Consider the following 115,343-nt stretch of genomic DNA (forward strand, 5'->3'; position numbering starts at 1 on the left):
CGCTTCGCTCGACCAGGGGCCCTCGCCGCCGTGGGCCCACCCACCGGCTCCCAGGTCTCGCTTCGCTCAACCGCCATTAGTTCGCCCATCCATCACCATTAGAATGGACAGATGACCACTACCGTCGGCCCCGGCACAGCCCCCGGCACCTATACAGCCACCTGCACAGTGACAGACGCAGGCTTAAAGGGGAAAGAACGAACGGACCTCTCGGAGCAGTCGTCCACCGACGTCCTCAGCGCTGCTGACATCCCTTGGAACCTGGTGGTGTGGAACGATCCCGTCAACCTCATGAGCTATGTGAGTTACGTGTTCCAGAGCTATTTCGGCTATTCCGAGGCCAAATCCAACAAACTCATGCTCGAGGTCCACAAGAAGGGCCGTTCCATCGTGGCGCATGGAGGCAAGGAACAAGTGGAGCAGCACGCGGTCGCCATGCACGGCTACGGTCTGTGGGCAACGGTTGAAAAGGCAAGCAGCAGCGGCGACGGCCGGGGACGCAAGGGTGGCGCACGTGGCTAAGGCTTTCAAGTACGGACTCAAGGGCATCACCGGCTACCTTGAGCCCGCCGAGCGCGAACTCCTGCGCGGACTCCTGGATGATGTTATTTCAATGCTCGAACCGGAGCTGTCGAGCAACGAAGATCCCCTGACGGCCATGATCGGCCTGGACATGAACGTCAAGGAACCGTCCGATCGCGCCCTTTTGCGGCTCTTGCCGAACGTCATGAAGAACGACGACGCCGCGTCCCTCGAGTTCCGTCAGCTCACCGAGCGCTCGCTGCGGGAAGGAAAAATCGGCGCCCTTCGGGCCGCCGCGATGGGCCTGGACCGCAACGAGCTCGTCCTCACCCCGGAGGAGGCGAAGCTCTGGTCCATGGCCCTCAACGATGTTCGTTTGGTGCTGGCCGAGCGCCTCGATATCCGCGACGAGGCGGATGCCGACCATGTCCACGCCATGCAGGACTGGTCCCAAGCCGAAGACGTAGAGAGCTACCTGGCGCTCGTCTACAACTTCACCACTTGGCTCCAGGAATCGTTGGTCCAGGCCATGATGGCCTCGATGGACCGGAAGCCCTGAGTGGGGCTTGTGGCCGGCCGTGTGACAAAACAGACACGAGGCCCCCGCCACATGTCGTGGCTGGAGCACATGCCTTGGCTTATTCTCTAAGAATCATGAACTCAGCATCGGACGCGGTATCGGATGGGGAGGGCGCCGCAGCGGCGCCGGAATCCCAGCGCAGGCCGGAAACACTGAACAGCAAAGCACCCAACCCCTTGCTGGGATCGCGCCCCATCGGTGTCTTCGATTCCGGAGTCGGCGGACTCACCGTGGCACGGTCCATCATCGACCAGTTGCCCCATGAATCAATCATCTACGTAGGGGACACTGCCAACGGACCGTACGGGCCGCTGCCCATCGCCGAAGTCCGGGCGAATGCCCTCGGCGTCATGGACGAGCTCGTGGACTCCGGCGTCAAGCTCCTGACCATCGCCTGCAACTCAGCTTCGGCCGCGGTCTTGCGCGATGCCCGTGAACGCTACACGGCCCGCTACGGGATTCCCGTCATCGAGGTCATCCAACCCGCAGTCCGGCGGGCGGTGTCCGCGACGAGGTCCGGCCGGATCGGCGTGATCGGGACGTCGGCCACGGTGGGTTCCCGCGCTTACGAGGACACCTTCGCCGCTGCCCCGGACCTGACCATCACCTCGGTGGCCTGTCCGGAATTCGTGAGTTTCGTGGAAGCCGGCATCACCACCGGTCCCGAGCTGCTGGCAGCGGCCCACGAATACCTGGAACCGCTCAGGGATGCCGGTGTGGACACCGTGGTGCTGGGTTGCACCCACTATCCCTTGCTCACCGGCGTGATTTCCTTCGTCATGGGGGAAGACGTCACCCTTGTGTCGAGCGCCGAGGAAACCGCCAAAGACGTTTACCGCGCCTTGGCCACCCACGGGATCCAGCGGACCGATCCCGGCTTGCCGCGGCACGACTTCATGGCCACCGGCGACGCTGTCCAGTTCGAAACCTTGGCGCGCCGTTTCCTCGGCCCGGAGGTCCTGTCCGTACGCCATGTGGACCATGTGGCCGCCCAATACCCGACCGGAAGCCTCGCCCGCATCACCCCGGAAATGTTGGAGGCCGCCCGCGCCGGCGGCCATCATGCGAGGACGTCCAATTTCGTTGACCCTGCAGCGTTCACCGTGAACGAATTCGGCGCGGCCCGCGGGAGCCGCATCCAGTGAAACTGACCATTGTTGGCTGCACGGGTTCCTTCCCCGGTCCCGGCTCTCCGGCGTCGTGCTATCTGCTGACCGCGCACGACGGTGAACGCCAGTGGAAGATCGTCATGGACCTCGGCAGCGGCGCCCTCGGGGCCATCCAGCGCTACACGGACCTCGAAGATATCGACGCCATCTTCCTGACTCACCTGCACCCGGACCATTGCATGGACCTCTGCGGACTGCACGTGGCCGTCCGCTGGAAGCCGGGCGGCTGGGGACGGGACAGGATCCCCGTCTGGGGTCCCGCCGCGACAGCCGACCGCATGGCCACCGCCTACGGGCTCGAGCTGGACCCCGGAATGCACGAGGAATTCGACTTCAGCAACTGGAGCGAACGCCAATCCGTGCAGCTAGGACCGTTCACCGTGACACCGTATGCCGTGAACCACCCGGTGGAAGAGGCCTACGCCTTGCGCGTCGAGGTCACCGAGCCGGACAAGGAAGGCAACGCGGTGAGCAGGGTCCTCACGTACTCGGGAGATACCGACTCGTGCCAGGGCCTTGAGGATGCCGCCCGCGACGCCGATCTTTTCCTGTGCGAGGCCGCCTTCGAAGAAGGACGCGACGACGACATCAAGGATGTGCACTTGACCGGCAAGCGCGCGGGCCAGGCAGCGACAGCCGCGGGAGCCCGACGCCTCCTGCTGACGCACATCCCGGTCTGGACATCGCAGACCAAAGTCATGGCCGAGGCGCGGCCCGAGTTCGCCGGCGATGTCGCCGTCGCGGTAGCCGGAGTGCACTACACCGTCTGAACCCGGAGTCCGGACGCCCAGACCGACCGCGCAGTCCAGCGGAGGCTGGGAGATCGCTAAGCTTGCAGTATGACTTCCGAAGCCACATCTGCCCCCGTCATCCGTGCCGACGGCCGTACGCCCGATCAACTCCGTCCCATCAGCATCACCCGCGGTTGGTCCAAGCAGGCCGAAGGTTCGGCCCTGATCGAATTCGGCAACACCCGGGTGCTGTGCACGGCTTCCCTGACCGAGGGCGTCCCGCGCTGGCTCAAAGGCGAGGGCCGCGGCTGGGTCACGGCCGAGTACGCGATGCTGCCGCGGGCCACGAACACCCGTTCCGACCGTGAGTCCGTCAAAGGCAGGATCGGCGGACGCACCCACGAAATTTCGCGCCTGATCGGCCGCTCATTGCGTTCCATCATCGACACCAAGGCCCTGGGCGAGAACACGATCGTGCTGGACTGCGATGTCCTGCAGGCCGACGGCGGCACCCGCACCGCCGCCATCACCGGCGCCTACGTGGCACTCGCCGAAGCGATCCGCTTCGCCCGTGAGAACAAGATGATCGCCAAGAATGCGCAGCCGCTGATCGACACGATTGCTGCCGTTTCCGTGGGAATCATCGACGGTATCCCGATGCTGGACCTGCCTTACGTCGAGGACGTGCGCGCCGAAACCGACATGAACGTGGTGGTCACGGGCTCCGGCAAGTTCGTGGAAGTCCAGGGCACCGCCGAAGGAGCCCCCTTCGACCGCGATGAACTGAATGCCTTGCTGGACCTTGCCCTCATCGGCACGGGGGAGTTGGCGGCAATCCAGCGCGAGACCCTGGCCGAGGCCCCGTGAGCATCGACACTACGCCGCGGCTCGTCCTCGCCACCCACAACAAGGGGAAACTGCGCGAACTCAGGGAGCTCCTCAGGGGGCAAGTGCCAGGGCTCGACGTCGATACCCAAGTGATTGACGCGGCCGCGGCCGGTGCTCCCGATGTTGCCGAGACCGGCGTGACGTTTGCCGAAAACTCCCTGCTCAAGGCGCGGGCCGTGGCTGAAGCCACAGGTATGGTGGCAATCGCCGATGACTCGGGACTGGCCGTGGACGTCCTGGGCGGAGCACCCGGCATCTTCTCGGCCCGCTGGTCCGGCCGGCACGGTGACGACGTCGCCAACCTCCAGCTCTTGCTCGCGCAGCTCTCCGACGTTCCCGACGCACACCGGGGAGCTGCGTTCGTCTGTGCCGCGGCACTCGCGGTACCAGCCGCGGTCGACGGCGGGGCGCGCGAGGTGGTCGAGTACGGCCAGTTGGAGGGCACTCTCTTGCATGAGCCCCGCGGCGCAGGTGGATTCGGCTACGACCCCGTGCTCCAGCCGCAGGGACTGGACCGCAGTTGCGCGGAGCTGAGTTCCGAGGAGAAGAACGCCATCAGCCACCGCGGCAAGGCATTCAGGGCGCTGCTCCCGGCCATTGTGGATGCCCTGCGCTAAACCTCCTGGCAAGCTTTTAGCGACAGAGGCACCCCGCAAACAAAGTGCGGGGTGCCTCTGTCTTTAAGCCAGTGCGTTTAGCGCTCGCCGTGCTTTCCGGCTTCACTTCGGTCGACAAACTCTTCGGCGGGTTCCGCGCCGCGGTCAGTGGCCTTGCGCTTGGCGAGCAAGCCGCGGATGACCTCGATGGCCACGGGGACCACCGAGAGCAGCACGATGACCACAAAGATGATGTCGAGGTTGTCCCGGACCCACGGAACCTTGTCGCCGAGAAGGTAGCCGAGCAGCGTGACGCCACCGCCCCAGAGCACCGCCCCGATGACGTTGAAAATGAAGAACTTGCGCTTGTCCATCTGCGCGACGCCAACAATCACCGGGACGAAAGTGCGGATGATCGGAACGAAGCGGGCCAGGATCAGGGCCTTGCCGCCGTGCTTTTCGAAGAAGGCGTGCGCGCTCTCGACGTTCTCCCGCTTGAACAGCTTGGAATCAGGTTTGTTGAAGATGGCCGGTCCGGCTTTGGAACCGATGAGGTAGCCGCTCTGGTTGCCGATGATCGCTGACACGACGATGAGGGCGGCGAGTGCCCAGATATTGAACTTGATGGTATCCGTGGCGACGAGGAGCCCCGCGGTGAAGAGCATTGAGTCGCCCGGCAGGAAGAAGCCCACCAGGAGTCCCGTCTCGGCGAACACAATGCCGCACACGAGCAGGACTACCCATGGTGCCAAGGCGGGGTCGGCCAGGAAGACCTGGGGGTTCAACCAGTCGGGGAGGAGCGCGGACATATGCGGCTGCACCGGTCCTGCACCCACCAAAGCGGATACGGCAAAGTCGTTCATCGCAGAAAGGGTCACCCTTCAAGGGTACGGGACAACCGCCGTCGGGCCCTTGGGACATCCGCTGGGGGTGTCTGAAAGACCCTGCCTCCAGTCGCCCGACGTGCGTAGCGTGGTGGAGGCGGGCAGAACGAGACGAAACGTTGTGCGTCCGCAGCTAACTGAACATGAATGAGGAGGACTTTTGATGCGCGACGTAGCCATACCCAGGACAGCGACGACGCTCGCTCCTGCATCAGCCCCAGTGTTCCCGTGGGGCGGTCTCCTGATCCTCGCCGCAGCAGGCTTCACCGCGGTGACTACGGAACTCCTCCCGTCCGGGCTGCTGCCGCAGATCAGCCGGGACCTGGGAGTAGACGAATCGGCCGTCGGTTCCCTGACGGCCGCCTATGCGGCAGTCATCGTCTTCACCGCGCTTCCCTTGTCCAGGCTGCTCGGCGGACGGGTTCCCCGCAAGGCGTTGTTGATCGGCACCGTGCTCGCGTTCGCAATCAGCAACGTGTTGTTGGCTTCCAGCCCGAGCCTGGGATTGGCAGTTGCGGCGAGGCTCCTCGGGGGCGTGGCCCACGGGATGCTGTGGTCAAGCATGGCCCCCTACGTTGCCAGGATCGTTCCGGCGCACTCTGTCGGAAAAGCCATGGCCATGGTCTTCAGCGGTAACAGCATTGCGCTGGCGGTCGGCGCTCCGATCGGCACACTCATGGGCTCGGTGCTCACCTGGCGCGGCTCCTTCCTTATCCTGGCCGGAGTCGGTGCGGTTCTCGCCTTGTTCGCCGTTTGGGTGCTCCCCGCAGCCCCCGACGAGGACGGCCATACGACGCCGACCCTCCGCGGAGCCCTGAAGCTGCCCGGCGTGATCGCCGTGGCCACAGCCTGGCCGCTCTTGCTTTTGGGCCATTTCACCCTGTTCACCTACATCGCGCCGTTCCTCCACGTCTCCGGACTGCGGGATGCGTTCACGAGCATTTCGCTGTCCGTCGTGGGGGCGGCCAGCCTCGTGGGGATCTGGATCGCCGGTCTCACCGCCGATTCCCATCCGAGGCGTTCCCTGATTTCCGCGGTAGCCCTGCTCGTACTGGCCTTCGGCCTCTTGCCGCTACTTGGTGGCACATGGGTGGGCGAACTCGTGTTGGTGACCTTTTGGGGAGCCGCCTTCGGGGCCATCGGCATTTACAACCAGGCAGCAATCCTCCGCGCCGGCGGAAAGCACAGGGACGCCGCGAACGGCTTGACCGTGGTGACCATTCAACTCGGCATCGCCGTCGGCGCCGGTTATGGCGCCCTGGCCTTGACTACTGTCGGCGCACTGTGGGTGCCGTTGGCTGCAGCAGTCCCGACGGCGGCAGCGCTCGCAATCATCCTGGCCAGCCGCCGCGGCGGTTACCCTGCCGGTCCCCGGGAGACGAGACCCGAGAGGACTCGGTAGGTCCCACCCGTGCTCCGCCAGACATTGCGGGCGCGACCCTCATCGGGGAAGAGAAGATAAGCATGCTGATAATCTAGGGCGCAGGCGGCTGGCACTGGACCACAGGGCCAGCCACAATCGGAGGAGCGAGATGAACATCTTGATCAAACTACTTGGCCTGGTTGTGGGCATGGGCGCCGGAGTTGCGGCGAACAAGGCCCTGGAGGCCATCTGGAGCAAGTCCACCGGGAAGCCCGCGCCAAAGGATGCGACCAACCTGGAGGACTCCTTGCCGGGCGTAGTGCTGTTCGCCTTCGCCGGGGGTGCCGTAGGGGCGGTCATCCATGTCCTGACCCAAAGGACAACCAAGAAGGCGCTGACCAAGCTGCAGGAGACCGCGGACGAGGTCTAAAAGTCGGTCCGTGGCAAGTGGCGGCCATCACCACCGCCATAGGAAGCCATATCCACCTGTAACCTTGACCAGTGGCATTGGACTTTACGGCGATCGACTTTGAAACTGCGAACGGCTTCAGGGGTTCTCCGTGCTCGGTCGGGCTGAGCAAGGTCCGTGGCGGAGTCGTGGTGGAGGAGGCCTCCTGGCTCATGCGGCCGCCGGAAAACCACGACCACTTCGAGTACCACAACACCCGCATCCACGGCATTCGCGCCGAGGACGTCGCCGGTGCTCCACGCTTTGGCGAACTCTTCCCTGAAATCGGCGCGTTCATCGGCGGAGATATCCTTGCCGCCCACAATGCCGCGTTCGATCTGGGCGTGATCCGCTCCGGACTCGAAGTTTCCGGCCTGCCCGGCCCCGGCTACGAGTACGTCTGCACGGTGATGTTGTCCCGGCGCTGCTACTCCTTGGTATCCAATTCATTGCCCTACGCCGCGGAGGAGGCCGGCGTTCCGCTCGTGAACCATCACGACGCCGCGGAGGACGCACGGGCGTGCGCAGGAATCCTCGTGGACATCGCACGCCGGAACAGCGCCAACAGCATCGCCGAGCTCTACTTGTCCCTTGGCTTGGCCATACCGAAACAGCAGGCCTTCCAGCCCGGAGACGGACTGTCCAAGCAAACGATCGCCGCGCTCGCGGGCGTCGGAGGAGGGGGCGCTGTCGTCGGTCGACCCGGCGTCGGGAATGGCGCCGGCCAGCTTGGACGCGCCTGGAGCAATTGGCCGGAAGAGGGCACCAACCCGGCCCCCAACGCTGCGGCGGAACCGGGCCACCCTTTGTTCGGGCAGACTGTCGTCTTCACCGGTGAGCTTGCCATTGCCCGGCCGGAAGCGAAACAGCGGGCGGCCGAGTTGGGCGCGCGTCCTGAGAGCCGCGTGACCGGAAGGACCACGGTCCTGGTGGTGGGCGACGGCTTCGTGGCCGGCGATCTCCGGAATGGCCGCCTCACTGGCAAGGCCAAGCGGGTCTTGGAGTTGCACAGCCGCGGCCAGCAGATCGAGGTCCTGTCCGAAGGGGAGTTCCTGCAGATGGTCGGCGGACGCTAACCGCGCCATGAATTCACACGGAGCAACAAAGCTTCCCGTTGTGTCGCGGCGCTCCTAGCCTTGAGCCATGACACAGGGAAAACAGGCTGACACTGCAGGGTTCACCGCAGGGACGCCGGCTCCGGCGGCCACTGGATGGCGCGCCGTCTTCGCTTTCCCCAACCCCGTCAACGAGTACGCCGCGAGGATCACGGCCGGCCTGGTGGTTCTTGCGGCAGTGGCCACCCTCGTGAGCGGCCTCGGCTGGGGACTCGTGTTGATCGCCGCCGGCTTCTGGCTGCGGGTGTTGTTCGGGCCCAGGATCTCGCCGTTTGCCTTGCTGTCCGTCAAGGTCCTGGCCCCCAGGGTGGGTCCCGCCAAGCTTGTCCCGGGGCCGCCCAAGCGTTTCGCACAAGGAATCGGCGCTGCGCTCAGCACGGCGGCCGTGGTTCTGTTCTTCGCCGGGTTCGCCGTAGGTGCCTGGGTCCTGCTCGCGGTGCTGATTGTCGCAGCGTCCCTTGAGTCGTTTGCCGGGTTCTGCCTGGGCTGCGCCATTTTTGGTTTCCTGCAGAGGCGCGGCCTCATCCCCGAGGACGTCTGCGAAGCGTGCAACAACATCGCGCTTCGCCGGCTTTGAGCCGATTGCCCCCTAGCCCATGGTGACGGCGATAAGCCGCTGCGCCATGCCACGGATGACGTCGGGAGCCTCAAGGGCCTCAAGCCAGTCCGAGGGCAGGGCTTCTTCGCCATGGAATGCCCCGAGGATATTGCCCGCGATCGAGGCGGTGGAGTCACTATCACCGCTGTGGTTCAGCGCCACCGCAATTGCCTGGCGGAAATGGTCTGCCGGATCACGCCGTGTCTCCGCTGCCGCGGTGGTTGCCAGCACCGCATAGAGCCCGACGGCGAGTGCCTCCTCCGCGACCCAGCCTTCGCCCAATTGTGCCGTGAGTTCTTCCGGGCTGAGCAGCGTGCCGGTGAAAGAAAGTTCCAGCGCCTGGCGGAGGCGCTCCAGGAGCTCGGGAGCTGGATCCGGCAGTGCTGACACCACGCTCAAGGCATGCTCAGCCGCAGTCCGTACATCCGAGCCCGCGGTCAGTTGGTGCACCAGCACGCTGAAGGCACCTGCGCTTTGCCGCGCCGAAGGGTGCCCGTGGGTCAAGCACGCGGCATCGGTGCTCAGCTTGTAGACCGTGGCTTCGGAAATATGCGGGACCAAGCCAAAGGGAGCGGACCGCATGACCGTGCCGCAGCCCTTCGATTCCGGATTGACGGGCCTGAACTTAGTTCCCATCTGGCCCGTGGCGAGTCCGCTAAGGCACGCTTTGCCCGGGTGCCTGCGGTGCCGGAGCACCTCCTGGCTGTCGATCCAACGCGGTTGGGGAACGGGGGCCGACGACGGCAAGGCCACGCCCTGGGTCGCGAGCCATCGCAGGTAAGCCAGCCAGAGACATGCAGTTTCATCCGCCGCTACGCCGTCGTTGGCCCACTCTAGGGCTTCCACGAGGCCATCAACGGTGTACAGCGTCATCTGGGTGTCGTCCGAAAAGTGGCTGCCGCCGTCGAGCTGGCCGAAAGAGCTGAGGCCCGCAGCGCCGAAGCGGGAACGGATGGTGGCTACGTCGTCGAACTCGACGGCGTAGCCGAGCGAATCGCCCAAGGCACCGCCCAGCAGGCAGCCGTGAACCCGGGACTCGAAGGATGGCACGGCGGAGGGGGACGGTTCAGCACTCATAGTGGTAATTTACCGTGGCTGCTTCGTCGGTCTTCACACGCCCGCTGATACGGTGGCTCGTGAACCAGGAGGCAGTGATGCGTGAACCCGCATGGCGGAAAACCGGGAAGACCCCGGACTACAGATTCTCCCTCGCAAACGAGCGGACTTTCCTTGCGTGGATCCGTACCTCGTTGGCGCTGCTGGCCGGCGCCGTCGCCATCGACCAGCTTGCTCCGAACATCGCGCCGCAGCCCGTGCGCATTGTTTTGTGCGTCGTGCTTTCCATGATCGGCGCGGGCCTGGCGACTCTTGCCTACCGCCGCTGGGCGCAGATGGAGGCAGCGATGCGCAACGACGAAGCCCTGCCGTTCTCACGGGTCATGCTGCTCATGACCATCGTGGTTGCCGTGGCGGCATTCACCTTTGCCGTGCTGATCCTGGTGGCGCGTTGAGCGTTGAATCCAGGGATCGGGGGCTTCAGCCGGAGCGCACCACGCTCGCTTGGCGCCGGACGCTGATTTCGCTTCTGGTGGTGGATCTCTTTATCTGGCGCAGGTGGTTGACGGCCAAGTCCGGCACGGGACAACTTCCCACCTGGATACCCGGACTCGACTACCAGGGAATCTGCGCCTTGACGGCCGCCGCAGCGACGATCGTCCTGGGCTGCGTTGTCTGGGCCAGGTCCCATCAGTTGCACCATGGCGCGGAGGAAGCGTCGGCTGTCTTGATGCTTGCAAGCGCCCTGTCCATCATCGCTCTCGCGTGCGCTGCGGTCGCCGCAATCGCGTTGGGCGGCTAGGCTCGGATTCAGGAAGCGTCCAGACTCGGCTGACAGGATGCTGCAGGGCAGGAACGGTCCGCCGCATGGCGTTGCCCTGCCTGGGGCGTTCGCCTCCGCAACAGACCACCCGAACTTCGAACTAAGGAACTCTTCGACATGACCACAACTGTGTCCGCTCCCTCCTCCCGCGGATCCCGGCTCCTTGCCCGGGCGTCCGCTGAAGCTCTGGGGACGCTGTTCCTTGTGGTTATTGGCCTGGGTGTGCTGATCTTCATCAACCCCCAGGCGGTTCCGATGCCGGAGTCGCTGGCCAGCGGCCTGACCGTCACTGCTGCCATGCTTGCCTTCGGTTACCTGTCGGGCGGCCACTTCAACCCGGCCATCACGGTTGGTCACTTGGTTGCCGGCCGGATGAAGCTCGTGGATGGGGCCGCGTATCTTGGGGCCCAGATCGTGGGCGGTTTGCTGGGCGCGCTGGCGATTTTCGCGGTCGTGCGAACGGTTCCCGGGATCACTGACAGCCGGACTGTCTTTGACACGGCAACCTCCGGCTTCGGTACGCATTCGAGCTTCCAGGTTCCCGTGACCGGCGTGATGCTCATCGAGGTCCTGGGCACGGCTCTCCTCGTGGGGGTCTTCCTGGGTGTCACCGCTCGACGCAATCCCAGCAAGCTTGCAGCACCGTTCGCAGTCGGCCTGACGGTTGCAGTCCTGCTGCAGCTGGGTCAGTCCACGGGCAACCTTGCCTTCAACCCGGCCCGTGCCACCGCATCCGCCATCTTCAGCTCGAGCTGGGCAGTGGAGCAGCTCTGGCTCTTCTGGGTCGCGCCTGTGGTGGGCGCGGCGATCGCAGGCCTCATCTTCCGCGGCTTCGGCGAAACCGCTCCGGCGGCCGTGCCTGAGGTCGAAGAACCGTTGCCGGCCGACGGCTGGGACGAAAAGTCCGACGACGACGCTGAAGCGTCCGACGCGGAAAGTGCGGCCGAGGTTTCCACGCCGGCTGAGGCTCCCGCTGAGGCTCCCGCTGGGGCTCCCGTCGAAGAGAAGCCCGACGTCGACCCGGCCCGTGATTTCTTCGACGGCAAGCGGGGCTGACACAGGAATTCAGCTGCCCGGAAGGCCATGTTACGGACGGTGCCGCCGCGCCGCGCCAATAATGTCCGTGCCTCCAGTTAGCTTGAAAACATGAGGCTTTTGCACACTTCGGATTGGCATCTGGGACGCTCGTTCCATGGTGTCGGGATGCTTGACGCCCAGCGCAATTTCATCGAGCAATTGCTGACAGTCGTTCGGGAACAGTCGGTGGACGTCGTCTTGATTGCCGGGGACGTCTACGACCGTGCGCTGCCCGGCCTGGATGTCGTGAAGCTTCTCGACGACGCCCTCGTGCGGATCACGGATGCCGGAGCCAAGGTGGTCCTGACAAGCGGCAACCACGATTCCGCGATCCGCCTTGGTTTCGCCTCACGCCTGCTGGAGCGCGGGGGAGTCCATTTGCGGACCCGGGTAGAGGATCTCGCTTCCCCTGTCCTGTTTCCGCTGGATGGCGAGGACGGCGCGGCTCAGCCGGGTGCGCCCGTGCTTGCCGTCTATGGGATTCCGTACCTTGAACCGCGGCTTGTCGCCGAACGGCTCGGTACCCAAACACCGAGCCACTTTGACGTCACGCAGGCCGCGGTCCAGCTCATCCGTGAGGACATTGCCCGGAGAAGCGAAGCAGGACCGGTGCACTCCGTAGTGCTGGCACACACCTTCGCGAGCGGCGGCATCACCTCGGACAGCGAACGGGATTTGAGCATCGGCGGTTTGGGGGCAGTCCCCCTGGATCTCTTCGATGGCTTCGGCTACACGGCCCTTGGGCATCTGCACGGGCGACAAGAACTTTCGGAGCACGTCCGGTATTCCGGTTCGCCGCTGGCGTACTCGTTCTCCGAGGCCAAGCATCGGAAGGGTGCATGGCTGATTGATATCGGCGTCGGCGGTGTTGAGAGCGTTGAGGAAGTTCTGTGGAAAGCACCACGGGAGCTGGCGATTCTCCGGGGGAAGCTCGCTGAGCTTCTGGAATCGGAGGAGTATTCCTGGGCCGAGACTGCGTATTGCCAAGTCACCCTCACAGACTCCTCGCGGCCCGCGCAGGCCATGGAACAGCTGCGTTCCCGGTTCCCGGACACGCTGGTGCTGGGCTTTGACCCTGAAGACGCCGCAGGAAAGGTCAAAGCCAGCTACAGCAGCCGGCTTGCGGAGGCTGAAGACGATCTTGGTGTTTGCTGCGGCTTTCTCGACCATGTGCGGGGGAGGCCTGCTGACGACACTGAACTTTCCGCCCTTCGAGAAGCCCTGGAAGCAGTCCGGCTGGAAGGAGCAGAGCTGTGAGAATCCATCGCCTTGAAATTGAGGCTTTCGGCCCGTTTGCCGGGGTTCAATCGATCGATTTCGACCAGCTGGGCGCCCAGGGTCTGTTCCTCTTGAACGGCGCCACTGGCGCAGGTAAAACAAGCGTGCTCGACGCTATCTGCTTTGCGCTGTATGGCTCGGTGCCGGGCGCCCGCCAGGACGGCAAACGCTTGCGGAGCGACCACGCGGAACCGGCTGCGGAGCCGAGGGTCCTCTGCGAATTTTCGGCGCGCGGCAGGCGCTTTGAGGTCACACGCTCCCCGGCATGGGACAGGCCAAGTGCCCGTGGACGCAAGGGGTTCACCACCCAGCAGGCTAAAACCCTCCTGCGTGAACGGGTTGATGGCGCGTGGGAAGAAAAGACCTCCCGCAACGACGAAGCCGGCATGGAGATCGGTGATGTCCTGGGAATGGACCGGGAACAGTTCACCCGGGTGGTCATGCTCCCGCAGGGAGACTTCGCGGCATTCTTGCGCTCCAAGGCGTCCGACCGGCTGGATCTCCTGCAAAAGCTCTTCGGAACCCAGCGTTTTGAAGCGATCGAGCAGCAGTTGGCTCTCCAAGCAAACGCCGCTCGCGCAAAAGTGCAGGACAACCAGAACGGGCTTCAGTTGCTCGCGCAGCGGGCAGAGTCCGAGTTCGCGCAACTGGGCATTGACGAGGCCGTCGACCCGGATCTTGATGACGCAGGCTCCAACGATTCCACGCCCGAACTCCGGCTCGGGAACCTCGAGGCCCAGGCCCGGAGCGAATCTTTGGAGCGGCAGGAAGCTGCCAGCTCTGCCGATGCCTTCCGGCTTCAGCTGGCAGACAAGCTCAACTCTGCCCGGGAACGGGTTCAACGGCACGCAAAGCTCGACGCCGCCACGCGCCGGCACGAAGTCCTCTCCGCACGCGCGGCTGAAGTGCAGGAATTCCGGGAGCGACTTGGACGCCACCGCAAAGCCGCCGTCCTCGGGGGACAGCTCGACGCCGTCGACCGTGCCGCTAAGGCCCTCGACCTGGCGGCCTCGAAGGCGGAATCGGCGACGGCGAAGCTTCTTGCCGCTTCTCTTGACACGAAGGACCCCGGTGCCTCGCTGGCCAGCATTCAAGAGACGATGGCTGTCGTGGAGGCCAGGGTCGGGGACGAACAAAAGCTTGAGGACATCATTGCAAGGCTTGACGCCCTCGACCTCGCTGCACGGCAGCGGGAGTCGGCCAAAGCGGCGCGGTCCCTTGCGTTGGCCGGGCTTCGCTCGGAGGCGGTTGCTTTGGAACGCGAGCTGGGCAAGCTGGATGCGGCCGCTTCGGAGCTGCCCCTCCGGGAAAGCGAGGCGGCAGCAGCGCAGAACACCGTCAAGACCGTCGCCCGCTACGCTGGCGCCCTTGATTCCCAGTCTGCGGCGGTTAAGCGCCACGCGTTTGCCCGGGCGCTTTCCCAAGACCTCCGACAACTCTGGCTGGATCTCCGTGAATCCCGCTTGACCAATGCGGCGGCGGAGCTCGCCGCCAAGCTGCATGACGGCGAAGCATGCCCTGTCTGCGGAAGCGCCGAGCACCCTTCGCTTGCGCCAGCCGGGCTAACCGCCCTGGCCCTTGCCGAGGAAGAGCAATCCGCCCACGAACGCTATGACGAGAGTGAGCATGAACTTCTCCAGGCGGCAGGCGAGCTGGCGTCTGCCGAGCAGGAAGTTGCCGTGCTCGCCGCCCAGGGCGGAGACATCGATCCTCAGGAAGCCGTTTCGGCGGAGGCTTTGGCCAAAGACGCCCTGGCCTCGGCGCGTTCCGCCGTCGACGGGCTCAAACGGGGACAGGCAGACCTCGCCCGCATGACCGAGCGCATTGCCCGCTTGGAGGAAGAACAACTCCGGGAGGACACAGCTGCGGCGCAGGCCGGGTCCACCATGGTCTTGCTGGGGGAACAACGCGAGTCCCTGGAGACCTTGCTTCGCGGGCTTCGTGATGACTTCGACACGCTGCGCGAGCGGATTGAGGCCCTGACCAGGCACCGCGAGCTGCTGCATTCCGCTGTGGCTGCAGGCGTGCAGTTGGAACGTGCCCGGGAGGCTTTTGGCGATGTATCCACCGCCTTGGAAAGCGCTCTTTCGGCGAACGGATTCGACACCGCAGAAGCCGCGCGGCTCGAAATCCTCGAGGAGCAGCACGCCGCGAGTCTTGACGAAACCATCAGGGCGGCCGAGACCGAAAGTGCCCGGCTCGCGGAGCTCTTCGAGTCCGAGGATCTCGTGCTCGCGGCCAAGGAAGTGCAGACCGGAGAGGTGCCACTGGCCACCGTCGAGCTCGCCGCCCTCGAACAGGAGGCCGGACAGGCCGGAGAAACGGCCCGCCGCATGGATCTTGCTGCAGGACTCGCTGCCCGCACCGTGACGAGCCTGGCCGCGATCCGCTCGCAGTACGAAGAAGCCGCGGCCTCCGGGCGCGGCCCCCGTGAACGCGCCCGGGTACTCAACGAGCTTGCCGAAACCGCCAGGGGTGCAGGCGATAACGGCTACAAAATGAGCCTCAACAGCTATGTGCTGGCCGCTCGCCTCGAACAAGTCGCCGCAGCGGCGTCAGAGCGGCTGATCGCCATGAGCGATGGCCGCTACACACTGCAGCACACCGACGCCAAGGCAGCCCGGGGCGCGAAATCCGGTCTGGGCCTGGAGGTCGTGGATGAGTGGACTGGGCAGCGGCGGGACACCGCCACACTGTCCGGCGGGGAGTCGTTCATGGCTTCGCTCGCGTTGGCCCTGGGGCTCGCGGATGTGGTCCAGCAAGAGGCCGGCGGCGTGGACATCGAAACCTTGTTCGTGGATGAGGGCTTCGGAAGCCTCGACGAGCAATCCCTTGAACAGGTCATGGATGCGCTGGAGGGACTGCGCGACGGCGGCAGGGTAGTCGGGCTGGTCAGCCACGTTGCGGAGATGAAGCAGAGAATCAGCAGCCAGCTGCAAGTGATCAAGAACCGGAACGGCTCCACCGTGCGAATCGTCGACGCCGCGGCAGCCTAAACACGGCGGACACCTAGACACATCGGTCTGCATTGAGCCGTCCGGTAGACTTGGAGGGTTACACCGGGTCGCGCGCATCGGGAGGAGGGACGATGCGTACTATTCAGCGAACCCGGAATCATGAACTCCTCCCCACAGAACTCCGCGGCGAACACCGCACTTCAGCCTCACCCTGAATTTCCCTCCGCACCCCCTTCGCCCGCGCCCCGCCGCTCGCGCCTACCTGGACGCTTCGCCCGCCTGCCCGAACTCGCAGGCCGCAACTTCCTACCGCTGGGACTCTTCGCGAGGCTGCCCCTCGCCATGCTGACAGTCGGCACCCTCACTCTTGTCACGGCCGTCAGCCATTCTTACGCCATCGGCGGCCTTGCTGCCGGAGCCGTCGGCATCGGATCGGCCTTGGGCGCGCCGATACTCGGCTCGCTCGCTGACCGCTCAGGCCAGCGCCCTATCCTGCTCGTGGCCGCGGCTGTCAACGCCGTCACCGTCATCGCCTTGCTCGTTGCCGCGTACTTGACGCCCGATTTCAACGCCCCCACGGACGCGATTGCCATTTTGGTGACGGCTTTCCTCGCCGGAGCGAGTTGCCCGCAGGTGGGGCCCATGGCCCGTGTCCGTTGGATGGCCCTGACCACCCGGAACCTGAACACCCGGAATTCGGTCCCCGGAGCCGCAGCGAATCCTGCCGGTCCCGGGAGCGTGGCGTCCAGCCGCGCAGACCTGGACACCGCCTTGTCCTACGAGGGAACCGCGGACGAAATCACTTTCGTCCTGGGTCCTGCGCTGGTCGGTATTCTCGCGAGCCTCGTAGCGCCTTGGCTTCCGCTCGCATTGGCGGCCGTCCTTACAGCCACCCTCGTACCGGCTTTCGCGGTGCATCCTTCACAATTGGCTGTGGTGCCGGCAAAGCGCAAGGCGCGGACCGGCGTCGGGAGCGTCCGTGCGGAGCAGAAGTCAAGCGTCCGTTCCATGGCCTGGCTGAAGGTGGCCGTTCCGGTGCTGGCCATGGTCTGCATGGGAACATTCTTCGGTGCAACGCAGAATGCGTTGAGTGCTTTCTCCGCCCAGTTCGCCACGGCGGAAATTGCGGGGCTGATGTATTCCGTCATGGGCCTGAGCTCCGCCGTCGCTGCCCTGTCCGTTGCCTATTGGCCGCAGCGCTTCGGGCTGGCCATCCGCTGGGTGCTCGCCGCGGCCGCGATGACATCGTTCTCTCTTCTCTTGTTCCTTCCCGCCGGGATCTGGCCGATGGTCATTGTTCTGTTGGTGCTCGGAATTCCCGTGGGACCCGTCATGGTGACGGTCTTCAGCATCGGGGGAGTCGTGGCCCCGGCCGGCCGTATGGCAACCGTGATGACCGCCCTGGCGAGCGGCATCGTGGCGGGTACGGCGTTGGGCGCCTACCTTGCCGGCGAGTTGGCCCAGACCCAAGGTCCCGGCGCCGCTTTTGTGGTGTCCGCGGCCGCTTCGGGCGCGCTATTGCTGCTCGGTATCGTTGCCGGGCTGGTCCTCCGGCGCAGGCCAAGCACCCGGCAATAACGACGCTCGCTCACCTATGGGCCACTTTTTGGTAACCCTCGCTCACATCATCTGCGAGAGGGTTCCCGGTTTTGGCCCCATAAGTGAGCGAGCGTTGGAAAGCAAGACGCATCAAACGGCGACGTGCGGGGTCCCTACGCCAGCTGGGACTCTATGCGGGCCGCGCTCGCTGCCAGTGCTTCGCCGACGGTGGCCTGGTCCTGTTCGCGGCGGATGTAGACGACGGCGATCGCCGCGGGGCGCCCGCCCGGCACCTGGATGGGGGCGGCCAAGGAAGACAAACCGGCAATGACTTCGTCGTGGCTTGCCGCATAGCCGAGCCGGCGCGCTTCTGCCGCTTCCGGTCGATACGGAAGGCCCGGAGCGCGGGCGGACCACTCTTCTTCGCTCATGGTGGACTGGATCGCGATTCCAGGCGCCCCGGTGTTCACCGGGTGGCGCGTGCCGGGATGCTGTGCCAAGGTCGCGGCTGAGTGGCGGGGCTCGACCGTGACCAGCGTGACGCAGTCCTGATGGTCCCAGACCGCTACGAAGGCCGTCATGTTCAGGGTGTTGGCGAGTTGGGAGAGCTCCGGGAGTGCGGCCGTCTGGAGGTCGCGGGAGACGCCCCGGGCCAGCACCGCAAGGCCGGGACCGGGCTGGACGCGTCCTGCGTCGTCGCGCACCAGCAGGGAGTGATCCTCCAGCGTGCGGAGGATCCGGTAGGCCACCGAGCGATGGACGCCCAAGGCGCCGGCGAGTTCTGCGATGGTCAGGGGGCGCTCGGCAGCGGCGAGGATTTCCAAGGCTTGGATTCCGCGGGAGAGGGTCTGCGACGGCGAGACCGTCGCCGTCGTTTCCTGCAGACTTTTCGCGGCGCTGGGAGACATCATGCGCTCCATCCTATGTTGGGGCCAAACGCGGCCGGCCCGCCGTCTTGTGCTGTAGCACACAAAAGACTATGGTTCTGTATGAGAATTTGTTGTTCAAATATAGAACAAATTCACATATAGAACAATCTCCAACCAGGAATCAACGATGATTGCCAAGTCCAGCCAGAACGCGGAGCCGGGACCCCTGGGCCGCACTTCTCGGCCGCGGGCACATCACTTCCGCGGCAGCCTGGGCCGCTTTGCCACAGGCGTTGCCATCGTGACGTTCGACGGCGCCACCAAGCGGCATGGCATCACCGTCAATTCCTTCACCTCTGTGTCCATGGAACCGCCTCTGGTCCTGGTCAGCATCGCCCGCAACGCCAAAGCGCACGACGAGCTCGCCGGGCGCCCCTTCAGCGTCAATATCCTGGGCGCCGAACAGAAGCAGCTCGCCCTGCATTTCGCGGGCCGACCCGGGCCCGAGCCCCGGTGGGTCGAAGGTGGGACCGCGCCGCGGCTATCCAACGTCCTCGCCTATTTCGAATGCACGCCATGGGCGGCCTACGACGGCGGAGACCACACCCTCTACCTAGGGGAAGTGGTGGACTTCAACTACCGCAGCGGCGACGCGCTCGCCTTCGCCAACAGCTCTTTCACCACCATCCCGGAAAGCCAATTGGGAATGGAGGATCTTCTGTAGTTGCCGCGGCGCCAGTCGACGTCGCATCCACCGCGCAATGCCGTTTCAGCTCAACCATCATTGGAGACAACCATGGGAATCCGGACCGGACAGCAGTACCTGGACAAGCTCAACTCGATGAACCCCCACGTCCTGATCGACGGCGAAATGGTCACCGAGAAGATCGCCGACCACCCGTCCTTCAGAAACGTGGCCCGCACGTACGCGAAGCTCTTCGACATGCAACATGACCCGAAGTACGCCGACGCGCTCACCTACGAATCCCCGACGACGGGCGACCGGGTAAGTGCCTCGTTCCTGGTGCCGCGCAGCAAAGAAGACCTCGAACACAGGCATGCGGCCATCCGCACCTGGGCAGAGTATTCCCTTGGATTCCTGGGCCGCACGGGTGACTACATGAACGGCGCCCTCACGGCGCTCGCGGCCGCGGAAAAATGGTTTGCCCAGGCCGATCCGGTGTTCGGCGAAAACATCCGCAAATACTACGAGCATTGCCGCGAGAACGATCTCCTGGCCACGCACACGCTGATCCCGCCGCAGGTCAACCGTTCGGTGTCAGGTTCCGAACAGCTCGGCGGGCAGCTCTCGGCGAGGGTCGTGGAAGAGCGCGAAGACGGAATCGTGGTCCACGGCGCGCGCATGCTCGCGACGATCGCGCCGATCGCGGACGAACTCCTCGTGTTCCCGTCGACGCTCCTGCGCTCGACGCCGGAAGATGCTCCGTACTCCTACGCGTTCGCCCTTCCGAACGATGCACCCGGCATGCGCTACCTGTGCCGGACCTCGCTGTACAACGGTGGAGGCACCCACGACGAACCGCTCGCCAGCCGCTTCGAGGAGATGGACGCCGTCGTCGTTTTCGACCATGTGTTCGTTCCCAACGAGCGCATCTTCATGCTCGGCCATCCTGAACTGTGCAATGCCTTCTACTCCGAGACCGGCGCCGGGGCCCTCATGACCCACCAGGTGGTCACGAGGACCATCGCGAAGAGCGAGTTCTTCCTTGGCCTTGCCTCGGAGATCGCGGCATCGATCGGGGTTGACGGTTTCCAACACATCCAGGAGGACCTGGCGGAGCTGATCGAAACCGTCGAAATCGGCAAGGCCCTCATGGTCGCCGCTGAAGCCCAGGCGGCTCCAAGCCCGGATGGCGTGTTCTTGCCGCATTGGCCCACCCTGAATGCGGCTCGCAACTGGTACCCCAAGGTTGCCCAGCGTTTCCCCGCCATCATCCGGAAGTTCTCGGCGTCCGGCCTCATGGCCCTGCCGGGCGAAGCGGACGTGGCCAGCGAGGCGTTGCCGGACATCGAGCTGTACCTGCAGGCGAAGACGCTGACCGGGCCGGAGCGCGTGCGCCTCTTCAAGCTCGCTTTTGATGCCAGCATTTCCGCGTTCGCCGGGCGCCAGGCCCTGTATGAGTACTTCTTCTTCGGTGACCCTGTCCGCATGGCAGCTGCCCTCGTGAACAGCTACGACCGCGAGCCTGCCCGCGCCCGGGTGCGGGAGTTCCTCGAACGGAAGGACTGAACGCGCCACGGCACGTACGACGGCGGGGGGAGCTATCGCCGTCGTCGTCGCTGTCCTGTCCCTCCCATTCGCAGTCAGACGCTAGCTCACATATGACGCGAAATTCTCCAACGCTAGCTCACATATGACGCGAAACCGGCAACGCTCCTGCGGCTCACAAACTACCCCGCCCGCCCCAAAAGCCGCACCGCGTCGTCGTCGGTCAGTTGTTCGAAGTGCTCGTAGAACGCGCCAACGGCGTGGAACTTTCCGGGCGTGTGCAGGCACATCATGAAATCGCACACGCGGCTGATGGACCCTTGGGCTTCGAGGGATGACACGGGGACGGCGGCCACCACAGTCCCCGCCCCGCCTGCGCGGACGGCCTCGACTGCGGCGCGCATCGTTGCGCCCGTGGCGAGTCCGTCGTCAACAAGGACCACGGTCTTACCCGAGAGGTCGAAGGTGATACCCGGGTAGGTCTTCACTCGCCGCAGGAGTTCGCCCCGCTCGCGTGCCTCCACCGCATCAAGGGAAGCCTGGGTGATTCCGTGCCGCAGCATGCGTTCGCCGAGGGGCCGGTTGAGTATGCGGACGATCCTGCCGTTGGACCAGGCCAGGGCGCCGAACGCTGTTTCTTCACGCCCCGGAATGCCGAGTTTACGTACCAGAATGGCGCCGTATGGCTGGTGGAGCTCGACGGCGGCAGCGGCCGCCACGGGGACCCCACCGCGGGCGAGTCCCAGCAAGATGGTGTCCGGCCGTTGCCGGAGCTGCGGAAGACCTGCTGCCACGCGGCGTCCGGCGTCCGCACGGTCCTTGAAGCGCATGCCCATTCGTCTCACTTCCACGTCATCCAGCGCTGAATCAAGCCTACCTTTGTTGCCGGGACCGCTCTGCGCTGCCACGATGGGCCATGTGAACAAGCCCATCGGTTACTGGACCAAACGCCTGGACGCCGCTTTGGAGGCGCACCTGGACAGCACCTTGGCGAGGTTGAAACTCAGCCGCAGGCAGTGGCAGACCCTCAACGTCCTGGCCGAGTCACCCATCAGCCCCGAGGATCTTGACGGAATACTCAACCCTTTTTGGGGCGGCGACACGCGACGTCGCGAAAACGAACTCGGCGCGCTCGTGGGCCGCGGCATGATCATCATGGTGGACGATCGCCTCAGCCTCAGCGAACTGGGCCGCGCAAAACACACGGAAGCCCAAAGGCTCGTTGAAGATTCCCGCCAGGACCTCTCCATGGGGATCGGCATCGACGAATACGCCATGGCCGTCAGTGTGCTGGAGCGCATGACGCTCAATGCGGAGCGGCTGGCCGGCTAAGGCGTCTGCTCCGCCGCCGTTTAGACGCCGAGGAACGCCACCGCAGCATCCTTGAAGACCCTGCTGGTCACAGCGTTGCTGTGGTTCCGGCCTGGGACGAGCAGTTGTTCAACCATCCCGCCGCCGTGGGCAGCGATCGAAGCGAGTTCCGGCATGGTGACGGCCCGTTCGTCCTTCTCGCCGGCCACGAGGAGCATCGGCATGTGGGGCACGGCTTCGGCAGGATCGAAGGGTTCGCCCTTGATGGCTTCGATGAGGGACAAGAGCGCAAAGAGATCGTTGCTCGGCAAGAGCTGTGCCATCTTCAGCAATCCTGCGGTGGACTCGTCTTCAATGGGAGTGCCGTCCGCGAGGTAGCGCTGGGCGGCCACGAGATCGAAGGACGCCAAGGGGTCTTCCTTGTTCGGGCCGCCCAACACCAGCCGGTGCACGAGTTCGGGCTGGGTTGCCCCGAATTCCCAGGCGAGCCGGGAACCCAAGGAATAGCCGATGACGTCGAGCCCGCTGGTGGGGTCGCCGGCGCGCACGGGGCGCGCACCGGCGTCGGCGACTATCTGGAGCAGGTCGGCGCGGATCCGGCTCGGCGAGTACGAGTCCAGGTCCTCGGGCGAACTGCTCTGGCCATGCCCTGGAAGGTCCACCGTGATGACACGCCGGCCGGCGGCTTTGAGGGTGGAAATCCAGCCGGTGTCGCCCCAATTGAGTTTGGTGGACGAGGAGAAACCGTGCAGCAGCAGGACAGGGCGCAACCCGGCGTCGGTGCCTTCGGCGGGCTCATGGACTTCCACGAACAGATGCGGGTCTGTGCCCTCCACCGTGTGGATGTGCTCTTCCGTGTGCCTGCCGCTCATGGTGTCAGTCCTCATCAAGTACAGCGCTCAGGCGGACCCGGCGCTTCGGTGCGTCATCCTTGGGAACGGTGCCCACGATGCCGGCAGTATTGTCCGGCACTTCGAACACCACCAGCGGCTCACCGACGTTGATGGTCTCGCCCGGCGCGCCGTGGATACGGATCACTTTACCCGCCTGCGGGCTTGGCAACTCGAGGGCGGATTTGCTCGTCTCCAGTTCCACGAGCGGCTGGTTCCGCTCCACTTGGTCGCCCGGAGAGACGAGCCAGTCCAGCACGGTCGCTTCGATGAGGCCTTCGCCAAGATCGGGCAGGGGGAAGCTGATTTCAGCCACGTCGATACTCCAGTACTCGTTGGATTCCCAGGAGGATGCGGTCAATGTTCGGAATGTATTCGTCCTCCAGGTCGCCGGAGGGATACGGCACGTCGAAACCCGTGACCCGTTCGACGGGCGCCTTGAGGGTGCCGAAGCAGCTTTGCGTGATGAGCTGGGCCACTTCGGCACCCAGCCCGGAGGTCAGCGGAGCTTCATGCACGACGACGGCGCGCCGCGTCTTTCCGACGGAAGTCGCCAGTGCTTCCGCGTCGATCGGCTTGAGCCAGCGCAGATCAAGGACCTCGACGTCGATTCCGTCCTCCGCGGCGAGCTCGGCAACCTGCAGGCACCGGGCTACCATGGCACCCCAGGCCACGAGGGTCAGGTGGCGTCCCGGCCGGACAATGCGGGCACCGGTGAGGGTACCGCCGTCGGCTGTGTCGACGTCGCCCTTTTGCCAGTACCGGGACTTCGGTTCCATGAAGATCACCGGGTCAGGCCGCGAAGCCGCGAACTTGAGCAGGTGGTAGGCATCGTGCGGGTCCGATGGTGAGACAACCTTGAGCCCCGGAACGTGCGCGAAGAGTGCCTCGAGGCTTTCGCCATGGTGTTCGGGGGCGCGGATGCCGCCGAAGCTGGGGACCCGGAGCGTGATCGGCATCGGCAAAGTGCCGCGGCTGCGGTAGTTCATCCGGGCGATCTGGCACACGATTTGGTTGATGGCGGGATACGCGAATCCATCGAACTGTACTTCCGGAATCGGGTGGAAGCCGGCCATGGCCAGCCCTACGGACATGCCCAGGATGCCAGATTCTGCGAGCGGCGTGTCAAAGACCCGGGATTCTCCGTGCTTGGCCTGCAGTCCGTCGGTGATACGGAAGACTCCGCCTAATTGGCCGCAGTCCTCGCCGAAGACCACCGTCTTTGGATCGGCGGAGAGGACCTCGTCCAACGCGCGGTTGAGTGCCTGCTGCATGGAAAGCTTGACGGACTGGGTCTCGGCCGCTGCCTCGGCTTCAAGGATGGCGGTAGTGCTCTCAGACATGTTCGGACTCCTCGCGCCAACGGGCGGCCTGGTTTTCAAGTGCGGGGGTGGTTTCCTGGAAGACGAAATCGAACATTTCGTTGCCGGGCCGGGGGCCGAGGGCTTCGATTCCGGTGCGGATCGCTTCTTCTTCCGCCCGGGCTGCGTGGTTGGCGGCGGTGAAGAATGCCTCGTCGGCTATGCCTTCGGCCAGCAAACGCTTGCGGAGGCGTTCCAGCGGGTCCTCGCCGGCGTCGATGCGCTCGTTGTCGAGGCTCCTGTAGCGGCCGGGATCGTCGGCGGTGGAATGCGGCCCGCGGCGGTAGGTCATGGCCTCGACCACAACCGGACCGTTCCCTGCGCGGCAGTGGGCGAAGGCGTTGCGGGTGGCCTCGTAGACGGCGACCACATCGTTGCCGTCCACCTGGATACCCGGGATTCCGTAGCCCGCGGCGCGTGCAGCTACCGAGCCGCCGGCCACTTGCCGTTCGGTGGGCACGGAAATCGCCCAGCCGTTGTTCTGGATGAAGAAGACAACAGGTGCATTCATCACGGCGGCGAAGTTCATGGCTTCGTGGACGTCGCCTTGGGAGGAAGCACCGTCGCCGAAGTAGCTGAGGGCCACTCCGTTTTCGCCGCTCAGGGTCTGGCCGTGGGCCCAGCCGACGGCATGAAGCACCGAGCCTGCCACCACGGCCTGGATGGGCGCGAGGCGGCTTGCCAGTGGATCGTACATTCCGCCGTGCCACGTTGCCTTGTGCGTGGACATGTACGCCACCATGTCCACACCCATGGTCCTTGCGACGCCCATTTCGCGGTACGTCGGGAAAGCGAAGTCGCGGGCAGTGTCGAGGGCGTAGGCGCTGCCGACCTGGGCGGCTTCCTGGCCGAGTTCCGGAGCGTAGCCGGGGATGATTCCCTGGCGCTGCCAGGCGACGGCCGAGGTATCGAGGTACCGAACGGCGGCCATCAGGGAATAGAGCTCCCTAAGCTGTCCGGGGGACAGGGGCGCGGCGTCGGCTGCGGCCACGACGGGAAGAAATGAGTCCATGGACGTGACCGTAGTCACTGTTTGAATCATAGGCAATCCGCCTATTCGGGGCTAGTCAAACTGCCATGAACTGCCAGTCTTCGCTAGGGGGCACATAGCAATTTGTGCACCTCTTGCCCACCCAAGTAGCTCCCCACCGCCACCCTCGCCTCGCAAGTCCCCACCGGCTCCCAGCCTTCGCAAGCTCAGGCCGGGGCCCTCGCCGGTGTGGCCCCACGGCCAGGGAACCCTGGCGGCGTGGGCCCAGCAGTTGTTGTCGTTATGAGGCGTCAAAACGACAACAACTGCGAGTTAGTTGGGTTTGCTTAGGCGTTTCGTGCGGACTTGACCTTGGCGCCGATCCTGCAGGCCACGGCGATGCACGCGATCAACAGGAACGTGCCGATCAGCTGGCCCGCGCTCTCGGCATTCGAGAAGCCCACCACGAAGATCAGGCCGAGCAGCACCAGGCCGAATACCGTGAGGAAGGGGAATCCCTTCATGCGAAGCGGCAGTTCGGTTCCTTCGCGGTCGGCGCGGCGGCGCAGGATGAACTGTGACACGAGCGCCGTTCCCCAGACCACGAGGCAAGTGGAGCCTACGAGGTTGAGCAAGGCCGGAAGCACGTGGTCGGGGAAGAGGAGTTCCAGGACAGTGGCGATGAAGCCGAAAGCAACGGAAACCCCGACGGCGGCCATGGGCACCTGGGCGCCGCGCAGCCGCGACAGGAAGGCCGGTGCTTCGCCGCGCTCCGACAGGGAGAAGACCATGCGCGAGGCGCCGTAGAGGTTGGCGTTGAGCGCGGAAAGCAGGGCCACGACGGCAACGAGAGTGATGGCCGTGCCGGCTCCCGGGATGCCGGCAAGGTTCAGGACACCGGCGAACGGCGACTTCAATCCTTCGGAGTCGGAGGGCAGCACTGCTGCAATGACGAAGACGGAACCGATGTAGAAAACCAGGATGCGCCACACCACGGTGCGGATGGCTTTGCCGACGCTGTGTGCAGGGTTCTGCGTCTCCGCAGCGGCCACGCTCACGATTTCGGTGCCGCCGAACGCAAAAATGACGACGAAGAGCGCCGCTGCAATTCCAGACCAGCCGGACGGCGCAAAGTTGCCGCTCAGGTTTCCGAAGCCGGGGGAAGCCACTCCGGGCAACCAGCCGAACAGCAAGGCCGCCCCGATGGCGAGGAAGGCGACAATGGCTGCAACCTTCAGGATGGCGAACCAGAATTCGAACTCACCGAAGTTCCGGACCCCGGCGAGGTTGATCGCGGTAAAGGCCACCATGAACACGAGGGCCAGCGCCCACACGGGGATGACCGGCCAGACGGAGAACAGCAGCCCTGCTGCGCCGAGTGCCTCCGCGGCGATGACCACTACCAGCTGCAGCCACCACAGCCAGCCGACCGTGGATCCGGCCGTCTTGCCCATGGCCTTTTCCGCGTAGACCGAGAAGGCGCCGCTGTTGGGGTTGGCGGCTGCCATCTCGCCGAGCGCCCACATCACCACGATGATCAGGGTGCCCGCCACAAGGTAGGAGATGAGTACTGCGGGGCCGGCCGCGTGGATTCCGGCACCCGATCCCAGGAAGAGTCCCGCTCCGATCGCGCTGCCCAGGCCCATCATGGTGAGCTGGCGCGGCTTCATCGAATGGCCGAGGCCTTGCGAAGGAATGGCGGGTCGAACAGCGGTGGACTTCGTTGTCATTCGTGTTTGCCTTCTTGTGGATGGTTTGTCAGCTGGTCCTTGTAGGACTTATCGAATTTACCGCTTCCGAGGGAGAGTGGCGAAAAACACTCGTGAGAGGATGGTTACAAGCTGGTGTGACATCTCGGCATGGAGTGCCGATTTGTACAGCTCCTGGGCGGAAGTAGGAAAAACTGATGGTTGTGGACGAGTTGGATGCCAAGATTGTCCGATTTTTCACCGACTCCCCGCGGGCCTCAGTCCTGGAGGCATCCAGGGTCTTGAAGGTCGCCCGCGCCACGGTCCAGTCGCGGCTGGACCGGATGGCCGAGCGCGGGGTTGTGGCTCCCTGGGTTCCGCAGCCCGATCCTGCCGGCTTCGGCTATCCTGTGGTCGCCTTCTGCTCCCTGACCATCAACCAGGACCTGGGTCACGACGCCGTCGTCGAAGCCCTGGCTGCCATTCCCGAGCTCATTGAGGTCCACACCGTTTCCGGCAGTTCGGATCTCATGGTGCGGGTGGTGGGCAAATCGAACTCTGACCTGCAGCGCGTGCTGGACAAGCTCATCGGCACCAAGACCGTGCTTCGTTCGTCCTCGGTGATCGTGCTGAATACGCATTTCCAAGGCCGCACTTTGCCCCTCCTGGAAGCTGCGGCCAAGGAGAACGCGGGCTGAAACATTTGGACACTGTGCGCTGACAGTCGTACCATTAGTTCTAGTCATTTTGACTATAACTAACTTTCTCGTCCCTACGGCAAAGAAGCGGGGTGAATACCGTGTACGCCACCTCCGCCAATGTCGCAGAGCGCAGGCTCGCGCCGCCGTCGTTGGCCATATCGACGGTGATCTTCGCCCTCCGCCCGAGCGAAACCTCCGGCCGCCCAACCTTGTGGCTGCCGCTCGTGCGCCGCATCCGCGAACCGTTCAAGGACATGTGGGCACTGCCCGGCGGCCCGCTGCAGCACGACGAATCCCTTCAGGATGCCGCGTCACGGAACCTCCGCGAGACCACGGGGCTGGCTCCCCAATACCTCGAGCAGCTCTACGCCTTCGGCGGCTTGCACCGCTCGCCTGCCCAACGGGTCGTCTCGATTGTCTACTGGGCGTTGGTGCAGCCCACGGAAGCCGCCTTGGCCGATGAATCCGAGAACGTCCGTTGGTTCCGGGCAGACCGGCTCGCGGAATTGGCCTTCGACCACAACGCGATTGTGGACTATGCCTTGTGGCGGCTGCGCAACAAGATGGCCTACGGTTCCATCGCGTATCACTTGCTGGGTGAATTCTTCACCCTCGCACAGGTCCGGGAAGTCTACGAGGCTGTCCTGGACCGTCAGCTGGATCCGGCGAACTTCCGCCGGCAAATCAAGGGAACACCGGAAATCGAGGAAACCGGTGAATACCTCCAGGGCGGAAAACACCGCCCTCCCCGCCTCTACCGCTTCACCGGCACGCCCGGACTCGGGCCAGACAACAGGAGTACACCATGAGCAGCGTCAACACAGCTATCCAGCTGATCACGCGGGAAGAAGCCGAAAGCGGCCGTTCCGCGGCCGGCTCGACGTGCAGTCCCGCTCTGGCCAAGGGCCCGTGGGAGTACGACGTCGCTGAAGCCCTCGCCGGCATCCCGGCTTACGGTCCCGGCGCGTCCAGTGCCGACGACGCTCCTAAGGCGACGCCCCGCCAAGGCCAGTTGCCCGAAGAGTACAAGTTGGCCAGCGACGCCGAGCTCGACGCCCGGATCCGCGCCGCCAAGGAGACGCTGGGGGACCGGGCCGTCATCCTGGGCCACTTCTACCAGCGCGACGAGGTTGTCCAGTACGCGGATTTCGTGGGTGACTCCTTCCAGCTCGCCAACGCCGCCTTGACCAAGCCCGACGCCGAGGCCATCATCTTCTGCGGCGTGCACTTCATGGCAGAGACTGCCGACATCCTGTCCAGCGAGGACCAGGCCGTGATCCTGCCGAACCTCGCCGCCGGCTGCTCCATGGCGGACATGGCGGACGAGGACTCGGTGGAGGAATGCTGGGAGCAGCTCGAAGAGCTCTTCGGGACCGCCCCCGATTCCGAAGGCCGTGCCCCGGTCATCCCGGTGACCTACATGAATTCCTCGGCGGCACTGAAGGCCTTCTGCGGACGCAACGGCGGCATCGTCTGCACGTCCTCCAACGCCAAGATGGTCCTCGAATGGGCATTCGAACGTGGCCAGCGGGTCCTCTTTTTCCCTGACCAGCACCTGGGCCGCAACACGGCCAAGGCCCTCGGTGTGCCGCTGGAGCAGATGCCCATGTGGAACCCGCGCAAGGAACTCGGCGGAAACGACGAACAGACCCTGCTGGATTCCCGCGTCATCCTCTGGCACGGCTTCTGCTCCGTCCACAAACGCTTCAACGTGGGCCAGATCGAGAAGGCGCGCGCCGAATTCCCTGGCGTGAACGTCATCGTGCACCCCGAGTGCCCCATGGAAGTTGTTGACGCGGCGGACGGCGCGGGTTCCACCGACTTCATCAAGAAGGCCATCGCCGCCGCAACCGAGCCCACCACTTTCGCGATCGGCACCGAGATCAACATGGTGAACCGCTTGGCCGCCGAGAACCCTCAGCACACCATCTTCTGCCTCGACCCGGTGATCTGCCCTTGCTCCACGATGTACCGCATCCACCCCGGCTACCTCGCCTGGGTACTCGAGGAACTGGTGGAAGGCCTCGTGGTTAACCGCATCACGGTGGACGACTCGGTCAAGGACAACGCCAAAATCGCCCTCGAACGCATGCTCGCAGCACGGCCGCTCTAGGCCACACCCTTTACCAACCAGTCGAATCGAGCCTCACATGACTGCAGAACGCATTCCCGGTGCTCCGGCGCGGCGGCGGCTCGTCGTCGTCGGAAGCGGCATCGCCGGCCTCTACTCCGCGCTTCTGGCCGCCGATGCCGGTGCGGACGTCGTCCTGCTCAGCAAAGGCGCGCTGGCGGACAGCAACACCTTCTTCGCCCAGGGCGGGATTTCGGCAGTGCTGGACGAGCCCGCCCCCGGGGATACCGTCGCCGCGCACATCGCGGACACCCTCAAGGCCGGCGCGGGCCACTGCAATGTGGAGGCCGTGCGGGTGCTGTGCACCGAAGCGCGCCTCGACATCATGGGGCTCGAGCGTTTTGGTGTCCGTTTCGATGCAGACGACGACGGCGATCCCGCCTTGGGGCTCGAAGCCGCCCACTCCGCGCCAAGGATCCTGCACGCCGGCGGAGACGCCACCGGTGCCGGGGTAGCGAACGCACTTATCCTGGCAGTCCTTGACGCACAGGACGCCGGGAAGATCCAGGTGCTGGGACATGCCCAGGCGACGTCCCTGCTCCAGTCCGAGGGGCGTGTGACGGGCGTTGAATTCCTGCGCAACGGCCGCCTTGAGAACGTAATCGGCGATGCCGTGCTGCTGGCCACCGGTGGGGCGGGGCAACTGTTTGCCCAGACCACCAATCCCTTGGTGGCAATGGCCGACGGAATCGCGCTCGCATGGCGGGCAGGCGCCGAGCTCGCAGACCTGGAGTTCTTCCAATTCCACCCCACGAGCATGGTCTTCGCCGCTGCCGGAAAACCAGCTCCCCTCGGCGCCGATCCGCTCCTCATTTCCGAAGCGGTCCGCGGCGAAGGCGCCATCCTGGTGGACGCGAACGGCGAACGGTTCATGCCTCGCTACCACCCCGACGCCGAACTGGCCCCGCGCGACGTCGTCTCCCGCAGCATCGCCCTCCACCTGGCTTCGCTTGGTGATCCGAACGGCCACGTCTTCCTTGACGCCCGGGTCGTGGAAGCGAACAAGGGTGAGGGCTTCCTTGAGAAGCGCTTTCCCACGCTTAGCGCCCGGACCCGCGAAGCCGGCATCGACTGGACCATCGAACCCGTTCCGGTTGCCCCTGCCGCCCACTACTGGATGGGGGGCATAGTCACCGATCTGTTCGGCCGCACTTCTGTTCCTGGGCTGCTCGCGGCCGGCGAAGTTGCCTGTACCGGAGTCCAGGGCGCGAACCGCTTGGCAAGCAACTCCTTGCTCGAAGGGCTCGTGTTCGGACGGCGGGCCGTTGAGGGGTTCCTCGGGTGGGCGCCGTCGAACGGTGGGGTGACCGACTCGCTGGTTCCCTCGGCGCCTGCGCTCCGGTCTCTCGCCGGCGAACGCCTCGCAAGCTCGGCGGCCGGCGTGGACCTCCACGCAACAACGGCGCTTTCGGGAACCACCGAGCCGGCAGGGGCGCTCACCGCGTGGCAGCCTGAGCTCGTCCCGGAGCCTTTCTCACGGACCGCCCTTCGCCGGTTGATGACCGCCAAGGCAGGGGTGCTTCGGACCGGGGGGTTGCTGCGGGAGGCTGCTGAGTCGCTCGACGCTTGGGCCGACGTCGTGCTTCCTGAGAATGTGCCGGACTCAGTGGATTCCTTGGTTCATGAAGATGCCAATTTGCTCCTTGCCGCGCAGTTGTTGGTGCAGGCCGCGGGGGCGCGGCGGGGGTCGCTCGGGGCGCATTATCGGAGTGACGCCGTCGAAACCCATCGCGAAGAAATTGTTCAGAGATACACGATCCGCCGGAAAGCGAGCCTCGTCAATGACTAGCCTGACCCTCCCCGCAGCACCCGTCCGGGACATTTTGGAGCGGGCTTTCGCGGAGGACGCGCCGAGCGGCGACATCACCTCGCAGTTGCTCATTCCCGCGGAAGCCCGGGCCACCGCCGTGCTCAATGCCCGGGTTCCGGGGGTCTTCAGCGGCGGCACGGTGTTCCGCGACGCCATGCTGCTCGTCGACCCGGACACCGAAGTGGAGCTGCTGCTCGCGGACGGTGAAGCGTTCGACGCCGGAACACACCTCGCGCGGGTCAACGGCCGGGCCCGCTCGGTGCTGCTCGCCGAACGCGTCGGGCTCAACCTTGCCCAGCGCATGAGCGCCATTGCCACCAAGACCGCCGAGTTCGTCAAGCTGGTCGACGGCACCAAAGCCCGTATTACAGACACGAGGAAGACAACCCCCGGGCTGCGGGTATTGGAACGCTACGCCGTACGCTGCGGCGGAGGAGCCAACCACCGCTACAGTCTGTCCGATGCCGTTCTGGCCAAGGACAACCACCTGGCCGTGATGACCGGCGGAGACTCCGCCAAGCTCACCGCACTGCTCAAGGCCGCCAAGGCCCAGCTGGGCCACACCACGCACTTCGAAGTGGAAGTGGACAATGCCGAGCAGATCGAACCCGTGCTGGCGGCCGGTGTCGACACGATCATGTTGGACAACTTTTCCCTTGAGGAGCTCCGTGCCGGCGTGAAGCAGGTGGCTGGCCGCGCCGTCGTCGAGGCGAGCGGCAACGTCAACGTCAACACTGTGGCGGACATCGCCGCCGCGGGAGTCGATGTCATTTCCATCGGCGGACTCACGCACAGCGTCAACGCGCTGGACCTCGGCCTGGACGTGACCCTCGACGTGACACCTTACCCATCCCTGGGTCTCGGCTGAGGCCATGATCTTCCTCGACGCCGCGGCGACCACACCCGTCCGCAGGGAAGTCCTCGAATCGATGTGGCCGTACTTGACGGGGGAGTTCGGCAATCCCTCAAGCCATCACAGCCTCGGCGAAGCTGCTGCGAACGCGTTGTCGGGTGCCCGGGCGGCGGTAGCGAAAGCCTTGGGTTGCCGGCCAGGCGAGATCACCTTCACCTCGGGCGGCACCGAGGCGGACAACCTGGCAGTGAAAGGAATCGCCCTCGCGAGACGTGCGGCGGACCCTGCCCTGAACCGCGTTGTCATCAGCGCCATCGAGCACCCCGCCGTCGAAGAATCCGCGCTCTACCTGCAACGCGTCCATGGGTTCGAGGTGGACGTGGTCCCCGTGGACCGGCACGGCGTGGTGACGGCCGAGGCGCTCCGGGCTGTGCTGGGTCCGGAGACGGCCCTCGTCAGCATCATGTATGCGAACAACGAGATCGGGACGGTGCAGCCCGTGCTCCAACTCGCGGAGGTGGCAGCGGAACATGGCGTGCCGTTCCATACGGACGCCGTCCAGGCCGCGGGCTGGCTACCCATAAGCGTCAAGGAACTCGGAGTAGACGCTCTGAGTATCTCGGGCCACAAGCTTGGCGCGCCGAAGGGCAGCGGCGTGCTCTACGCAAAAGGAAGGCTGCGCCTTGAACCGCTCGTCCATGGCGGTGGCCAGGAGCGGGGCAGGCGCTCCGGGACCGAAAACGTTGCGGGTGCCGTTGCGCTAGCCACGGCACTGACTCTTGCCCATGCAGGGCAGTTGGAACTGGCTGGGCGTGTTTCGGAATTGCGGGATGCCTTCATCCGCGCTGTCCTTGAGGCCGTGCCCGGTGCTGTGCTGACCGGCCACCCCTCGCAGCGCTTGCCATCCGTCGCGTCCTTCTGCTTCCCGGGGACGAGCGGTGAGTCGGTCTTGCTTGAGCTCGAGCGGCTTGGTGTGGTGTGCTCGAGCGGATCGGCCTGCGCTGCGGGATCCGACGCTCCCTCGCCGGTCCTGCTGGCCTTGGGAATCGAGGCCGAAGTGGCCCACACAGCTGTGCGTTTCAGCTTCGACTCCACGGTGACGTCAGCGGAACTGGAGCAAGCCGCGGAAGCAGTGGCCGCCGCCGTCGGGAGCGTACAGGGGCTCGGTCGCCGCTGACCGTCCCCAACCCAACTAGCTCGCATTTGTTGTCATTTTGAGCCCTCAAAACGACATCTACTGCTGGACAGTTGGGAAGCCGGCAGGGAATCAAACGTGGCGGGCCCGGCGGAAAATCCAGTGCCGCAGCATCGTGAACCGCACCGCCGTCGCGACGAATCCGGACAGCGTGGTGGTCCAGAGGTCCTCCTCGAGGGTGGCTTCGGGCCGGAACGCGTGCAGCACGCCCAGGCTCCCGCCGGTGATGACCAGTGCCACGGCGATCACGATCAGCCCGTTGAGGTGGTCCCGGGCTCTCTTCCGGTTGCCGCTGATCTTGAAGGTCAGCCGCCGGTTCAGGGCCGTGTTCATGAGCGAGGTGATGATCAGCGCTGCGGCGTTGGCAGGTTGGGGTCCAATCCACGGCCGGAACAGAGCGTACAGCGCCAGCGAAGTGACGGTGCAGATGATCCCGACGCCGGTGAAACGGATGAGTTGCCTGACCACCGGATAGCGCAGCACGCCTTTGCGGCGCCTGCTTGTATTTGGCCTGGAAGGGGACGTCTGCCGCGTCTTAATTGCCGGCACGGCAGGAGGCTCCATGGCTCAAGCCTTTCATATCTAGCTGGGAAATTTCTCCCAAGATGCTGCGATGACGGGGTTGCTGAGCTCTCCAATGCCCTCAACCCGGCAGGTCACAAGGTCTCCGGGCTCGATCCTGGCGCACTCGGCCGGGAAGCCTGTGAGGACCAGGTCTCCGGGGTGCAAGGTCATGAACGAAGTGAGGTAGACAAGGATCTCGTCCACTTTCCATCCGAGGTCGGCCGTGCTGGCCGTCCGTAATTCCTTGCCGTTGTGCACGATACCGATTGAAAGGTCGCCCTCAGTGAGGTCGGTGACGATCCACGGTCCGGCAGGAGTGAAGGTGTCCTGGCTTTTCGCGCTGATCCATAGTTCGTCGGTCTTTTGCAGGTCCCGCGCCGAGACGTCGTTGCCGATCGTGAAACCGAGGATCGCGTCGCGCGCATTGTCGAGCGTGAGCCCGCGGACCTTTCGCCCGACGACGACGGTCAGTTCCGCTTCGGGGTCCACGTAACCGACATCCGAGGCGAGTTCGATGGCGTCGCCCGGTCCGATGACACTTGTGGCGGCTTTGTGGAACGCCTGCGCGGGCAGATCCCGGCCCGGCTGCCCGGTGTTGTGCGCCATGCCGAACACGTTGGCGGGCACAGACGGTGCAAGGAACGTGAACGCATCCTCGGAAACCTCGGCGCCCCTCACCCAACCCGGTCGCCCGGCGCTGCCGCCGTTGGCCGGCGAGCCGGGAAAGGGGCTGTCCACCACAGTCCAGCTCCGGCCTTGCGCGGAGGCGAAGTCGGCGGCGTCGTTCGCGACGAAGAAGTGTTCGTCCGGCGAGGCGGGCGAGAGCGGGCGGACCCGGGCGATCCGGTGAGCACGTGTGGAAGTCATGAAGACATCCTACGTCCTTCGGCCTAATTAGACGGGCAGGTTTAGACGGGCAGGTAGAGTTCCCCCACGGGGATGTCCGCGGCCAGGCGATTCGCCGGACCGGCCAAGGGGCAGGCCCAGGCCTCGTTGTATGCGCAGGACGGGTTGTAGGCGAAATTGAAGTCGAGCACGAACTCTTGTTGCCCGGATCCGCGAAGGCCGTGGAAGGCTCCCTTGATGGTGTCCAGCAAATAGCGGCCGGCGCCGTAGCTTCCTCCGGGTTTGCCGGCCGTGGCGTCGCGGAAGGGCACGAAGATGCCGCCGCCGTAGCTGCGCAGGCGCCACACGGCCAGCGAGCCGAGCTCGTCGAGGTCGAAGGTGCCGAGGCGGACAAACGGCACCACGCCGTCGGTTCCGGTCTGGACGTTCATCTCCTGGCCCGCGCCTTCCGGAGAAAGGGAAGCGTAACGGCGAAACCGGGAATCGTAGTCGGCAGTGCGCAGACCCGAGAAAGACCGCTTGCTGGCGGGAGTCAGTGCCGAGGCCGGGTGGGTTCCGAACATGCGGTCCCGTTCCTGGCGCCAGTAGACATGGGCTTGGAAGGGGTCGTCCATCGCGATCTTACGGACGTCGTCGTACAAGGCAAAGGTCCGCAAACGCCAGTCCGCGATGTCCACCGCGGAGATGTCCGCCACATTGTTTTCGTCCTCATCAAGCTGATCGGGAGCCATGCGTCCAGCCTAGCCCTACGATGCGGGCCGAAGCGGCGCAGCAAGTGCATCGGCTGGGTTTCACATGCGAAACGCCGATCGGGACAGGCAGGCGGTGGCTCGGCGCCGTTAGGCTGGTGCGCATGAGAGCAAAGCGGATCCCGTTGAAGTTTTCAGTCACCGTCCTCGGTGCGCTCATTGTGGTCGCCGCGGCCGGCTGTAGTTCCGATGGCAAGGGCGGCGCCGTCTGGACGGCCGGGTCCAGCAGTGCGGCGCCCGGGAGCGCGACCCCGTCGGCCTCGGGTACGGCGCCGCCGTCGGGCAGTTCCACTGGGAGCCCCTCTGCTAGCAGTACCGCGACGGCGGGGGCGACCGCCTCGGCGTGGAAGACATACTCGGATGCGGCCAAGAAGGTCAGCTTTGATCTTCCGAGTGACTGGATTGCGCAATCCGTCACGCCCGACGCCGGTTCCATGCCGGGCGCACTGAAGATCGAGGTCAAAGACGCCAAGGGAGGGTACCTGGCGACCCTTCACACCGGGCTGCCCTCGGCGAGTCCGGCTGACTGCAATCCGGCCGCCAAGCGTCCTTACGTCGTGGTCAGCAGCGTGCCCATTGACCTGCCCCATGCCGAGGGTGATTCCATGATCCCCCCGCACGTGGTGTTCCGGGTCATCCAAGGCTACAAATTCTTCGGTTCATACGGAATCACCAACTTGGTGGCCGGAGCTGATGGCCAGGCCTGCCAGCTGCGGAACCTTGTGGTGGGACCCGCGGGAAAGGGCAACTACTACTTCGGGGACATGCAAGCCGTGCATGCCTTCGCCACGGACGAAGTTGTTGCTCCCGCGAAGTCCTTTGACACCTTGGACCAAGCGGCCAAGTACGTTGACCAGAGTTCGGAATTCGCCAACGTCCAGCGGATGCTATTGTCTCTGAAGGTCAATCTGTAGAACCCAGGTTGACGCACACAGATCGGCGACAGTGGGGGTTGTCCAGCCGCAACACTCCGGAGATCCATGGAACGCAACGTTGCTGCCCAGCTCGTTTTCAAGACCGTAGCCAACACCAAGGTGGCCATGGCAATAGCCGTGGCCAGCAATCCTGGCTATGAATCGTTGACCGAAGAGCTGTCAGTCACGGTGGAAGGCGAAGCTGTTCCGCTCACCGAGCTGACGGACCATCACGGTGGACGTTTCCAGTACATGGAGTTCGACGAACCCAGCGAGGTAACTGTTGATTACCGTGCCTCGGTGGAGGGCTTGGGTGTCCCCGATGAGTCCTCCCGGATGGAGCTCATCCGCTATGTCCGGCCCAGCCGCTATGCCGAGTCCGATCGGCTTCTTCCGACGTCGTACGCCGAGTTCGGCGGGCTGCACGGCGAGGAGCTGTTGCAGGCAGTCCGGAACTGGGTCCACCACGAGCTCCGTTACGTCAGTGGTTCCTCGCGGGGGACGGACGGCGCAGTGGAAACGCTCCTGCACCGCAAAGGTGTTTGCCGGGACTTCGCCCACCTTGCCATTGCCCTCCTGCGCTCCAAGGACATCCCCGCCCGTCTCGCGGCGGTGTATGCGCCCGGGTTGAGCCCCATGGACTTCCATGCCGTGGCTGAGGCCCACATCGACGGAACCTGGTACGTGATCGATCCCACCGGCCTGGCTCCGCGCGAGTCCATGCTGCGTATTACGGCCGGACGCGATTCCTCGGACACCGCGTTCCTTTCCACGGTGGGCGGCAGCTTGTCGTTGAAGAGCTTGAAGGTCACGGCAATAGTGGCCGACGAGCTGCCGGATGAGGATCCGGCAAAGCTCGTCGTCCTCCGCTAGCTTTCGCTAGCCTTCGCGAGGCTGCTTGTGTGCGACGAACGCCTGCAGCTTTTCGGTCAGACGTAGAAGCTCACGCTGCTCTTCGGCTGTCAGGGCCGGGGCCACAAGTTCAGCGATGTCGCGGATGTGCTCGCGGCCGATCTCCTTCTGTAGTTCCTGCCCCGCAGCCGTAAGCCCCAGCAGGATCCCGCGTCCGTCGTCGGGAGCGATGCTGCGCTCCACGAGACCGCGCTTCTCCAACCTGTCAACCAGCCTGCTCAGGCTGGATTGGCTAAGCAGGACGTGATCGTTGATCTCGTTCAGCCGCAGCTTGCCCGTGGGGCAGCGGGAGAGAGTGAACAGGACGTCGTACTCCTTGATGGGCAGCTTCTTGAATGCCTGCCCGGCCTGGAGGCGGCGCATCACCGCCACCTGGGAGCGGAACAAGGACTCCCAGGTTTCGGCGGCGAGGCGCACGGCGGACGAGGTGGGTGCCGCGGTGGTCACGGGGTCCGCCCTATGCCGCCACTGACAGCATCTGCTGCGTCGTCCTTGGCCGAGGCGATCACGGACGCTGCCACCCGGGATGCATGGGTGGGTGCGTCAGGTACATGGGCAGGCTTCCGGTCTTCGAATTCCTTGCGCAGGACCGGCAGGACTTCTTCGCCGAAGAGGTCCAGTTGCTCCAGGACGGTCTTGAGCGGCAGGCCCGCGTGGTCCACAAGGAACAGTTGGCGCTGGTAGTCGCCAAAGTACTCGCGGAAAGTCAGGGTCTTTTCGATGACTTCCTGCGGACTGCCAACGGTCAGGGGCGTCTGGGACGTGAAGTCCTCGAGCGAGGGCCCGTGGCCGTACACCGGTGCATTGTCGAAGTAGGGGCGGAATTCCTTCACGGCGTCCTGGGAGTTCTTGCGCATGAAGAACTGCCCGCCGAGGCCCACGATGGCCTGGTCAGCGTTGCCGTGGCCGTAGTGCTCATAGCGTTCGCGGTACAGGCCGATCAGCTGCTGGTAGTGCTCCTTGGGCCAGAAGATGTTGTTGGCGAAGAAGCCGTCGCCGTAGTACGCGGCAAGTTCCGCGATCTGCGGGCTGCGAATGGAGCCGTGCCAGACGAAGGGCGCGACGCCGTCGAGCGGGCGGGGCGTGGAGGTGAAGTTCTGCAGCGGGGTGCGGAACTTGCCGCTCCAATTGACGGTGTCCTCATCCCAGAGCCGGCGGAGCAGGGAGTAGTTCTCCACCGCGAGTTCGATTCCGTCCTGGATGTTCTTGCCGAACCAGGGGTAGACGGGGGCGGTGTTGCCGCGGCCCATGATGAGGTCCACGCGTCCATCCGCCAGGTGCTGGAGCATCGCGAAGTCTTCGGCGATCTTGACGGGATCGTTCGTGGTGATCAGCGTGGTGGACGTTGACAGCGTGATGCGTTCAGTCTGCGCTGCGATGTACGCCAGTGTGGTGGTGGGGGACGATGAGAAGAAGGGGCGGTTGTGGTGCTCGCCGATCGCATAGACGTCCATGCCGATCTCTTCGACCTTCTTTGCGATCGCCACGGCGGCCTTGATGCGTTCGTTCTCCGTGGGGGTGTGGCCCGTGGTGGGGTCAGTGGTGATGTCGCTGACGCTGAATACGCCGATCTCCATGATGTGCCTTTCTGCCTGCCCGATTGGTGTGCGGGCTCTGCCAACAGTCTATCCCAAAATAGATGCATTTGCATGTATCACTGGCTGCAACAGGGTACGGCATCATTTTGTTCCCGGTGTATCGCCTTACTCGGCGGGGCTGGAGGCTTAGCGGCGGCCGGTGACTTTCGGAATCATTCCGGTGGTCCAGTCCGCGTGATCGCTTTCGCCGTGTCCGGCGATACCGTCCTTCGCGACGTCGGGGCGTTGCGTAAGTGCCTTGAGCAGCGACTTCTTCTCCCGCCGGCCTTCGACCAGTTTGTAGAGGACGGGCACAAGGACGAGCGTCAAAGCCGTGGACGAAACAAGGCCGCCGATGACCACAACTGCGAGCGGCCGGGAAATGAACCCGCCGCCTCCTGTGAGGCCCAAAGCCATGGGCGTCAGGGCGAATACGGTAGCAAGCGCCGTCATGAGGATCGGACGTAGCCGCTGCCTCGCGCCGTGGGTGATGGCGTCCGCCACGCTCATTCCGGGGCCGCCATTATGAGGTTTACGGTACTGGTTGATGAGATCGATCAGGACGATCGCATTGGTCACGACAATTCCCACCAACATCAGCATGCCGATCAGGGAAGGCAGTCCGAGAGGAACCCCCGTGACCAGGAGCAAAGCGATGGCGCCGGTCGCCGCGAAAGGCACGGACACCAGCAGGATGAGGGGCTGGATGAGGGACTTGAACGCGGCCACCATGATGACATAGACAATGGCGACGGCGGCCAGGAGTGCGAGGCCGAGCTGGCGGAAGGAGTCCGCCTGCTGAGTCGTGGCGCCACCGATGGTGGCGCTAACGCCCGCAGGCAGCTGCACCGAGGCCAGCCGGTCGCTGACTGCCGAGCTGACGGCGCCAAGGTTGGAGCCCGACGGCGTCACGGTCACCTTCGCGCTCCGCTGGCCGTTGCTGCTCGTGATGGAGACCGGAGTGTCCACTTGGTCTACGGACGCGATGCTCGAGAGCGGAACCGGCCCCGCCGGCGTCGGGAGATTGATGGCCCTGACATCGGCGATGCTGCTGAAGTGCGTGCCTTCGCCGATCTGTACCGGGAAGTCCGTGGTGTCGATACGGACAGTGCCTGCGGGGATGGGGCTGACGGTGGACGCCAGGACGCCGGCAACTTGTTCTTCGTTCAGCCCGGCGGCGACGGCCTTGGCGCGATCAACCTTCACCTGCACCACCGACTGGCTGGCATCCAGGTTGGTGGCCACCTCGGCACTCCCGGGCACGCCGTCCATGGCCTTGGCCACCGCGTCGCTTGCCGTCTTGAGATCCGCCGAGTTGGCAGCGTTGATGGTGATGTCGACGCTGGAGGACGTGCCCAGGCCGCCTTGCTGCGCACCAACAGTGACCTTCCCGGGAGCCGAGGAGCTGGCGAGGCGGGACCGGACTGTGTCCTGCAGTTTCTGCTGATCAGCCTTATCGTCCGTCACCACCGTGAAAGTCGAGTTGGAAGCGCCACTTGAGGTGAGGGCGGCGAATCCGGTTTGGGCGTTGCCCGAGGTGACCTGGACGTCCTTGATTCCGTCGATCCCGCGGAGGACCGATTCCACCTGCGCGGCGGCGGCGCCGGTCTGCTCCAGGCTGGTGCCGGCAGGAAGGACCTGGCGGACAGTCATGCTGTTCTGGCCGGAGTTGCCGAGCAGGTCCGTGGCGAGCAGAGGGGACATGGCAGCTGTTCCACCCAATACCAGGACCGCGGCGACGATCGTCATGACCGGGTGCTTCTGGGTCTTGGACAGGATGGGCAAATAGCCGCGCTGCAGTCGGCTGCGTTGCTCTGCCTCGTGCGCCTTGGTTCGGGCATCCTCCGCGGCACGGACGTCCTCCGCAGCCGAGGCCTGCGACGGCGATTTGAGGAACCAGTACGCCAGCACCGGAACGATGGTGAGGGACACGAGCAACGAGGACAACAGGGCGATGGTCACCGTCAGGGCGAAGGGCCGGAACAGTTCGCCCGCCAGGTTGCCCACAAAGGCGATCGGCAGGAAGACGGCAACCGTGGTGAGGGTGGACGCCGTGATGGCGCCGGCGACTTCCCGGATCGAATTGAGGATGGCCGCGAGCTTGTGCTCGCCATAGCTGAGGTGCCGTTTGATGTTCTCGATCACCACGATCGAGTCGTCCACAACGCGGCCGATTGCGATGGTCAGCGCGCCAAGCGTGAGGATGTTGAGCGAGTAGTGGGTTGCCGATATGCCGATGAACGTGATCAGGAGCGACAGCGGAATGGATACCGCCGTCACGAGCGTGGAGCGTACGGACATCAGGAACACGAGGATGATTGCCACCGCGAAGCCAAGTCCAAGAAGGCCTTCCGTGGTGAGGTCCTTGATGGATTTTTCGATGTACGGGGCCTGGTCGAACACTGGCGTGAAGTGCGCATTGGAGCCGAGTTCGGCTTCCATCTGGGGAACGGAATCCTTGACAGCGTGCGAAATGGCGACGGTATCGCCGTCGGGCTTCTTCGTGATGGACAGGGCCAGCGTGGGTTTCCCGTTGGTCCGGGTAATCGAGGTTGCGGCGTCGTCCTTGATGCCAACGTCGGCAACCGATCCGATCGTGGTTCCGGCCTTCGCCCCGGTGAGCGGCAAGCCCTTGATCACGTCGAGGGAGTCCACCGGGCTGCCGATCTGCAGGGAGAGGGTCTTGCCCTGATCCTCGATGGTTCCGGCCGGGACCAGAGTCCCGTTGTTCTTGAGGGCGTTCGTAAGGGACTGAACCGTGGCGCCGCTGGCGGCCATGGCCTGGGCTTTGGGTTGGATCAGGATGTGCTGGGTAGCCCCGCCCGTCACATCGGCGCTCCGGACCCCGTCCAGTTTCTGGAGCCGGGGGACGCTCAAGCGCTGCAGGTCCGTGTTCAGCTCGCTGAGGGACTTGTCCGAAGAGACCGCCAGGTACACGATCGGGAAGTCGCTGATGCTGCCGGCAAAAGACCGGGGCTCGACGTCGGCCGGCAGAATGCGCTTGGCGTTGGAGATGGCGCGATCGATCTGGTTGCGTGCGCGGTCCAGGTTCGAACCGTAGGTAAACACCATGGAGATCTGCGAAACACCGTTCCGCGACGTCGACGTGGTCGATTCCAGGCCTTCGACGCTGTTCAGTGCCGCTTCGAGCGGACGGCTCAGTTGCTTGTCGACAACTTCCGGGGACGCGCCCGGCATCGCCGTGATCACCGAGATCTGCGGGAACTCGATCGAGGGGATGAGCTCCTGCTTGAGGGAAGACATGGTGATCACGCCGAACACCGCCGCGAAGACGGTGATCAGCGCAATCAGTGCCCTGTTCGCCAGTGAAAGCTTTGCCAGACGGAACATTGCACTGTCTCCTGGGATTTACGGTCTGTTTCTTGTCTGGAACCGGCCGCAGCCCGGACGGTTGCTAGTGCTGAACAGCGTCGGCAGGCTCAAGTTGGAGCGAACGGGCAGTGCTCGCTTCCAGCTCGGCGGCAAGTTCCGGGTTGTCGTTCAGTTTGACGCCATAGCCCGGCATCATTTCCTTGAGCTTGGACTGCCAGCCCTTGAAGTTCTTCGGGAAGGACCGCTGCAGCATCTCGATCATGATCGGGACAGCGGTCGAGGCTCCGGGGGAGGCGCCGAGCAGTGCCCCGATGGAGCCGTCGCGGGCCGTGATGACTTCGGTGCCGAACTGCAGCACGCCGCCCTTCTTGGAGTCCTTCTTGATGATCTGCACCCGCTGGCCTGCGGTGATGAGCTCCCAGTTGCCGCCGTCGGCCTGGGGGTAGTACTCGCGGAGGGACTCAACCTTGGCGTCGTGGCGCTTAGCGACTTCCTTGATGAGGTACGCAGTCAGGTCCATGTTGTCCTTGGCCACGGCCAGCATCGGGATGATGTTGCCCGGGCGGATGGACAGCGGCAGGTCAAGGTAGCTGCTCGTCTTGAGGAAGTTGGTGGAGAAGCCGGCGTACGGGCCGAAAAGCAGGGAACGCTTGCCGCCAACGTAGCGGGTATCGAGGTGCGGCACGGACATGGGCGGGGCACCCACTGAGGCCTGGCCGTATACCTTGGCGCTGTGCTGGCCGGCAATGGCCTCGTCGGTGCAGCGGAAGAACTGCCCGGAAACCGGGAAACCGCCGTAGCCCTTGCTTTCCGGGATGCCTGATGCCTGGAGCAAGTGGAGCGCTCCGCCGCCGGCGCCGACAAAGACGAACTTGGCGTGGATCTGGCCGTGTTCGCCGGAAGCGGGGTGCTTGAGCGAAAGGTCCCAGCCGCCGTCGGAGGCTTTGCTCACATCGGTGACGTTGTGGCCATAGTTGACTTCAACGCCGTTGGCAGCGAGATAGCCGGTCAGTTCGCGGGTCAAGGCGCCGAAGTCGACGTCGGTGCCTTCCGCCGCGCGGGTGGCGGCAACGCGCTGCTTGGCGTCGCGGCCCTTGACGATGAGCGGAGCCCACTTGGCGATCTGTGCCTGGTCTTCCGTGTATTCCATGCTGCGGAAGAGCGTGTTGGGCTTGAGTGCCTCGTAGCGGGTCTTGAGGAAGTCTGCGTGCTTGTCGCCGATGACGAAGCTCATATGCGGGACGGTGTTGATGAAGCCCTTGGGGGAGCCGATCAACTTGTTGTCCACGAGGTGGGACCAGAACTGCCGGGAGAGCTGGAATTGCTCGTTGATGTGGAGGGCCTTGGACGGGTCAACGGAGCCGTCCTTCGCTGCAGGTGAGTAATTAAGCTCACACAGCGCTGCGTGCCCGGTTCCCGCGTTGTTCCACGGTCCGGAGCTTTCCAGGCCGGCTTCGTCGAGTCGCTCAAAGAGGGAGATGGTCCAGCTGGGTTCGAGTTGCTTGATGAACGCACCCAGGGTTGCGCTCATGATCCCGCCCCCAATAAGGACGACGTCAGCGTGGTGTGTCTTGGAAATGAAGGTCACGATCAATCTCCGATAGCGGCGGCACTGGCTGTCACAGAATATCCCCGCGTGGGCGCATAACTGAAATTGCGGCGGGACGTCAAGACTTCAGGCGAACGTTTGTAAAAACTTCGTTTAAGACAGGCGACGCCGGGTACTTCTCGACGCGGTCGGAAAGGGCCAACGCCGAGATGGGGAAAGCGATGGGTACCGCAGGAACGGTGGCAGCGATCTGGGCATTGATGGTCTGGTACTGGGAGTTGCGGTCAGCGCCGTCGGGCAGTCCCCGGGCCCGGTCGATCTTTGAGAACACCTGTGGATCGCTGTAGCCGAACTCGCCGTTGTTCTCGCCGAAGAGCGTGCCCACGAAGTTGTCCGGGTCCGAGTAGGCGCCATTCCAGCCGAGCAAATGGAGCGCATGGTCACCGGGGGACTGGACCTTCTGGAGGTAGCCGTCGTCCCAGTTCACGGGTACCGGCTTGATGTTCAGCCCGATGGCAGTGAGCTCCGCACTGATCTCCGCGTAGATCTTCTCCGGGGTGGGAAGGTAGGCGCGCGTGACATTGAGCGGGTAGTAGAACTTGAGCTCCTCGCCTTTGTAGCCGGACTTGGCGAGTAGTTGCTTGGCCTTGTCCGGGTCGTATCCCAGGGACGGTGCGTTGTTGTTGAAGCCGCTCAGCTTGGGGGGAACGAACTGGGTCGCCGGCGAGGTGTTGTCGATGAAGAACTTGTGGATGAGGGTGTCTTTGTCGATGGCCATCTCGATTGCCTGGCGCACGCCAAGGTTCTGGAGGGGCGCCACGGACTCGTTCATCCCCAGGTACATCACGGAGAACGGATCCCGTTGGACGATTTGCATGCCCTTCTTGACCAATTGGTCGAAGGTGCCGGCGGTGACAAGGTCATATCCGTCGATGGTTCCTGCGAGCAAGGCCGAGAGCCGGGCCTGCGGATAGTCAAACGGAATGAAGTTGACGGTGGCTATCTCTCCGCGGTCGCCCCAGTAGCCCTTGTAGCTGTTGAGCGTGATGCGGTTCTGGGTCCATGACGAGAAAACGTACGGACCCGTGCCCACGGGGTGGGAGGCGTAGGCCGATGCCGGCTGACCGGACAGTTTCTTGTCCAGGACGTCGGCCTTGCCGTCTGCCATCGCTTTCGGGGACGACATCGCGAACGCCGGCAGCGTCAAGGCCTGAAGGAAGCCCGTGAAGGGCTTGGCCAGATTGATTTGGACGTGGTCGGGAGAGACAACCTTGCAGTTTTTGAAGAGCGAAAGGGAAGGTTCGTCCGAGAAGGATTTGAAGACGCTCTTGAATGCGATCCCAGGTGCCTGCTGTCGCACGGCCGCCGGGAAGTTGAACCAACGGTTGAAATTGCTGCAGACGGCCGCGGCGTCAAAGACGGTTCCATCGTGGAAGGTGACCTTTGACCGCAACTTGAAGTCGTAGCTAAGTCCGTCATTCCCTTGCGCCCAAGAGGTGGCCAGCAGGGGAGTTGGCTGGCCGGTGGACGCGTCGACCCCTACGAGGCCTTCCATCACCTGCCGGGTGACGCGATACGACTCGGAGTCGTTCGTCACGGCGGGATCGAGCCCAAGCGGCATCGACGGGGTGCCGAAGTTGAAGGTCTTGCTCGGCTCTGCCGAAGCGCCGCCCGCGGCCGATGTCGACGGTGCCGGTCCGGGACTCACCGTGCACGAGGTCAAGGCCATGGCCAGAAGGCCTGCGCCGATTTGTAGCGTGACACGGCGAAGCTTGCTGCTTACCACTCTTGTCCCCTCAAGGCAGTTGGACGGGCTGAGGCCCGCGGCAGCCGGACCGCAGCCCAGTCTAGTTCAGGGCCCTGAGTCCCGGCTGAAAACCGGAAGTGCCCCGGCCAAGGACCGGGGCACTTCCTGAATGTGCGCAAGGGGGGACTTGAACCCCCACGCCCGAAGGCACAGGAACCTAAATCCTGCGTGTCTGCCAATTTCACCACTCGCGCTGGTGTTGGTATCCGGAGCGGCTTCCAGGGATTCCCGCTCCGGTCATATACCGGCCTCCATTGTACCCGTGGTTTCGCGCCACCCATTCCAGCCGCGCCTATGCGGCGATGCGGTGGCTACTTGTCGAGTTTGAGGTCCCTGCGGAGTTTGGCGACATGGCCGGTGGCCCGCACGTTGTACTGGGCCACGGCCACCTTGCCGTCGGGGTCCACCACGATCGTTGAGCGGATCAGCCCTTGGTAGGTGCGCCCGTAGTTCTTCTTTTCGCCCCAAGCCGCATAGGCCTCAGCCACGTGGTGTCCTTCGTCGGACAGCAGGGGAAAGGTCAGTGATTCTTCGGCCACAAACTTTTCCAGGTCCTTCACCGTGTCCGGAGATATTCCAAGGACGTCGTAACCGGCAGCCTGGAGGGTTGCGAGGGAATCGCGGAAGTCGCAGGCTTGCTTGGCACATGCCGGCGTGGACGCCGCAGGGTAGAAGTAGATGACTGTCTTGCGGCCGCGGTGCGAGGCCAGGCTGACCTCGCGACCCGTGTGGTCCTTGAGCGTGAAGTCCGGGGCAGTGTCGCCTGGAATGAGTCGTTCGGCCATGTTGAGCTCCTTGCTAGCGTTCGCGATCACTCAGCTTAGTGACGGGCTGGCCGCTTCACGAATCCAACCCCGGTCATGATCGGCGCGCAGCGGTCTATATACTGGCCCTTATGCCTGATATGGAACGGTGGCCCACCGGGCGCCTGCTCTCCACGGCCGCGCGACTCGTGGAGCATGCCTGGAACGAAAAACTGCGCGGTATGGACCTGACCCATGCCGGGGTCATTGTCATGGAAGTACTTGCCGTCAATGGACCGACCACGCAGTCGACGCTCGCACAGATCGTCCGGGTTCAGGCTCAGACAATGGGGAAGACGCTCACCAGGCTGGAGGCCCACGGCCATGTCAGGCGCGCGCGCAGCGTGTCCGACCGCCGGAGCCAAGTGGTCAGTTTGACCGAGGCGGGCGAGCACACCCTCGGGCTCGCCACGCAATTGGAACGCGAAGTGCTTGCACCTGTGCCCGTGGACACTGCCAAACTGCGGCGGGAGCTCCAGTCGCTGGTACGCGAACTGGCGAACAATCATTCCTCGGCAGTCGTAAACGACATTGTGGCCGCAGCGCCGGGCGAAGCCTCCAACTAAGCTTCTGGGCCCGATCCGGTGAAGCTGGTCCGGTAAAGTCCGGCTCGCGGCGGAGCCGGCGGAAAAGCAAAAAGATCCCTGGACGGCCATTCAGCCATCCAGGGATCTTCCCTTTGGTGCACCCCCCGGGACTTGAACCCGGAACCCATTGATTAAGAGTCAATTGCTCTGCCAATTGAGCTAGAGGTGCAATTGTTTGTTGCTCGCAACGCAAAGAAATAACCCTTGAGCGGCTGCTGCCGCTCAAGGGTCCTTCCCTTTGGTGCACCCCCCGGGACTTGAACCCGGAACCCATTGATTAAGAGTCAATTGCTCTGCCAATTGAGCTAGAGGTGCATTTGTCGATTTCGATCAACGGAGGGCTTTTCTTCCCTCGTTGATCTCCGCAACGACATGTAACTCTACACGACAGTTGCCGAAGTGTGAAATCGGCACGGGCCTCCTGCGCGTCACTGGCCGGGAGGCTTCAGGACCAGCGCAAAGTCAGGGTTCTGGTTGTTGCTAAGGACCCAAAGCGTGCCGTCCGGCGCAAGCGAAATGTCCCTGAGTCGCCCGTAGTCCGCCGTGAGGTATGCCACGGGATTCCCCGCCGTTTCTCCATTGAGCGGTACCGTCCACAAACGCTGCCCGCGCAGCGCGCACGTGAACGCCGTTCCGTTCACGATCTCCAGCCCGCTCGGCGAGGCATCCGCCGTCGACGGCCAGACCACTTTGGCGTCGATGTAGCCGGCGCGGCCGGGCGCCCCGGTCACTTCCGGCCAGCCATAGTTGCCGCCCGCCTCGATGAGGTTTAGTTCGTCGTTGACGTCAGGGCCGAATTCGCTCGCCCACAGCCTGCCGGAGCTGTCCCAGGCGAGCCCTTGCACATTGCGGTGCCCGTAGCTGTAAACGGGGTTGCCAAACGGGTTGCCCGGCGCGGCTTTCCCCTCGGGGGTAAGCCGCAGGATCTTCCCGCCGAGCGCATTGCGGTCTTGCGCCCGCTCCGGGTGCTGCGCATCTCCCGTGCCGACATAGAGGAACCCGTCGGGGCCGAAGCGGATGCGGCCGCCGTTGTGGGTCGAGGCTTTGGGGATGCCTGAGAAGATGACTTCCGGTGCGCCGAGGCTCAGCCGCCCGTCCGCGGCCTCCTCAAGGCGGGTGCGCGAAATTCTGTTGTCCGATTCGGCGGTGAAATAGGCGTAAAGCAGGCGGTCGCTGGCGAACGCGGGGGAGAGGGCCAGCCCCAGCAGTCCGCCTTCGCCGCCGGGTACGACGCCGGGAAACTCGCCCACCGTCGTGGCCCGGTCGTTTCGGACCGATTTGATCAGCTTGGTGTCGCGTTCGGAGATGATGGCAGTTCCGTCGCCGAGGAACACGATGGACCACGGGAGTGTCAGATTCAGGTCAAGCTTCCGAAGCAGCTCCGGTCCGTTGTCTTGGGTGGGCCCCGGGCCGGGAGCGCTCCCTGTGCAGGCGCTTAGCGGCAAAGCCACGAGGCAGGCCACCGCTATCAGCGCCCGTGCAAGCGCAAAGCGGGACCGGAAAACGCTCCCCGATCCCGCCTTTGCGTGGTTCATTGCTTGTCCTGCTTGCAGGGCCGCTTGCCGCCGTGGATCCTCAGGTCCTTGGGGCCCTCAGCGGCGGTTCCTGCGGGGCGGACGGAAACCGGCTGCCTCGGCGTGGGCGCTCGAAATAAACCAGACCTCGGCCTTGACCTCGTCGTAGGACGGGCTGTCTTCATCGTGGTAGGTCATGGTGTCCGCGTTGCCTTTGACCGTGTAGCCAGCGGGGCCGCTCCCGTCGGCGCCGGCCGCAGCCGATCCTTCACCGTAGGGCTGCTCAGCGGCAAGATGCCCGCCAAGCGGCGGCGCGCCGGTGGAATCCTCGGCCTGGGTGGTTGACTCAAAAGGCGCCGGAGCCGCGTCGGGAACTTCGGACCGGTCTTCTTGCATTTCCGCAGCAGAGTCGACTGCCTCCGCCGCGGCGGATTCCGCACCGGGAAGCGTCGGTGCATGGGCGTCGGTGTATTCGCGGTGGTGGATCGGAGCGGGGGGTACGGGTGCGCCGCCTTCGCTCCAGGTAGCTTCCCACTCGGCGCTGTCGGCCAACTGTTCGGGGGTTGCTGGTTCCGTAGTCGACGAGGCCGGAACGCCTGCCGCCGCGGGAACGGAGGGTCCGGCGTCGGCCGCCGTAACGTCGTCGGCCGTCACGCCCCCTTCAAGTTCGGGCTCGGCAGCAACCGGCCCGGTGGTCTCGGAAACCGCATCCTCGGAAACCGCGTCCTCGGAAAGCACAGGTTCCGAGAGCGTGGGCTCCTCGAACATGGGCTCCTCCGCCGAGGTTCCGGCTGCGGAGGACTCTTCCGGGGCGGCCGCTCCGGTGTCGGGGGGAGGGGAAGGTCGCTCCCAATCGTCGACGTCGAGGCCCCCCGCCTCAGGCACCGCTTCCGGCTCCGGCTCCGGCTCGGCTTCGGGCGCGGCCGCCTGCGACGCGGCCACGTATTGATCCGCGGTCGCAGTTGCGGCGACCAAAGGGGCGGAGCCTGTCAAGGCGGCGGCTGTGACGTCCATCTGTGGAGAGGAAGCCGTCGGTGACGGCGAGGCCGGGGCCATGGCACCCGGGGAAGACTTCGCTCTATTGCGGCTCAGGAGCCACCAGACAATCGCGACGATCAACACGATGACGATGACCGTGATCAACCATTCCATGGGAGGAGCCCTTCTGTCTGTTCGAGTGGCGCATGTCTGTTCAATTGGCGCATGTCTGTTCGAGTGGCGCAGTGGTCGTGATTTGACGTTACGTCCGTGTCACGGGGCTGTCTAGGTTAGTCAATCGATTCGCGGCCATCAGGGCTCCCGTGGTCCCGTCGGGTGGAACTGCGGTCGACGATGAGATTGATGTCTCACATATTGAGACAACTGTCCAGTATTTGAATGAAATATTGAATGAAATAGCGCTAAATTCGCCTTAACCCGCCGAACATGTTCGTTGGCCACAGCCCAAGAGTCATAGACTCGTGCCCATGAGTGACCACACCCCAATTGCGACAGACAACCAGCCGGACATCAAGCCACGCAGCCGGGTCGTAACGGACGGCATCCATGCCGCCCCCGCGCGAGGCATGTTCCGGGCCGTAGGCATGGGCGATGACGACTTCGCCAAGCCCCAAATCGGCGTCGCGAGCTCGTGGAACGAAATTACGCCCTGCAACCTTTCGCTGAACCGACTCGCCCAGGGTGCCAAGGAAGGCGTTCACGCGGGCGGCGGTTTCCCCATGCAGTTCGGCACCATTTCCGTTTCGGACGGTATTTCCATGGGCCACGAGGGCATGCACTTTTCCCTTGTTTCGCGCGAAGTCATTGCAGACTCCGTTGAAACCGTCATGCAGGCCGAGCGCATTGACGGCTCCGTTTTGCTGGCAGGCTGCGACAAATCCCTCCCGGGCATGCTCATGGCGGCCGCCCGCCTGGATCTCGCCAGCGTCTTCCTTTACGCCGGTTCCATCATGCCGGGCTGGGTCAAGCTCGAGGACGGCTCGGAGAAGGAAGTCACCCTCATTGACGCCTTCGAAGCCGTCGGCGCATGCGCTGCCGGCAAGATGAGCAGGGGCGACCTGGACCGCATCGAACGTGCGATCTGTCCTGGTGAAGGCGCCTGCGGCGGTATGTACACGGCCAACACCATGGCGTGCATCGGCGAAGCGCTCGGCATGTCCCTGCCGGGCTCGGCTGCCCCGCCCTCGGCAGACCGCCGTCGTGATGACTTTGCCCGCAAGTCCGGCGAGGCAGTGGTCAACCTGCTGCGCCTCGGCATCACCGCCCGGGACATCATGACCAAGAAGGCTTTCGAAAACGCCATCGCCGTCACCATGGCCTTCGGTGGTTCCACGAACGCCGTCCTGCACCTGCTCGCGATCGCCCGTGAAGCCGAGGTCGAACTGACCCTGGACGACTTCAACCGCATCGGCGACAAGATCCCGCACCTGGGTGACCTGAAGCCCTTCGGCCGCTATGTCATGACCGACGTGGACAAGATCGGCGGCGTGCCGGTCATCATGAAGGCGCTGCTCGACGCCGGCCTGCTGCACGGCGACTGCCTGACGGTCACGGGAAAGACCCTTGCCGAGAACCTGGCTTCCATCAACCCGCCGGACCTCGACGGCAAGATCCTGCGTGCCCTGGACAACCCGATCCACAAGACCGGCGGCATCACCATCCTGCACGGTTCGATGGCCCCGGAAGGTGCCGTCGTGAAGAGCGCCGGCTTCGATGCCGATGTCTTCGAAGGGACCGCCCGCGTGTTCGAACGCGAGCAGGGTGCCCTCGACGCTTTGGACAAGGGTGAGATCAAGGCCGGGGACGTCGTCGTGATCCGTTACGAAGGACCCAAGGGCGGCCCGGGCATGCGTGAGATGCTCGCCATCACCGGCGCCATCAAGGGCGCGGGCCTCGGCAAGGACGTTCTCCTGCTGACCGACGGTCGCTTCTCGGGCGGAACCACGGGTCTCTGCATCGGGCACGTTGCGCCTGAAGCCGTCGACGGCGGTCCTATCGCCTTCGTCAAGGACGGCGACAAGATCCGCGTGGACATCGCCGCCCGTTCGTTCGACCTCCTGGTGGACGAAGCCGAACTCGAGTCCCGCAAGGTCGGCTGGGAGCCCCTCCCGGCCAAGTTCACCAAGGGCGTCCTCGCGAAGTACGCCAAGCTGGTGCACAGCGCCTCCACAGGCGCGTATTGCGGGTGACGCTAAGTACCCCATGCCTCCAGCGGTGACAAGGCCGCTGGAGGCGGCAGGGCTTAATAAGGGCTGGTCCGAGGGGCCCCGGCCGGACGGCGTTCGCGCCGGAGGGTTGGGGTAGGACCAGCCCGTGGACAATGGGGTCCACATAGTGAGATGACATCTTTATCGTTTGACACCTATCTCACTAAGAGGGAACACTGAACGCATGATCGCATTCGTTACTGTCGGCGCCACCGTGGGCACTGTCGTACTTACCAAGCGCGTGGCCTCCTAGCCCGACTGGTAACGAACCGTCACGCGCAACCCCTCGAAGAGCCGCAAGGCTGAGGGGTTTTTTTATTTCCCGCAGGGGACGGCGCATTGAGCAAGAACCCGCATGAACGCAGTACCCAAGCAGTAACTTTCACTAATTGAAGATCCCCAAAGGAAGAGTCCGATGAGCAAAGGATCGCCGATCAGCCCCTCGCTGATGGCTGCAAAGTCCGCTGGAGCCCCCAAGGCTCCGGAAAAGGTCGACCGTCCGGCTGACGCCGTCGTCGACAATGCTGCAACTCTCTCTCCCGTACTCGGGCCGAACAACGTTGTACCCCCAACGGTGATGACCGGCTCGGAAGCTATTGTCCGCTCGCTCGAAGAACTCGGCGTGGACGATATTTTTGGTTTGCCCGGTGGCGCGATCCTCCCCACCTATGACCCTTTGATGGCCTCCAAGATGAATCACGTCCTGGTCCGTCACGAACAGGGAGCCGGCCACGCAGCGCAAGGCTACGCCATGGTTACCGGACGGGTTGGCGTCTGCATCGCCACCTCGGGCCCCGGTGCCACCAACCTCGTTACCGCCATCATGGATGCCCATATGGACTCCGTGCCCCTCGTTGCGATTACCGGCCAGGTATCGGCTTCTGTCATTGGCACGGACGCCTTCCAGGAAGCGGACATCGTCGGCATCACCATGCCGATCACGAAGCATTCCTTCCTGGTGACGGATCCCAACGATATTCCGCATGTCATGGCCGAGGCTTTCTACCTTGCGAGCACCGGTCGTCCCGGTCCCGTCTTGGTGGACATCGCCAAGAACGCCCAGCAGGGCACCATGACCTTCTCGTGGCCGCCCAAGATCGATTTGCCGGGCTATCGTCCGGTGGTCCGCGGACACAACAAGCAGGTGCGCGAGGCTGCCCGGCTGATCGCTGCGGCAAGCAAGCCCGTCCTGTATGTCGGCGGCGGTGTAGTCAAGGCGCACGCATCGGCCGAACTACGCGAGCTCGCGGAACTCACAGGCGCTCCCGTGGTGACCACACTCATGGCCCGTGGCGCGTTCCCGGATTCCCACCCCCAGCACGTCGGCATGCCCGGCATGCACGGCACGGTTTCTGCGGTTACTGCACTGCAGCAGTCCGATCTGTTGATCACCCTTGGCGCGCGCTTCGATGACCGCGTGACGGGTGTCCTCAGCACCTTCGCTCCGCACGCAAAGATCATCCACGCGGACATCGACCCTGCGGAGATCTCCAAGAACCGCACCGCCGACGTTCCGATCGTGGGCTCCGTCAAGGAGATCATTCCGGAACTGAGCGAGGCTGTCCGCAACGCTTTCGAGCAATCCGGCACCCCGGACCTCGACGGTTGGTGGGCGTTCCTCAACAACCTCCGCGATACCTACCCTCTGGGTTGGACCGAGCCGGAAGACGGACTCAGTGCCCCCCAGCGGGTCATCGAACGCATTGGTGCGCTCACGGGCCCGGAAGGCATCTACGTTGCAGGCGTTGGCCAGCACCAGATGTGGGCCGCGCAGTTCATCAAGTACGAGCGTCCCCACGCCTGGCTGAACTCCGGCGGTGCCGGCACCATGGGTTATGCCGTGCCGGCAGCCATGGGCGCCAAGGTCGGCGAACCCGACCGCGTGGTCTGGGCGATCGACGGCGATGGCTGCTTCCAGATGACCAACCAGGAACTGGCCACCTGCGCCATCAACAAGATTCCCATCAAGGTTGCCATCATCAACAACTCCTCGCTGGGCATGGTGCGCCAGTGGCAGACCCTCTTCTATGAAGGCCGCTACTCCAACACCGACCTGAACACCGGCCACGACACCGTCCGTATCCCCGACTTCGTCAAGCTCGCAGACGCCTACGGCTGCGCTGCCTTCCGCTGCGAGCGGGACGAGGATATCGACGCAACCATCCAGAAGGCCCTGGAAATCAATGACCGTCCTGTGGTCATCGACTTCGTGGTCAGCCCGAACTCCATGGTGTGGCCGATGGTCCCCTCCGGAGTCTCGAACGACCAGATCCAGGTTGCCCGCAACATGACCCCGGAATGGGAAGAGGAGGACTAGCCATGAGCCGCCACACACTGTCTGTTCTGGTCGAAGACAAGCCCGGCGTGCTGACCCGCGTGGCCAGCCTCTTCGCCCGGAGGGCCTTCAACATCAACTCCCTGGCCGTCGGCCCGACCGAGGTCTCCGGGATTTCCCGGATGACCGTCGTCGTCGACGCCGATGGCGACCTCATCGAGCAGGTCACCAAACAGCTCAACAAACTGATCAACGTGATCAAGATTGTCGAGCTGACTCCAGAATCTTCCGTGCAGCGTGACCACATCCTGGTCAAGGTACGTGCGGATGCCGCGACACGCCTGCAGGTCACCCAAGCTGCAGACTTGTTCCGTGCCTCAGTGGTTGACGTTTCCACAGACTCGGTGGTCATTGAGGCAACCGGTACCCCGGAAAAGCTCGCAGCGCTGCTTTCAGTGCTCGAGCCGTTCGGCATCCGCGAAATAGTGCAGTCCGGCACCTTGGCCGTTGGGCGGGGATCCCGCTCCATGAGTGACAGGGCGTTGCGCAGCGCTTAGGCACTGTCCTAGGTACTGCGTAGTAGCCCGATACCGAACCACAGACAATATCTACAAAACCACTCAAGAGGAGTTACGCAAGTGACTGAAATGTTCTACGACGACGACGCAGACCTGTCGATCATCCAGGGTCGCAAGGTTGCCATTGTCGGCTACGGTTCCCAGGGCCACGCCCACGCGCTGAACCTGCGCGACTCGGGCGTCGAGGTTGTCATCGCGCTCAAGGAAGGCTCGAAGTCGATCGCCAAGGCCGAGGACGCGGGCTTCACGGTCAAGAACGTTGCCGACGCCGCCGAATGGGCCGACGTCATCATGATCCTGGCACCGGACCAGCACCAGCGCGCGATCTACAACGACTCCATCAAGGACAAGCTGACCGCCGGCAAGGCCCTTGCCTTCGCCCACGGCTTCAACATCCGCTTCGGGTACATCGAGGCGCCCGAGGGCGTTGACGTCATCCTGATCGCCCCGAAGGCTCCCGGACACACCGTCCGCCGCGAGTTCGAAGCCGGCCGCGGTATCCCGGACATCATCGCCGTCGAGCAGGACGCTTCCGGTTCCGCTTGGGAACTGGCCAAGTCCTACGCGAAGGCAATCGGCGGCACGCGCGCCGGCGTCATCAAGACCACCTTCACCGAAGAGACCGAAACCGACCTCTTCGGTGAGCAGGCTGTCCTGTGCGGCGGCGTCTCCCAGCTGATCCAGTACGGCTTCGAGACCCTGACCGAAGCCGGCTACCAGCCGCAGATCGCCTACTTCGAGGTTCTTCACGAGCTCAAGCTCATCGTTGACCTCATGTGGGAGGGCGGCATCGCCAAGCAGCGCTGGAGCGTTTCCGACACCGCAGAGTACGGCGACTACGTCTCCGGCCCGCGCGTCATCGACCCCCGGGTCAAGGAAAACATGGCCGGCGTCCTCGCCGACATCCAGTCCGGTGCCTTCGCCAAGCGTTTCATCGACGACCAGGACAACGGTGCCGTCGAGTTCAAGGAACTGCGGGCCAAGGCAGAGCAGCACCCCATCGAGGGTGTCGGCCGCGAGCTGCGTTCCCTGTTCTCCTGGCAGCAGCAGGACGAGGACTACGTCGAAGGCTCCGCAGCGCGCTAGTCAAGGCACCCGTTGAAGCCGCGGCAGGAGCCGTAGCAATTCAACACAGAACGCCGTTCGGGATAGGCTCGAAATGAAGCCGCCCGGCATGGAGGCCGGACCCGGTATACCGGGTCCGGCCTTCGTCGTCAAAGAATCGTTTCACCAAAACCCCACCTGAAAAAGAGAGCTAAAGAGGTCACCGGTGACTAGCACCAAGCCAGTAGTACTCCTCGCTGAGGAACTTTCGCCCGCCACGATCGAGGCCCTTGGCCCGGACTTCGAGATCCGCCAAACCGACGGTGCGGACCGCTCCCAGCTGCTCTCCGCAATCGTCGACGTCGACGCCATCCTCGTGCGTTCAGCCACCCAGGTGGACGCCGAGGCAATTGCCGCAGCCAAGAACCTCAAGATCATCGCGCGTGCCGGCGTCGGCCTGGACAACGTGGACATCAAGGCCGCCACCCAGGCCGGCGTCATGGTGGTCAACGCCCCGACGTCGAACATTGTGTCCGCTGCCGAGCTGACGGTCGGCCACATCCTCAGCCTTGCCCGCCACATCCCCCAGGCCAGTTCCGCCCTGAAGGGCGGGGAGTGGAAGCGCTCCAAGTACACGGGCATCGAACTCTTCGAGAAGAAGATCGGCATCATCGGCCTCGGACGCATCGGAGCGCTCGTGGCCGCCCGCCTGCAAGGCTTCGAGACCGAGATCCTCGCCTACGACCCCTACATCACTTCCGCACGCGCGGCGCAGCTCGGCGTCAAGCTCGTCACCCTCGACGAGCTGCTGGAGAAGTCCGACTTCATCACCATCCACATGCCTAAAACCCCGGAAACAGTGGGCATGCTGGGCGCCGACGCTTTCAAGAAGATGAAGGAAACGGCCTACGTTGTCAATGTCGCCCGTGGCGGCCTCATCGATGAAGAGGCCCTCCACGAGGCCTTGGAAGACGGACAGATCGCCGGTGCAGGCATCGACGTCTTCGTCAAGGAGCCGAGCACCGACCTTCCTTTCTTCGGCATGGACAATGTCATCGTGACGCCCCACTTGGGTGCCTCCACGGACGAAGCCCAGGAAAAGGCCGGCGTCTCCGTGGCGAAGTCCGTGCGCCTCGCCCTCGCCGGCGAACTCGTGCCGGATGCTGTCAACGTTGCCGGTGGCGTGATCGCTTCCGACGTCCGCCCCGGAATCCCGCTGATCGAAAAACTCGGCCGGATCTTCACGGCCCTGACCCACGCATCCCTGACGCAGATCGACGTCGAGGTCGCGGGCGAAATCGCGAGCCTGGACGTGAAGGTCCTCGAACTGGCGGCGCTCAAGGGCGTATTCGCCGACGTCGTGACCGAGCAGGTCTCCTACGTCAACGCGCCCGTCATCGCCGAGCAGCGCGGCATCAACACCCGCCTGATCACGACGCCGGAAGCCGAGGACTACCGCAACGTCCTGACCATCCGCGGGGCACTCAGTGACGGCTCACAGATTTCCGTGGCCGGCACGCTCACCGGACCCAAGCAGGTCCAGAAGCTTGTAGGCGTCAACGGCTACGACGTCGAAATACCGATCAGCGAACACTTGGTGGTTGTTTCCTACGCGGACCGCCCCGGTGTCATCGGCACCATTGGCCACATCCTGGGCATGAACAACATCAATATCGGTGGCATGCAGGTGGCACGCCAGAGCGAAGGCGGCCAGGTCTTGGCGCTGCTGACGATCGACACTTCGGTGCCGCAGCAGGTCCTTGAAGCAATCAAGGCGGGCATCGGCGCCGACATGGTTCGCGAAGTGGATCTGGAGGACTAGCATCCTCACCGTTTGAGCTAGAAAAGTGTGCCGCACTTCACATCGGCCACATAACATTGGCCGGTCTGCCTACAATGGCTTGGTCCGAAATTCGGAACCGGCGGCAGGCCGGCCAATAACTTTTGCACGCACCCGGTGGATTCCTATTGCCTCGGCATGGTTCCAGGGACAGCAGTGTGCACACCCGCAATCCAGGACTCAGGGAGCCCTATGAACGCCGTCCAGAGGTTCATCAGAAGCCGTGTGCTTCTGTTGACCGCGGCCATTTTGATCGTCGCCATGTGTTTGTCCGTATTCATCCAGAGCCAGTCGCAGGCCGCGCTGAACCGGACAGTGGATGAGAACTCACGCGGCCTGTACGACATCCTGGTCCAGGCCAAGTCCGCGAATGCCAAGGACGGCGGGGCACTCCTCCAGCCGGACATCGCGAACGGCCAGGGCGGCATCAGCTTCCCGCAACTCGAGAAGATCCGCGGGCTGAGCGGTGCGTCGGTAGCGGCGCCCATCAGCCTCGTGTCCCGGGTGACGCAGAACCTGGAAACTCCGCGGCTTGATGCTATGGATTACCTTGGCTACAACGCGGGGCTGGCTGGTGGAGCCACCGCGGGAGATCCGACCGGAACGGACTCCAAGAGCTGGCCCGCGCCGGAGTCCGTCCTCCCCGCGCAGCCCAAGAAGTACCGCCTCACCGCCACTGCCGTGAGCTCCGACGGAGTGTCCGAGCAAACCCTCTTCCAGACCAGCGCTGAAGGCACGCTCGGCAAGGGGCAGGTCGTGGAGCAGCAGACTGCCGGAGGCAAGAGCATCCGCATCGCCGGGCCCGCGGGAGAGACCGGCATCAAGTTCCCCGCTCCTGCCGGCGGCTCGGAGCACAACCTCTTCAACCTGTCGGTGGCGCTGCCCATGGCTCCACAGGTCACCGAGTCTGTCGTCGCCGTCGATCCGACAGCTGAACGCGCCCTCCTGGGCTCGGCCGGAGACTTCCTCGCACCGCTGCAAAAGGCGCCGCCGGCCGACACCCGCAACGCGGGGGCCATCGGCCGCTACTTCGAACAACTCTTCGCCAAGAGCCCCACGCAGCAGGAACTCGAGCAGGGCCCGGATTTCATGGGGGTCAAGCTCAAATACTGGGCGCCCCTCATGACCCAGTACCAGCAGGCAAAACTGTCCGGCCAGATCACGGATGCCTCGCAGGCTATTCCTTTGATCGTCCGGCAGGGAACCTCGCTGGATCTGAAGTACTCGGTCAAAATCCAGGAAATCGATGATTCGGGCAAGGTCGTCAACGACGTCGGCACTGTCTCACGTTCCTTGGACAAGGACTACCTGCCGTTCGTGTCAAAGTCGCCGTTCGCCCTGTCATGGCCCGGGTCCACCGACCACAGTCAGTTGCTCGGTAACATGGGCAACTTCAGCCAAGGCCTGTACCAGCCGGCCCAGTGGAGCACGGACTTCGCAGCCGCACCCAAGTACAAGGACGGCGAAACCTCTGCGAATGGAGCCGTTGCCAAGTCCGCCACACCGGGGGACTGGGTCACCGTCAACAAGTTGCCTGAGAAGTCGGCCTTCGGTGCGATCGTGGACCAGAGCCAACGCAAGCCGGTCGACGAGCGCTCCTACCGGGAGAACCTTGCCACGGGCTCGAAGCCCGCGACCCCGCTGCCGATGGTCTACGGGACGTTTGATCCTGCCCAGATCCAGAAAGCGGCCGGCGACGTCAACAAGCTGCCCTTGGGTGGCTACGACCCGGCTCCGATGACGCTCCAGAAGGACGCTTCGGGCAATGACACCGCAGCCAAGGGCCTCAAGCCTTCGCTGAGCGCCACCGGCCTGGTCAGCCAGTCTGCCGGTGCCATCACCGACTACTACGGCCTTGCCGCAGCGCGCGGTTACGATTCCAACGCCAACGTCATCGACGCCGTCCGGGTCCGCGCCAGCGCGCCGGGGAACTGGAAGCAGGCCCAACCGGAGGTCGACAAGCTCGCGGCGCAGATCCGCGACATGGGTCTACAAGCCACAGTGGTGGCCGGCTCCGCGCGTGAAGACGCCAACATCTTCGTCCCGGGATATTCCAAGGACGACGCCGGCAAGGAATCCGCCCTGGGCACCGTCCAGCAATCGTGGGTTCGGCAGGATGCCGCCGATGCCGTTTCCGGTTCCCTGACGGGCACCAATATCACCCTTCTCTTCCTGACGCTGTGCGGGGCCACTCTCCTGACCGGCGCTTCCACAGTCAGCTATATCCGCCAGCGCCGCAGCGAGGCGGGGATCCTCCGCGCCATGGGCTGGACCCAGAGGAAAATCCGAAGTTGGGTCCTCGAGGAGTTCGGCATCGGTGCGGGCATCGTCGCCGTGGCAGGCATTGCGCTGAGCCTTCTGAGCTGGAACCTGGCCACGGTCATTGTTTCCGCGTCCGTGTTGCTCATTTACTGCGCCGCCGCATACATCGCGGCCCAGCAATTGCGGCACCGCGACATCGTTGACCAGGAACCCCAACACGATGAACGCCTGATCCCGGTGGATTCGCCGCTGACGTTTGCGTACCGCCAACTGGTCACCCACCGCTTCAGCTCAGTCGCGCTGGCTGTGGCTGTGGGAGTGTTCGGGGCGGCCGTCGGTGCCCTGATCGCCTTGCTCATTGACATCCCGCGCGCAGCTGGAGCCAGCGCCCTCAGCGGGCTCGCCTCAGCTACCGTAGCCCTGCCGAGCGTCATCCTGGCAGTCTGCGGAGTGCTCGTGGGCCTCGTACTGACCTTGGTCACGGGTCGGTTCGAACTCCAGGCCAGGCGGGAGCAGCTCGGCACTCTCCGGGCCATGGGCTGGAACCCGGACATGCTGGGGCAGGTCCGGTTCTTCGAAAATGCCTTGGTCGGAGCAGTTGCCCTGATCCTCGGCGTCGTGGGGGCGCTGGGTCTGGGCCTGTTGCTCGCTCCTTATGCCGCACTTTGGGCCGCTTTGGCCGGAGTGGTGGCCGTAATTTGCTGGATTCCCATTGCAACGAAAGTGGTCAAATGACTGACAACCTCGAACCCGATCTGACCGCGACCACGGAATCCACCGACGAGTCGTTCCAGACGCGCGCCAACACCATCTTGCGGGCCGCTGACCACGGTATGCCCCTGCAGTTGAGCAACATCACCATCCGCTACGGCGGTGACAAGGGTGGCGCGGAGCCCGTCACCGTCGTCGAGGACTTCAACCTGAACCTGCACGCCGGTGAGATGCACTGCGTCGCCGGGCGAAGCGGCTCAGGCAAGACCAGCATCCTGACGGTGGGAGCGGGACTCACGCTTCCGACGTCGGGCCGTGTCCTGTGGGAGGGCGATTCCCTCGAGAAGATGGGCGACGACGAAATCGCCGACCGTCGCCGCGCCCTGATCGGGTACGTGGACCAGGGCGGCGCCTTGATCGACGGCATGAGCGCTTTGGAGAACGTGCTGTTGCCGGCCGTTCCCGACGGCGAAGTGGAGCAGCGCACGGAAATGGCCAAGGACCTGCTGGACCTGGTGGGGCTGGGCCGGCGCATGCGCCACCGTCCGGCGCAGCTGTCCGGCGGTGAGCGCCAGCGTGTCGCGATCGCCCGGGCCCTGATCCTGGGCACCCGTGTCCTGGTGGTGGACGAGCCAACGGCAAGCCTGGACCGCACTTCGGCAAACCGCATCATCAGCATCCTGAAGGACACCACCAGCGACGGCATCGCCGTGCTGGTGGCGTCGCACGACCACGAGCTTGTCAGGCTCAGCGACACGCTGACTGAATTGAACTAGTCCCCACCACCACCCTCGCCTCGCAAGTCCCCAGCCGCCCCCTAGCTTCGCAAGTCCCCAGCCGCCCCCTAGCTTCGCAAGCTCAGCCAGGGAACCCGGCGGCTGTGGGCCCACAGCCAGGGAACCCGGCGGCTGTGGGCCCACGGCCAGGGAACCTTGGCGGCGTGGGCCCCCCGCTGCTTCCGGACCGGCCGTCACATGCGGCCGGTCCGGTCTTTCCATCTCCAAGAGAAGGTAACTTCGTAGAGTGACGTCTCCAGATAAACCCCCGTTCTACATCACCACCGCCATTACGTATCCGAACGGCGAGCCGCATATCGGGCATGCCTACGAGTACATCGCCACCGACGCGATGGCCCGGTTCAAGCGCCTCGATGGCTATGACGTGATGTTCCTGACCGGTACGGACGAGCACGGCATGAAGATTGCCCAGGCTGCGGAGAAAGAAGGCATCACGCCCAAGGAACTCGTGGACCGGAATGCCGAAATCTACAAGGCAGCCCACGCTGCCTTGGGCATCTCCTACGATCGCTTCATCCGCACCACGGACGCCGATCACTACGCCGCTTCCCAGGCCATCTGGAAGAAGATGGAAGCCAAGGGGGACATTTACCTGTCCAAGTACGAGGGCTGGTACTCGGTCCGCGACGAGGCTTACTACACCGAGGACGAAACTGTACTGAAGGACGACGGCGTCCGCTACTCGCGCGGTACCGACACCGAGGTGACGTGGACCGCGGAGGAGAGCTACTTCTTCCGCTTGTCCGCCTACCAGGACAGGTTGCTGGCGTTGTACGAGGGGCAACCGGAATTCGGCGCTCCCCAGTATCGCTTCAACGAGGTCATAAGCTTCGTCAAGCAGGGCCTTCAGGACTTGTCCATCAGCCGCACGACTTTCGACTGGGGCGTCCCGGTGCCGGGGAACGACAAACACGTCATGTACGTGTGGGTCGATGCCCTGACCAATTATCTGACGGGGGTCGGTTACCCGGACGCCGAATCGGAGGCGTTCCGCAAGTTCTGGCCCGCGGACGTCCACGTCATTGGCAAGGACATCTCACGGTTCCATGCGATTTTCTGGCCCGCCTTCCTGATGAGCGCCGGCCTGGAACTGCCGAAGCGCGTCATGATCCATGGCTTCCTGACCAACAATGGCGTCAAGATGTCCAAGTCCCTCGGCAACGTGGTGGCCCCTAAGGACTTCGTCGAGCAGTACGGCCTGGACCAGGTGCGCTTCTTCTTCCTCCGCGAAGTGCCCTTCGGTGCCGACGGCAGCTACAACCACGAGGCGATCGTGGGCCGCATGAACGCAGACCTCGCCAACAACTTCGGCAACCTGGCACAGCGTTCGCTGTCCATGGTGGCGAAGAACTGCGAGGGCAAGGTTCCGGTTCCGGGCGATTTCTCGGCGGAGGACACCGCGCTGCTGGCCCAGGCCGGCGGACTGCTGGACGTGGCCCGCGCCGCTTTCGAGAAGCAGGAATTCAGCCGTGCCCTCGAGGCAATCTGGGCCGTGCTGGGTGACACCAACGCGTACTTCGCCGAGCAGGCCCCGTGGGTGCTGCGCAAGACCGACGTCGAGCGCATGAACACCGTGCTGTACGTCACCCTGGAGGTTGTCCGCATCGTGGCGATCCTCGCCCAGCCGGTGATGCCGACGTCGGCGGCCAAGCTGCTTGAGGTCCTGGGACAGCCGGAAGGGGAGGCCCGCCAGTTCGCGGCCATCGCGACGCCGATCGTCCCCGGCACGGAACTCCCGGCCCCGGCCCCGGTCTTCCCGCGTTACGAGGAGCCCGCCGAGGCCTAGACGCCCGCTCACTTAAGTCGCCTTTTGGGCAAACGCCCGCTCACTTAAGTCGCCTTTTGGGCAAACGCTCGCCCACTCTTGCTGCGCGTGACACCCCCTCATCCCACTGGGTGAGGGGGTGTTCCTTTTCCCGCCCCATGATTGGTAAGCGTCCCGAGGCGGATCCGGCGGTTCGCTGGACTTCCAAGTGATACATTCCCGCTGGCGAGTGGAGATCCACTCGGTGCAGGTAGCAGCCGGGACAAGGGACGCTGTTTCCTGCCGGTAAACGCGTACCCGCCACTCGCGTTAATTAGGAGACCGAAACCTAGCCTGAGAAGCAAGCGAACTGATGACACTTTCTGGGGAGTAACTGTCAAGATTCATCTCGCTGGTTGAGGTCTCCCGTACTTGTCTTTCCCGGGTCTCGAAGACGGTTACTCCGCAAAAGTCTGGTCAGCTCGAACCTGATGTGGTTGGAGGGACCGAAATGAAACGAACTATTGCCACCATGGGGGTCGTGGGCCTGGGGTTGTTGGGTGCCACAGTGTCGGCGAATGCTGCACCCTCAGACAAGATCACCATCTGCCACGCCACCCATTCGGCGTCGCACCCTTATATAGCAGTGACCATGAGCCTGTCGGCCCTGTCCGGGCATGTCGCGGATACCGCGGATATCGTACCTGCAAACTCAGGCGACTTCATGCCCAACGGTCAAAACCTGACCCCGGAAAACATCGCCATCCTTAACGCCGGATGCGTAGTTGCGAGCCCGCCCGTGGTCAGCCCTCCCGTGACTAGCCCGCCGACGGAGCCGGCGACAACCCCGCCGACGGACCCGGTGACGAGCCCGCCGACGGACCCGGTGACCACCCCGCCGACGGACCCGGTGACCACCCCGCCGACGGACCCCGTGACTAGCCCCCCGGTGGAGCAGGTGGGGCCCGTGACCTCGCCGGTTGTCACCCCTGTGGTTCCACCCGTCTCTGTGCCGGAAGCGCCCGTGCCTGCAGCCGTCACTCCGGTCGCGGCCGCAACTGCGCCGGACCCCGCAGTAACCAACGTGGGCTACAACGTCCAGACGGCGGTTGGCGCAAAGGCGGACGCAGCTATCCCCGGATGGCTTGCCGGCCTGACTGTTCTCTTCGGCGCAGTGGCCTCGTTTGTAGTCGTGAGGAGCGGGGTGCGGGCCCGCAAGGCAGACCGCTAGGCAAACCCGGCTGGGTGCCGCAATACGATGGGCGGCACCCAGCCACTTGCTCCACTATCTCCAGGAGTGATCATGGCCAGTCACCGCTACACGCGGCAGTCCCGCGTAGTCGGTATCCGTGGCCTGCTGATTAGTTTCAGGGATCTTTTGTTGTTGGCGATCTGCGTCGGGGGGCTGCTCGCGTCCTGGCTGGTCTACGGCGTCTCAGGCCCCGGGAACCCGGCTCCGTTCGGCGCGGGGCCGGCGGGCGGGACGTCCCTCGTGGCCGCGCCGGCCGTCCCCTCGGCTTCGCCCCGGAGTTCTGCTCCCGATTCCGTTGCGGGGAGCCGGGCGCCTTCGTCGCCTGCTCCTGCGAACAAGCCCGGGGAGAACAGGGCGGCAGTGGGCGCCCCTGCGACTGCGCCGGGAACGCCGCCTCTCCCTGCGGCGTCGGCACCGTTGCAGATTACCTACCCGGCGGTCGGCCTGGATGTGGTGGTTCACCCGCTGCGACCGGACCCGGCTGGCGGGCAGAGCATTGAGCCGCCGGAGACGATGGATGCATATTGGCTCAGTACGTTCGGAACCCCCGGAGCGGGCTCGACGAATACCACCTACGTGATCGGGCACAGTTGGGAAGGCCTCGACGCGCCGTTCAACCATCTCAGCTATGCGGCAGCACCCGGGGATGAGCTCAAAGTCGTCACGGCAACGGGAACGATGACATACAAAGTCGAATCCGTCACGACGTACACAAAATCGACTTTGAAAGACAGTCCCGTCTGGGTGGCGGTGCCCGACCGTCTGGTCCTGATCAGCTGCTACACCCAGGATCTCTGGGGCAAAAATGTTGCCGTGGTCGCTTCACCTGTTTCTGGCAAGTAGCTGCCCGCGGAGATAAGACCCCGAGACTGCCCAGATGGTGAGACGATTTTGACCAACATGTGGATGCGTTGGCAGTCTGAAAACATGAGCGCAACGCAACCCGCCGCAACGATCAACCTGGCTGTCATTCCCGGCGACGGCATTGGCCCCGAAGTCATTGCCGAAGCCCTCAAGGTCCTGGAAAAGGTTGTCGCCGAAGAAGGCGTCACCTTGGAACAGACTGAATACAAGCTCGGAGCCCAGCACTGGCTTGAAACTGGCGAAACGCTCCCGGACGAGGTCCTGGCAGATCTGCGCACCCGCGATGCCATCCTGTTCGGCGCCGTCGGTGCGGCCCCGGGGGACACCCGCATTCCTTCCGGGATCATCGAACGCGAGATGCTGCTCAAGCTCCGCTTCAGCCTGGACCATTTCGTGAACCTGCGCCCTTCGCGTCTCTACGGCACGGTGGGCAGCCCGCTGGCCAACCCCGGCAACATCGATTTCATCGTGGTCCGCGAAGGCACCGAGGGTCCGTACGTCGGCAACGGCGGTACGTTGCGCGGTGGCACCCCCCATGAGGTTGCCACCGAAGTGTCGCTCAACACGGCCCACGGCGTCGAGCGCGTCGTCCGGGACGCCTTCCGCCGCGCCAGTGAGCGTCCCCGCAAGCACCTCACCCTCGTGCACAAGCACAACGTCCTGGTCTTCGCAGGCCACCTGTGGAAGCGCACTGTCGAGGCCGTGGCCAGGGAATTCCCCGAGGTCACCCACGACTACCTGCACATCGACGCCGCGACGATCTTCATGGTGACCGACCCTTCCCGCTTTGACGTGATCGTCACTGACAACCTCTTCGGAGACATCATCACAGACCTTGCAGCGGCCATCACCGGTGGCATCGGTCTGGCGGCCTCGGGCAACATCAACATGGACCGCACCGCGCCCTCCATGTTCGAACCCGTCCATGGCTCCGCCCCGGATATCGCGGGACAGCAGAAAGCGGATCCGACCGCCGCCATCTTGTCCGCGGCCTTGTTGCTGGACCACCTCGGCTACACGACCGCCGCCCGCAGGATCGAGGCCGCCGTCGTCGCCGACATCGAAAGCCGCAATGGCGAGAGCCGCAGTACCGCGGCCATCGGCGACGCCATCGCCGCCGCACTTTAGGGCCGGTGCCTGCACTTTAGGGTCGGTGCCCGGGCGTAAGCTTTACTTGAATTATTTACTGCTGCCGTGGTCCGTCGCTGAACCATATCCTCCAAGAGATGGTTCGCTCTGCCTGGTAGCCGACTGGAGGAAACATGACTCAGACTGCCCACGGCGTCGAATTCAGCCAGCAGCTCTCGGAGACCCCGAAGTCTGCTGAGGAGCGTGCAGCTATCCTGGCAAACCCGGGATTTGGCGACTACTTCACCGACAACACCGTCATTGTCGACTACAGCGTTGACACCGAGGGCAAGGGTGGCTGGCACAATGCCCGCGTCGAGGCCTACGGGCCGATTTCCCTTGATCCTTCGGCGGCAGTGCTGCACTACGGCCAGGAGATCTTTGAAGGGCTGAAGGCTTACCGCCATGCTGACGGTTCGGTTTGGACGTTCCGTCCCGAGGCCAATGCCGCCCGGTTGAACAAGTCGGCCCGTCGCTTGGCCCTCCCGGAACTGCCCGAGGAATACTTCCTTGGCGCCATACGCGAACTCGTGCAAGCGGACAAGGAATGGGTTCCGTCCGGCGACGGCGAAGCCCTGTACTTGCGCCCGTTCATGATCGCGACGGAAGCGTTCCTGGGTGTCCGCGCCGCCCGCGAGGTCTCCTTCAGGGTCATCGCTTCTCCGGCCGGCAACTACTTCGGCGGCGAACTCAAGCCGGTATCCATCTGGATCTCCCGTGAATACGCGCGTGCCGGCCGTGGCGGAACCGGCGCAGCCAAGTGCGGCGGAAACTACGCCGCATCCCTGATCGCCCAGATGGAAGCCGAGGAGAACGGCTGCAAGCAGGTCCTCTTCCTGGACCACTTCAACGACGACGCCGTCGAGGAACTCGGGGGCATGAACGTCTTCTTCGTCATGAAGGACGGCTCACTCGTCACCCCCGCACTCACCGGAACCATCCTCGAAGGTGTGACCCGTTCTTCGGTCATACAGGTGGCGAAGGACATGGGCCGCGAGGTTTCCGAGCGCAAGATCACCCTCGCTGAATGGCGCGACGGTGTGGCCTCCGGCGAAATCGCCGAGGTCTTCGCTTGCGGAACCGCGGCCGTCATCACGCCCATCGGCGTGCTCAAGGACAAGACCGAGTTCATCGGCTCCGAGGATGCCAAGGCGGGCGAAACCACCATGGCCATCCGCCGGCAGTTGCTCGGCATCCAGACCGGAACGGTCGAGGACAAGCACGGCTGGCTCACCCGCCTGGCCTAAGTCCCCACCGGCTCCCAAGCCTCGCAAGCTCGGCTCGGGTCCCTCGCCGGCGTGGGCCCTACCGGCTCCCAAGCCTCGCAAGCTCGGCTCGGGTCCCTCGCCGGCGTGGGCCCTACCGGCTCCCAAGCCTCGCAAGCTCGGCTCGGGTCCCTCGCCGGCGTGGGCCCTGTCTTGGAAAATGCCCGACGGCGGCCTCCCACTTTGGTGGGCGGCTCGCCGTCGCCGTTTAACCAGCGAACGGGGGGCTACCGGGGCTGGCTTGCTGGATCCGCGGTCCGATGAGCGCTTCCATCTTGGCCTGCAGATACTGCTGGCCCGCCGCGGACGGATGATCGCCGTCGGGACCAATGAGGTCCGCGGCATCGTCCATGATCCAGCCGAGGTCGATGGGATCAACGAAGTCGGCGCCGGCTTTCAGCGCAGCGGCCCTGTCCTGGTTGCGGACGTCGAGCCTTTCCGCTTCGGGCGAGCTCGTGTACGACGGCGGCCCGACCACCAGGATGTCCGCTTGGGGAGCGCGGGACTTGACTGAGGCGAACGCCCGGGAGGCCGCAGCCTCGGTTTCTCCGGGGGCAGTCCCCATGTCGTTTTCAGAACCAAAGAACAACACCAGGCGGGTCTGGTCGGTTACAGCTGTGTCCACTTGCGAACCGAAGGTCGATCCGTCCTCGCCGACACTGACATAGCCGCTGCCGTCATGCGCGGCATTGACGATGGTCGCTTGGAACTGTTGAAAGCCGGGATCGTTCTCCACTAGATGAGGCCAGGCATCGTCAGGGGAGGTGCCGTGACCTGTGCTGAGGGAGTCTCCGATGATCACCACGGTGGGCTGGGCCGTGGCGGATCGGGGTCCAGCGTCGGAGGAACAGGCGCTGAGGAGTACGAGGACGGAAAGGCAGGCGGTGGCGATCGCCGTCGTCATCAAGAGGGGTTTTCTTCGTCGGGTTTGACTCCGCATTCGACTCCTCCTCCGCAACTGTCCACCTGTATCCGTCCCAGTTCCTTGGCACCATGCTACGTCGTGTGCCGTTCCTGCCTCTTGGAACCGGGTTTCCCGTTGCCGGGTCCGGCTCATTGGCGTGTGCCAAGATGGAGAGGTGAATCCGGTCAATGACGCCACTTTCCAGAACAGCAGTCCCCTCACCCGTTCGCTGCTCGCGCCCAATCCGGGTCCGATGAGCCTCGACGGCACCAACTCGTACGTCATTGCCGCGTCGGACGCTGCTGGCGTGGTCGTCGTCGATCCCGGGCCGCTCGACGAATCGCACCTCGCGGCCCTGGCCGCCACGGGAACTGTGGAACTCGTTCTCATCACCCATCGCCACAAGGACCATACCGAGGCCTCTGCCCGCTTCCACGAACTCACCGGCGCGCCCGTCCGTGCGGCGGATCCGGTGCACTGCCACGGCGGTGAGCCGTTGCGCGGTGGCGAGGTCATCGAGGCCGCAGGCGTTGAGATCCGAGTGCTTGCCACGCCGGGCCATACATCGGACTCAGTCTGCTTCCACCTTCCCGGCGACGGACCCGATGGCTCCGTGCTGACGGGCGATACCATTCTGGGGCGGGGCACCACTGTCCTGGACTATCCCGACGGAAGGCTGGGGGATTACCTCTCGAGCCTCGACGCACTCGAAAGCCTCGGCCCGGCGACGCTGTTGCCCGCGCACGGCCCCGTCCTGCCGGCCGTCGACGCCGTGTGCCGCGAGTACCGGGCCCACAGGGAGATGCGCCTGGACCAGATCCGGGAAGCACTCGCGCGGCTCGGGGCGCAAGCCGAGGTCCAGGCAGTCACCGATGCGGTGTATCCCGACGTCGATCCTTCCGTGCGGTGGGCAGCTGAAACTTCGGTGGCGGCGCAATTGGACTATCTTCGCGGCTAGGGGACCTCCACCACAGTGCGCGCGTGGTAGCCGCCCGCGGACGGTACGCTAGAAACCATGCGTATCGCCCGGTTTGTTGTTGATTCTGATCCCGTCTACGGCGTCGTCGAAGGTGAGCCCGGCAGTGAAGTCATCACTGTCATCCACGGCGACCCTTTCTTCAACGGCGTCGAGCGGACCTCGGTCCGCCACAAGCTGGAAGACGTCCGCCTGCTGGCACCGATCATTCCCCGCAGCAAGGTCATCGGCGTCGGACGGAACTTCGCAGAGCACGCCCGGGAACTCGGTAATGAGGTTCCGCAGCACCCCTTGCTGTTCCTGAAGCCGAACACCGCCGTCGTTGGCCCCAACGATCCAATCGTGTTGCCTGAGTTCTCGGAGGAAGTCTCCTTTGAGGCGGAACTCTGCGTTGTCATTGGCCGCATCTGCAAGGATGTGCCCGAAGATCGCGTGGACGATGTCATTTTCGGTTACACCTGCGGAAACGACCTCACGGCCCGCGACGTCCAGAAGACGGACCTGCAGTGGGCGCGTGCCAAGGGCTTTGATACCTCTGCGCCGCTCGGCCCGTGGATCGAGACGGAACTCGACCCCGAGGACCTGGCCATCAAGGGGTGGCTAAATGGTGAGCTCCGCCAGGACGGCAGCACGAACCAGATGATTCGCAGCGTTCGGGAGCTGGTGTCCATCGTTTCGCAGGCTTTCACGCTGCTTCCGGGTGATGTCATCATGACCGGGACTCCGGCCGGCGTCGGCCTGGTCCAGGAGGGCGACCGCTATGAGATCGAGATCGAAGGCATCGGCCGCTTGTCCAACCCGGTAGTCCGCCGGTAGAGGTTTGGCGGTCCGCCCAGCCGGGCGCTTTGCACCCGCTGGCATTGGGCTTTCCGTCCACCGCCACGGGGTAAAGTTGGAACCATTATGACTACTGTTGCTGCGACGAACTCTGCCGCCATTCCTGCCGTGAACGCTGAAACCCCGGTCCGCGTCCGGTTCTGCCCCTCACCCACGGGAACTCCGCACGTTGGGTTGATCCGCACGGCCCTCTTCAACTGGGCTTACGCACGGCACACGGGTGGCAAACTGGTTTTCCGGATCGAGGACACCGACTCGGCCCGCGACAGCGAGGAGAGCTACCACCAACTGCTTGACGCGTTGAAGTGGCTCGGCATCGACTGGGACGAGGGCGTCGAGGTTGGTGGGCCGCACGAACCGTACCGCCAGTCGCAGCGCAGCGACATGTACCAGGACGTCATCGCCAAGCTCAAAGCCGGCGGTCACATCTATGAGTCGTACTCCACTCCCGAGGAAATCGAAGCACGGCACCGGGCTGCGGGCCGCGACCCGAAGCTCGGGTACGACGGCTTTGACCGCCACGTTACCGAGGAACAGCTCGCCCAGTACAAGGCCGAGGGCCGCAATGCCGTGTTGCGCCTGCGTATGCCGGACGAAGACCTGACCTTCAACGACCTTGTGCGCGGGGAGATCACGTTCAAGGCCGGATCCGTGCCCGACTTCGCCGTGGTGCGCGCCAACGGCGCCCCGCTGTACACACTCGTGAACCCCGTTGACGACGCACTCATGGGCATCACGCACGTACTCCGCGGCGAGGACCTGCTCAGCTCCACTCCGCGGCAGATCGCCCTCTACCGCGCGCTTTACGCCATCGGCGTGGCCGAGTACATGCCCGAGTTCGGCCACCTTCCCTACGTCATGGGCCAGGGCAACAAGAAGCTTTCCAAGCGCGATCCGGAATCCAGCTTGTTCCTGCACCGTGAACGAGGCTTCATCCGTGAAGGATTGCTCAACTACTTGTCCCTCCTGGGCTGGTCCCTAAGCGCCGATGAGGACATCTTCACTGTGGAGCAGCTCGTGGCCAACTTCGACATCCACGACGTCCTGGGCAACCCGGCGCGCTTCGATATCAAGAAGGCCGAAGCCATCAACGGAACGCACGTGCGCATGCTCACTCCGGAGGACTTCCGCCAGCGGCTCGTGCCGTACCTGCGTGCCGCAGGCTTCGTGGGGGAGATCCTGACTCCGCGCCAGGAAGAGATTCTTGCCGAATCCGCGCCGCTGATCCAGGAACGGATCACCCTGCTGGGCGAGGCTCCCGAGATGCTTGCCTTCCTGTTCAAGAACGACGACGCGATCGATGTCGCCGACGACGCCCGCAAGGGACTCCCCGAGAACCTGGGCGAGGTGCTGGACGCCGCGTTGGCTGCGCTCGAACCCCTTGCCGACTGGACAGCAGAAAGCATCCAGGCAGCGCTCAAGCAAGCCTTGGTGGAGGATCTTGGGATGAAGCCGCGCCTCGCGTTCGGCCCGGTGCGCACGGCAATCTCCGGCCGCCGCATCTCGCCGCCGCTGTTCGAATCGATGGTCATCCTGGGCAAGGATTCCTCGCTCACCCGCTTGCGCGCGTTCCGCGGCTAGTTCAGGTACTCGTGATCAGCGCACTTCATGAGTCATTCGGCACGGTCCGGGGTGTCCTGTTCGACATCGACGACACCTTGGTGGACCTTGAGTACGCCATGACCACGGCCCTGCGTGACGTGAGCGAACACCTCCTGCCCGGCCTGGACCAGGCCGGGTGGGAGAAGTTCGGACGAATCTTCACGCACGAAACCACGCATTTCTATGACCGGTACCTCGCCGGTGAATTGACGTTCAATGAGCAGCGCCTCCTGCGGGGCCGCGCGGCCCTTGGGCATTTCGGCGTGGAACTCGGGGGAGAGGACTCCCACACCTGGCTCAATGACTATTCGCGCCTGCAGCCCAGTTACGTCAGGGCCTTCAGCGATGTCCTGCCCGTCCTCGACGTCCTGGACGCCGCAGGCGTCCCCTATGGCGCCGTGAGCAACAATGTCCATGACTACCAGCGGGTGAAGCTCGACAGTGCAGGACTCGCCCGGGTCTCGGTCCTGGTGGGGACGGACACCGTAGGCGTGCCCAAGCCGGACCCGGCCATTTACCTGGAAGGGGTCCGTCGCTTGGGCACCAACCCGGCAGAGACCCTTTTTGTGGGAGACAACCGCCTTCTCGATGCCGACGGTGCCACTGCGGCCGGATTGTTGGGCATCTGGCTGAACCGCACCGGCGAGCTCGCCTCCGACTTTTCGGGCCGGGAAATAGATTCCTTGACACGGCTGCTCGCCTGAGGCTCCTGCAGCTAAGCGCCCAGCCGGAACTTCCGTAGGAAAAAGAACGCTCCGACGGACCCCGCTCCCAGGATGCCCACAAGTCCGATCGCCGTGCCGGTGTCCGATTTTTCGGCCATGTTCGACGGCGATACCGCCGCAGCTCCCTGATGCAGTTCCGCCGTGCCCGCCGCGATTCGCGCATTTCCGTCCGCGAGCTTGTCGGCACCGGTGGATAGCTGGGCTGAGCCCGCTGCCAGTTTGGCGTTTCCGTCGGACAACTTGGAGGCGCCCGCTGCCAATGCGGTGGAACCGTCCAGGAGACCGGGGGAGGAGGGATCTGCAGGGCTGCCCTTGATACCCGTCATCAACGAGTCCGTGCCTGCAGCCAGGCGGGATGTTCCGTCCGTCATGCTCGCCGTGGCCTTGAGGAGTCCCGGGTGCTCAGGGTCGCCAGGTACGCCGTCCATGCCCACGCGGATCTTTGCGGTTCCATCGGCGAGCATTTGGGTTCCCAGAACCACGCCCGGGGACGCGGGATCCTGGCTGTTGAGCTTCTGGGCGAGCGTGGCGAAACCAGCCGTCAGCTTGCCAGTCCCTGCCGCGAGCTTCCCGGTGCCGTCTGCGAGCCGTCCGGTGCCGTCGTGCAGTTGCGCCGCCCCGGCCGAAAGCTGGCCCGCTCCGGCCTGCAATTGCGAGGCTCCGGCATCAAGGCGATGCGCGCCGTCGTTGAGCGCGTTGATCTGCGCCTTCAGCGTTGCCAGGGGCACCACGCCCTGGATGCCGTTGGCGGCATCGGCGAGCTGCTGAAGCCCTTGGGCCAACGCAGCGGAGCCGGTTCCCTTGGTGGGATCGTCTCCGGCCCCCGGGTAGCCTTTGAGCTGATCGGTGCCCGCCGCGAGCCTCGAAGCGCCCGCGTCGAGTTGGGCAGCACCGGCGTTGAGCTGGGCGGCTCCGTTGTTGAGCTGGTTCGCACCGGTGTTTAGCTGAGTGGCGCCGTCGCCGAGATTGTTTTCAGCGTTGCCGCCCGGCGTCGGAGTCAGTGCCGCGGAAAGCTGCAGGGCGCCCGCCGCGAGCTTCTGTGCGCCGTCGTCCACTTTGTAGACCCCTGGTGCGAGCTTGGCATCAACGTCGTTCTGGATTTTCACGGCACCCGTAGCGAGTTTGTCAGCACCGTCTTTCAATTGCTGGGCTCCCGGAGCCAGCTTGGCCTGGATTCCGTTCTGGACTTTTGACGCGCCATCAGCCAGCTTGGCCGCACCTGTCCCGGCTTCCGCAGCTCCGCCCGCAAGCCTTGCCGCGCCGTCCTTGAGCTGGCCTGCGCCGGCAGACGCCTGACCTGCGCCGTCATTGAGCTGCGCCGACCCTGCCGCGATCTTCCCAATGACCAAGGTATAGAAGCCAAGGAGCGCGATGAGCAGGAGTGCGAGTACGGCAATAGCGATTATCTGGGCACGGCTTCGCGTTCTGGTGGCAGTTGCAGGGTTCGGTGTCATGGGCAATTCCTCTCGATGACTTCCCGACAGCGGCGCTGCTGCCAGGGATCCCCCCATGTGACGCAGCTAACAGGCGACTTGGCCTGCAGCTGTGCCACGAAACAAGTGCGTGGCGTTGGTTACCGATTGGTAACTTACTGAGAGTAAACCTAAGCTCCCCTCGATTGCAAGGGTTTTTTCATGCCGGCATCCACATCGGTGGATCGCTGACGCGTGCACCAACGTGGACGCGGGCGCGTGTTCTCGATTTGTGCCCATCGAAAGTCTCGGGTAAAGTAATTACTCGTGCTGAGGGGCACGGAGCGAAGGTTTACGCCTTCGAATCCGGCCTAAAAGCACCAATGGGATATGGTGTAATTGGCAACACTACGGTTTCTGGTACCGTCATTCTAGGTTCGAGTCCTGGTATCCCAGCTCCGAATAATCCGCACATTAGTGGAGGAATTCGGGCTTTCGAAACGGTTCGCCGATTTGAAACAAAGCTGAATGTATGAAATACTCATTCAGCTTGAATGCCGGAAGCGGCGTTCAAAATGCAGTAATTAGAGTGCAAGGCCCCATCGTATAGCGGCCTAGTACGCTGCCCTCTCACGGCGGTAACGCGGGTTCGAATCCCGCTGGGGTCACAATCGAATCCCCCGGAACCAACAGGTTCCGGGGGATTTTTCTTTGCCTCAAGTAAGACGCCCAGAACCTTCGTGCGCCGTACGTTTCTCCCCTTGCGCCGCGAAAGCCCGGGAATGATGCGACTCGCCGCGTCGGAAGCGCTTTCCTATTTCAAAACAGGGGAGAACGGTAATCGTGGCAGCTCATTCTTACTTCTGGAGGGCCTTTGCGGCATCCCTGACCTTGATGAGCGTGCGCAGGTTCCGGGTAGTGGTGCTCGCCTTGTAGCGGGCCTTTGCGGAGAGCTTGCTGAAGGGGCTGTCCAGGGTCCCTCCTGCCGGGGCAAGCCAAGCCGAGGCCTCGGGACCCAGCCGGACTTGATCGACGCCGCCCTCCCCGGCGGCACCGAGGGCTGTGCCGGCGTCGAATAGTTCGTCCAACATTGCCGCGTCCGAGGCGAGGGTGATGTAGCTGTGCGTCGTTTTGTCGTCGGCCGGATAGGGGCAGGCTTCCACCAGTTCGGCAACTCGTTCGGCGGTCAGGACCACTACCCAGGCGTCATAACCAAATGCTTCCCTCAAGCACTTTTCAAACTCATCCTTGACTGCCGAGGCGTCGAGCTCGCTCTGGAGCACCACGTTACCGCTGGCCAGCAGGGTCTTGACGTCGGCGAAAGGGTACGCCTTGAGGGCTGCTTTGAGGTCGGCCATCTTGATGTTGATCCCGCCCACGTTGATTCCACGCAGGAACACGGCAAAGCTGTTCATGCGCCTACCCTACCTGCGCCCATCTCCGGGATGGGGCGCCAAAGCGAAACAGGCGAGAAACGGGAAGCGCCTAGTCGTTGTTCTTACGCAGGGCTTCAGTCAATACCCGGGCGGCGTTGCAGACGACTTCGGCATGCAGACGTCCCGGCTGGCGGGTCAGGCGCTCGATGGGGCCGGAGATGGACACCGCGGCAATGACGCGGCCGGAAGGGCCGCGCACGGGTGCGGAGACCGAGGCAACTCCAGGCTCGCGTTCGCCGAGGCTCTGGGCCCAGCCCCGGCGTCGTACTCCTGCCAGGACGGTCGGCGTGAACCGGGCGTTCTGAAGTCCGTCCAGGAGGCGGTCGTGGTCTTCCCACGCCAGCAGGATCTGGGCGGCGGAGCCGGCCTTCATGGAGAGTTGGGTGCCTACGGGAATAGTGTCTCGCAGGCCGATGGGACGTTCGGCAGAGGCAACGCAGACGCGCCAGTCGCCCTGACGTCGGAAGATTTGGGCACTCTCTCCCGTGGCATCGCGCAGCTGGATCAAGACCGGGCCCGCAGAAGCGATGAGCCGGTCTTCACCGGCCGCCGAAGCAAGCTCAACAAGGCGGCTGCCGAGGACAAAGCGGCCTTGGATATCGCGGCTCACGAGGCGGTGGTGGACGAGCGCCAGCGCGAGCCGGTGCACCGTGGGGCGGGCCAGCCCTGTTGCTGCCACAAGTTGAGCCAAGGTGGTTGGCCCCGCCTCAAGTGCGTCGAGCACTTGGGCCGCTTTATCGATGACGCCGACTCCACTAGAATTGTCCATGTAATGATATTGCCGTCTCAATATCTGAGATGCAAGTTGTTTCACTGGCGAAGTTTGGATCACTGATGTTCAGTGGAAGTAGTCAAGCCAACCGCAGTGAAGGGAGCAGGCCGTGGGAAAGACACTGGCCGAGAAAGTTTGGGATGCGCACGTGGTGCGCAAGGGCGAAGGCGAAGGAGCCAATGCCCAGCCCGATCTTCTGTTCATCGACCTGCACCTCGTGCATGAGGTGACCTCCCCGCAGGCCTTCGAGGGCTTGCGGTTGGCCGGACGCCCCTTGCGCCGCCCCGACCTCACCATCGCCACGGAAGACCACAACACGCCGACCCTGGACATCGACAAGCCGATCGCCGATCTGACCAGCCGCACGCAGATCCAGACTCTGCGCAACAACTGCAAGGAGTTCGGAGTCCGGCTGCACTCGCTCGGCGACGCCGAACAAGGCATTGTGCACGTCGTCGGCCCGCAGCTGGGCCTCACCCAGCCCGGCATGACGGTAGTCTGCGGCGATTCGCACACCTCGACCCACGGCGCCTTCGGAGCGCTCGCAATGGGTATCGGCACCTCCGAGGTGGAACACGTCATGGCCACCCAGACGCTATCCCTCAAGCCGTTCAAGACCATGGCCATCAACGTTGAAGGCACCCTGCGCCCGGGCGTTTCGGCGAAAGACATCATCCTGGCAGTCATCGCCAAGATCGGTACCGGCGGCGGCCAGGGCTACGTCCTGGAATACCGTGGTTCGGCCATCCGGGCGCTCTCAATGGATGCCCGAATGACCATTTGCAACATGTCTATCGAAGCCGGTGCCCGCGCCGGCCTGGTGGCTCCGGACCAGACGACCTACGACTACATGTACGGCCGCCCGCACGCCCCGCAGGGGGAGGAGTGGGATGCCGCCGTCAAATACTGGAACACGCTGCACACCGACGACGACGCTACTTTCGACGTCGAGGTGGACCTCAACGCCGATACCTTGGAGCCATTCGTGACCTGGGGGACCAACCCGGGCCAGGGCATTTCGCTCAACGAGGCGGTACCGTTCCCCGAAGACTTCGGTGACGAGAACGCCAAACTGGCGGCCGAGCGCGCGCTGCAGTACATGGGCCTCGAAGCCGGCACGCCCATGAAGGACATTCGGGTGGACACTGTCTTCCTCGGATCCTGCACCAACTCCCGCATCGAGGATCTCCGTGCCGCCGCCGATGTCATCCGCGGTCGGGAAAAGGATCCGAAGGTCCGGATGCTCGTGGTTCCCGGCTCGGCACGCGTCCGCCTCGAGGCCGAAGCAGAAGGCCTGGACCAAGTGTTCAAGGAATTCGGCGCTGAATGGCGCTTCGCCGGCTGCTCCATGTGCCTCGGAATGAATCCGGACCAGCTGGAACCGGGAGAGCGCTGCGCATCCACCTCGAACCGCAACTTCGAAGGACGCCAGGGCAAGGGCGGCCGCACCCACTTGGTTTCGCCGGTCGTCGCCGCAGCCACCGCAGTACGCGGAACGCTGAGCTCGCCTTCGGACCTGGAGCCCGTCTCTGTTTCCGCATCCACCACCACCGACGCCGCCTAGGAGGGCCCCATGGAAAAGTTCACCACCCACACCGGCATCGGTGTCCCGCTGCGCCAGAGCAATGTGGACACAGACCAGATCATTCCAGCGGTCTACCTGAAGCGGATTACCCGTACGGGTTTCGAAGACGCGCTGTTCTCAGCATGGCGCAAGGACCCGTCCTTCATCCTGAACCAGGAACCGTTCAACGCCGGCTCCGTGCTTGTGGCTGGACCTGATTTCGGTACCGGCTCATCCCGCGAGCACGCAGTCTGGGCACTGAAGGACTACGGATTCAAAGCCGTGCTGTCCTCGCGGTTCGCGGATATTTTCCGCGGCAACTCGGGAAAGCAAGGCCTCCTGGCGGCGGAGCTCGCCCAGGACGACATCGAGCTCATCTGGAAAGTCCTCGAAAACGCGCCCGGCACCGAAGTCAAGGTGGATCTCGTGTCCAAGACCGTTGAGTGCGGAAACGTCGTGGCACCCTTCGAGATCGATGACTACACCCGGTGGCGCCTCCTGGAAGGCCTGGATGACATCGGACTGACGCTCCAGCACGAGGAAGACATCACGGCCTACGAGGCCACGAGGCCTTCGTTCAAGCCGAAAACCCTGCCTGCGCGAATCCAGTAGATCAGCCCAAGAGGACCGGAGGCTGCCTGACTAGCTTCCGCACCTTGAAAGGACCGGTGCACCCGAAAGAACGGGTGCGCCGGTCCTTTTCGTGTGCGTGACGCGTTTCGCAGGATATGGTCATGGCCTGTTCCGGCGTTGTGCAGCTTCAACAAGAGCTCGGCACCGTCTTGCGCTTCCGGCCACATCCAGCGGACTACGGTCAATCCTCAAGCTCCATCCAGCGGCTGACAGGAAGATACAAACCCCGGCGAATCCGTACCGGTTCATTGCGCGGGCGCCCTCCGCGGTCGTCGTTCGGGTTGGAATGAGGGGTTATCCATGGATCGGGCACGAACGCGGGGTCACTTACGGCCCATGCCGGGCGGCAACATGGGCCGTAAGTGACCCCGCGTCGCTGAAAACCCGCCTTCGCCACGCCCCTCCATTTCGAATCGGTAACGTCAGCTTTTATGCTTAGCTGGAGCCTTCGTAAGTGTGGGGGCATCAACTCGTGAGGAAACCGGTATAGATGAGTAGTGTTCTGACAATCCGCGGCGGCGTCCCTTTGACCGGCCGCGTCACCGTCAGAGGTGCCAAGAACCTTGTTCCCAAGGCCATGGTGGCTTCCCTCCTCGGCAACGAACCCTCGGTGCTGCGGAACGTCCCGGAAATCAAGGACGTGGAGGTCGTCACCAGCCTGTTGCAGCTCCATGGCGTGACTGTTCAGAAGGATCCCGTCACCGGTGATCTCACCCTGGATCCCAAGAATGCGAAGACCGCGTCCAGCACCGCGATCGACGCCCACGCCGGGGACTCCCGTATCCCGATCCTGCTGTGCGGTCCGTTGATCCATGCCATCGGCGAAGCGTTCATTCCCGATCTCGGCGGCTGCAAGATCGGCGACCGGCCCATCGATTACCACTTGAACGTGCTCCGCCAGTTTGGCGCCGTCGTCGAAAAGCGCCCGGGCGGTATCCACATTTCCGCTCCCAAGGGTCTCCACGGCGCCAAGATCTCACTCCCGTACCCGTCGGTGGGAGCCACCGAACAAGTCCTGCTGAGTGCCACTCGCGCCGAGGGCATCACCGAACTGAGCGGTGCCGCTACAGAACCGGAAATCATCGACCTCATCGCTGTGCTGCAGAAGATGGGTGCCATCATCAGCGTCCAGACCGATCGCACCATCCGGATCGAGGGTGTTCGAGACTTGGGTGGCTATGACCACCGCGCACTGGCAGACCGCAATGAATCGGCGTCGTGGGCTTCCGCTGCCCTGGTGACCCGCGGAGACATCTTCGTGGAGGGTGCTTCCCAGAGGGACATGATGACCTTCCTCAACACCTACCGCAAGGTGGGCGGCGGAATGGATATCCGCGAGGACGGCATCCGTTTCTACCACCCCGGCGGAAAGCTGAGCCCGCTCGTCCTTGAAACCGATGTGCACCCGGGCTTCATGACCGATTGGCAACAGCCACTGGTGGTCGCCTTGACCCAGGCTGAAGGCGTGTCGATTGTCCACGAAACCGTGTACGAAAACCGCTTCGGCTTCACCGATGCGCTGACCCGCATGGGCGCAACCATTCAGGTCCACCGCGAATGCCTTGGGAGTGTGCCATGCCGCTTTGGCCAGCGCAATTTCCTGCATTCCGCCGTCGTCTCGGGACCCACTCCGCTGAGGGGCACCGACATCGACATCCCCGATCTCCGTGGTGGATTCAGCCACCTTATTGCGGCGCTCGCCGCGACCGGCACGTCCAGGGTGACCGGGATCGACATCATCAACCGCGGCTACGAGCGCTTCACTGAAAAGCTCGCCGGGCTGGGCGCCGATTTCGACCTCACCGAATCCAAGTAACGGGGGACACCTTGAAGGAATCGGCCCAGAGCCGTGCCATGTTCGCTGTTCTTGCGGGAATTGCGCGACCGATCATGAACATCCTCATGGCCAAGAAGTGGGAGGGGACCGAAAAGCTCCCCGCGGGTGGCTTCATCGCCGCGCCGAATCACTGCACCGAGATCGACCCCATTGTCGTGGGGCACATGCTCTACAACATGAAGCGTCCACCGCATTTCCTCGCGAAAGCGGGCCTCTTCAAGGTCCCCGTCTTGGGTAGCCTGTTGCGCGCCGCGAACCAGATTCCTGTAGAGCGTTCGACGACGGGGGCGAACCGCTCGTTGCAAGCCGCCCAGGAAGTGGTGGATGCCGGTGGCGCCATCATCATCTATCCGGAGGGCACCCTGACGCGCGATCCGGATTTGTGGCCGATGAAGGGTCACACGGGAGCGGCGCGCCTGGCACTCCAGACCGGTGCTCCCGTGGTTCCCGTTGCCCATTGGGGTGCGCAAGAGGTGTTCCCCCGGTACGCCAAGCGCCTGCATGTCTTCCCGCGGAAGACTTCCCGCATCTTGGTCGGCGATCCCGTGGATCTCAGTGCTTTCCAAGGCCGGCCACTGGACCGGGCCACCCTGGTTGAGGCTACGGACGTCATCATGGACGCCATCACGGAGCTCCTTGCAACCTTGCGTGGGGAAGAACCGCCCAAGGAACGCTGGGACCCTGCCGCCCACAACCAGTCGAAGCACGGCCGCTTCGAAGCGACTGAAGGAACCTCGGGCGCCGACGGCACGGACGGACAGAAGTGACCTCAGGGGAAGAACTCATAGCCGACACAGGTGTTGTCGCCGTGCTTGGAGCGGGATCCTGGGGCACGACGTTCGCAAAGGTCCTGGCGGATGCCGCAATTGCCACCGGCGCGGAGCGCAGTATCCGCATTTGGGGCCGGCGGGACGAAGTGGTTGCGCAAATCAATGCGGAGCACCGCAACGTCCAGTACTTGAAGGACATAGAGCTGCCTGATTCCATCACGGCCTCAACAGATGTGGGAGAGGTCCTCGCGGGCGCCGGAATCGTGATTTTGGCGGTGCCGGCGCAGTCGCTGCGGCTACAACTACGCAAATGGAAACCACTGGTTGCCCCTGGCGCCGTGGTCGTTTCCCTCATGAAGGGCCTTGAACTCGGTACGGATTCCCGCATGAGCCAGGTCATTTCCGAGGAACTCGAGATTCCGCAGGAGCGGGTGGCCGTTGTTTCGGGGCCAAACCTGGCAATGGAGATCGCTCGCCAGGAACCGACGGCTTCCGTCGTGGCCTGCAGCGACGAAGCTACGGCTGCATCGTTCGCGCTCTATTGCACCGCACCGTACTTCCGCCCCTACACGAGCAACGACGTGGTCGGCGTCGAAATCGGGGGGATCGTGAAGAACGTGATCGCCTTGGCCGTCGGTATCTGCGAAGGCAAGCAAATGGGCGACAACACCAAGGCCTCGGTGATCACGCGGGGCCTTGCGGAGACCTCCCGACTGGCCCTTGCCTTGGGTGGCGAGGCGCGCACGATGGCAGGCCTTGCCGGGCTGGGGGACCTCGTGGCTACCTGCTCTTCGCCCCTGTCCCGGAACCACACGGCGGGACGATTGCTCGGCGAAGGTTTGACCTTGGACCAGGTCACCGAGCGTATGACGCAGACGGCGGAAGGCATTAAATCCGGGTACGCTGTCTACGAACTAGCCGGAAAACTCGGTGTCGACATGCCGATCACCGCGGCCGTGGTAGCCGTCCTCGAAGGCAAACTGTCCGTTGATGAACTTGGGCCCAGACTCCTGGCCCGCTCCCTGAAGTCCGAAGGCGATTACTGACTGTGACCGAAGAATCCCTGTCTGCCGGAACTGCCGCTCCTGCTGGAGCTGCCGAGTCCGCGAAGCCGGCCGAACACAGGCGGCCTCGCGTCGCCGTACTCTTTGGCGGCCGATCCAGCGAGCACGCCGTCAGTTGCGTGACGGCGGCCGGGGTCATGGGCGCCATCGACAAGAGCAAGTACGACGTCATCCCCATCGGGATAGCCAAGTCGGGGCAGTGGGTGATCCCTTCCGCTGACATCAGCCAGTGGTCGCTGAGCGCGTCGGCCCTGCCTGAGGTGCTGCCCTCCGGGAGGACCGTAACCCTCGCTGAGGTTGGTGGAGCCCACCAATTGATCGTCACGGCACCGAATGCGGTGCCTGAGGAACTGGGCTCCGTGGATGTCGTGTTTCCGCTCCTGCACGGCCCTTGGGGCGAGGATGGCACCATCCAGGGCCTCTTGGAGCTGTCCGACACCCGTTACGTGGGAGCCGGAGTCCTCGCATCCGCCGTCGGCATGGACAAGCATTTCATGAAGGTCGTTTTCGAAGCCGCCGGACTGACGGTGGGACCGTATGTCGCCGTCACTGACCGTGAATGGATCAACGACGCCGAAGCCGTGCGCAAGCGCGTGGATCGCCTCGGATTCCCGGTTTTCGTGAAGCCCGCCCGCGCCGGTTCCTCGATGGGAATTTCCAAAGTGGACTCCATGGATGAGCTGGACGCAGCCATTGAAGAAGCACGGCGGCACGACCTCAAGCTGGTGATCGAGGCCGGCATTGTGGGCCGTGAGATCGAGTGCGCCGTCCTTGAAGGACGTGGCGCATCGGCTCCTCGAACCTCCATGCCGGGGGAAATCGCCGTCGCTCCCGGGGAACACGAATTCTACGACTTCAACGCCAAGTATGTGGAGGACGGAGCCGCGGCCCTTAGCTGCCCCGCCGATATTCCGGACGAGGCCATTGCGCGCGTCCGCGAGCTCGCGGCGGCTGCGTTCGATGCTGTGGGTGCAGAAGGCCTGAGCCGCGTGGACTTCTTCTACACTCCGGACGGCGAACTCATCATCAACGAGATCAACACGATGCCCGGATTCACCCCGAAGAGCATGTATCCGCAAATGTGGGCGGCTTCCGGGCTGGGCTATGCCGAGTTGATCGACGAACTCATCTACCTGGCGCTCAACCGCAAAACCGGCCTGCGCTGATAGCCGGCCCGGCTAATAACAGGCCCGCGCTAACAACCGGCAGGGCGGCGCCGGCTACTTGCCAGGAGTAGTCGTGGGCAGGTTCTGCAGCAGCTCCGGCTGACCGACGCACTTGCGAACGGCCTTGATTTTCGCCGCGGCGGGTGCCAGATCGGCAAGGACCGTGGCGGAGCTGATCTTGTTCGGGTCCATGAGGATTTCAGTTGCGGGCTCGCGCCCGTAGGTAGTCAGGGTCCATACCGGGTCGCCTTCCTTGATGACCCAGTCGACGTCGTTGACGGTGACGCAACGGTCCGTCGTGGGGCCGGGCACATTGACGCCGCAACGCAGAATCAACACTGACGGGTCGCCCCATGCCGCCGTGGCCTGGCTGTTGGTCTTCCGCAGGGCGGCGTTGCCGATGGTGTCCGGGAGCGACACCATCATGGGTGCGCAGGCAGCATTCGCGGCATCAGCCGCAGGCTTCACGTCGGCGACGGGAGAGCAGGCTGCAAGCGTAAGGACCGAAACCGCCGCGGCTGTCAAAGAACAGAGGGCGCGGACGTACACAGCGGCTTTCGTTTGTTGCATTGATCAAGCCTATCGCGGCTCCGGCAAACCGAGGATCGGGGCAACGGACGCGAAGGGACAGCCCTTTGTTGTCGGCGGTTCGCGATAGCGTAGAGCTGTGTCCATAGAACAACAGACTGTCGGCGAGCTTTCCGAAGGCGAGCTCCTCGCGCGCATCTTTCCGCGCCTGAACCCCAGCAGCAGCGTGCTGCTCGGGCCGGGGGACGATGCCGCCGTCGTCGCCGCGCCGGATGGCCGGACCCTCATTTCCATCGACACCCAGACCCAGGACCAGGACTTCCGCCTGGAATGGAACAACGGATACCGGACCACGGGGTATGACGTCGGCTGGAAATCGGCAGCGCAGAATCTCAGCGACATCAACGCGATGGGCGGTACCGCAGTGTCCCTCGTCGTCAGCTTGACCATGCCGCCCGACACTACCGTGCAGTGGGTCGAGGACTTCGCGGATGGCCTGACGGCCGGCATTGTCGGCTTGGGGGCTGCCGACTGTTCGGTTGCCGGGGGAGACCTGGGCCGTGGCCGCGAAATCGCGGTGACGGTCGCCGTCGTCGGGACAATGCACGGGCTCCCTGCTGTCCTGCGCTCCGGGGCAAGTCCGGGAGACACCTTGGCCCTTGCCGGAACTGTTGGACGCGCCGCAGCCGGCCTGGCCCTGCTCGAAAGCACCATACCCGTGGGCAAGCTGAATGCTGCCCAGCGCGCACTCATGGACAGCCAGTGCAGGCCGCAGCCGCCTCTTGCCGCAGGACCGCTGGGTGCCAGGGCAGGAGCAACGGCCATGATGGATGTCTCCGACGGGCTTTTGCGCGACGGCGCCCGCCTCGCCGAAGCCAGTGGCGTGGCACTCGACTTCGACCCCATCGCGCTCAAGGCCCTCGCCACTCCATTGGAAGCTGCCTCGGCTCCGCTTGGCCACGATCCCATGGGCTGGATCCTGGGGGGCGGAGAGGACCATGGCCTGCTGGCGACATTTCCAGCTAATGTTCAGCTACCTTCCGGCTTCACTGCGATAGGCTCGATCCAGGCCGTTGCCGAAGGACAGCACAGCGGCGTCCGGATAGCGGGAATCCCCGCTGACACCGTGGGATGGGATCACTTTGCAGACTAAGATTGCCGCCAATACGCACGCCATGAAGCGGTGGCTGGGCAAAGCGGAGACGACGCTCGGAAACCACAGCGACCGCCTCAACGCCATCAACATCTTCCCGGTGGCAGATGGCGACACCGGCACCAACCTCTACCTCACAGTCCGCGCCGCTGCGGCGGCTTTCGCCGATCGTTCCACCGCGGACGAACCGGTAAACGACGTCGGCGCCGTTCTGGCCGCGGCAGGACGCGCGGCCATGGAGCAGGCCCGTGGTAACTCAGGAACACTCTTCGCCGTCTTTTTGTGCGCCGTTGCTGAGCCGCTGGCCGGGCACACGCGCCTCAGTGCGCCCCTGCTTGCCGCCGCACTGAACCGGGCCCAGATCCGGGCCTGGTCTGCCTTGAGCGAGCCGGTACCGGGCACCATGCTCTCCGTTCTCGAAGCCGCCGCCAGGGCAGCGGGCGAATGCGACACTGCGCACAACGGCGATGACAGCAACCAAGCGCTGGGACTGGCCCTCGATGCCGCCGTCAATGCGGCGCTGGATGCGGTAGTCCGGACCGAGGACCAACTCGCCCCGCTGCACGCCGCCCATGTAGTGGACGCGGGCGGGGTGGGTATGTTGCTGATCCTGGACTGCCTTCGTTCGGCCGTGCTCGGCGAAGAACTCCAGGATGAACTCCTGGACGGCCTGCACGGCTATGACCTGCAGGATCCGCACATCCACGCCGGAATGCCGGACGACGACGGCGTCGAGGTCATGTGCACCATCAGCCTTTCACCGCTGGCCGCTGCCACGCTCCGTCAGCGATTGGACGAACTGGGCGACTCCGTCATCATGAGCCAGGTGGGCAGCGCGAACCCGGTGGGCAGCCCGTCCGGACAGAATGATCCCGCGGACGAAGACGATGACGATGAGGACGCCGCAGAAGCCAGCTACCGGTGGCGCGTGCACGTCCACGTTCCGGACGCTGAACCAGCCGTGGCAGTCATCCGCTCACTCGGCGAGCCCACCGACATCTCCGTCAGCGAGCTCTCGATGCCGCGCGACCCAGGCCTTCCGGCAGGCCAGCACGGGCATGAATACTGAGCTTCACCTTCCCCTTGAGCGGAGGATCGGCAAACGCTCCGCATCGGTCATCGACAAGCACCTTGGCCTGGACACTGTCGGGGAGCTATTGAACTATTTTCCCCGCCGCTACCTGAGCCGCGGGGAGCTCACGCCCATCAGTAAACTGCCGTTGGATGAAGAGGCCACCCTCATTGCCAGGGTCCTGTCCAATTCCACCCGGCAAATGCGGGCAAGGCGCGGATCGTTGACGGACGTCGTAGTCACGGACGAGGCCAGCGGTGAGCAGATTCCCGGAACCTTGAAAATCAGTTTCTTCAACGGTTTCCGCGCCCGCAGCGAGCTTCAGCCGGGCCGCCGCGTGATGTTCTCCGGCAAGGTGAGCCGCTACGGTGGATCCTTGGGCATGACCAATCCGGACTTCATGCTGCTCGACGAGGACCCGGAGCTGGCCGGTTCCGTCGATCCGGAAAAGCTGGCGGCCATGCCCATTCCCGTGTATCCGGCCACCGCGAAGCTCACCAGTTGGTCCATCCACAAGGTCATCACCACGCTGCTGGACACCATCGATGTGGACAGCATCGAGGATCCGCTGCCTGCCGAAATTGCGTCCCGGGAGAACTTCCTAGGGGTAGGGGAAGCGTACCGGCTGATCCATTCGCCGGAAACGGCGGCGGATTGGCAGCGTGCCCGTGACCGGTTCCGCTACCAGGAAGCACTGGTTCTGCAGACTGCCCTGGCGCGGCGCCGGGCCCAGCTGGCCGCCGAAGAGGCCACCGCTCGTCGGCCCGTGCCCGAAGGGCTCCTTGCTGCCTTCGACCGGCAGCTGCCGTTCACGCTGACTGCCGGCCAGGCCGCCGTCGGAAAGACGCTTTCCCACGAGCTGGCACAGGACTCGCCCATGAACCGCTTGCTGCAGGGCGAAGTTGGTTCCGGAAAAACGATCGTGGCCTTGAGGGCCATGCTGCAAGTGGTGGATGCCGGAGGGCAGGCGGCACTTCTCGCCCCCACGGAGGTCCTCGCGGCACAGCACTTCGATTCCATCCGGAGGACCCTGGGCCCGCTGGCCCGGGACGGTTTGTTCGGAGGCGCCGGGATGCTGGGCGGGACCGGATTGTTGGACAGCGAGGCCGGGAATGGCCCCGGGTCCGTTCAGCTCGCCTTGCTGACGGGCTCCATGCCGACGGCGGACCGCAAGCAAGCCATGCTGGACGCGGCCTCGGGCAATGCCGGCATTGTGATCGGCACCCATGCGCTGCTAAGTGACAAAACCTCGTTCCAGGATCTCGGGCTGATCGTGGTGGACGAGCAGCACCGCTTCGGGGTGGAGCAGCGCGACGCCTTGCGTGCCAAGGCCAACCGGCCGCCCCACCTGCTGGTGATGACCGCCACTCCGATTCCGCGCACTGTTGCCATGACCGTCTTCGGCGACCTCGAAACGTCCGTGCTGGACGAACTCCCCGCAGGCCGCGCGCCTATCTCCACCCACGTCGTCGGGCTTGCGGAAAACCCGGGCTGGGCGGGCCGGATCTGGAAACGCTCGCGGGAAGAGATCGACGCCGGCCACCAGGTGTACGTCGTGTGTCCCAAGATCGGAGACGACGACGACGGCGACTTCAGCCCGGGCGAAGCGGAACCAAGCGACGCCGAACTTTCGGAAGAGGGCCCGGCGCGTGAGCTCGCTTCGGTGAACGCCGTCGTCGAAACGCTCAGCCAGGAGCCTGCCCTGCGCGGCGTCCGTGTGGAGCCCCTCCACGGACGGCAGGATCCGGCCCTCAAGTCCGAAACCATGGCCTCGTTCACCGCCAACCAGACCCAGCTGCTGGTGTCCACCACAGTGATCGAGGTGGGGGTGGATGTCCATAACGCCACGCTGATGGTGATCCTTGATGCCGACCGTTTCGGCATTTCGCAACTCCACCAACTGCGCGGGAGGGTGGGCCGCGGCGGCCTTCCCGGCACGTGCCTGCTGGTCACGACGCTCGAACCCGGCCATCCGAGCCGCAGGCGCCTTGATGCCGTTGCGTCGACTACCGACGGCTTCGAACTTTCCCAGGAAGACCTCAAGCTGCGCCGCGAAGGCGATATCCTTGGCGCCTCGCAATCCGGTGGGCGCTCCACCCTGAAGCTGTTGCGCGTCCTGGAGCATGAGGACGTGATCGCCCGCGCCCGCACCGATGCCCAGCGGCTCGTCGCGGACGATCCCGGGCTGGACGGCCAACAGGCCCTGGCAGCCGCGATTGACGAATATCTGAACCCCGAAAAGGAGGCGTTCCTTGAACGCGGCTAAGGAATCCACGCTTGAAGGCACGCCTGTGTGCTCCGTCCCGGGAGTTGGCCGGTGAGCCGGATCATTGCCGGCGTGGTCGGCGGCAATCCGTTGGTCAGCGTCCCTGGAAACGCCACCAGGCCGACGACGGACCGTGTCAAGGAGGCGTTGTTCTCGCGGCTCGAGGCTCTCGATGCCATCGACGACGCCCGGGTGCTGGATCTTTACGCGGGTTCGGGGTCCCTCGGCATCGAAAGTGCCAGCCGGGGCGCGCGCTCGGCCGAACTCGTGGAATCCGATGCACGCGCCTCCGAGGTCTGCCAGCGAAACGCCGACATGGCCAACCAGGTGCTGGGACGGAGGATTGTCTCCGTCACTCGTTCCAAAGTGGAGTCCTTCCTGGAACGCGCGGCGGATGACGTTCTCTGGGACCTCGTGTTCCTGGATCCGCCCTATCCCTTGGATGAGCCTTCCCTGAAGGCTGTCCTCGACAAGCTCGCCTTCCACCTCGATGAAGGCGCGGTGGTCGTCGTCGAGCGTTCCTCACGGTCCCCGGAACCGGACTGGCCGGACACCCTCGAACGGTTTGCCGACAAGAAGTACGGCGAAACCAAGCTCTGGTTCGCCGAACCCGTCTAGCGCGAGCCCGAGAGGCGGCGCTAGCCCGTTAGCCGGTCCAACTCCACTCCGCTGAGCACCGCCGCGGGGTGCGGCCCACGGGCGAGGAGTTCCACTGTCCATTCGGCTGGCCACGGCCGGCGCGTCCCCACCAGGATGATGTTGCCGGGGTACCGGCCGGCGAACATGCCGCTTTCGGCGAACGCCGCAACGTCGGGCATCGCACGTCGCATCGCGGCGGCTTGGCTGCGCACCAGGGTCAGGGCCGCTTCGTCGCCGACATTGACGATGAGCACTCCATCGGGCCGGAGCCGCGCCGCGGCCTCTTCATAGAACTCCTGGCAGGCTATGTGTGCCGGCGCCTCGGGACCGGAAAAGATGTCCAGGATCACGACGTCGAACTCGAGTTCCGCGGGCAGTTCGGCGAGGGTTTCGCGTGCGTCTCCAATATGCGTCTCCAAGCGGGTGCCGTCCGGCATGGGCAACTTCTGCAGCACGAAGTCGAGCAATTCACGTTCGAGTTCGACGGCGTGTTGTTCCGAGCCGGGCCTCGTCGCCTCGATGTAGCGGGCCAGGGTCAAGGCCCCCGCGCCGAGATGGAGGGCAGCGATGGCTTGCCCTTCTGGCGCGAGCAGATCCACCACATGGCCGATCCTGCGGAGGTACTCGTAGAAGATTTCCGTGGGCTCCGCGAGATTGACATGGGATTGCTCTGCGTCGCCGATGCGCAGGATGTAGGCGCCGTCAATCAGCGTGTCGGCCTCGATTGCGGCATGTTGGCCGGTTGCTCGCAGGAAGCGCCGTCCCTCGTGGTTTTGGCCGGTTGACACAGTCAGAGCTTGTCCCGAAGGGTGGCCAGCCTGGCGGCCGCTTCTTCCAGTACTTCGGTCTTCTTGCAGAACGCGAACCGGAGAAGGCTGCGCGTCCTTTCCGCGCCTTCCGCGTGACAAAACACGGGAACGGGGATGGCCGCCACTCCCACGAGCCCGGGCAGTCGTCGGGCCAAGTCCACGGAGTCGTCGATGCCGAGAGGCTCGGTGTCAACGTTGATGAAGTATGTTCCCTGCGGCGTGTAGACGCCGAAGCCCGCGGCCCGCAGTCCCTCGGCCAGGATGTCCCGCTTGTGCTGGAGAGTGGACGCGATGCCGGTGTAGAACTCATCGGGAAGGGCAAGGCCTACCGCGATCGCACTTTGGAACGGCGTCCCGGAACTGTAGCTGAGGAATTGTTTGACCGTGCGGATCGCCGCCACAAGGTGCGCCGGTCCGCTAAGCCAGCCGATCTTCCAGCCGGTGAACGAGAACGTCTTGCCGGCCGAGGAAATCGTGACAGTTCGTTCGGCCGCTCCCGGGATGCCGGCGACCGGAAGGTGCAGCACACCGAAGGTGAGGTGCTCGTAGACTTCATCGCTGAGGATCAAGGCATCGTATTTCCGCGCGAGCTCGACGACGCGTTCCAGCACCTCGCGAGGGAAAACCGCGCCCGTGGGATTGTGCGGATTGTTGAGGAGCACAACCTTCGTGCGCTCACTGAATGCCGATTCCATCGCGTCCACGTCCGGAAGGAAGTCCGGCGCCAGCAAGGGAGCGGTCACATGCTTGGCCCCGGCGAGTCCGATGATGGCGCCATAGGAGTCGTAGAAGGGCTCGAAGGTCAGGACCTCGTCGCCGGGTTCGATGAATGCGAGCAGTGCGGCGGCGATGGCTTCAGTGGCCCCGGTGGTCACAATGACCTCGGTCTGCGGGTCCGGGGTCAGTCGGTAGAAGCGTTCCTGGTGTGCGGCGATGGCCTCGCGAAGTTCGGGGATCCCTTTGCCTGGCGCGTACTGGTTGGCTCCCGCCGTGATGGCTGCCTGCGCTGCTGCCTTGATTTCCGCCGGCCCGTCTTCGTCCGGGAATCCTTGGCCCAGGTTGATGGCTCCGGTGGACATTGCGAGGGTGGTCATCTCTTCGAAGATGGTCACTCCGAGGCTGCCGTCGGCCGAAAGCAGGTTGGCGCCGCTGGCGGCTCGCTGCCATGGCGCGGCGGACGTGTTCTGGCTGAGAGAGGCCGGGCTCGTCACTGTGGGGCTGCCTTCCTGGGTGCTGGCTTCCGGCTCGTCCGGCCCGCCGTTTCAGCCATGCTATCGCCATAGTGCCTGCGGCCCCGGATGGGGTAGGTTCGAACCATGAGACGCGCTGTGTGCCCTGGCTCCTTCGACCCCATCCACCACGGACATCTGGAAGTCATCGCAAGGGCCGCCGGCTTGTTCGATGAAGTCGTCGTCGCCGTGTCCACCAACTACGCGAAGAAGTACCGCTTCAGCCTGGAAGAACGCATGGACATGGCACGGGAGACCCTCGCTTCATTGCGGGGCATCATCGTGGAGCCGATGGGTGAGGGGCTGCTCGCCGAATACTGCAGGCACCGGGGAATTTCGGCGATCGTGAAGGGCCTGCGCTCGTCCTCGGATTTTGACTACGAACTTCCCATGGCCACCATGAACCGCCAATTGTCCGGCGTCGAGACTGTCTTCCTTCCGGCGGAGGCCCACTACCTCCATTTGTCCTCCACGCTCATCAAGGAAATCTTCCTTTTGGGCGGCGATGTCTCCGATTTCGTGCCTAAATCGGTGCTCAAGAGGCTCCTCGCTGGCGGGTCGGCAGCGGAGTAGCTCCGCAACGGGTAAGCTGGATCGGTACCTCGGGCAGAACGCGTTGTAATTGACCCGGTTTGAGTCCGCTCACGCGTTCAGGCTAAGATGGTACGTCGGTCATATGTTCTACAGGAGTTCTCATTAAGCGAGATGCAAGTTCGCCTTTGACGCTGGACGTCAAGGACCTCGGACGTAGTCCAGGAAGCATGCGGACGCTCACGGAACATGTACCCGCGCCAAGTGACCTTGGCGTGGCACTCATTGGCGTTCAGGAAGGCTCGGATATCGAGCTCGACCTGAGGCTTGAGGCCGTACACGAAGGAATTCTGGTATCTGGAACCGTATTCGCTGAAGTCAAGGGCGAATGCGGACGATGCCTGGATCCCCTTGCGTATGACCTTGAGGTCAATGTGCAAGAACTTTTCTTCTATGAGGGCGTCGAGCTTTCGGACGAAGAAGACGATGAAGAGCAACGTCGAGTCGAGCACGATCTAATCGATCTTGAACCGGTGTTGCGGGACGCGGTTGTAACCATGCTGCCGTTCCAGCCGGTGTGCCGGGAAGACTGCCAGGGCCTCTGCTCAATATGCGGAGTGCGTCTGGAAGACGAGCCGGGGCACCACCACGAGGACCTGGATCCTCGCTGGGCTGCCCTAGCTGAACTGGCTAAGACCGACCGGCAAACTGATTAGTAAGTGCTGACTAAAAGAGAAATGAGATAGCCGTGGCTGTTCCCAAGCGGAAAATGTCTCGCGCAAATACACGCGCCCGCCGTGCCCAGTGGAAGGCAACTGCCCCCAACTTGGTCAAGACCATCGAAAACGGCCAGGTTGTTTACAGCCTGCCGCACCAGGCAAAGGTCGTAACCGACTCTGCCGGGACCGCGCTGTTCCTTGAATACAAGGGCCGCAAGGTCGCTGACGTCTAAATCCGCCAAAAGGCTGACAAAGGATGTCTTCAACTGAAGAGCTTCTGAAGCGTCTCGGTGTCTCCATTGACGCCGAGACGCTTCGTCTTGCTCTGACACATCGTTCATACGCGTATGAAAATGGCGGGATTCCCACCAATGAGCGCCTCGAGTTCCTGGGCGACTCCATCCTGGGCTTCTCCGTGACCGATTCGCTGTACCGCGACAACCCGGCGCTGCCGGAAGGCGACCTGGCGAAGCGACGCTCCGCCGTCGTCAGCACCCGCGCGTTGGCGGGTATCGGCCGGGACCTCGGCATCGGCGAATTCATCTACCTCGGGCAGGGCGAAAGGCTCACCGACGGTAAGAACAAGTCTTCAATCCTTGCGGACACCATGGAAGCGCTCATCGGCGCCACCTATCTTTCCAACGACATTGAGACCGCCCGGCAGCTCGTCATGCGGCTCGTCGGGCCCTTGCTCAAGGACGCCGCAGCACTCGGTGCCGGCACCGACTGGAAGACCAGCATGCAGGAGCTTGCCGCGAGCCGTCAGCTCGGGTCCATCTACTATGCAGTCGAAGGCTCCGGCCCGGACCACGCACGCAGCTTTGAGGCAGTGCTCCAGATCGGCGGCACCGCCTACGGCAAAGGCACGGGCCACTCCAAAAAGGAAGCCGAGCAGGAAGCCGCCGCAGATGCGTGGCGCACCCTCAACGGCAAGGTCACGCTGAACAGCAAAAGCGACTCTCCGGCTGATCCTGCGCATAGCGCCTGATTCCACATGCCGGAACTGCCCGAAGTCGAAGTGGTCCGCCGCGGCCTGGCACGTTGGGTGCGCGGCCGGACCATCACGGCCGTGGAGGTCCTGGATCCCCGTTCCATCCGCCGCCACGCCTTGGGCACAGAGGACTTTATCGGCAACCTTGAGAACTCCACGGTTTTGGATGTCGTCCGCCGCGGTAAGTTCCTGTGGATGCCCCTGCGAACCGAGGAACCCCGCAGTGCGGGCAACGCTGCCGAACCGCCAGGCGGGGCAGTGTCCGTCGAAACGACGCCCGGCGTCGCGCTGATGGCGCACCTCGGTATGAGCGGGCAGCTCCTCATGCAGGACCCTGCGGTCCCCGATGAGAAGCACCTCAAAGTCCGTCTCCGTCTTAGCAGCTCGGACGGCATGCCCGAGGAGTTGCGGTTTGTGGACCAGCGGATCTTCGGCGGACTGTTTGTCACTTCCCTTGTACCGACGTCCGACGGCGGCCCCGGCGGCCAGGGCGAGACGCCCCTTCCTGAAATTGCCGAAGAAGCCTCGCACATCGCCCGCGATCCGCTGGACGCGCACTTTTCCTTTGACGAGTTCTACCGCAAGGTCAAAGCCCGCAAGACCGGACTGAAACGCGCACTGTTGGATCAGGGTGTCATCTCCGGGATAGGCAACATCTACGCCGATGAAGCTCTCTGGCGGGCCAGGCTCCACTATGCCAAGCCGACAGACACCCTCAAGCGGGCCGATGCCGTGAGGCTCGTCGACGCCGCGAAGGAAGTCATGAGCGACGCCCTCGCCGCCGGTGGGACGAGCTTTGATTCGCTCTACGTCAATGTCAACGGAGCTTCGGGATACTTCGCGCGGTCCTTGGATGCCTACGGCCGGGAGGGCGAGCCGTGCATGCGTTGTTCCGCCGTTGGACTTCCGGGCGTGATCAAACGCGAGCAATTCATGAACCGCTCCTCGTACACGTGCCCGATCTGCCAGCCGAAGCCGCGCAACGGCCGCTGGTAGCAAGGATTCGCGGGTTTGCCCCGCAAATCCGCGGAGAAGGCGTGAATGCTACTTGCTGTTCTATAGATTGCTTTCATCCGTTCGCATTTACCCTGTTCGGCGCGGTCTCTGACGCTAAGTCACGCTGCTGACGAGGCCTTGCCGAGGGTGTCAACGCAGTGTCGGCAAAATGACGAATGAAGGATCTCGCAGAGGGAGGCTACCCTACTCTGCTGACGCGCCAGGCTATGAACACGCCTGGTATGCGATCACCAATACGACCTACGCCCGTCGGTAGGCGTCTGCGGACAAGCCTGTCGCCGAGCCGAGCGGGTAGTCCTCGGAGCGACTCTGGCACACTCGTCGCCGTCGAATCCCGGACGTCTGGGGCGGACACCGATACTGTGGGACCGGGTGGTTACGTCGACGAGGAAGACAAAGTATGCCGGTACTGCAGGTTCGAGTCGAACTCGTGCCCAATTCCGTCGCCGCTAACGCTTTATGCGCTGGTTACGAGTTGGGTATCTGGAGAGCAAGTCAACTCGTCGAAGACGTTTTTGATCGCCACCTTCTGGATTTCGCGCTCACCTATACGGAGGCGAAGAACGTTTCCAGCAGTACGGCCATGCAATCCATTAGGGATGCGGCGGTATCCGTGTACTCAACTGATAAGTATCGGCGACGTGGGGAATTCGGTGAGCTTCTCCTGCACTCCGCACTCGTGGATTTCTACGGCGCAGAACCGGCAGTTAGCAAGATCTACTACGAAGACTCTTCAAACGACGTTGTCAAGGGGTTCGACAGTGTCCATATCGTAGCCGACAGTAACGGAGAGATGAAGATCTGGCTAGGGGAAGCGAAGTTCTATTCGTCGCTTGATAGCGCTATGGACAGTGTCCTAAAAGACATCCAGGCACACTTGGCGATCGATTTTCTACGCAAGGAGTTTGTCTTCATTACTCGCAAGGTGGACGCCTCCTGGCCACACGCTCAGCAGTTCAAAACCCTGATCGCGCGCGCTCGAAGTCTGGACGATATCTCGAGTTCGATCGTCATGCCGGTCTTCCTGACCTATGACAGCGATGCAGTCGACAGTCACGATGTCGTAGGCGACGGCTACATTGCTGCCATGGCTGATGAGACAACCGCCGCGCTGTCGAGGTTCGAGTCACGGCTGACGAAACCGCTAGAAGTTGAGATTCGTCTGATACTCCTTCCGCTGAAGTCAAAGGCACGATTGGTGGAACTGATGCACGCAAAACTGAAAGCTCTGCAAGGGATCTAATGGCGACCAACGACTTCGCTGTGCTGCGCGATATTTCCAACCTGCTGTTAACTGACGAAAACGAGCAGGAAGCCCGAGACCGCTTCATCCGATTCCTGGATCAGTATCCGGGCACCGGCCCTCTGAATGTAATCGTCGACTCACTGGCGGCACGATTGGGTCTCTTCCCTTACATGTCCCCGAACCTCGATGAAGTTAGTGACGCAGAGGCCCTCACGGTTGCTTATCACTCGCCCCGATCTTTAAGCAAGCAGGGGTTCACGTTCCACGCGGAGCAGCAAAAGATCTACGAACGCCTCATGGATGGCGAGAGTGTGATTCTGTCAGCCCCAACATCCTTCGGAAAATCCGCAATCGTCGACGCTTTGGTCTTGTCCGGAAAATGGGAGAACTTCGTCATTATCGTCCCAACGATTTCACTCATCGACGAGACCCGACGTCGACTCGTCGCGCTCGAGACGGGGTACACCATTGTCTCGCATCCCGGCCAACAACCTGCGCTCAAGAACATTTATGTGCTCACTCAAGAACGCTTCTTAGAGCTCGACCCGATACCCGAGGTTGATTTCTTCATTATCGACGAGTTCTACAAGCTCGGCGACGGTGAAACTGACGACAAGAGGAGATCGAACCTCAACATCGCCTGGCGGCTCCTCCGCAAAACCGGAGCCCAATACTACCTTCTTGGCCCCAACATCGATGCTCTAGGGTTCGATTCAGACAGCGAGCTGTCTGAATCTTTCATTACATCGGACTTCAATCCCGTAGTCGTTGATGTCGAGGACAGATCCCACATCGAAGACCGACTCTCTGACATGAAGCGGTTCCTAGACGAAGAGGCCGATGGGCCGAGCCTGATCTTCGTGAGCAGCCCGGGGCGTGCGAATGAGGTTGCATTCGAGCTCGCCACAGGAGCTGCTGACCCACTCGTGATCGATATCGCCGACTGGATCGCAGAGCATTACGACCCCGAATGGCTCGTTGTCAAGGCCCTACGCGGAGGAGTAGGTACACACACCGGCCCGATGCCTCGAAGCTTGCAGCGAGCGATGGTTCGCCTATTCGCGATGGAAAAGATCGATCGGCTTGTTTGCACCACAACACTGATCGAGGGTGTGAACACAGTAGCGAGGAACGTCGTAATCTATGACAAGAAGATCGATCGCAAGCCGATCGACTTCTTCACTTTCTCCAACATCCGGGGCAGAGCCGGACGTATGCTCAAACACTTTGTTGGCCGGGTTGTCTCCTACGCCGATCAACCTGAACCGGAGACCTCGACAGTCGATGTTCCAATCGAATCACAGTCCCCAGCAGCGTCCCTTGCAACTTTGATCCAGCTCGACCTGTCTGAGCTGACCGAGGAATCCGCCGAGAAACTACGCGATGTCCTTGAGCAGGACGTTCTCTCGATCGACACGATCCGCCGGAACCGAGGTCTGGATCCGCTACTTCAGATCGGTGCCGCACGTCACATGCGCGAGGCTGGAACAGGCGAATTTCGGGACCTGTCTTGGAGCGGCACCCCGACCCGGGAGCAATTGGCGGCGGTTGTCTCGCTCGGGTATGACGAGTTGATTATTGGACGCGATCGAAGCGGAGAGAATGCTAAATCTATACTTGCGAAGCTCGGTGCGGCAAGGGCCGCTCGAGGCGATGTGCGGTCACTGGTTGATGCGGCGTTGCCATACATGCGCCCAGGTCAGACGCGCAGCAACGTAGTCGATGATGTGCTCAGCTTTCAGCGCAACTGGATGGGCTTCAAGATCCCATCCATGTTGCGCGCCGCAAGCTCGATCCAACGTGAAGTCGCTCAGGACCGAGACGAACGAGCATCCAACTATGAGTACGTCATTCGAGAGATTGAGTCTCTCTACCTTCCCGCGTTCATCGCTGAACTTGAGGACTACGGGCTGCCTATGCCCGTAGGCGCGAAGCTCGCAAGCCTGGGATTGCGCGGAGAGAGCATTGAGGACGTAGTGTCCTCGCTCGTGCGCATGGCCAGAGACCAACGAGTGCTTTCCGCGCTTACGAAAGTGGATCGCTGGTTCCTCTCAGATGTAGCGTCTGGCCTTACAAGGGAGATGCCGACGATCGCATCTGTGGAGTAGCCGAAGAGCCTTACATAAACCCCACGTAAACCACTGACGAGATTTCCGGCAGGTACCAAGAGGCGTGACCCGGCTCGGACCTGATGCATGCAAACCATGCAATCGATGACGTGAAAAATGACGCCGTTCGAGGAGTGCTGAAGACCGGAAATCAAGGATCTAGACCGAACCATCTACCTGCAAGAACCCGCATGGCTTTGGCATGCAAGGGTGAACCCGGCCAAAGGTCCTAACCTGGACTCCGTCATGCCCAGCAAGGACCAGCTCCTGGCTCCGTGGCCTAGAAGCGGATCTGTTCGTGGACGACCTCGGAACCTTCGCCGAATTCGCGCCGGGCGGCTCGGCGGCTTTGTCTAAGGCCTTCAAACTGTCGCTGAACGTGGCCAGCTCTATACGATCGTCGATAGTGCGCGCCCTGGCATATTAGACTGGGCCGTGTTCAGCCCACCTACGGACGCGGCCCCTGACTTTTCCGGTCGAAGCGAGATGACCGACGAACGGCGAGGACGAGACACTGATCCGAAGGAATATGGATGAATCTCTAGTCATCGCCTGCGACGAGTCGGGCAATGACGGCGAGGACAATCTCAACGGCAACTCATCGGTGTTCGTACACGCGAGCGTCGCGATTTCCACAGAAGCCGCGCAGGATCTGATGGACGAGGTCCGCGCGAAGACGCGCAGCGGGACCGACGAGCTGAAGTCGAAGACTCTTCTGCAGCCCAAGCATCAGGCCGTGGCGCAACGGCTTCTCGAGCATTCTGAGCTGCGGATCGTTGCTCGCTTGTCTTCATACACAAGCAGTTCTTCACGGTCTCGAAGCTGTTCGACTCGAAGGCCGAAGAAGTGGCCCACTCGCTCGGGGACGACATGTACGAGAATGGGGCGGCACTATCCACTGCCACCATCGTGTTCTTCGCCGGCCCCGACGCCTTCGGGACCCAGCGGGTCGCACTGCCCTTCGGCACCCAGAACGGGTCGCTGCGTCCATGGCCGGAACGGGTGTCGGCGTCACCGATATCGGCCTCGCGGACTCAAAAGCGGACCCACGCGTCCAGGTCGCAGACCTCTTGGCAGGACTTGGACGCGTCGCGGCTGAGGACCTCTCAATCGGGAAGTCGCACCCGCTGCTGTTGAGCGTGAAACCGATGCAGAGCCGCTTCTCCATCTGGCCGGTGCATGGTCACATGTATCCGCAGAATGCTCGCGCGACAGTGAGCCAATCGCATCGTCTCCTGGACGGGGACGCGTAGGGCTCCGGCCTGGCGGCCGTCTCGTCTCGACTCGACCTCATCAAGAAGGAACCGCTCCCGTCCGAGCTGGTCGTCGTGGTCGGACGTGACGGCCGCCGCGTGCGGAAGCACCCGATCAAGCTGGAGGATTTGGACGCTGCCTTCTCGGCCGAATAGGCAGACCACCACATCGCTGCGATCAGGGAGGCGGCTCCTCGGTTCACCGAGGACCGGAAGGCTCGCCTCGCAGCACTCCTCAACCCCGCGGTCGTCGTTGAGTGGCGCGAACGTAAAGCCGGGCCGGATCAGGGTAAACGTCAATTACTGTTGTAGGCGGGATACTTCGCGCGGTCCTTGGATGCCTACGGCCGGGAGGGCGAGCCGTGCAGGCGTTGTTCCGCCGTTGGACTTCCCGGTGTGATTAAACGGGAGCAATTCATGAACCGCTCCTCGTACACTTGCCCGATCTGCCAGCCGAAGCCGCGCAACGGCCGCTGGTAGCACGGATTCGCCGGTTTGCCCGGCAAATCCGGGCATTTCCGCCGTCGGGCAGTAGATTGAGAACGGGAATTCAGCCACTCAGGAGATCCGAAACACCTTGCATCTGAAAAGTTTGACTGTCCGGGGATTCAAGTCGTTCGCGTCGGCCACGACGTTCGACTTCGAGCCGGGTGTCACCGCCGTTGTCGGCCCCAACGGTTCGGGCAAGTCCAATGTGGTTGACGCGCTGGCCTGGGTCATGGGCGAACAAGGTGCCAAGACCCTGCGCGGCGGCAAAATGGAAGACGTCATCTTCGCCGGCACGTCGGGGCGGCCCCCTCTTGGCCGCGCTCACGTTGCCCTGACGATCGACAATGCCGACGGCGCCCTGCCGATCGAATACAGCGAAGTCACCATTTCGCGCACATTGTTCCGGACCGGAGGATCCGAGTACGCGATCAACGGCTCGCCATGCCGTCTCCTGGACATCCAGGAACTGCTCTCGGATTCAGGTCTTGGTCGGGAGATGCACGTGATCGTGGGGCAAGGGCAGTTGGACCGTGTCCTGCACGCCACCCCCGAGGACCGCAGGGGATTCATCGAAGAAGCCGCAGGAATCCTCAAGCACCGGCGTCGCAAGGAAAAGACCGTCCGCAAGCTGGAAGCCATGCAGGCGAACCTGCAACGCCTTGGTGACCTCACGGCGGAAATCCGCCGTCAACTTACGCCGCTCGGCAAACAGGCCGAAGTTGCCCGCCGCGCCCAAACCGTGCAGTTCGACGTCCGCGACGCCAAGTCCAGGCTCTTGGCCGATGATCTCGTCCAGCTCACCCGGACGTTGGAGAAGGACGTCGCCGACGAAGCCGCGTTGAAGGAGCGCCGCGAGGTAGTCGAAGCGGAGCTTGGGGCAGGCCGTCAACGCCAGATCCGCCTTGAGCAACTCGCGGCTGAGGCCACGCCCAGACTCAATGCGGCCAGGGACAACTGGTACCAGTTGTCGGCAACCAGGGACCGGCTCCGCGCCCTGGGATCGCTTGCAACCGAGCGCCGCCGCCTCCTCGGTGCCTCCGATGCTGCCCCGGATTCGGGCCGCGACCCGGACCACCTGGACCGCCAGGCCGCCCGGGTCCGGCAGGAACAGTCGGAGCTGGAGCACGACATCCTGGCGAAGCAAGCAGCCCTGCTCGAGGCTACGGCAGCCAAACAGGAAGCCGAGAACCTTGCCGCGGCAGAGGACAAGCGCCTGACGGCCGTGTTGCGGGCAGCGGCCGATCGCCGTGAAGGCCTCGCGAAACTCGTAGGTCAGTTGGCCGCCGCACGATCGCGGGCCGAGGCCGCCGAGGCCGAGAGGGGCCGGCTCAGGGAATCGCTGGCAGCCGGCGAGGAACGCCGTCGCCACGCGCAAAGTGAGTTTACGGCCCTCGAGTCACAAGTGGCCGGCGTTGAAGACGGCGAAGAAAGCCTCGACGCCGAATACGAAGACGCCAGCACCCTTCTTGACGAGATCAACGCCGAGATTGAAGCGTTGAAAGCTGCCGAACGCGATGAAATTCGCCAACGCGATTCGCTCACCGCCCGCCGTGATGCTTTGCAGCTCGGACTCAACCGCAAGGATGGCTCTTCGCGGCTTCTGTCTTCGGACCACCCGGAAGTCCTGGGTTCGCTTGCTTCCCTCCTGACGGTGGAGCCGGGGTATGAGACGGCCGTGGCCGCAGCACTTGGCACTGCTTCCGACGCCGTCGTGGTGGCAGACAGCGCGGGGGCCGTCGCCGCGATGCAACTGTTGAAGGACGCCGACGCCGGACGCGCCTCGCTATTGGTGGCAGGCGCTGCACCCTCAGCGGATCCCGAGCCTGGCCTGCGGGAATTGCCGATGCTGCCTGACGGTGCGCGCTGGGCCGCCGGGTTGGTGGCGACTGACGCCCCCGAAGCGAGCGGCGCAAGGTCCCTTCTGGCGTCCACCGCCGTCGTCGACGACTTGCACGCGGCGGCAAGCCTCATTGCCGGCAACCCGGAGCTTACCGCGGTGACCCTCGAAGGCGACGTCTTCAGGGCCCTGACGGTGGAGGGCGGATCGGCGACGGCGCCGTCGCTTCTTGAAGTCCAAGCCGCAGTGGACGACGCCGACACCCGGCTCCTGGAGCTCACGACGCGTCTTGAGCGGGGAAAGTTCGCCCTTGCTGGAGCCGAAGCGCGCCGGGCCGATGCCCAGGAACGTGCGAACGCCGCGCTGGACAAACTCCACGACTCGGATGCCCGCCTGGCCGCCGTCGCTGAACGGCTTGGCCACCTGAATTCCCAGTTGCGCAGCGCCGTCGCGGAACGGGATCGAATGGCAGAGTCCCTGGCCAAAGCCGAACTGAACGTCGCCGTGGCAGAGGAATCACTTGAGCTTGCGGCGGAACGGTTGGCCGCGGCAGAAGAAGCCCCCCAGGAGGAAGAGCCTTCCACGGAGCAACGCGATGCCTTGGCCAGGGCTGCCAGCGAAGCCCGGTCCCGTGAGATGGAGGTCAGGCTGGGCTTGCGGAGTGCCGAGGAGCAGCTCGCCGCGACCAGCAACCGGGCCGCTTCCCTGGAACGGGCCGCCGCGAGCGAACGGCGGGCACGTGAGGAAGCCGCGCGCCGGGCCTTGCGACGCAAAGCGCAAGCCGAGCGGGCCTCGGCCGTTGCTTCCGCCGTCGAACAGACCGTACGTTTCGTTGACGTTTCAGTGGACCTGGCCGCCCGCGCCCGCGATCTCGCCGAGGCAGTGCGGGAGCAGCGCGAGAAGGAACTCGCTGATGTCCGGAGCAGTAACGAGAAGCTGGCCCAGGAGCTGGCGGGACTGACGGATTCGGTCCACCGCGACGAACTCGCCCGAGCCCAGCAAAGGCTCAGGATCGAAGCGTTGGAAACCCGCTCCATCGAGGAGCTGGGCCTATCAGCGGAACAACTCGTGGCCGACTTCGGTCCGGAGCAGCCCGTTCCCGTGCCCGCCGCGACCGTGGACAAGTGGGCCGAACTCCGCGCACCCGTGGACGAAGACGGAAACGCCGTCGTCGATGGTGTTCCTTTCGTCCGCGCCGAGCAGGAGAAACGGCTCCGCAAGGCTGAACGGGACCTCGCCGCCCTTGGCAAAGTGAACCCCTTGGCGCTGGAGGAATTTGCCGCACTTGAGGAACGCCACCAATTCCTGAGCACGCAACTGGAAGACCTCAAATCCAGTCGCAAAGACCTTCTGGACATCATCAAGGAAGTGGACAACCGCGTCCAGCAGGTCTTTGCTGAAGCCTTCGCCGATACATCCAAGCAGTTTGACCACGTCTTTGCGCGGCTCTTCCCGGGCGGGGAAGGCAAATTGGTGCTGACGGATCCCGATGACATGCTGACCACCGGCATCGAGGTGGAGGCAAGGCCTGCCGGCAAGAAGATCAAGCGGTTGTCTTTGCTTTCCGGTGGCGAACGATCGCTGACGGCTGTCGCGTTGCTCGTGGCGATCTTCAAGGCGCGGCCTTCGCCGTTCTATGTCATGGACGAAGTGGAAGCCGCGCTGGACGATACGAACCTGGGTAGGCTCATCACGATTTTCGAAGAGCTGCGCGAGTCCAGCCAGCTGATTGTCATTACGCACCAGAAGCGGACCATGGAAGTCGCGGACGCCCTCTACGGAGTGACAATGCGGGGGGATGGCGTGTCCACCGTCATCAGCCAGAGGCTCGGTGCCGAGGTCTAGCTTTGTGAGAAGCTAGGGGAGTGAACGATCTCCTCCCCATTATTTTGTCCATTGTCGCTGCCATCGTGGTGGTCGGAGGGCTGATTCCTGTCCTGCTCAAGGCGCGGAAGTCCTCCTCGACTTACGCCGGAACGCGCGACGCCAACGACCCCGCTGACAAGGCGCCGGCAGGCGGCGGAACGATCGTCGACGACGCCCCCGGGACCGCGCCGGATCGCACGGCGCCGGGACCCGTCGTCGAACCCGCCGACCTCGCTGTACCGGAGACCGACGTTCCGGATGACGCCGCGGGCCTGGAACTCATCCAGGTGGAGACCCCTGCGCCTGTCGAGGGCCGCCTCAACCGGCTTCGGGCGCGACTGGTCAAATCCAACAGCATTCTCGGCAAGGGGCTCCTGGCCCTGCTTTCGAGCGACAAGATCGACGAAAACGTCTGGGACGAAGTCGAAGAAACACTGCTCCTTGCCGACCTCGGCACCGAGCCCACCATGCAACTGGTCGATGCCCTGCGTGCACGGGTAAAAGTTCAAGGCACCCGCAGTCCAGAGGACGTCAAGGCACTCCTGCGCGAGGAACTCATCAAGCTCGTGGACCCGACGATGGACCGCAGCCTGAACGTGGAACGCAAGGGAGCCCACCCGGCCATCATGATCGTCGTCGGCGTCAACGGGGTCGGTAAGACCACCACGGTCGGCAAGCTCGCGCGCGTTCTCGTCGCCGAAGACAAGGACGTCCTGCTGGGCGCGGCCGACACCTTCCGTGCGGCGGCCGCCGAGCAGCTCGCCACATGGGGCCAGCGTGTCGGCGTCGCAACCGTCAGGTCGCACGTCGTCGGTGCGGACCCCGCTTCGGTCGCCTATGAGGCAGTCAAGGCCGGCATTGAGCAGGAAGTGGATGTCGTCATGATCGACACTGCCGGTCGCCTGCAAAACAAGGTGGGCCTCATGGACGAGCTCAGCAAGGTCAAGCGCGTCATCGAGAAGCTGGCCGAGGTGGACGAAGTCCTGCTGGTACTGGACGCGACCACCGGCCAGAACGGCCTGAACCAGGCCAAGGTGTTCTCCGAGGTAGTCAACATCACGGGAATCGTGCTCACGAAGCTGGACGGGACCGCGAAGGGCGGGATCGTCGTCGCGATCCAAAAGGCCCTCGGCGTACCGGTCAAGCTTGTTGGCCTCGGCGAAGGCCCGGACGACCTCGCGCCGTTCGAGGCCGAAGCATTCGTCGACGCCCTGCTCAACTAGCCGCGTCCAGCTGGGTCAGTCGACGCTTTCGGGGACGCGCTGCATCGGCTCGCGTGCCATGGACCAGCCGACCGTGGCGAGCAGGAGGATGCCGCCCGTTGCGCCGAAGGCCCAACCGTAGCCAAGCCCATCGGCCAGGAGGCCCACCAGGACCGGACCGACGATGGCTCCGGCGTCGGAGGCCATCTGGAAGACCGCCAGCACCTTGCCGCCGGAGCGGCCACGACCGATGATGTCCCCGACGGCGGCCTGCTGGGCGGGGTTCAGCAAGCCGGAGCCGAAGCCGGCCGCGGCAGACGCCGCGAAGAACGCGGGTAGATTGCCGGTCAACCCGATGGTGGCGGTGGCCAGGCCGGTGACGAGCAAGCCCAGCAGCATCATGGGCTTGCGGCCGAAACTGTCAGCCATACGGCCGGAGAAGGTCAGCGCCAGCGCGTTTCCCCCTGCAAACACCGCCAGCGCCCACCCCGCCGAGGCCGATCCTCCGGCCAACACGACCACTGCGAAAAGTGGCACGGTGGCCATGCGCACGCCGAAGGTCGCCCAGCCGTTGCTGAAACTGGAGAACAGGGCGGCCCGGTAGGCAGAATCGCCCAGGGCCTCCTTCATGCGCATCGCCGGCCCCGCCGCGCCGCCTTGCTTCGCTGCACCTGAACTGCCCGTCAGCTGCGTGCGTACAACCAGGGCAGCAAGGACCAGGGCCGCCGCGTAGGCGAGGAACGGGACGCGCAGGCCGAAGCCGGCCAGCAACCCGCCAACCACGGGCCCCAGGACGCTGCCGATCAGGAAGGCAGAGGCGTACGCGCCGGAGACCCGTCCACGACTTTCCGGAGGGGCGAGCCTGATCAACAGGCCCATCGCCGCGACGGTGAACATCACGGAACCGGCTCCGCCAAGGCCCCGGAAGACCAGCAACTGCCAGTAGTTCTGGGCGAAGGCACAGGCCGCCGTCGACGCCGCCACAATCAGCAACCCTGCGATGTACACCGGACGTTCGCCGAAGCGGCCCATCAGGGCGCCCCCGGCCGGAGCGAACACCAAGCGCATGAAGGCGAAAATGCTCACGATCACCGCGGCTGCCGTCGCCCCGACGTCGAACGTCGTGGCGAACTGGGGGAGCACGGGTGCGACTAGGCCAAAACCCAGTGCAATCAGGAACGCCGCCGCCAACATCACCTTGATGTCCCGCGGCATTGCAGCCTTCGCGGCCCTCGCTCCTTGATTGGCGCGGGATTCGGGGCTTGCGGTCATGGTGTCGGGGTCCTCTGGGTAGAACGAACGCGGGGAAAGTGGAACTGACGAAACATATCCGTAACAAGGGTGATATGCACCATTTACGTTCGAGAAGTTCTTGTAACAGCCCCGCAATCTAAAACCTTCGCAGGTGAAACACGGGCCCGCAAAACTCTTACATAGAACGCAAATGCGTTGGGACAGGCGGCTCAGCCCGCATCTAAAAGCAGAGAGGACGCAGACATGGACTTCACCGCCGGTCTCGTTTGGCTCCTGGTCGCATCAGCCTTCGTGCTGTTCATGACCCCGGGCCTGGCATTCTTCTATGGCGGCATGACCCGTGCCAAGGCCGCCTTGAACATGATGATGATGAGCTTCATCGCCATCGGCACAGTGACCCTCGTATGGGTTCTATGGGGCGCGTCGATGTCCACGAGCAACACGGACAACTTCTTCGAGCTCTTTGCGAACCCGTTCAGCCACTTCGGCTTGCACAACTTCACCGATCCGGCGGACCTCCTCCACGTCGGATACGCCGCAACCTTCGCGATCATCACCGTCGCCCTCATCTCCGGTGCCATCGCGGACCGCGCCAAGTTCTCGGCCTGGACGTTGTTCACCCCGATCTGGGCCACCCTCGTCTACGCACCCCTGGCCTACATGGTCTGGGGCGGCGGCCTCTTCTCGGCAACCGGCTGGTTCGGCCAGACCTTCGCTCCCGTCATCGACTTCGCCGGCGGCACCGTGGTGCACATCAATGCCGGTGTGGCAGGCCTGATCCTCGTCCTGATCATCGGCAACCGCAAAGGCTTCGGCAAGGACCCGAACCACCGCCCGCACAACGTGCCCTTGGTCATGCTCGGCGCAGCCATCCTCTGGTTCGGTTGGTTCGGGTTCAACGCCGGTGCTGCGGCCAACGTGCAGCAGGCTGGCCTGATCTGGATCAACACTCTCGTCGCCCCGGCAGCCGCCATGCTCGGCTGGCTTATCGTGGAACGCATCCGTGACGGCCACCCCACCTCGCTCGGTGCGGCATCCGGAGTCGTCGCCGGCCTGGTTGCCATCACCCCGGCTTGTGCCAACGTTTCCCCGCTCGGCGCCATCGCCCTCGGTGTTGCCGCCGGCGTTGCCTCGGCCCTCGCGGTCGGCCTCAAGTTCAAGCTCGGCTACGACGACTCCCTGGATGTCGTCGGCGTCCACCTCGTGTCCGGCATCATCGGTACCGTAGCTATCGGCTTCCTCGCCACTCCGACCCAGGGTCCCGCAGGCCTGTTCTACGGCGGAGGTACGACCCAGCTCGTTGCACAATCGCTCGCGGCACTCTGCTCGATCGTCTTCACAGGCGTCATGACGTTCATCATCGCCTACCCGATCCACAAGCTCATGGGCTTCCGCATCTCCGAACGCCAGGAGATCGCCGGTGCAGACCTCAGCCTGCACGCCGAAACGGCATACGAGTTCGGCGTCGGAGGCCACGGCGGAAGCTTCCAGCCCCTTCACGACCTCATCACCGGCAAGGTATCGTCCGAAGCAACCGACGAAGCATCCGTATCAGGCAAGGAGAGTGTCCAGGCATGAAACTCATCACGGCGATCGTCCGCCCGGAGAAGCTCGACGCCATCCGCGAGGGGCTCGAAGCATACGGGGTACAGGGACTGACGGTCAGCGCGGCCAGCGGCTACGGCCGGCAGCGCGGTTACACGGAGGTGTACCGCGGGGCTGAGTACAACGTGGATCTGCTTCCCAAGATCCGCGTGGAGGTCCTGGCGACGGATGAGCAGGCAGACGACATCCTCGATGTCCTGATTGCTTCCTCCAACACCGGCCGTGCCGGTGACGGCAAAGTCTGGACGGTAGACGTCTACGAAGCTGTCCGTGTCCGCACGGGCGAGCGAGGCGCAGCGGCCATCTAAGCTACCAACGCAAAGAGGGGCCGGATACCTGGAAAGGTACCCGGCCCCTCTTTGCGCGTGCGCTTCCGAAGGAGCGTGGCCGCCTGGTTAGTTCCCGACGGCGGTTGGCCAGTCCACGGGACCGGGTCCGCCGGCGTCGTACTTTTCGAGCGGCACGGAATCCTTGGCCCAGGCCTTGATCACCGGCTCGATGATCCGCCAGCAGTCAACGGCGGTGTCGCCGCGGACTGAAAGCAGGGGATCGCCGGTAATGACGCCCTCCAGCACTTCTCCGTAGGGCAGCAGATCGGACGCATTCAATTCCGCGTTGAGAGTCACACGATTCAGCGTGAAGATGTTTCCGGGACCATTGACTTCGACATCGAGCTGCAGGGTGTCAGGACCGAAGCCGATGCGTAGCTGGTTAGGGGAGTCCACGCCCTCGAATCCGGTCGGCAGGTGCGGGACAGGACGGAAGGTGACGATCGCCTCCTTCCGCGCGGCACCCAACGCCTTTCCAGACCGCAGGATGAAGGGGACGCCTTTCCAGCGCCATGTGTCTATTTCCACTTCGACTTCTGCGAGCGTCTCGGTCTCCCGGGCCGGGTCCACGCCCGCTTCTGCCACATAGTCCGGCACGTCCCGGTCGCCGATCCGGCCGGCTGTGTAGCGCGCCCGACGGGTGGACTTCTTGTACGGTGCGGTGATGCTGCTCGCACGCAGCACCGTTGAAATCGCGTCGCGGAGGTCGCGCTCGCCGATGCTTGAAGGGGCATCGATGGCAAGCAATGCCATGATGTGGAGCAAATGGCTCTGGATCATGTCCTTGAGGGCGCCGGCTCCGTCGTAGTAGCGGGCACGCCCTTCGAGTGCGAGGTCTTCGTCGAAGATGATCTCCACCTTCTCGATGTGGTCCCGGTTCCACACAGGCTCCAGGAACCTGTTGGCGAAGCGCAAGCCCAGGATGTTGAAAACGGTGGCCTTGCCCAGGAAGTGGTCCACGCGATGGATGTGGTCCTCCGGGACCAAAGCGGCGAGCGTCTTGTTGAGGTCCCGGGCGGATTCGGAGCTGGATCCGAAGGGTTTCTCCAGCACCAAGCTTGTTTCGGGAGGAAGGTCCTGGGCTGTGAGGACCTCGCAGGCCTTCTGGCTGATGTGCGGGGGCAATGCGAAATAGACGGCGATTGGTGCTTCAAGCCCGGCCAGGAGCTTCGCGAGCTGGCCATCCGCCGTGACATCCAGTTGGTGGTACTCAGTGCTTTTCTCCAGGGCAGCGATTGCTTTCTTGCCCGCGGCGCCTGCGCCATTGGCGGCCTCCTCGAACGCACCACTGACGCGTTGGCTCCATTGCTGGGGCGTCCACGGATCGGAGCCGGCTCCGACAAGCTTCAGCCCGTCTGCGAGGCCGCCGGCCACGAGCCTGGCAAGGCCCGGCAACAGCAATCGGCCCGTCAGATCTCCGGAGGCGCCTAGGATGAGCAACGTATTTACTGTTGTTTTGCTGGTCACTGTGCCAGCATGCCATCTTGCAGGCGCGTCTTGGTACCCTAGATAGTCGAGTCCCTCAGTTGAGTCAGATTTGTTTGGGGCAGGAATCGTCAAGATATTGGTGCGTCGGAACGGCCGCCATTCGTAGACCATTGAAAGAAGTGCACGGCGCGTGTTCAATTCACTCTCTGACCGGTTGACAGCAACCTTCAAGAATCTCCGTGGCAAGGGCCGCCTCACCGAGGCCGACGTCGACGCCACCGTCCGGGAGATCCGGCGTGCCCTCTTGGACGCCGACGTTGCCGTTCCCGTGGTCCGCGAGTTCACAGCCCGCATCCGTGAACGCGCCCTGGGCGCCGAGGTTTCCGCGGCCCTGAACCCGAGCCAGCAGATCGTCAAGATCGTCAACGAGGAGCTCCAGGAGATCCTGGGCGGCGAGACCCGTCGCATCCGCTTGGCGAAGACCGGCCCCACCATCATCATGCTCGCCGGCTTGCAGGGTGCGGGTAAGACCACCCTCGCGGGCAAGCTTGCCAAGTGGCTCAAGGCCCAGGGCCACAGCCCTGTGCTCGTTGCGGCCGACCTCCAGCGTCCCAACGCCGTGACCCAGCTCCAGATTGTCGGCGAACGCGCCGGTGTTCCCGTCTTCGCTCCGCACCCGGGCACCACCTCGGATCTGGATGTTCCCACCGGCGACCCGGTCGCCGTCGCACGCTCCGGCGTCGACGAGGCCCGCCAGAAGCTGCACGACGTCGTGATTGTCGACACCGCGGGACGCCTAGGCGTCGACGCCGAAATGATGGACCAGGCGCGCCGCATCCGCCAGGCGATCATCCCGAACGAAGTGCTGTTCGTGATCGACTCCATGATCGGCCAGGACGCCGTCAACACGGCGGTTGCCTTCGATGAAGGCGTCAACTTCACGGGTGTCGTACTGTCAAAGCTCGACGGCGACGCGCGCGGTGGTGCCGCCCTCTCGGTAGCGTCGGTCACCGGAAAGCCGGTCATGTTCGCGTCCACCGGCGAAGGCCTCGACGACTTCGAACTGTTCCACCCGGACCGCATGGCTTCCCGCATCCTCGATATGGGTGACGTTCTCACCCTGATCGAACAGGCCGAGAAGAACTGGGACAAGGATGAAGCGGCCCGGATGGCGAAGAAGTTCGCCGACCAGGAAGACTTCACCCTGGACGACTTCCTCGCCCAGATGCAGCAGATCCGCAACATGGGCTCCATGAAGAAGATGCTCATGATGATGCCGGGTGCGCAGAACATCCGCCAGCAGCTGGAGCAGTTCGACGAGCGTGAAATCGATCGCGTGGAGGCAATTGTCCGCTCCATGACCCCGCATGAGCGTTTGGCTCCGAAGATCATCAACGGTTCCCGTCGTGCCCGCATCGCGCGTGGTTCCGGTGTGCACGTCTCCGAGGTCAACGGCCTCCTGGAGCGTTTCGCGCAGGCCCAGAAGATGATGAAGAAACTGGCTCAGGGCGGCGGCATGCCCGGGATGCCTGGCATGCCCGGACTCGGTGGCGGTTCCCGCAAGGCAAGCAAGAACGCGCCCAAGAAGAAGGCCCGTTCGGGAAACCCCGCCAAGGCGGCACAGGAATTGCGCGACGCCGAGAACAAGCGGGCGAACGCCGTTCGCACCGGCGCGTCATTCGGCCAGCCCTCCGGCGATTTCGATCCCTCGCAGCTGAACCTGCCCAAGGGCTTCGACAAGTTCCTCGGCGGCAAGTAGCCCTCCCGCCGGGGGTTGTCAGCCCTGTGCCATAGGCTGGGGGAATGCAAAAGCAGCGCGTTGTGTTCGTCCATGGAGCAGGCACATTCGGCGCTGCCGCGTGGCCGAAACAGCACGGCATGGCGCTGGCGTACGATGCACTGTTCCTGAAACGCCACGGCTTTGATGCGCAGGCCGAGCCTTTGGAATCCGATGTTGCCGCCGACGTGGACATTATCCTGGAGTGCCTCGGAGGGCGGGAGGCCGCGTCAGGTTCCGGCCCCGCACGTGGAGGCCATATCGTAGCGCACTCCCAAGGCGCGATTTCAGCCATGTTGGCCGCGGTGGAGCGGCCGGACCTGGTCCGGTCCCTCGTGCTGGTGGAACCGGCTTGTCTTTCATTGACGGCTGAGTTACCCGCCACCGCGGCTTACCGGGCACTCATGGAGCCGTTGTTCCGGATCCGGCACGAACTCAGCGATGACGATTACCAACGCGAATTCGTCCGCAGGGCGTTTTCCTCTGAGGCGGCCGTTCTCAGTACCCCGGAGGCCCGGCGTACCGCGCGACGCCTGCGGCTCCAGGCTCCGCCGTGGGAAGCGCCCCTGCACATCGTGCCGGGCGTTCCCACGCTTGTCCTGACCGGTGGTTGGGAACCCCTTTATGAAGAGATCGCCGGCTACTTGCAGGAAACCGGTGCCCTCCACCGCGTTGCGGCTGGAGGACACCGGCCTCATGATTCAGTTGAAGGAGACCGGATGATCCGGTCCTTCATCGCGGATGTCAGCCGCGCCGGATCAGTGCAAGCTTCCTGATCAGTTCCGGCTTCCCGACGTCGCTCAACGCTTTCCTGCGGGAACCTCGAGCTCGGGCAAGTAGACCTTGCCGCCGGATGCCAGGAATTCCTCGCTCTTTTCGCGCATCCCGCTGTACATTTCCGCGATGGCCGCCTGGGAATCCGCTGAGCCGTATTCATCGCGTATGTCCTGGCTGATGCGCATGGAGCAGAATTTCGGTCCGCACATGGAGCAGAAATGCGCCGTCTTGGCCGGTTCCGCCGGGAGAGTCTCGTCGTGGAACGCTTCGGCCGTGACCGGATCCAACGACAGCGCAAACTGGTCACGCCAGCGGAACTCGAAGCGGGCCTTGGACAGGGCATCGTCGCGTTCGTGGGCGCCGGGGTGTCCCTTCGCAAGGTCAGCTGCGTGGGCGGCGATTTTGTAGGTGATCACGCCTGTCTTGACGTCGTCCTTGTTTGGCAGGCCCAAGTGTTCCTTCGGGGTGACGTAGCAGAGCATCGCGGTTCCGTAGCGCGCGATCTCCGTGGCGCCGATAGCCGAGGTGATGTGGTCGTAGCCCGGAGCAACGTCGGTCACGAGCGGGCCGAGGGTGTAGAACGGTGCGCCGTCGCACAGCTCCTGCTGCCGCTCGACGTTCTCGCGGACGAGGTGGAACGGGATGTGCCCGGGGCCCTCCACCATGACCTGCACGTCGTACTTCCACGCCCGCTTCGTGAGCTCGGCGAGCGTGTCGAGCTCGGCGAACTGCGCGGCGTCGTTGGCGTCCGCCGTCGCTCCCGGACGCAAGCCGTCACCAAGCGAGAACGCGACGTCGTACTTGGCGAAGATTTCGCAGAGTTCGTCGAAGTGGGTGTAGAGGAAGTTTTCCTCGTGGTGCGCCAGGCACCAGCCGGCCATGATGGAGCCGCCACGGGAAACGATACCCGTCACGCGGTTCGCGGTGAGTGGCACGTACCGCAGCAACACGCCAGCGTGGATGGTCATGTAGTCCACGCCCTGCTCGCACTGTTCAATGACGGTGTCGCGGAAGATCTCCCAATTGAGCTTGTTGGCTTCGCCGTTGACCTTCTCGAGGGCCTGGTAGATGGGCACGGTGCCGATCGGCACGGGGGAGTTGCGGATGATCCATTCGCGGGTGGTGTGGATGTCGTCGCCCGTGGACAGGTCCATCACCGTGTCGGCGCCCCATTGCGTTGCCCACTGCAACTTGTCCACTTCTTCGGCGATGGAACTGGTGACAGCCGAGTTGCCGATATTGGCATTGATCTTCACGAGGAACGCCTTGCCGATGATCATCGGTTCGGATTCGGGGTGGTTGATGTTGTTGGGGATGATCGCCCGGCCGGCGGCGACCTCGCTGCGGACGAGTTCCACATCGCAGTTTTCGCGAAGTGCAACGAACTGCATTTCGGGCGTCACGATGCCCTGCTTGGCGTAGTGCATCTGTGTCACGGTCTTGCCGTCGACGGCGCGGCGGGGCACCGGCTGTGCGCCCTTCCACTCTGCTGAGGCGGCGCCGCGGCGCACGGCCGACTTGCCGTCGTCGAGCAAGTTCCGTTCGCGGCCGCTGTAGGCCTCGGTATCGCCACGGGCTTCGATCCACTCGCTCCGGAACGGCTCGAGGCCCACCACGGGATCACTCCCGGGCCCTGCGGTGCGGTACACCTGGAAAGGCGTGTTGGCCTCGCCGTTGGGGGACGGCTCCAGGGCGATTTCAGTCACCGGAACCCGGATTCCCGTCTCGGCATCCTCGCGGAACGTGAGGGAATGCGACTTGAGGGATTGTGTCACTTCTTGGCCCGATCCGTTTTGGATAGGGCTCAGCTGTGCTTCTTTGGTGCTCAAAGGATTACTCACTTCCTTCGCCGGCATTACCCGGACAGGTTCAACGGTCGCAGGCTGCGTCAGCCTGATCTCAGCCCTTGCAAGGGCCCCCGTGTGGTCGTAGACGAAGCTACCACAGCCGAGAGTTCCTGAGATAGATGTGACGGGGCCGGCGACGGCGCGGGAACTAGGGTGGAATCATGGCGGAAATCATTGAATTCAGCGGCACCGTCCTCACCGGGCCGGAGGAGGAACGGCGCGGCCTCTGGTCGGTGGACGGACGGTTGACCTTTCTGCGGCCTGCTGACGCACCGGACGTCGTCCTGGCCGGATGGGTGCTGCCGGGCCTTGTCGACGCACACTGCCACGTTGGCTTGGGCAAGGGCGGGCCCGTCGACGACGAGACTGCGCGCCTGCAGGCGACGGCGGACCGGGACGCCGGGACGCTCTTGATCCGCGACGCCGGATCCGCAAGCGACACGCGCTGGCTGCAGCAGCGGGGGGACATGCCCAGGATTATCCGCGCGGGCAGGCACATCGCGAGGCAACGCCGGTACATCCCGGGACTGGCCGAAGAAGTCGAGCCCGAGGATCTCGTGGAGGCCGTGCGCAAGCAGGCGCGGTCCGGAGACGGCTGGGTCAAGATCGTCGGGGACTGGATCGACCGCTCGGCAGGCGATCTCGGCCCATCCTTTCCGGCCGCCATCGTCAAGGACGCCGTCGCCGCGGCACACGACGAGGGAGCCAGGGTAACTGCCCATTGCTTCGCTGAAGGGACTATCGACGCCATGCTCGACGCCGGCATCGACTGCATCGAGCACGCCACCGGCCTCTTGCCGCACCATATTCCCCGGCTGCTGGACCAGGATGTGCCGATTGTCCCCACCCTCATCAACATTGCGACCTTTCCGGACATCGCGAAGCAGGCGGAAGCGAAGTTCCCGCGCTACGCCGCCCACATGACCAGGCTTTGGGAGCGCAGGCATGAACGCGTAGCCGAGGCATTCGACGCCGGAGTGCGTGTGTACGCCGGAACCGACGCCGGCAGCGTCATCAAGCACGGCCGGATCGGCGAGGAAATCCTTGAATTGCATCGCGCGGGCCTTCCGGCGGCCGCCGCCCTCGATGCCGCCTGCTGGTCCGCACGCGAGTGGCTGGGTGCCGACGGCATCAGCGACGGTGCCAGTGCCGACGTCGTGCTCTACGCAAACGATCCCCGCGCGTCCCTTGAGGTGGTGCTGGATCCGCGATGCATCGTGCTGAGGGGACATATTTCAGGGAACGCCGGGCATTAGGAATAAATTGAAGCTTCAAGTAATTTAGATAGATAAGAGGTAGCCGAAGGGCGGCGCCACAAAAAGCCGGGAGTTTCACATGACCATCGCATCCAGCCAGGATCTCCTTCCTGCCGAACTCACCATGGGTACTGTCATGCTCAAGGTGGGGGACATGAAGCTCATGGGCGACTACTACCAGCGGGCGCTGGGGCTGGACGTGGTCGCCGAACAGGATGGCGGGCTCTACTTCGGCAGGCTCGGCAAGCCGTTGGTGCACCTCGCGCCGGCCTCCGGGCTCCAGATTCCGGGTCGCGGGGAGGCCGGACTTTTCCATACGGCTTTGCTCTTCGAAGACCAATCCTCGCTCGCCGCAACTGTCGCCTCGGCCGCGCAATACGAGCCCCACGCTTTCGTCGGCAGCGCGGACCACCTGGTCAGCGAGGCCTTCTACTTCACCGACCCTGAGGGTAACGGCATTGAGCTCTACTACGACAAACCCCGCGAAGGCTGGGAGTGGAACGGCAGTTCGGTCGTCATGGACAGCCTGCCGCTCCCGCCGCAGCGCTACCTCCAGCAATACCTGAGCGAAGCCGCGGTGGCGGGCCAGCACGGGGCCGGCGCCGGCGTCGGGCATGTCCACCTCCAGGTGGGCGACGTGCGGACCGCCCATGATTTCTACGT

General features: G+C 63.9%; 100 protein-coding genes, 5 tRNA genes, 1 pseudogene and 1 riboswitch (1 of these 107 running past the window's edge). Of the genes and pseudogenes, 73 read left to right on the plus strand and 33 right to left on the minus strand.

The annotated features are described in order from the left end of the window. Nucleotides 1–111: 111 nt before the first annotated feature. From clpS to rdgB, 6 genes are all read left to right on the plus strand, one after another. Nucleotides 112–522, plus strand: a complete 411-nt coding sequence (gene clpS, locus ABEA18_RS13335; protein WP_345449878.1) for an ATP-dependent Clp protease adapter ClpS — start codon at nt 112–114, stop codon at nt 520–522. Then, nucleotides 515–1,081 (plus strand): DUF2017 domain-containing protein, encoded by a 567-nt coding sequence (locus tag ABEA18_RS13340; protein ID WP_345449879.1) that lies wholly within the window; start codon nt 515–517, stop codon nt 1,079–1,081. Before clpS ends, ABEA18_RS13340 begins: the two co-directional genes overlap by 8 nt. A gap of 95 nt (nt 1,082–1,176) precedes the next feature. Then, nucleotides 1,177–2,247 carry a glutamate racemase gene (murI, locus tag ABEA18_RS13345; RefSeq protein ID WP_345449880.1) on the plus strand — a complete coding sequence of 357 codons (1,071 nt, stop codon included), beginning with the start codon at nt 1,177–1,179 and terminating at the stop codon, nt 2,245–2,247. Further along, nucleotides 2,244–3,041, plus strand: a complete 798-nt coding sequence (locus ABEA18_RS13350) for an MBL fold metallo-hydrolase (RefSeq protein WP_345449881.1) — start codon at nt 2,244–2,246, stop codon at nt 3,039–3,041. The genes murI and ABEA18_RS13350 overlap by 4 nt, the downstream gene beginning before the upstream one ends. 69 nt (nt 3,042–3,110) lie before the next feature. Beyond that, complete coding sequence (gene rph / locus ABEA18_RS13355) at nt 3,111–3,869, plus strand: ribonuclease PH (protein WP_345449882.1); 759 nt, start codon at nt 3,111–3,113, stop codon at nt 3,867–3,869. Beyond that, nucleotides 3,866–4,507: an RdgB/HAM1 family non-canonical purine NTP pyrophosphatase gene (gene rdgB, locus ABEA18_RS13360; RefSeq protein ID WP_345449883.1), complete on the plus strand. Its 642-nt coding sequence runs from the start codon at nt 3,866–3,868 to the stop codon at nt 4,505–4,507. The genes rph and rdgB overlap by 4 nt, the downstream gene beginning before the upstream one ends. A 77-nt stretch (nt 4,508–4,584) precedes the next feature. Here rdgB and ABEA18_RS13365 read toward each other — a convergent pair whose 3' ends face one another. Next, nucleotides 4,585–5,349, minus strand: a complete 765-nt coding sequence (locus ABEA18_RS13365) for a VTT domain-containing protein (RefSeq protein WP_345449983.1) — start codon at nt 5,347–5,349, stop codon at nt 4,585–4,587. Between the two features lie 184 nt (nt 5,350–5,533). Between ABEA18_RS13365 and ABEA18_RS13370 the strand changes: the two genes are divergently transcribed. From ABEA18_RS13370 to ABEA18_RS13385, 4 genes are all read left to right on the plus strand, one after another. Beyond that, entirely contained in the window at nt 5,534–6,772 is a 1,239-nt protein-coding gene (locus ABEA18_RS13370) for an MFS transporter (RefSeq protein ID WP_345449884.1), read from the plus strand. Between the two features lie 130 nt (nt 6,773–6,902). Continuing rightward, nucleotides 6,903–7,163, plus strand: coding sequence for a DUF4235 domain-containing protein (locus ABEA18_RS13375; RefSeq protein ID WP_345449885.1), 261 nt, complete (start codon nt 6,903–6,905; stop codon nt 7,161–7,163). Nucleotides 7,164–7,234: 71 nt separating this feature from the next. Beyond that, nucleotides 7,235–8,257, plus strand: a complete 1,023-nt coding sequence (locus ABEA18_RS13380) for a 3'-5' exonuclease (RefSeq protein ID WP_345449886.1) — start codon at nt 7,235–7,237, stop codon at nt 8,255–8,257. Nucleotides 8,258–8,324: 67 nt separating this feature from the next. Beyond that, a complete protein-coding gene (locus ABEA18_RS13385) occupies nt 8,325–8,873 on the plus strand; it encodes a DUF4395 domain-containing protein (RefSeq protein ID WP_345449887.1) in 549 nt (182 codons plus the stop codon). A 12-nt stretch (nt 8,874–8,885) separates the two neighbouring features. On the opposite strand, the gene ABEA18_RS13390 is transcribed toward ABEA18_RS13385, so the two are convergent. Next, nucleotides 8,886–9,971, minus strand: coding sequence for an ADP-ribosylglycohydrolase family protein (locus ABEA18_RS13390; RefSeq protein ID WP_345449888.1), 1,086 nt, complete (start codon nt 9,969–9,971; stop codon nt 8,886–8,888). A 77-nt stretch (nt 9,972–10,048) separates the two neighbouring features. On the opposite strand from ABEA18_RS13390, the gene ABEA18_RS13395 reads away from it, so the two are divergent. The 6 genes from ABEA18_RS13395 (at nt 10,049) to ABEA18_RS13420 (ending at nt 17,663) form a co-directional block, all read left to right on the plus strand. Next, nucleotides 10,049–10,405, plus strand: coding sequence for a YidH family protein (locus ABEA18_RS13395; RefSeq protein ID WP_345449889.1), 357 nt, complete (start codon nt 10,049–10,051; stop codon nt 10,403–10,405). Next, nucleotides 10,402–10,752: a DUF202 domain-containing protein gene (locus ABEA18_RS13400; protein WP_345449890.1), complete on the plus strand. Its 351-nt coding sequence runs from the start codon at nt 10,402–10,404 to the stop codon at nt 10,750–10,752. The genes ABEA18_RS13395 and ABEA18_RS13400 overlap by 4 nt, the downstream gene beginning before the upstream one ends. A 138-nt stretch (nt 10,753–10,890) precedes the next feature. After that, nucleotides 10,891–11,829, plus strand: a complete 939-nt coding sequence (locus ABEA18_RS13405) for an MIP/aquaporin family protein (protein ID WP_345449891.1) — start codon at nt 10,891–10,893, stop codon at nt 11,827–11,829. 90 nt (nt 11,830–11,919) lie between these two features. Further along, a complete protein-coding gene (locus ABEA18_RS13410) occupies nt 11,920–13,107 on the plus strand; it encodes an exonuclease SbcCD subunit D (RefSeq protein ID WP_345449892.1) in 1,188 nt (395 codons plus the stop codon). Then, the gene (locus ABEA18_RS13415; RefSeq protein ID WP_345449893.1) at nt 13,104–16,124 is read left to right on the plus strand and encodes an AAA family ATPase; all 3,021 of its coding nucleotides are present in this window, start codon (nt 13,104–13,106) and stop codon (nt 16,122–16,124) included. Before ABEA18_RS13410 ends, ABEA18_RS13415 begins: the two co-directional genes overlap by 4 nt. A 120-nt stretch (nt 16,125–16,244) precedes the next feature. After that, nucleotides 16,245–17,663, plus strand: a complete 1,419-nt coding sequence (locus ABEA18_RS13420; protein ID WP_345449894.1) for an MFS transporter — start codon at nt 16,245–16,247, stop codon at nt 17,661–17,663. A 134-nt stretch (nt 17,664–17,797) separates the two neighbouring features. Here the strand turns inward: ABEA18_RS13420 and ABEA18_RS13425 are convergent, their stop codons facing one another. Next, nucleotides 17,798–18,532, minus strand: a complete 735-nt coding sequence (locus ABEA18_RS13425) for an IclR family transcriptional regulator (RefSeq protein ID WP_345449984.1) — start codon at nt 18,530–18,532, stop codon at nt 17,798–17,800. 148 nt (nt 18,533–18,680) lie between these two features. Between ABEA18_RS13425 and ABEA18_RS13430 the strand changes: the two genes are divergently transcribed. Together ABEA18_RS13430 and hpaB are read left to right on the plus strand one after the other, a co-directional pair. Further along, nucleotides 18,681–19,217: a flavin reductase family protein gene (locus ABEA18_RS13430; protein ID WP_345449895.1), complete on the plus strand. Its 537-nt coding sequence runs from the start codon at nt 18,681–18,683 to the stop codon at nt 19,215–19,217. Between the two features lie 72 nt (nt 19,218–19,289). Next, nucleotides 19,290–20,744: a 4-hydroxyphenylacetate 3-monooxygenase, oxygenase component gene (hpaB, locus tag ABEA18_RS13435; protein WP_345449896.1), complete on the plus strand. Its 1,455-nt coding sequence runs from the start codon at nt 19,290–19,292 to the stop codon at nt 20,742–20,744. Nucleotides 20,745–20,905: 161 nt separating this feature from the next. On the opposite strand, the gene ABEA18_RS13440 is transcribed toward hpaB, so the two are convergent. Next, nucleotides 20,906–21,559, minus strand: a complete 654-nt coding sequence (locus tag ABEA18_RS13440; protein ID WP_345449985.1) for a phosphoribosyltransferase — start codon at nt 21,557–21,559, stop codon at nt 20,906–20,908. An 82-nt stretch (nt 21,560–21,641) separates the two neighbouring features. Here ABEA18_RS13440 and ABEA18_RS13445 point away from each other — a divergent pair, with 82 nt between their 5' ends. Beyond that, nucleotides 21,642–22,055 carry a MarR family transcriptional regulator gene (locus ABEA18_RS13445; protein ID WP_345449897.1) on the plus strand — a complete coding sequence of 138 codons (414 nt, stop codon included), beginning with the start codon at nt 21,642–21,644 and terminating at the stop codon, nt 22,053–22,055. A 20-nt stretch (nt 22,056–22,075) separates the two neighbouring features. Here ABEA18_RS13445 and ABEA18_RS13450 read toward each other — a convergent pair whose 3' ends face one another. The 5 genes from ABEA18_RS13450 to ABEA18_RS13470 all read right to left on the minus strand — a co-directional run bounded on the left by ABEA18_RS13450 (nt 22,076) and on the right by ABEA18_RS13470 (nt 26,985). After that, nucleotides 22,076–22,906, minus strand: coding sequence for an alpha/beta fold hydrolase (locus tag ABEA18_RS13450; RefSeq protein WP_345449898.1), 831 nt, complete (start codon nt 22,904–22,906; stop codon nt 22,076–22,078). Between the two features lie 4 nt (nt 22,907–22,910). Further along, complete coding sequence (locus ABEA18_RS13455; protein WP_234747729.1) at nt 22,911–23,240, minus strand: biotin/lipoyl-containing protein; 330 nt, start codon at nt 23,238–23,240, stop codon at nt 22,911–22,913. Then, nucleotides 23,233–24,267 (minus strand): alpha-ketoacid dehydrogenase subunit beta, encoded by a 1,035-nt coding sequence (locus tag ABEA18_RS13460; RefSeq protein ID WP_345449899.1) that lies wholly within the window; start codon nt 24,265–24,267, stop codon nt 23,233–23,235. Before ABEA18_RS13460 ends, ABEA18_RS13455 begins: the two co-directional genes overlap by 8 nt. Further along, complete coding sequence (locus tag ABEA18_RS13465) at nt 24,260–25,297, minus strand: thiamine pyrophosphate-dependent dehydrogenase E1 component subunit alpha (RefSeq protein ID WP_345449986.1); 1,038 nt, start codon at nt 25,295–25,297, stop codon at nt 24,260–24,262. Before ABEA18_RS13465 ends, ABEA18_RS13460 begins: the two co-directional genes overlap by 8 nt. A gap of 305 nt (nt 25,298–25,602) precedes the next feature. Then, on the minus strand, nt 25,603–26,985 hold the full coding sequence (locus tag ABEA18_RS13470) for an amino acid permease (RefSeq protein ID WP_345449900.1): 1,383 nt from the start codon (nt 26,983–26,985) through the stop codon (nt 25,603–25,605). A gap of 176 nt (nt 26,986–27,161) precedes the next feature. On the opposite strand from ABEA18_RS13470, the gene ABEA18_RS13475 reads away from it, so the two are divergent. The 6 genes from ABEA18_RS13475 (at nt 27,162) to ABEA18_RS13500 (ending at nt 33,615) form a co-directional block, all read left to right on the plus strand. Next, nucleotides 27,162–27,641, plus strand: coding sequence for an Lrp/AsnC family transcriptional regulator (locus ABEA18_RS13475; RefSeq protein ID WP_345449901.1), 480 nt, complete (start codon nt 27,162–27,164; stop codon nt 27,639–27,641). 101 nt (nt 27,642–27,742) lie between these two features. Then, the gene (locus tag ABEA18_RS13480) at nt 27,743–28,453 is read left to right on the plus strand and encodes an NUDIX hydrolase (protein ID WP_345449987.1); all 711 of its coding nucleotides are present in this window, start codon (nt 27,743–27,745) and stop codon (nt 28,451–28,453) included. Continuing rightward, the gene (gene nadA / locus ABEA18_RS13485; protein WP_345449902.1) at nt 28,450–29,757 is read left to right on the plus strand and encodes a quinolinate synthase NadA; all 1,308 of its coding nucleotides are present in this window, start codon (nt 28,450–28,452) and stop codon (nt 29,755–29,757) included. Before ABEA18_RS13480 ends, nadA begins: the two co-directional genes overlap by 4 nt. 37 nt (nt 29,758–29,794) lie before the next feature. Next, nucleotides 29,795–31,564, plus strand: a complete 1,770-nt coding sequence (nadB, locus tag ABEA18_RS13490; protein ID WP_345449903.1) for an L-aspartate oxidase — start codon at nt 29,795–29,797, stop codon at nt 31,562–31,564. Beyond that, nucleotides 31,557–32,453, plus strand: a complete 897-nt coding sequence (gene nadC, locus ABEA18_RS13495; RefSeq protein ID WP_345449904.1) for a carboxylating nicotinate-nucleotide diphosphorylase — start codon at nt 31,557–31,559, stop codon at nt 32,451–32,453. The genes nadB and nadC overlap by 8 nt, the downstream gene beginning before the upstream one ends. Before the next feature lie 4 nt (nt 32,454–32,457). Continuing rightward, nucleotides 32,458–33,615 (plus strand): cysteine desulfurase family protein, encoded by a 1,158-nt coding sequence (locus ABEA18_RS13500; RefSeq protein WP_345449905.1) that lies wholly within the window; start codon nt 32,458–32,460, stop codon nt 33,613–33,615. Nucleotides 33,616–33,705: 90 nt separating this feature from the next. On the opposite strand, the gene ABEA18_RS13505 is transcribed toward ABEA18_RS13500, so the two are convergent. From ABEA18_RS13505 to ABEA18_RS13515, 3 genes are all read right to left on the minus strand, one after another. After that, nucleotides 33,706–34,116: a GtrA family protein gene (locus ABEA18_RS13505; protein WP_345449906.1), complete on the minus strand. Its 411-nt coding sequence runs from the start codon at nt 34,114–34,116 to the stop codon at nt 33,706–33,708. A gap of 99 nt (nt 34,117–34,215) precedes the next feature. Then, nucleotides 34,216–35,064 carry a fumarylacetoacetate hydrolase family protein gene (locus ABEA18_RS13510; RefSeq protein ID WP_345449907.1) on the minus strand — a complete coding sequence of 283 codons (849 nt, stop codon included), beginning with the start codon at nt 35,062–35,064 and terminating at the stop codon, nt 34,216–34,218. Nucleotides 35,065–35,105: 41 nt separating this feature from the next. After that, nucleotides 35,106–35,774: a DUF1684 domain-containing protein gene (locus ABEA18_RS13515; RefSeq protein ID WP_345449908.1), complete on the minus strand. Its 669-nt coding sequence runs from the start codon at nt 35,772–35,774 to the stop codon at nt 35,106–35,108. A gap of 122 nt (nt 35,775–35,896) precedes the next feature. Here ABEA18_RS13515 and ABEA18_RS13520 point away from each other — a divergent pair, with 122 nt between their 5' ends. After that, the gene (locus ABEA18_RS13520; RefSeq protein WP_345449909.1) at nt 35,897–36,706 is read left to right on the plus strand and encodes a hypothetical protein; all 810 of its coding nucleotides are present in this window, start codon (nt 35,897–35,899) and stop codon (nt 36,704–36,706) included. Nucleotides 36,707–36,772: 66 nt separating this feature from the next. Beyond that, a complete protein-coding gene (locus ABEA18_RS13525) occupies nt 36,773–37,579 on the plus strand; it encodes a transglutaminase-like domain-containing protein (protein ID WP_345449910.1) in 807 nt (268 codons plus the stop codon). A 6-nt stretch (nt 37,580–37,585) separates the two neighbouring features. Here the strand turns inward: ABEA18_RS13525 and ABEA18_RS13530 are convergent, their stop codons facing one another. From ABEA18_RS13530 to bcp, 7 genes are all read right to left on the minus strand, one after another. Further along, complete coding sequence (locus ABEA18_RS13530; protein ID WP_345449911.1) at nt 37,586–38,065, minus strand: MarR family winged helix-turn-helix transcriptional regulator; 480 nt, start codon at nt 38,063–38,065, stop codon at nt 37,586–37,588. Further along, entirely contained in the window at nt 38,062–39,195 is a 1,134-nt protein-coding gene (locus tag ABEA18_RS13535) for an LLM class flavin-dependent oxidoreductase (protein WP_345449912.1), read from the minus strand. The genes ABEA18_RS13530 and ABEA18_RS13535 overlap by 4 nt, the downstream gene beginning before the upstream one ends. A 147-nt stretch (nt 39,196–39,342) precedes the next feature. Continuing rightward, nucleotides 39,343–42,546, minus strand: a complete 3,204-nt coding sequence (locus ABEA18_RS13540) for an efflux RND transporter permease subunit (protein ID WP_345449913.1) — start codon at nt 42,544–42,546, stop codon at nt 39,343–39,345. Nucleotides 42,547–42,610: 64 nt separating this feature from the next. Further along, nucleotides 42,611–44,116 carry a malate:quinone oxidoreductase gene (locus ABEA18_RS13545; RefSeq protein WP_345449914.1) on the minus strand — a complete coding sequence of 502 codons (1,506 nt, stop codon included), beginning with the start codon at nt 44,114–44,116 and terminating at the stop codon, nt 42,611–42,613. Between the two features lie 79 nt (nt 44,117–44,195). Next, nucleotides 44,196–45,863: an ABC transporter substrate-binding protein gene (locus ABEA18_RS13550; protein WP_345449915.1), complete on the minus strand. Its 1,668-nt coding sequence runs from the start codon at nt 45,861–45,863 to the stop codon at nt 44,196–44,198. A 133-nt stretch (nt 45,864–45,996) separates the two neighbouring features. Then, nucleotides 45,997–46,078: transfer RNA gene (locus ABEA18_RS13555), tRNA-Leu, on the minus strand. Between the two features lie 117 nt (nt 46,079–46,195). After that, on the minus strand, nt 46,196–46,669 hold the full coding sequence (gene bcp, locus ABEA18_RS13560; RefSeq protein ID WP_345449916.1) for a thioredoxin-dependent thiol peroxidase: 474 nt from the start codon (nt 46,667–46,669) through the stop codon (nt 46,196–46,198). Nucleotides 46,670–46,779: 110 nt separating this feature from the next. Here bcp and ABEA18_RS13565 point away from each other — a divergent pair, with 110 nt between their 5' ends. Beyond that, on the plus strand, nt 46,780–47,253 hold the full coding sequence (locus ABEA18_RS13565) for a MarR family winged helix-turn-helix transcriptional regulator (protein ID WP_345449917.1): 474 nt from the start codon (nt 46,780–46,782) through the stop codon (nt 47,251–47,253). Nucleotides 47,254–47,367: 114 nt separating this feature from the next. Here the strand turns inward: ABEA18_RS13565 and ABEA18_RS13570 are convergent. The 4 genes from ABEA18_RS13570 to ABEA18_RS13585 form a co-directional block, all read right to left on the minus strand. Continuing rightward, nucleotides 47,368–47,443: transfer RNA gene (locus ABEA18_RS13570), tRNA-Lys, on the minus strand. A gap of 70 nt (nt 47,444–47,513) precedes the next feature. Continuing rightward, nucleotides 47,514–47,589 (minus strand) — tRNA-Lys (locus ABEA18_RS13575). A 113-nt stretch (nt 47,590–47,702) separates the two neighbouring features. Then, the gene (locus tag ABEA18_RS13580; RefSeq protein ID WP_345449918.1) at nt 47,703–48,809 is read right to left on the minus strand and encodes a PQQ-dependent sugar dehydrogenase; all 1,107 of its coding nucleotides are present in this window, start codon (nt 48,807–48,809) and stop codon (nt 47,703–47,705) included. A gap of 57 nt (nt 48,810–48,866) precedes the next feature. Continuing rightward, nucleotides 48,867–49,940 (minus strand): sunset domain-containing protein, encoded by a 1,074-nt coding sequence (locus ABEA18_RS13585; RefSeq protein ID WP_345449919.1) that lies wholly within the window; start codon nt 49,938–49,940, stop codon nt 48,867–48,869. Nucleotides 49,941–50,254: 314 nt separating this feature from the next. On the opposite strand from ABEA18_RS13585, the gene ilvD reads away from it, so the two are divergent. The 12 genes from ilvD to ABEA18_RS13645 all read left to right on the plus strand — a co-directional run bounded on the left by ilvD (nt 50,255) and on the right by ABEA18_RS13645 (nt 67,736). Beyond that, a complete protein-coding gene (gene ilvD / locus ABEA18_RS13590; protein ID WP_345449920.1) occupies nt 50,255–51,976 on the plus strand; it encodes a dihydroxy-acid dehydratase in 1,722 nt (573 codons plus the stop codon). Between the two features lie 433 nt (nt 51,977–52,409). Continuing rightward, nucleotides 52,410–54,311 (plus strand): acetolactate synthase large subunit, encoded by a 1,902-nt coding sequence (locus ABEA18_RS13595; protein ID WP_345449921.1) that lies wholly within the window; start codon nt 52,410–52,412, stop codon nt 54,309–54,311. Between the two features lie 2 nt (nt 54,312–54,313). Further along, complete coding sequence (gene ilvN, locus ABEA18_RS13600; RefSeq protein ID WP_236811607.1) at nt 54,314–54,826, plus strand: acetolactate synthase small subunit; 513 nt, start codon at nt 54,314–54,316, stop codon at nt 54,824–54,826. Nucleotides 54,827–54,907: 81 nt separating this feature from the next. Next, nucleotides 54,908–55,933, plus strand: a complete 1,026-nt coding sequence (gene ilvC / locus ABEA18_RS13605; RefSeq protein WP_078108575.1) for a ketol-acid reductoisomerase — start codon at nt 54,908–54,910, stop codon at nt 55,931–55,933. A 184-nt stretch (nt 55,934–56,117) separates the two neighbouring features. Beyond that, nucleotides 56,118–57,713, plus strand: a complete 1,596-nt coding sequence (serA, locus tag ABEA18_RS13610; RefSeq protein WP_236811602.1) for a phosphoglycerate dehydrogenase — start codon at nt 56,118–56,120, stop codon at nt 57,711–57,713. A gap of 210 nt (nt 57,714–57,923) precedes the next feature. After that, nucleotides 57,924–60,728: an ABC transporter permease gene (locus ABEA18_RS13615; RefSeq protein WP_345449922.1), complete on the plus strand. Its 2,805-nt coding sequence runs from the start codon at nt 57,924–57,926 to the stop codon at nt 60,726–60,728. Next, nucleotides 60,725–61,480, plus strand: a complete 756-nt coding sequence (locus ABEA18_RS13620; RefSeq protein ID WP_345449923.1) for an ABC transporter ATP-binding protein — start codon at nt 60,725–60,727, stop codon at nt 61,478–61,480. The genes ABEA18_RS13615 and ABEA18_RS13620 overlap by 4 nt, the downstream gene beginning before the upstream one ends. A gap of 247 nt (nt 61,481–61,727) precedes the next feature. Further along, nucleotides 61,728–63,287, plus strand: a complete 1,560-nt coding sequence (gene metG / locus ABEA18_RS13625) for a methionine--tRNA ligase (RefSeq protein ID WP_345449924.1) — start codon at nt 61,728–61,730, stop codon at nt 63,285–63,287. A 469-nt stretch (nt 63,288–63,756) separates the two neighbouring features. After that, on the plus strand, nt 63,757–64,476 hold the full coding sequence (locus ABEA18_RS13630) for a hypothetical protein (RefSeq protein WP_345449925.1): 720 nt from the start codon (nt 63,757–63,759) through the stop codon (nt 64,474–64,476). Between the two features lie 72 nt (nt 64,477–64,548). Beyond that, a complete protein-coding gene (locus ABEA18_RS13635; RefSeq protein WP_345449926.1) occupies nt 64,549–65,340 on the plus strand; it encodes a class F sortase in 792 nt (263 codons plus the stop codon). A gap of 84 nt (nt 65,341–65,424) precedes the next feature. After that, nucleotides 65,425–66,489 (plus strand): 3-isopropylmalate dehydrogenase, encoded by a 1,065-nt coding sequence (locus ABEA18_RS13640; protein ID WP_425550528.1) that lies wholly within the window; start codon nt 65,425–65,427, stop codon nt 66,487–66,489. 134 nt (nt 66,490–66,623) lie between these two features. Further along, complete coding sequence (locus ABEA18_RS13645) at nt 66,624–67,736, plus strand: branched-chain amino acid aminotransferase (RefSeq protein ID WP_345449927.1); 1,113 nt, start codon at nt 66,624–66,626, stop codon at nt 67,734–67,736. A gap of 226 nt (nt 67,737–67,962) precedes the next feature. On the opposite strand, the gene ABEA18_RS13650 is transcribed toward ABEA18_RS13645, so the two are convergent. After that, on the minus strand, nt 67,963–68,694 hold the full coding sequence (locus tag ABEA18_RS13650) for an SGNH/GDSL hydrolase family protein (RefSeq protein WP_345449928.1): 732 nt from the start codon (nt 68,692–68,694) through the stop codon (nt 67,963–67,965). A 139-nt stretch (nt 68,695–68,833) separates the two neighbouring features. Here ABEA18_RS13650 and ABEA18_RS13655 point away from each other — a divergent pair, with 139 nt between their 5' ends. The 4 genes from ABEA18_RS13655 to ABEA18_RS13670 all read left to right on the plus strand — a co-directional run bounded on the left by ABEA18_RS13655 (nt 68,834) and on the right by ABEA18_RS13670 (nt 72,777). Continuing rightward, entirely contained in the window at nt 68,834–69,616 is a 783-nt protein-coding gene (locus ABEA18_RS13655; protein ID WP_345449929.1) for an MBL fold metallo-hydrolase, read from the plus strand. A 57-nt stretch (nt 69,617–69,673) separates the two neighbouring features. Further along, a complete protein-coding gene (locus ABEA18_RS13660; RefSeq protein WP_241707477.1) occupies nt 69,674–70,450 on the plus strand; it encodes a fumarylacetoacetate hydrolase family protein in 777 nt (258 codons plus the stop codon). Nucleotides 70,451–70,537: 87 nt separating this feature from the next. Further along, on the plus strand, nt 70,538–72,052 hold the full coding sequence (gene gltX, locus ABEA18_RS13665; protein ID WP_345449930.1) for a glutamate--tRNA ligase: 1,515 nt from the start codon (nt 70,538–70,540) through the stop codon (nt 72,050–72,052). 11 nt (nt 72,053–72,063) lie between these two features. Beyond that, entirely contained in the window at nt 72,064–72,777 is a 714-nt protein-coding gene (locus ABEA18_RS13670; protein ID WP_345449931.1) for an HAD family hydrolase, read from the plus strand. A gap of 11 nt (nt 72,778–72,788) precedes the next feature. Here the strand turns inward: ABEA18_RS13670 and ABEA18_RS13675 are convergent, their stop codons facing one another. Further along, on the minus strand, nt 72,789–74,252 hold the full coding sequence (locus tag ABEA18_RS13675; protein ID WP_345449932.1) for a hypothetical protein: 1,464 nt from the start codon (nt 74,250–74,252) through the stop codon (nt 72,789–72,791). A 342-nt stretch (nt 74,253–74,594) separates the two neighbouring features. Between ABEA18_RS13675 and ABEA18_RS13680 the strand changes: the two genes are divergently transcribed. Together ABEA18_RS13680 and ABEA18_RS13685 are read left to right on the plus strand one after the other, a co-directional pair. Next, a tRNA-Gln gene (locus ABEA18_RS13680) sits at nt 74,595–74,666 on the plus strand. A gap of 139 nt (nt 74,667–74,805) precedes the next feature. Then, nucleotides 74,806–74,878, plus strand: a tRNA-Glu gene (locus ABEA18_RS13685). Between the two features lie 189 nt (nt 74,879–75,067). Here ABEA18_RS13685 and ABEA18_RS13690 read toward each other — a convergent pair. Both ABEA18_RS13690 and ABEA18_RS13695 read right to left on the minus strand, forming a co-directional pair. Beyond that, entirely contained in the window at nt 75,068–75,625 is a 558-nt protein-coding gene (locus ABEA18_RS13690; protein WP_345449933.1) for a DUF1697 domain-containing protein, read from the minus strand. A 70-nt stretch (nt 75,626–75,695) separates the two neighbouring features. Next, nucleotides 75,696–76,415 carry an IclR family transcriptional regulator gene (locus tag ABEA18_RS13695; protein ID WP_028264661.1) on the minus strand — a complete coding sequence of 240 codons (720 nt, stop codon included), beginning with the start codon at nt 76,413–76,415 and terminating at the stop codon, nt 75,696–75,698. 112 nt (nt 76,416–76,527) lie between these two features. Here ABEA18_RS13695 and leuC point away from each other — a divergent pair, with 112 nt between their 5' ends. From leuC to ABEA18_RS13725, 6 genes are all read left to right on the plus strand, one after another. Next, nucleotides 76,528–77,982, plus strand: coding sequence for a 3-isopropylmalate dehydratase large subunit (gene leuC, locus ABEA18_RS13700; RefSeq protein WP_345449934.1), 1,455 nt, complete (start codon nt 76,528–76,530; stop codon nt 77,980–77,982). A 9-nt stretch (nt 77,983–77,991) separates the two neighbouring features. Next, nucleotides 77,992–78,594 carry a 3-isopropylmalate dehydratase small subunit gene (leuD, locus tag ABEA18_RS13705; protein ID WP_078108589.1) on the plus strand — a complete coding sequence of 201 codons (603 nt, stop codon included), beginning with the start codon at nt 77,992–77,994 and terminating at the stop codon, nt 78,592–78,594. A gap of 511 nt (nt 78,595–79,105) precedes the next feature. Further along, entirely contained in the window at nt 79,106–80,431 is a 1,326-nt protein-coding gene (murA, locus tag ABEA18_RS13710; protein ID WP_059387657.1) for a UDP-N-acetylglucosamine 1-carboxyvinyltransferase, read from the plus strand. An 11-nt stretch (nt 80,432–80,442) separates the two neighbouring features. Further along, entirely contained in the window at nt 80,443–81,219 is a 777-nt protein-coding gene (locus ABEA18_RS13715) for a lysophospholipid acyltransferase family protein (protein ID WP_345449935.1), read from the plus strand. Continuing rightward, nucleotides 81,216–82,268 carry an NAD(P)H-dependent glycerol-3-phosphate dehydrogenase gene (locus ABEA18_RS13720; RefSeq protein WP_345449936.1) on the plus strand — a complete coding sequence of 351 codons (1,053 nt, stop codon included), beginning with the start codon at nt 81,216–81,218 and terminating at the stop codon, nt 82,266–82,268. Before ABEA18_RS13715 ends, ABEA18_RS13720 begins: the two co-directional genes overlap by 4 nt. Nucleotides 82,269–82,285: 17 nt before the next feature. Next, nucleotides 82,286–83,452, plus strand: a complete 1,167-nt coding sequence (locus ABEA18_RS13725; RefSeq protein WP_425550529.1) for a D-alanine--D-alanine ligase family protein — start codon at nt 82,286–82,288, stop codon at nt 83,450–83,452. A gap of 54 nt (nt 83,453–83,506) precedes the next feature. On the opposite strand, the gene ABEA18_RS13730 is transcribed toward ABEA18_RS13725, so the two are convergent. Then, complete coding sequence (locus ABEA18_RS13730) at nt 83,507–84,022, minus strand: DUF3515 family protein (RefSeq protein ID WP_345449938.1); 516 nt, start codon at nt 84,020–84,022, stop codon at nt 83,507–83,509. Between the two features lie 97 nt (nt 84,023–84,119). Between ABEA18_RS13730 and thiL the strand changes: the two genes are divergently transcribed. From thiL to rsmD, 4 genes are read left to right on the plus strand one after another with little or no spacing between them, the layout of a single operon-like run. Further along, entirely contained in the window at nt 84,120–85,133 is a 1,014-nt protein-coding gene (gene thiL, locus ABEA18_RS13735) for a thiamine-phosphate kinase (protein WP_345449939.1), read from the plus strand. Nucleotides 85,134–85,155: 22 nt separating this feature from the next. Further along, nucleotides 85,156–86,202 (plus strand): DAK2 domain-containing protein, encoded by a 1,047-nt coding sequence (locus tag ABEA18_RS13740; protein WP_345449989.1) that lies wholly within the window; start codon nt 85,156–85,158, stop codon nt 86,200–86,202. After that, nucleotides 86,192–88,471 (plus strand): ATP-dependent DNA helicase RecG, encoded by a 2,280-nt coding sequence (locus ABEA18_RS13745; protein ID WP_345449940.1) that lies wholly within the window; start codon nt 86,192–86,194, stop codon nt 88,469–88,471. The genes ABEA18_RS13740 and ABEA18_RS13745 overlap by 11 nt, the downstream gene beginning before the upstream one ends. A gap of 51 nt (nt 88,472–88,522) precedes the next feature. Beyond that, nucleotides 88,523–89,089 carry a 16S rRNA (guanine(966)-N(2))-methyltransferase RsmD gene (gene rsmD / locus ABEA18_RS13750; protein ID WP_345449941.1) on the plus strand — a complete coding sequence of 189 codons (567 nt, stop codon included), beginning with the start codon at nt 88,523–88,525 and terminating at the stop codon, nt 89,087–89,089. Nucleotides 89,090–89,109: 20 nt separating this feature from the next. On the opposite strand, the gene ABEA18_RS13755 is transcribed toward rsmD, so the two are convergent. Both ABEA18_RS13755 and ABEA18_RS13760 read right to left on the minus strand, forming a co-directional pair. After that, the gene (locus tag ABEA18_RS13755; RefSeq protein ID WP_345449942.1) at nt 89,110–89,898 is read right to left on the minus strand and encodes a spermidine synthase; all 789 of its coding nucleotides are present in this window, start codon (nt 89,896–89,898) and stop codon (nt 89,110–89,112) included. Between the two features lie 2 nt (nt 89,899–89,900). After that, nucleotides 89,901–91,130 (minus strand): aminotransferase class I/II-fold pyridoxal phosphate-dependent enzyme, encoded by a 1,230-nt coding sequence (locus ABEA18_RS13760; RefSeq protein ID WP_345449943.1) that lies wholly within the window; start codon nt 91,128–91,130, stop codon nt 89,901–89,903. A gap of 105 nt (nt 91,131–91,235) precedes the next feature. Between ABEA18_RS13760 and coaD the strand changes: the two genes are divergently transcribed. From coaD to ftsY, 11 genes and pseudogenes are all read left to right on the plus strand, one after another. Then, the gene (coaD, locus tag ABEA18_RS13765; RefSeq protein ID WP_345449944.1) at nt 91,236–91,721 is read left to right on the plus strand and encodes a pantetheine-phosphate adenylyltransferase; all 486 of its coding nucleotides are present in this window, start codon (nt 91,236–91,238) and stop codon (nt 91,719–91,721) included. A 146-nt stretch (nt 91,722–91,867) separates the two neighbouring features. After that, nucleotides 91,868–92,395, plus strand: a complete 528-nt coding sequence (locus ABEA18_RS13770) for a YceD family protein (protein ID WP_059387665.1) — start codon at nt 91,868–91,870, stop codon at nt 92,393–92,395. Nucleotides 92,396–92,427: 32 nt separating this feature from the next. Continuing rightward, nucleotides 92,428–92,631 (plus strand): 50S ribosomal protein L32, encoded by a 204-nt coding sequence (rpmF, locus tag ABEA18_RS13775; RefSeq protein WP_028264646.1) that lies wholly within the window; start codon nt 92,428–92,430, stop codon nt 92,629–92,631. 23 nt (nt 92,632–92,654) lie between these two features. After that, entirely contained in the window at nt 92,655–93,386 is a 732-nt protein-coding gene (gene rnc, locus ABEA18_RS13780) for a ribonuclease III (RefSeq protein WP_345449945.1), read from the plus strand. 6 nt (nt 93,387–93,392) lie between these two features. Continuing rightward, entirely contained in the window at nt 93,393–94,385 is a 993-nt protein-coding gene (mutM, locus tag ABEA18_RS13785; RefSeq protein WP_345449946.1) for a bifunctional DNA-formamidopyrimidine glycosylase/DNA-(apurinic or apyrimidinic site) lyase, read from the plus strand. Nucleotides 94,386–94,806: 421 nt separating this feature from the next. Further along, nucleotides 94,807–95,649 carry a HamA C-terminal domain-containing protein gene (locus ABEA18_RS13790; protein ID WP_345449947.1) on the plus strand — a complete coding sequence of 281 codons (843 nt, stop codon included), beginning with the start codon at nt 94,807–94,809 and terminating at the stop codon, nt 95,647–95,649. Beyond that, on the plus strand, nt 95,649–97,760 hold the full coding sequence (locus ABEA18_RS13795) for a DEAD/DEAH box helicase (protein ID WP_345449948.1): 2,112 nt from the start codon (nt 95,649–95,651) through the stop codon (nt 97,758–97,760). Before ABEA18_RS13790 ends, ABEA18_RS13795 begins: the two co-directional genes overlap by 1 nt. A gap of 989 nt (nt 97,761–98,749) precedes the next feature. Next, nucleotides 98,750–99,013, plus strand: coding sequence for a hypothetical protein (locus ABEA18_RS13800; RefSeq protein WP_345449949.1), 264 nt, complete (start codon nt 98,750–98,752; stop codon nt 99,011–99,013). Between the two features lie 312 nt (nt 99,014–99,325). Continuing rightward, a pseudogene (locus tag ABEA18_RS13805) lies at nt 99,326–99,493 on the plus strand (bifunctional DNA-formamidopyrimidine glycosylase/DNA-(apurinic or apyrimidinic site) lyase); the annotation flags it as partial. Between the two features lie 97 nt (nt 99,494–99,590). Then, complete coding sequence (gene smc, locus ABEA18_RS13810) at nt 99,591–103,184, plus strand: chromosome segregation protein SMC (RefSeq protein WP_345449950.1); 3,594 nt, start codon at nt 99,591–99,593, stop codon at nt 103,182–103,184. A gap of 20 nt (nt 103,185–103,204) precedes the next feature. After that, a complete protein-coding gene (gene ftsY, locus ABEA18_RS13815) occupies nt 103,205–104,428 on the plus strand; it encodes a signal recognition particle-docking protein FtsY (protein WP_345449951.1) in 1,224 nt (407 codons plus the stop codon). A 15-nt stretch (nt 104,429–104,443) separates the two neighbouring features. Here the strand turns inward: ftsY and ABEA18_RS13820 are convergent, their stop codons facing one another. Then, nucleotides 104,444–105,679 carry an MFS transporter gene (locus tag ABEA18_RS13820; protein ID WP_345449952.1) on the minus strand — a complete coding sequence of 412 codons (1,236 nt, stop codon included), beginning with the start codon at nt 105,677–105,679 and terminating at the stop codon, nt 104,444–104,446. 225 nt (nt 105,680–105,904) lie between these two features. Here ABEA18_RS13820 and ABEA18_RS13825 point away from each other — a divergent pair, with 225 nt between their 5' ends. Both ABEA18_RS13825 and ABEA18_RS13830 read left to right on the plus strand, forming a co-directional pair. Continuing rightward, complete coding sequence (locus ABEA18_RS13825) at nt 105,905–107,239, plus strand: ammonium transporter (protein ID WP_345449953.1); 1,335 nt, start codon at nt 105,905–105,907, stop codon at nt 107,237–107,239. Beyond that, nucleotides 107,236–107,574, plus strand: coding sequence for a P-II family nitrogen regulator (locus ABEA18_RS13830; RefSeq protein WP_028264639.1), 339 nt, complete (start codon nt 107,236–107,238; stop codon nt 107,572–107,574). The genes ABEA18_RS13825 and ABEA18_RS13830 overlap by 4 nt, the downstream gene beginning before the upstream one ends. A gap of 87 nt (nt 107,575–107,661) precedes the next feature. Here ABEA18_RS13830 and ABEA18_RS13835 read toward each other — a convergent pair whose 3' ends face one another. Then, the gene (locus ABEA18_RS13835) at nt 107,662–109,062 is read right to left on the minus strand and encodes a glucose-6-phosphate dehydrogenase (RefSeq protein ID WP_345449954.1); all 1,401 of its coding nucleotides are present in this window, start codon (nt 109,060–109,062) and stop codon (nt 107,662–107,664) included. A gap of 151 nt (nt 109,063–109,213) precedes the next feature. Between ABEA18_RS13835 and ffh the strand changes: the two genes are divergently transcribed. After that, entirely contained in the window at nt 109,214–110,782 is a 1,569-nt protein-coding gene (gene ffh / locus ABEA18_RS13840; RefSeq protein WP_345449955.1) for a signal recognition particle protein, read from the plus strand. Nucleotides 110,783–110,826: 44 nt separating this feature from the next. Beyond that, nucleotides 110,827–111,576, plus strand: coding sequence for an alpha/beta fold hydrolase (locus ABEA18_RS13845; RefSeq protein WP_345449956.1), 750 nt, complete (start codon nt 110,827–110,829; stop codon nt 111,574–111,576). A gap of 24 nt (nt 111,577–111,600) precedes the next feature. Here ABEA18_RS13845 and thiC read toward each other — a convergent pair whose 3' ends face one another. After that, the gene (thiC, locus tag ABEA18_RS13850; RefSeq protein WP_345449957.1) at nt 111,601–113,406 is read right to left on the minus strand and encodes a phosphomethylpyrimidine synthase ThiC; all 1,806 of its coding nucleotides are present in this window, start codon (nt 113,404–113,406) and stop codon (nt 111,601–111,603) included. Continuing rightward, nucleotides 113,402–113,509, minus strand: a riboswitch (TPP riboswitch). (Overlaps the previous gene by 5 nt.) A 76-nt stretch (nt 113,510–113,585) precedes the next feature. Between thiC and ABEA18_RS13855 the strand changes: the two genes are divergently transcribed. Together ABEA18_RS13855 and ABEA18_RS13860 are read left to right on the plus strand one after the other, a co-directional pair. Then, the gene (locus tag ABEA18_RS13855) at nt 113,586–114,680 is read left to right on the plus strand and encodes an amidohydrolase family protein (protein WP_345449958.1); all 1,095 of its coding nucleotides are present in this window, start codon (nt 113,586–113,588) and stop codon (nt 114,678–114,680) included. A gap of 79 nt (nt 114,681–114,759) precedes the next feature. Then, a protein-coding gene (locus tag ABEA18_RS13860; RefSeq protein WP_345449959.1) for a VOC family protein crosses the window boundary here: on the plus strand, nt 114,760–115,343 show its 5' portion. Its footprint extends 295 nt past the window's final position; the window shows 584 of its 879 coding nt (coding positions 1–584); it begins with the start codon at nt 114,760–114,762; the stop codon falls past the right edge of the window.

Origin of the sequence: Arthrobacter gyeryongensis (assembly GCF_039543785.1) — a bacterium.
GTDB lineage: Bacteria > Actinomycetota > Actinomycetes > Actinomycetales > Micrococcaceae > Arthrobacter > Arthrobacter gyeryongensis.

What these genes read in the sequence shown, in the direction of transcription:
- clpS (WP_345449878.1), top strand. Translation starts at nt 112, where the DNA reads ATGACCACTACCGTCGGCCCCGGCACAGCCCCCGGCACCTATACAGCC.
- murI (WP_345449880.1), top strand. Translation starts at nt 1,177, where the DNA reads ATGAACTCAGCATCGGACGCGGTATCGGATGGGGAGGGCGCCGCAGCG.
- rph (WP_345449882.1), top strand. Translation starts at nt 3,111, where the DNA reads ATGACTTCCGAAGCCACATCTGCCCCCGTCATCCGTGCCGACGGCCGT.
- ABEA18_RS13365 (WP_345449983.1), bottom strand. Translation starts at nt 5,349, where the DNA reads ATGAACGACTTTGCCGTATCCGCTTTGGTGGGTGCAGGACCGGTGCAG.
- ABEA18_RS13370 (WP_345449884.1), top strand. Translation starts at nt 5,534, where the DNA reads ATGCGCGACGTAGCCATACCCAGGACAGCGACGACGCTCGCTCCTGCA.
- ABEA18_RS13375 (WP_345449885.1), top strand. Translation starts at nt 6,903, where the DNA reads ATGAACATCTTGATCAAACTACTTGGCCTGGTTGTGGGCATGGGCGCC.
- ABEA18_RS13385 (WP_345449887.1), top strand. Translation starts at nt 8,325, where the DNA reads ATGACACAGGGAAAACAGGCTGACACTGCAGGGTTCACCGCAGGGACG.
- ABEA18_RS13390 (WP_345449888.1), bottom strand. Translation starts at nt 9,971, where the DNA reads ATGAGTGCTGAACCGTCCCCCTCCGCCGTGCCATCCTTCGAGTCCCGG.
- ABEA18_RS13395 (WP_345449889.1), top strand. Translation starts at nt 10,049, where the DNA reads ATGCGTGAACCCGCATGGCGGAAAACCGGGAAGACCCCGGACTACAGA.
- ABEA18_RS13405 (WP_345449891.1), top strand. Translation starts at nt 10,891, where the DNA reads ATGACCACAACTGTGTCCGCTCCCTCCTCCCGCGGATCCCGGCTCCTT.
- ABEA18_RS13410 (WP_345449892.1), top strand. Translation starts at nt 11,920, where the DNA reads ATGAGGCTTTTGCACACTTCGGATTGGCATCTGGGACGCTCGTTCCAT.
- ABEA18_RS13420 (WP_345449894.1), top strand. Translation starts at nt 16,245, where the DNA reads ATGAACTCCTCCCCACAGAACTCCGCGGCGAACACCGCACTTCAGCCT.
- ABEA18_RS13425 (WP_345449984.1), bottom strand. Translation starts at nt 18,532, where the DNA reads ATGTCTCCCAGCGCCGCGAAAAGTCTGCAGGAAACGACGGCGACGGTC.
- ABEA18_RS13430 (WP_345449895.1), top strand. Translation starts at nt 18,681, where the DNA reads ATGATTGCCAAGTCCAGCCAGAACGCGGAGCCGGGACCCCTGGGCCGC.
- hpaB (WP_345449896.1), top strand. Translation starts at nt 19,290, where the DNA reads ATGGGAATCCGGACCGGACAGCAGTACCTGGACAAGCTCAACTCGATG.
- ABEA18_RS13440 (WP_345449985.1), bottom strand. Translation starts at nt 21,559, where the DNA reads ATGGGCATGCGCTTCAAGGACCGTGCGGACGCCGGACGCCGCGTGGCA.
- ABEA18_RS13450 (WP_345449898.1), bottom strand. Translation starts at nt 22,906, where the DNA reads ATGAGCGGCAGGCACACGGAAGAGCACATCCACACGGTGGAGGGCACA.
- ABEA18_RS13460 (WP_345449899.1), bottom strand. Translation starts at nt 24,267, where the DNA reads ATGTCTGAGAGCACTACCGCCATCCTTGAAGCCGAGGCAGCGGCCGAG.
- ABEA18_RS13465 (WP_345449986.1), bottom strand. Translation starts at nt 25,297, where the DNA reads ATGGACTCATTTCTTCCCGTCGTGGCCGCAGCCGACGCCGCGCCCCTG.
- ABEA18_RS13470 (WP_345449900.1), bottom strand. Translation starts at nt 26,985, where the DNA reads ATGACAACGAAGTCCACCGCTGTTCGACCCGCCATTCCTTCGCAAGGC.
- ABEA18_RS13475 (WP_345449901.1), top strand. Translation starts at nt 27,162, where the DNA reads ATGGTTGTGGACGAGTTGGATGCCAAGATTGTCCGATTTTTCACCGAC.
- nadA (WP_345449902.1), top strand. Translation starts at nt 28,450, where the DNA reads ATGAGCAGCGTCAACACAGCTATCCAGCTGATCACGCGGGAAGAAGCC.
- nadB (WP_345449903.1), top strand. Translation starts at nt 29,795, where the DNA reads ATGACTGCAGAACGCATTCCCGGTGCTCCGGCGCGGCGGCGGCTCGTC.
- nadC (WP_345449904.1), top strand. Translation starts at nt 31,557, where the DNA reads ATGACTAGCCTGACCCTCCCCGCAGCACCCGTCCGGGACATTTTGGAG.
- ABEA18_RS13500 (WP_345449905.1), top strand. Translation starts at nt 32,458, where the DNA reads ATGATCTTCCTCGACGCCGCGGCGACCACACCCGTCCGCAGGGAAGTC.
- ABEA18_RS13510 (WP_345449907.1), bottom strand. Translation starts at nt 35,064, where the DNA reads ATGACTTCCACACGTGCTCACCGGATCGCCCGGGTCCGCCCGCTCTCG.
- ABEA18_RS13515 (WP_345449908.1), bottom strand. Translation starts at nt 35,774, where the DNA reads ATGGCTCCCGATCAGCTTGATGAGGACGAAAACAATGTGGCGGACATC.
- ABEA18_RS13520 (WP_345449909.1), top strand. Translation starts at nt 35,897, where the DNA reads ATGAGAGCAAAGCGGATCCCGTTGAAGTTTTCAGTCACCGTCCTCGGT.
- ABEA18_RS13525 (WP_345449910.1), top strand. Translation starts at nt 36,773, where the DNA reads ATGGAACGCAACGTTGCTGCCCAGCTCGTTTTCAAGACCGTAGCCAAC.
- ABEA18_RS13535 (WP_345449912.1), bottom strand. Translation starts at nt 39,195, where the DNA reads ATGGAGATCGGCGTATTCAGCGTCAGCGACATCACCACTGACCCCACC.
- ABEA18_RS13540 (WP_345449913.1), bottom strand. Translation starts at nt 42,546, where the DNA reads ATGTTCCGTCTGGCAAAGCTTTCACTGGCGAACAGGGCACTGATTGCG.
- bcp (WP_345449916.1), bottom strand. Translation starts at nt 46,669, where the DNA reads ATGGCCGAACGACTCATTCCAGGCGACACTGCCCCGGACTTCACGCTC.
- ABEA18_RS13565 (WP_345449917.1), top strand. Translation starts at nt 46,780, where the DNA reads ATGCCTGATATGGAACGGTGGCCCACCGGGCGCCTGCTCTCCACGGCC.
- ABEA18_RS13580 (WP_345449918.1), bottom strand. Translation starts at nt 48,809, where the DNA reads ATGAACCACGCAAAGGCGGGATCGGGGAGCGTTTTCCGGTCCCGCTTT.
- ABEA18_RS13585 (WP_345449919.1), bottom strand. Translation starts at nt 49,940, where the DNA reads ATGGAATGGTTGATCACGGTCATCGTCATCGTGTTGATCGTCGCGATT.
- ilvD (WP_345449920.1), top strand. Translation starts at nt 50,255, where the DNA reads ATGAGTGACCACACCCCAATTGCGACAGACAACCAGCCGGACATCAAG.
- ABEA18_RS13595 (WP_345449921.1), top strand. Translation starts at nt 52,410, where the DNA reads ATGAGCAAAGGATCGCCGATCAGCCCCTCGCTGATGGCTGCAAAGTCC.
- ilvN (WP_236811607.1), top strand. Translation starts at nt 54,314, where the DNA reads ATGAGCCGCCACACACTGTCTGTTCTGGTCGAAGACAAGCCCGGCGTG.
- ABEA18_RS13615 (WP_345449922.1), top strand. Translation starts at nt 57,924, where the DNA reads ATGAACGCCGTCCAGAGGTTCATCAGAAGCCGTGTGCTTCTGTTGACC.
- ABEA18_RS13620 (WP_345449923.1), top strand. Translation starts at nt 60,725, where the DNA reads ATGACTGACAACCTCGAACCCGATCTGACCGCGACCACGGAATCCACC.
- ABEA18_RS13630 (WP_345449925.1), top strand. Translation starts at nt 63,757, where the DNA reads ATGAAACGAACTATTGCCACCATGGGGGTCGTGGGCCTGGGGTTGTTG.
- ABEA18_RS13635 (WP_345449926.1), top strand. Translation starts at nt 64,549, where the DNA reads ATGGCCAGTCACCGCTACACGCGGCAGTCCCGCGTAGTCGGTATCCGT.
- ABEA18_RS13640 (WP_425550528.1), top strand. Translation starts at nt 65,425, where the DNA reads ATGAGCGCAACGCAACCCGCCGCAACGATCAACCTGGCTGTCATTCCC.
- ABEA18_RS13645 (WP_345449927.1), top strand. Translation starts at nt 66,624, where the DNA reads ATGACTCAGACTGCCCACGGCGTCGAATTCAGCCAGCAGCTCTCGGAG.
- ABEA18_RS13650 (WP_345449928.1), bottom strand. Translation starts at nt 68,694, where the DNA reads ATGCGGAGTCAAACCCGACGAAGAAAACCCCTCTTGATGACGACGGCG.
- ABEA18_RS13660 (WP_241707477.1), top strand. Translation starts at nt 69,674, where the DNA reads ATGCGTATCGCCCGGTTTGTTGTTGATTCTGATCCCGTCTACGGCGTC.
- gltX (WP_345449930.1), top strand. Translation starts at nt 70,538, where the DNA reads ATGACTACTGTTGCTGCGACGAACTCTGCCGCCATTCCTGCCGTGAAC.
- ABEA18_RS13675 (WP_345449932.1), bottom strand. Translation starts at nt 74,252, where the DNA reads ATGACACCGAACCCTGCAACTGCCACCAGAACGCGAAGCCGTGCCCAG.
- ABEA18_RS13690 (WP_345449933.1), bottom strand. Translation starts at nt 75,625, where the DNA reads ATGAACAGCTTTGCCGTGTTCCTGCGTGGAATCAACGTGGGCGGGATC.
- ABEA18_RS13695 (WP_028264661.1), bottom strand. Translation starts at nt 76,415, where the DNA reads ATGGACAATTCTAGTGGAGTCGGCGTCATCGATAAAGCGGCCCAAGTG.
- leuD (WP_078108589.1), top strand. Translation starts at nt 77,992, where the DNA reads ATGGAAAAGTTCACCACCCACACCGGCATCGGTGTCCCGCTGCGCCAG.
- murA (WP_059387657.1), top strand. Translation starts at nt 79,106, where the DNA reads ATGAGTAGTGTTCTGACAATCCGCGGCGGCGTCCCTTTGACCGGCCGC.
- ABEA18_RS13730 (WP_345449938.1), bottom strand. Translation starts at nt 84,022, where the DNA reads ATGCAACAAACGAAAGCCGCTGTGTACGTCCGCGCCCTCTGTTCTTTG.
- ABEA18_RS13740 (WP_345449989.1), top strand. Translation starts at nt 85,156, where the DNA reads ATGAAGCGGTGGCTGGGCAAAGCGGAGACGACGCTCGGAAACCACAGC.
- ABEA18_RS13745 (WP_345449940.1), top strand. Translation starts at nt 86,192, where the DNA reads ATGAATACTGAGCTTCACCTTCCCCTTGAGCGGAGGATCGGCAAACGC.
- coaD (WP_345449944.1), top strand. Translation starts at nt 91,236, where the DNA reads ATGAGACGCGCTGTGTGCCCTGGCTCCTTCGACCCCATCCACCACGGA.
- rnc (WP_345449945.1), top strand. Translation starts at nt 92,655, where the DNA reads ATGTCTTCAACTGAAGAGCTTCTGAAGCGTCTCGGTGTCTCCATTGAC.
- mutM (WP_345449946.1), top strand. Translation starts at nt 93,393, where the DNA reads ATGCCGGAACTGCCCGAAGTCGAAGTGGTCCGCCGCGGCCTGGCACGT.
- ABEA18_RS13790 (WP_345449947.1), top strand. Translation starts at nt 94,807, where the DNA reads ATGCCGGTACTGCAGGTTCGAGTCGAACTCGTGCCCAATTCCGTCGCC.
- ABEA18_RS13795 (WP_345449948.1), top strand. Translation starts at nt 95,649, where the DNA reads ATGGCGACCAACGACTTCGCTGTGCTGCGCGATATTTCCAACCTGCTG.
- ABEA18_RS13800 (WP_345449949.1), top strand. Translation starts at nt 98,750, where the DNA reads ATGGCCGGAACGGGTGTCGGCGTCACCGATATCGGCCTCGCGGACTCA.
- ABEA18_RS13820 (WP_345449952.1), bottom strand. Translation starts at nt 105,679, where the DNA reads ATGACCGCAAGCCCCGAATCCCGCGCCAATCAAGGAGCGAGGGCCGCG.
- ABEA18_RS13825 (WP_345449953.1), top strand. Translation starts at nt 105,905, where the DNA reads ATGGACTTCACCGCCGGTCTCGTTTGGCTCCTGGTCGCATCAGCCTTC.
- ABEA18_RS13830 (WP_028264639.1), top strand. Translation starts at nt 107,236, where the DNA reads ATGAAACTCATCACGGCGATCGTCCGCCCGGAGAAGCTCGACGCCATC.
- ABEA18_RS13845 (WP_345449956.1), top strand. Translation starts at nt 110,827, where the DNA reads ATGCAAAAGCAGCGCGTTGTGTTCGTCCATGGAGCAGGCACATTCGGC.
- ABEA18_RS13855 (WP_345449958.1), top strand. Translation starts at nt 113,586, where the DNA reads ATGGCGGAAATCATTGAATTCAGCGGCACCGTCCTCACCGGGCCGGAG.